Annotated in this window: 108 protein-coding genes and 1 rRNA gene; 61 read left to right on the top strand and 48 right to left on the bottom strand. The window is 59.7% G+C overall.

Annotation, left to right across the window (positions count from 1 at the left end):
* Positions 1-45 precede the first annotated feature (45 nt).
* The 3 genes from ACJ8J5_RS23565 to ACJ8J5_RS23555 all read left to right on the top strand — a co-directional run bounded on the left by ACJ8J5_RS23565 (position 46) and on the right by ACJ8J5_RS23555 (position 2,230).
* The gene (locus ACJ8J5_RS23565; protein WP_049205311.1) at positions 46-1,494 is read left to right on the top strand and encodes a dihydrolipoyl dehydrogenase; all 1,449 of its coding nucleotides are present in this window, start codon (positions 46-48) and stop codon (positions 1,492-1,494) included.
* Positions 1,495-1,656: 162 nt separating this feature from the next.
* Positions 1,657-1,917, top strand: coding sequence for a hypothetical protein (locus tag ACJ8J5_RS23560; RefSeq protein ID WP_025304653.1), 261 nt, complete (start codon positions 1,657-1,659; stop codon positions 1,915-1,917).
* On the top strand, positions 1,904-2,230 hold the full coding sequence (locus ACJ8J5_RS23555) for a type II toxin-antitoxin system HicB family antitoxin (protein ID WP_019452249.1): 327 nt from the start codon (positions 1,904-1,906) through the stop codon (positions 2,228-2,230). The genes ACJ8J5_RS23560 and ACJ8J5_RS23555 overlap by 14 nt, the downstream gene beginning before the upstream one ends.
* Positions 2,231-2,266: 36 nt before the next feature.
* On the opposite strand, the gene argH is transcribed toward ACJ8J5_RS23555, so the two are convergent.
* From argH to argC, 4 genes are all read right to left on the bottom strand, one after another.
* Positions 2,267-3,640, bottom strand: coding sequence for an argininosuccinate lyase (gene argH / locus ACJ8J5_RS23550; RefSeq protein ID WP_147823563.1), 1,374 nt, complete (start codon positions 3,638-3,640; stop codon positions 2,267-2,269).
* Positions 3,641-3,709: 69 nt separating this feature from the next.
* The gene (locus tag ACJ8J5_RS23545; protein WP_033649897.1) at positions 3,710-4,930 is read right to left on the bottom strand and encodes an argininosuccinate synthase; all 1,221 of its coding nucleotides are present in this window, start codon (positions 4,928-4,930) and stop codon (positions 3,710-3,712) included.
* Between the two features lie 25 nt (positions 4,931-4,955).
* Positions 4,956-5,729, bottom strand: a complete 774-nt coding sequence (gene argB, locus ACJ8J5_RS23540; protein WP_016929723.1) for an acetylglutamate kinase — start codon at positions 5,727-5,729, stop codon at positions 4,956-4,958.
* A 20-nt stretch (positions 5,730-5,749) separates the two neighbouring features.
* Positions 5,750-6,754 (bottom strand): N-acetyl-gamma-glutamyl-phosphate reductase, encoded by a 1,005-nt coding sequence (argC, locus tag ACJ8J5_RS23535; RefSeq protein WP_025304655.1) that lies wholly within the window; start codon positions 6,752-6,754, stop codon positions 5,750-5,752.
* A gap of 216 nt (positions 6,755-6,970) precedes the next feature.
* On the opposite strand from argC, the gene argE reads away from it, so the two are divergent.
* Positions 6,971-8,116, top strand: coding sequence for an acetylornithine deacetylase (gene argE, locus ACJ8J5_RS23530; RefSeq protein ID WP_038630012.1), 1,146 nt, complete (start codon positions 6,971-6,973; stop codon positions 8,114-8,116).
* Between the two features lie 257 nt (positions 8,117-8,373).
* Positions 8,374-11,010, top strand: a complete 2,637-nt coding sequence (ppc, locus tag ACJ8J5_RS23525) for a phosphoenolpyruvate carboxylase (protein ID WP_049205361.1) — start codon at positions 8,374-8,376, stop codon at positions 11,008-11,010.
* A 107-nt stretch (positions 11,011-11,117) separates the two neighbouring features.
* Here ppc and metF read toward each other — a convergent pair whose 3' ends face one another.
* The 3 genes from metF to metB all read right to left on the bottom strand — a co-directional run bounded on the left by metF (position 11,118) and on the right by metB (position 15,842).
* Positions 11,118-12,014 carry a methylenetetrahydrofolate reductase gene (gene metF / locus ACJ8J5_RS23520; RefSeq protein ID WP_004931071.1) on the bottom strand — a complete coding sequence of 299 codons (897 nt, stop codon included), beginning with the start codon at positions 12,012-12,014 and terminating at the stop codon, positions 11,118-11,120.
* A 229-nt stretch (positions 12,015-12,243) separates the two neighbouring features.
* The gene (locus ACJ8J5_RS23515) at positions 12,244-14,679 is read right to left on the bottom strand and encodes a bifunctional aspartate kinase/homoserine dehydrogenase II (RefSeq protein ID WP_049205323.1); all 2,436 of its coding nucleotides are present in this window, start codon (positions 14,677-14,679) and stop codon (positions 12,244-12,246) included.
* A gap of 2 nt (positions 14,680-14,681) precedes the next feature.
* Entirely contained in the window at positions 14,682-15,842 is a 1,161-nt protein-coding gene (gene metB / locus ACJ8J5_RS23510) for a cystathionine gamma-synthase (protein ID WP_025304659.1), read from the bottom strand.
* A 304-nt stretch (positions 15,843-16,146) separates the two neighbouring features.
* Between metB and metJ the strand changes: the two genes are divergently transcribed.
* Positions 16,147-16,464, top strand: coding sequence for a met regulon transcriptional regulator MetJ (gene metJ / locus ACJ8J5_RS23505; RefSeq protein WP_006317756.1), 318 nt, complete (start codon positions 16,147-16,149; stop codon positions 16,462-16,464).
* A 77-nt stretch (positions 16,465-16,541) separates the two neighbouring features.
* Here metJ and rpmE read toward each other — a convergent pair whose 3' ends face one another.
* A complete protein-coding gene (gene rpmE / locus ACJ8J5_RS23500; protein ID WP_004931078.1) occupies positions 16,542-16,757 on the bottom strand; it encodes a 50S ribosomal protein L31 in 216 nt (71 codons plus the stop codon).
* 200 nt (positions 16,758-16,957) lie between these two features.
* On the opposite strand from rpmE, the gene priA reads away from it, so the two are divergent.
* From priA to rraA, 7 genes are all read left to right on the top strand, one after another.
* Positions 16,958-19,153 carry a primosomal protein N' gene (priA, locus tag ACJ8J5_RS23495; protein WP_414105091.1) on the top strand — a complete coding sequence of 732 codons (2,196 nt, stop codon included), beginning with the start codon at positions 16,958-16,960 and terminating at the stop codon, positions 19,151-19,153.
* 291 nt (positions 19,154-19,444) lie between these two features.
* Complete coding sequence (gene cytR, locus ACJ8J5_RS23490; RefSeq protein ID WP_025304661.1) at positions 19,445-20,473, top strand: DNA-binding transcriptional regulator CytR; 1,029 nt, start codon at positions 19,445-19,447, stop codon at positions 20,471-20,473.
* Positions 20,474-20,538: 65 nt separating this feature from the next.
* Positions 20,539-21,459 (top strand): cell division protein FtsN, encoded by a 921-nt coding sequence (ftsN, locus tag ACJ8J5_RS23485; protein ID WP_060435286.1) that lies wholly within the window; start codon positions 20,539-20,541, stop codon positions 21,457-21,459.
* Between the two features lie 102 nt (positions 21,460-21,561).
* Complete coding sequence (gene hslV, locus ACJ8J5_RS23480) at positions 21,562-22,092, top strand: ATP-dependent protease subunit HslV (protein ID WP_004931085.1); 531 nt, start codon at positions 21,562-21,564, stop codon at positions 22,090-22,092.
* A gap of 12 nt (positions 22,093-22,104) precedes the next feature.
* Entirely contained in the window at positions 22,105-23,439 is a 1,335-nt protein-coding gene (gene hslU / locus ACJ8J5_RS23475; protein WP_025304663.1) for an HslU--HslV peptidase ATPase subunit, read from the top strand.
* An 82-nt stretch (positions 23,440-23,521) separates the two neighbouring features.
* Positions 23,522-24,439: a 1,4-dihydroxy-2-naphthoate polyprenyltransferase gene (locus ACJ8J5_RS23470; protein WP_015379416.1), complete on the top strand. Its 918-nt coding sequence runs from the start codon at positions 23,522-23,524 to the stop codon at positions 24,437-24,439.
* Between the two features lie 75 nt (positions 24,440-24,514).
* Positions 24,515-25,000, top strand: coding sequence for a ribonuclease E activity regulator RraA (rraA, locus tag ACJ8J5_RS23465; RefSeq protein ID WP_004931090.1), 486 nt, complete (start codon positions 24,515-24,517; stop codon positions 24,998-25,000).
* 60 nt (positions 25,001-25,060) lie between these two features.
* Here rraA and zapB read toward each other — a convergent pair whose 3' ends face one another.
* Positions 25,061-25,300, bottom strand: a complete 240-nt coding sequence (zapB, locus tag ACJ8J5_RS23460) for a septal ring assembly protein ZapB (protein WP_004931092.1) — start codon at positions 25,298-25,300, stop codon at positions 25,061-25,063.
* Positions 25,301-25,824: 524 nt separating this feature from the next.
* On the opposite strand from zapB, the gene ACJ8J5_RS23455 reads away from it, so the two are divergent.
* The 3 genes from ACJ8J5_RS23455 (at position 25,825) to glpX (ending at position 29,362) form a co-directional block, all read left to right on the top strand.
* Complete coding sequence (locus ACJ8J5_RS23455) at positions 25,825-26,670, top strand: MIP/aquaporin family protein (protein ID WP_049195738.1); 846 nt, start codon at positions 25,825-25,827, stop codon at positions 26,668-26,670.
* Positions 26,671-26,712: 42 nt separating this feature from the next.
* Positions 26,713-28,221 carry a glycerol kinase GlpK gene (glpK, locus tag ACJ8J5_RS23450; RefSeq protein WP_025304664.1) on the top strand — a complete coding sequence of 503 codons (1,509 nt, stop codon included), beginning with the start codon at positions 26,713-26,715 and terminating at the stop codon, positions 28,219-28,221.
* 130 nt (positions 28,222-28,351) lie between these two features.
* The gene (gene glpX / locus ACJ8J5_RS23445; RefSeq protein WP_025304665.1) at positions 28,352-29,362 is read left to right on the top strand and encodes a class II fructose-bisphosphatase; all 1,011 of its coding nucleotides are present in this window, start codon (positions 28,352-28,354) and stop codon (positions 29,360-29,362) included.
* Between the two features lie 40 nt (positions 29,363-29,402).
* Here glpX and tehA read toward each other — a convergent pair whose 3' ends face one another.
* Positions 29,403-30,377: a dicarboxylate transporter/tellurite-resistance protein TehA gene (gene tehA, locus ACJ8J5_RS23440; RefSeq protein WP_147823559.1), complete on the bottom strand. Its 975-nt coding sequence runs from the start codon at positions 30,375-30,377 to the stop codon at positions 29,403-29,405.
* A gap of 135 nt (positions 30,378-30,512) precedes the next feature.
* Positions 30,513-31,697, bottom strand: a complete 1,185-nt coding sequence (gene emrD, locus ACJ8J5_RS23435; RefSeq protein ID WP_025304666.1) for a multidrug efflux MFS transporter EmrD — start codon at positions 31,695-31,697, stop codon at positions 30,513-30,515.
* A gap of 297 nt (positions 31,698-31,994) precedes the next feature.
* On the opposite strand from emrD, the gene ACJ8J5_RS23430 reads away from it, so the two are divergent.
* Complete coding sequence (locus tag ACJ8J5_RS23430; RefSeq protein ID WP_141971941.1) at positions 31,995-32,606, top strand: helix-turn-helix transcriptional regulator; 612 nt, start codon at positions 31,995-31,997, stop codon at positions 32,604-32,606.
* Positions 32,607-32,609: 3 nt separating this feature from the next.
* A complete protein-coding gene (gene fpr / locus ACJ8J5_RS23425; RefSeq protein ID WP_197770311.1) occupies positions 32,610-33,356 on the top strand; it encodes a ferredoxin--NADP(+) reductase in 747 nt (248 codons plus the stop codon).
* Between the two features lie 11 nt (positions 33,357-33,367).
* Here fpr and ACJ8J5_RS23420 read toward each other — a convergent pair whose 3' ends face one another.
* Positions 33,368-33,787, bottom strand: coding sequence for a DUF805 domain-containing protein (locus tag ACJ8J5_RS23420; protein WP_043140990.1), 420 nt, complete (start codon positions 33,785-33,787; stop codon positions 33,368-33,370).
* Positions 33,788-33,986: 199 nt separating this feature from the next.
* On the opposite strand from ACJ8J5_RS23420, the gene ACJ8J5_RS23415 reads away from it, so the two are divergent.
* Positions 33,987-34,571: a DUF1454 family protein gene (locus tag ACJ8J5_RS23415; protein ID WP_025304668.1), complete on the top strand. Its 585-nt coding sequence runs from the start codon at positions 33,987-33,989 to the stop codon at positions 34,569-34,571.
* 127 nt (positions 34,572-34,698) lie between these two features.
* Complete coding sequence (gene tpiA / locus ACJ8J5_RS23410) at positions 34,699-35,466, top strand: triose-phosphate isomerase (protein WP_004931113.1); 768 nt, start codon at positions 34,699-34,701, stop codon at positions 35,464-35,466.
* 65 nt (positions 35,467-35,531) lie between these two features.
* Here tpiA and ACJ8J5_RS23405 read toward each other — a convergent pair whose 3' ends face one another.
* The 4 genes from ACJ8J5_RS23405 to cpxP all read right to left on the bottom strand — a co-directional run bounded on the left by ACJ8J5_RS23405 (position 35,532) and on the right by cpxP (position 39,413).
* Positions 35,532-36,521, bottom strand: a complete 990-nt coding sequence (locus ACJ8J5_RS23405) for a sulfate ABC transporter substrate-binding protein (protein ID WP_414105092.1) — start codon at positions 36,519-36,521, stop codon at positions 35,532-35,534.
* Between the two features lie 183 nt (positions 36,522-36,704).
* A complete protein-coding gene (pfkA, locus tag ACJ8J5_RS23400; RefSeq protein WP_004931116.1) occupies positions 36,705-37,667 on the bottom strand; it encodes a 6-phosphofructokinase in 963 nt (320 codons plus the stop codon).
* 231 nt (positions 37,668-37,898) lie between these two features.
* Positions 37,899-38,801: a CDF family cation-efflux transporter FieF gene (fieF, locus tag ACJ8J5_RS23395; RefSeq protein ID WP_141999164.1), complete on the bottom strand. Its 903-nt coding sequence runs from the start codon at positions 38,799-38,801 to the stop codon at positions 37,899-37,901.
* A gap of 132 nt (positions 38,802-38,933) precedes the next feature.
* Complete coding sequence (gene cpxP / locus ACJ8J5_RS23390; protein ID WP_004931122.1) at positions 38,934-39,413, bottom strand: cell-envelope stress modulator CpxP; 480 nt, start codon at positions 39,411-39,413, stop codon at positions 38,934-38,936.
* A 148-nt stretch (positions 39,414-39,561) separates the two neighbouring features.
* Here cpxP and cpxR point away from each other — a divergent pair, with 148 nt between their 5' ends.
* From cpxR to ACJ8J5_RS23365, 5 genes are all read left to right on the top strand, one after another.
* A complete protein-coding gene (gene cpxR, locus ACJ8J5_RS23385; protein WP_025304671.1) occupies positions 39,562-40,260 on the top strand; it encodes an envelope stress response regulator transcription factor CpxR in 699 nt (232 codons plus the stop codon).
* Positions 40,257-41,651: an envelope stress sensor histidine kinase CpxA gene (cpxA, locus tag ACJ8J5_RS23380; RefSeq protein ID WP_406903611.1), complete on the top strand. Its 1,395-nt coding sequence runs from the start codon at positions 40,257-40,259 to the stop codon at positions 41,649-41,651. The genes cpxR and cpxA overlap by 4 nt, the downstream gene beginning before the upstream one ends.
* Positions 41,652-41,694: 43 nt before the next feature.
* The gene (gene trmL, locus ACJ8J5_RS23375) at positions 41,695-42,168 is read left to right on the top strand and encodes a tRNA (uridine(34)/cytosine(34)/5-carboxymethylaminomethyluridine(34)-2'-O)-methyltransferase TrmL (RefSeq protein ID WP_025304673.1); all 474 of its coding nucleotides are present in this window, start codon (positions 41,695-41,697) and stop codon (positions 42,166-42,168) included.
* A 50-nt stretch (positions 42,169-42,218) separates the two neighbouring features.
* The gene (locus tag ACJ8J5_RS23370; protein ID WP_197811749.1) at positions 42,219-42,992 is read left to right on the top strand and encodes a CHAD domain-containing protein; all 774 of its coding nucleotides are present in this window, start codon (positions 42,219-42,221) and stop codon (positions 42,990-42,992) included.
* 104 nt (positions 42,993-43,096) lie between these two features.
* Positions 43,097-43,768, top strand: a complete 672-nt coding sequence (locus ACJ8J5_RS23365) for a DUF3313 domain-containing protein (protein WP_033645203.1) — start codon at positions 43,097-43,099, stop codon at positions 43,766-43,768.
* 30 nt (positions 43,769-43,798) lie between these two features.
* On the opposite strand, the gene cysE is transcribed toward ACJ8J5_RS23365, so the two are convergent.
* From cysE to ACJ8J5_RS23340, 5 genes are all read right to left on the bottom strand, one after another.
* Complete coding sequence (cysE, locus tag ACJ8J5_RS23360; protein WP_025304676.1) at positions 43,799-44,620, bottom strand: serine O-acetyltransferase; 822 nt, start codon at positions 44,618-44,620, stop codon at positions 43,799-43,801.
* 106 nt (positions 44,621-44,726) lie between these two features.
* On the bottom strand, positions 44,727-45,746 hold the full coding sequence (gpsA, locus tag ACJ8J5_RS23355; RefSeq protein ID WP_025304677.1) for an NAD(P)H-dependent glycerol-3-phosphate dehydrogenase: 1,020 nt from the start codon (positions 45,744-45,746) through the stop codon (positions 44,727-44,729).
* Entirely contained in the window at positions 45,746-46,216 is a 471-nt protein-coding gene (gene secB / locus ACJ8J5_RS23350) for a protein-export chaperone SecB (RefSeq protein WP_025304678.1), read from the bottom strand. Before secB ends, gpsA begins: the two co-directional genes overlap by 1 nt.
* A 57-nt stretch (positions 46,217-46,273) precedes the next feature.
* Entirely contained in the window at positions 46,274-46,522 is a 249-nt protein-coding gene (gene grxC / locus ACJ8J5_RS23345; RefSeq protein ID WP_019452217.1) for a glutaredoxin 3, read from the bottom strand.
* 28 nt (positions 46,523-46,550) lie between these two features.
* On the bottom strand, positions 46,551-46,985 hold the full coding sequence (locus ACJ8J5_RS23340) for a rhodanese-like domain-containing protein (RefSeq protein ID WP_016929700.1): 435 nt from the start codon (positions 46,983-46,985) through the stop codon (positions 46,551-46,553).
* Between the two features lie 297 nt (positions 46,986-47,282).
* Between ACJ8J5_RS23340 and gpmM the strand changes: the two genes are divergently transcribed.
* From gpmM to ACJ8J5_RS23325, 3 genes are read left to right on the top strand one after another with little or no spacing between them, the layout of a single operon-like run.
* Positions 47,283-48,827, top strand: a complete 1,545-nt coding sequence (gene gpmM / locus ACJ8J5_RS23335) for a 2,3-bisphosphoglycerate-independent phosphoglycerate mutase (protein ID WP_043141013.1) — start codon at positions 47,283-47,285, stop codon at positions 48,825-48,827.
* Positions 48,828-48,836: 9 nt separating this feature from the next.
* Positions 48,837-50,171, top strand: coding sequence for a murein hydrolase activator EnvC (gene envC / locus ACJ8J5_RS23330; RefSeq protein ID WP_414105093.1), 1,335 nt, complete (start codon positions 48,837-48,839; stop codon positions 50,169-50,171).
* A 2-nt stretch (positions 50,172-50,173) separates the two neighbouring features.
* Positions 50,174-51,127, top strand: a complete 954-nt coding sequence (locus ACJ8J5_RS23325; RefSeq protein ID WP_049205333.1) for a divergent polysaccharide deacetylase family protein — start codon at positions 50,174-50,176, stop codon at positions 51,125-51,127.
* A 40-nt stretch (positions 51,128-51,167) separates the two neighbouring features.
* On the opposite strand, the gene tdh is transcribed toward ACJ8J5_RS23325, so the two are convergent.
* Positions 51,168-52,193, bottom strand: coding sequence for an L-threonine 3-dehydrogenase (tdh, locus tag ACJ8J5_RS23320; RefSeq protein ID WP_060435273.1), 1,026 nt, complete (start codon positions 52,191-52,193; stop codon positions 51,168-51,170).
* A 9-nt stretch (positions 52,194-52,202) separates the two neighbouring features.
* Entirely contained in the window at positions 52,203-53,399 is a 1,197-nt protein-coding gene (gene kbl / locus ACJ8J5_RS23315; RefSeq protein WP_004931154.1) for a glycine C-acetyltransferase, read from the bottom strand.
* A 239-nt stretch (positions 53,400-53,638) separates the two neighbouring features.
* On the opposite strand from kbl, the gene rfaD reads away from it, so the two are divergent.
* The 6 genes from rfaD to ACJ8J5_RS23285 are packed head-to-tail and all read left to right on the top strand — an operon-like array spanning position 53,639 to position 60,012.
* Positions 53,639-54,568, top strand: a complete 930-nt coding sequence (gene rfaD / locus ACJ8J5_RS23310; protein WP_089196359.1) for an ADP-glyceromanno-heptose 6-epimerase — start codon at positions 53,639-53,641, stop codon at positions 54,566-54,568.
* Between the two features lie 22 nt (positions 54,569-54,590).
* On the top strand, positions 54,591-55,637 hold the full coding sequence (gene rfaF / locus ACJ8J5_RS23305; RefSeq protein WP_060448505.1) for an ADP-heptose--LPS heptosyltransferase RfaF: 1,047 nt from the start codon (positions 54,591-54,593) through the stop codon (positions 55,635-55,637).
* A gap of 2 nt (positions 55,638-55,639) precedes the next feature.
* Positions 55,640-56,605, top strand: a complete 966-nt coding sequence (gene rfaC, locus ACJ8J5_RS23300; protein ID WP_025304685.1) for a lipopolysaccharide heptosyltransferase RfaC — start codon at positions 55,640-55,642, stop codon at positions 56,603-56,605.
* Entirely contained in the window at positions 56,602-57,768 is a 1,167-nt protein-coding gene (locus tag ACJ8J5_RS23295) for a glycosyltransferase (RefSeq protein WP_197813121.1), read from the top strand. Before rfaC ends, ACJ8J5_RS23295 begins: the two co-directional genes overlap by 4 nt.
* Positions 57,769-57,796: 28 nt before the next feature.
* Positions 57,797-59,038, top strand: a complete 1,242-nt coding sequence (locus ACJ8J5_RS23290) for an O-antigen ligase family protein (protein WP_043141024.1) — start codon at positions 57,797-57,799, stop codon at positions 59,036-59,038.
* Positions 59,035-60,012, top strand: coding sequence for a glycosyltransferase (locus ACJ8J5_RS23285; RefSeq protein WP_414105094.1), 978 nt, complete (start codon positions 59,035-59,037; stop codon positions 60,010-60,012). Before ACJ8J5_RS23290 ends, ACJ8J5_RS23285 begins: the two co-directional genes overlap by 4 nt.
* A 36-nt stretch (positions 60,013-60,048) precedes the next feature.
* Here ACJ8J5_RS23285 and ACJ8J5_RS23280 read toward each other — a convergent pair whose 3' ends face one another.
* Together ACJ8J5_RS23280 and ACJ8J5_RS23275 are read right to left on the bottom strand one after the other, a co-directional pair.
* On the bottom strand, positions 60,049-61,143 hold the full coding sequence (locus tag ACJ8J5_RS23280; protein WP_414105095.1) for a glycosyltransferase family 9 protein: 1,095 nt from the start codon (positions 61,141-61,143) through the stop codon (positions 60,049-60,051).
* A gap of 8 nt (positions 61,144-61,151) precedes the next feature.
* Positions 61,152-62,108, bottom strand: coding sequence for a polysaccharide deacetylase family protein (locus ACJ8J5_RS23275; protein WP_025304690.1), 957 nt, complete (start codon positions 62,106-62,108; stop codon positions 61,152-61,154).
* 210 nt (positions 62,109-62,318) lie between these two features.
* Here ACJ8J5_RS23275 and rfaQ point away from each other — a divergent pair, with 210 nt between their 5' ends.
* From rfaQ to ACJ8J5_RS23260, 3 genes are read left to right on the top strand one after another with little or no spacing between them, the layout of a single operon-like run.
* Positions 62,319-63,401 (top strand): putative lipopolysaccharide heptosyltransferase III, encoded by a 1,083-nt coding sequence (gene rfaQ / locus ACJ8J5_RS23270; protein WP_043141032.1) that lies wholly within the window; start codon positions 62,319-62,321, stop codon positions 63,399-63,401.
* Complete coding sequence (locus ACJ8J5_RS23265) at positions 63,398-64,525, top strand: glycosyltransferase family 4 protein (protein WP_025304692.1); 1,128 nt, start codon at positions 63,398-63,400, stop codon at positions 64,523-64,525. The genes rfaQ and ACJ8J5_RS23265 overlap by 4 nt, the downstream gene beginning before the upstream one ends.
* 2 nt (positions 64,526-64,527) lie before the next feature.
* Positions 64,528-65,628, top strand: coding sequence for a glycosyltransferase (locus ACJ8J5_RS23260; RefSeq protein ID WP_099817565.1), 1,101 nt, complete (start codon positions 64,528-64,530; stop codon positions 65,626-65,628).
* A 44-nt stretch (positions 65,629-65,672) separates the two neighbouring features.
* Here the strand turns inward: ACJ8J5_RS23260 and ACJ8J5_RS23255 are convergent, their stop codons facing one another.
* Entirely contained in the window at positions 65,673-66,686 is a 1,014-nt protein-coding gene (locus ACJ8J5_RS23255) for a glycosyltransferase family 9 protein (protein WP_414105096.1), read from the bottom strand.
* 125 nt (positions 66,687-66,811) lie between these two features.
* On the opposite strand from ACJ8J5_RS23255, the gene waaA reads away from it, so the two are divergent.
* Genes waaA through coaD form a run of 3 tightly spaced genes read left to right on the top strand, consistent with a single transcriptional unit; the run spans position 66,812 to position 69,352 of the window.
* Positions 66,812-68,089, top strand: a complete 1,278-nt coding sequence (gene waaA / locus ACJ8J5_RS23250) for a lipid IV(A) 3-deoxy-D-manno-octulosonic acid transferase (protein WP_025304695.1) — start codon at positions 66,812-66,814, stop codon at positions 68,087-68,089.
* Positions 68,090-68,863, top strand: coding sequence for a glycosyltransferase family 2 protein (locus tag ACJ8J5_RS23245; RefSeq protein ID WP_025304696.1), 774 nt, complete (start codon positions 68,090-68,092; stop codon positions 68,861-68,863). It abuts the gene before it with no gap.
* A gap of 3 nt (positions 68,864-68,866) precedes the next feature.
* Positions 68,867-69,352 (top strand): pantetheine-phosphate adenylyltransferase, encoded by a 486-nt coding sequence (gene coaD, locus ACJ8J5_RS23240; protein ID WP_033631353.1) that lies wholly within the window; start codon positions 68,867-68,869, stop codon positions 69,350-69,352.
* Between the two features lie 3 nt (positions 69,353-69,355).
* Here coaD and mutM read toward each other — a convergent pair whose 3' ends face one another.
* The 4 genes from mutM to radC all read right to left on the bottom strand — a co-directional run bounded on the left by mutM (position 69,356) and on the right by radC (position 71,614).
* Complete coding sequence (gene mutM / locus ACJ8J5_RS23235) at positions 69,356-70,171, bottom strand: bifunctional DNA-formamidopyrimidine glycosylase/DNA-(apurinic or apyrimidinic site) lyase (protein ID WP_025304697.1); 816 nt, start codon at positions 70,169-70,171, stop codon at positions 69,356-69,358.
* An 81-nt stretch (positions 70,172-70,252) separates the two neighbouring features.
* Positions 70,253-70,420 (bottom strand): 50S ribosomal protein L33, encoded by a 168-nt coding sequence (rpmG, locus tag ACJ8J5_RS23230; RefSeq protein WP_002442576.1) that lies wholly within the window; start codon positions 70,418-70,420, stop codon positions 70,253-70,255.
* 11 nt (positions 70,421-70,431) lie between these two features.
* Positions 70,432-70,668 carry a 50S ribosomal protein L28 gene (gene rpmB / locus ACJ8J5_RS23225; protein ID WP_004931195.1) on the bottom strand — a complete coding sequence of 79 codons (237 nt, stop codon included), beginning with the start codon at positions 70,666-70,668 and terminating at the stop codon, positions 70,432-70,434.
* A 262-nt stretch (positions 70,669-70,930) separates the two neighbouring features.
* Positions 70,931-71,614, bottom strand: coding sequence for a RadC family protein (radC, locus tag ACJ8J5_RS23220; protein WP_025304698.1), 684 nt, complete (start codon positions 71,612-71,614; stop codon positions 70,931-70,933).
* A 183-nt stretch (positions 71,615-71,797) separates the two neighbouring features.
* On the opposite strand from radC, the gene coaBC reads away from it, so the two are divergent.
* The 3 genes from coaBC (at position 71,798) to slmA (ending at position 74,299) form a co-directional block, all read left to right on the top strand.
* The gene (gene coaBC, locus ACJ8J5_RS23215) at positions 71,798-73,015 is read left to right on the top strand and encodes a bifunctional phosphopantothenoylcysteine decarboxylase/phosphopantothenate--cysteine ligase CoaBC (RefSeq protein WP_038630299.1); all 1,218 of its coding nucleotides are present in this window, start codon (positions 71,798-71,800) and stop codon (positions 73,013-73,015) included.
* The gene (gene dut, locus ACJ8J5_RS23210) at positions 72,993-73,451 is read left to right on the top strand and encodes a dUTP diphosphatase (protein WP_016929680.1); all 459 of its coding nucleotides are present in this window, start codon (positions 72,993-72,995) and stop codon (positions 73,449-73,451) included. The genes coaBC and dut overlap by 23 nt, the downstream gene beginning before the upstream one ends.
* A 251-nt stretch (positions 73,452-73,702) precedes the next feature.
* Positions 73,703-74,299: a nucleoid occlusion factor SlmA gene (gene slmA / locus ACJ8J5_RS23205; protein WP_025304700.1), complete on the top strand. Its 597-nt coding sequence runs from the start codon at positions 73,703-73,705 to the stop codon at positions 74,297-74,299.
* A gap of 31 nt (positions 74,300-74,330) precedes the next feature.
* Here the strand turns inward: slmA and pyrE are convergent, their stop codons facing one another.
* The gene (gene pyrE / locus ACJ8J5_RS23200) at positions 74,331-74,972 is read right to left on the bottom strand and encodes an orotate phosphoribosyltransferase (RefSeq protein WP_049205345.1); all 642 of its coding nucleotides are present in this window, start codon (positions 74,970-74,972) and stop codon (positions 74,331-74,333) included.
* Between the two features lie 96 nt (positions 74,973-75,068).
* Positions 75,069-75,785, bottom strand: coding sequence for a ribonuclease PH (gene rph, locus ACJ8J5_RS23195; RefSeq protein WP_025160305.1), 717 nt, complete (start codon positions 75,783-75,785; stop codon positions 75,069-75,071).
* Positions 75,786-75,911: 126 nt separating this feature from the next.
* Here rph and ACJ8J5_RS23190 point away from each other — a divergent pair, with 126 nt between their 5' ends.
* On the top strand, positions 75,912-76,775 hold the full coding sequence (locus tag ACJ8J5_RS23190; RefSeq protein WP_025304701.1) for a YicC/YloC family endoribonuclease: 864 nt from the start codon (positions 75,912-75,914) through the stop codon (positions 76,773-76,775).
* A 55-nt stretch (positions 76,776-76,830) separates the two neighbouring features.
* Here ACJ8J5_RS23190 and ACJ8J5_RS23185 read toward each other — a convergent pair whose 3' ends face one another.
* Complete coding sequence (locus tag ACJ8J5_RS23185) at positions 76,831-77,220, bottom strand: hypothetical protein (RefSeq protein WP_414105097.1); 390 nt, start codon at positions 77,218-77,220, stop codon at positions 76,831-76,833.
* Positions 77,221-77,581: 361 nt separating this feature from the next.
* Here ACJ8J5_RS23185 and ACJ8J5_RS23180 point away from each other — a divergent pair, with 361 nt between their 5' ends.
* Positions 77,582-78,766, top strand: coding sequence for a NupC/NupG family nucleoside CNT transporter (locus tag ACJ8J5_RS23180; protein WP_004931212.1), 1,185 nt, complete (start codon positions 77,582-77,584; stop codon positions 78,764-78,766).
* 34 nt (positions 78,767-78,800) lie between these two features.
* Here ACJ8J5_RS23180 and ACJ8J5_RS23175 read toward each other — a convergent pair whose 3' ends face one another.
* Positions 78,801-79,235: a DUF3574 domain-containing protein gene (locus ACJ8J5_RS23175; protein WP_049209087.1), complete on the bottom strand. Its 435-nt coding sequence runs from the start codon at positions 79,233-79,235 to the stop codon at positions 78,801-78,803.
* Between the two features lie 253 nt (positions 79,236-79,488).
* Here ACJ8J5_RS23175 and ACJ8J5_RS23170 point away from each other — a divergent pair, with 253 nt between their 5' ends.
* The 6 genes from ACJ8J5_RS23170 (at position 79,489) to recG (ending at position 86,180) form a co-directional block, all read left to right on the top strand.
* A complete protein-coding gene (locus tag ACJ8J5_RS23170) occupies positions 79,489-80,106 on the top strand; it encodes a trimeric intracellular cation channel family protein (protein ID WP_025304704.1) in 618 nt (205 codons plus the stop codon).
* Positions 80,107-80,317: 211 nt separating this feature from the next.
* Positions 80,318-80,941 (top strand): guanylate kinase, encoded by a 624-nt coding sequence (gmk, locus tag ACJ8J5_RS23165; protein ID WP_060435251.1) that lies wholly within the window; start codon positions 80,318-80,320, stop codon positions 80,939-80,941.
* Between the two features lie 54 nt (positions 80,942-80,995).
* Positions 80,996-81,271, top strand: coding sequence for a DNA-directed RNA polymerase subunit omega (gene rpoZ, locus ACJ8J5_RS23160; protein WP_004931221.1), 276 nt, complete (start codon positions 80,996-80,998; stop codon positions 81,269-81,271).
* Positions 81,272-81,289: 18 nt separating this feature from the next.
* Complete coding sequence (gene spoT / locus ACJ8J5_RS23155) at positions 81,290-83,401, top strand: bifunctional GTP diphosphokinase/guanosine-3',5'-bis pyrophosphate 3'-pyrophosphohydrolase (protein WP_015379445.1); 2,112 nt, start codon at positions 81,290-81,292, stop codon at positions 83,399-83,401.
* A 5-nt stretch (positions 83,402-83,406) separates the two neighbouring features.
* Entirely contained in the window at positions 83,407-84,102 is a 696-nt protein-coding gene (gene trmH, locus ACJ8J5_RS23150; protein WP_033639122.1) for a tRNA (guanosine(18)-2'-O)-methyltransferase TrmH, read from the top strand.
* A complete protein-coding gene (gene recG, locus ACJ8J5_RS23145; protein ID WP_197781702.1) occupies positions 84,099-86,180 on the top strand; it encodes an ATP-dependent DNA helicase RecG in 2,082 nt (693 codons plus the stop codon). The genes trmH and recG overlap by 4 nt, the downstream gene beginning before the upstream one ends.
* Before the next feature lie 42 nt (positions 86,181-86,222).
* On the opposite strand, the gene gltS is transcribed toward recG, so the two are convergent.
* A complete protein-coding gene (gltS, locus tag ACJ8J5_RS23140) occupies positions 86,223-87,434 on the bottom strand; it encodes a sodium/glutamate symporter (RefSeq protein ID WP_025304708.1) in 1,212 nt (403 codons plus the stop codon).
* A gap of 240 nt (positions 87,435-87,674) precedes the next feature.
* Between gltS and ACJ8J5_RS23135 the strand changes: the two genes are divergently transcribed.
* Together ACJ8J5_RS23135 and ACJ8J5_RS23130 are read left to right on the top strand one after the other, a co-directional pair.
* Positions 87,675-89,075 carry a nucleobase:cation symporter-2 family protein gene (locus ACJ8J5_RS23135; protein WP_019452186.1) on the top strand — a complete coding sequence of 467 codons (1,401 nt, stop codon included), beginning with the start codon at positions 87,675-87,677 and terminating at the stop codon, positions 89,073-89,075.
* 128 nt (positions 89,076-89,203) lie between these two features.
* Positions 89,204-90,865, top strand: coding sequence for an AsmA family protein (locus ACJ8J5_RS23130; protein ID WP_173890690.1), 1,662 nt, complete (start codon positions 89,204-89,206; stop codon positions 90,863-90,865).
* Between the two features lie 38 nt (positions 90,866-90,903).
* On the opposite strand, the gene fabY is transcribed toward ACJ8J5_RS23130, so the two are convergent.
* The 5 genes from fabY to typA all read right to left on the bottom strand — a co-directional run bounded on the left by fabY (position 90,904) and on the right by typA (position 95,831).
* A complete protein-coding gene (gene fabY / locus ACJ8J5_RS23125) occupies positions 90,904-91,851 on the bottom strand; it encodes a fatty acid biosynthesis protein FabY (RefSeq protein WP_004931235.1) in 948 nt (315 codons plus the stop codon).
* A gap of 21 nt (positions 91,852-91,872) precedes the next feature.
* Complete coding sequence (gene dtd, locus ACJ8J5_RS23120; protein ID WP_025304712.1) at positions 91,873-92,310, bottom strand: D-aminoacyl-tRNA deacylase; 438 nt, start codon at positions 92,308-92,310, stop codon at positions 91,873-91,875.
* Positions 92,307-93,200: a virulence factor BrkB family protein gene (locus ACJ8J5_RS23115; RefSeq protein ID WP_049201866.1), complete on the bottom strand. Its 894-nt coding sequence runs from the start codon at positions 93,198-93,200 to the stop codon at positions 92,307-92,309. The genes dtd and ACJ8J5_RS23115 overlap by 4 nt, the downstream gene beginning before the upstream one ends.
* A gap of 51 nt (positions 93,201-93,251) precedes the next feature.
* On the bottom strand, positions 93,252-93,842 hold the full coding sequence (yihX, locus tag ACJ8J5_RS23110) for a glucose-1-phosphatase (protein ID WP_063991285.1): 591 nt from the start codon (positions 93,840-93,842) through the stop codon (positions 93,252-93,254).
* A 165-nt stretch (positions 93,843-94,007) separates the two neighbouring features.
* Positions 94,008-95,831 (bottom strand): ribosome-dependent GTPase TypA, encoded by a 1,824-nt coding sequence (gene typA, locus ACJ8J5_RS23105; RefSeq protein WP_004931243.1) that lies wholly within the window; start codon positions 95,829-95,831, stop codon positions 94,008-94,010.
* A 370-nt stretch (positions 95,832-96,201) separates the two neighbouring features.
* On the opposite strand from typA, the gene glnA reads away from it, so the two are divergent.
* The 4 genes from glnA to ACJ8J5_RS23085 all read left to right on the top strand — a co-directional run bounded on the left by glnA (position 96,202) and on the right by ACJ8J5_RS23085 (position 100,511).
* Entirely contained in the window at positions 96,202-97,611 is a 1,410-nt protein-coding gene (gene glnA / locus ACJ8J5_RS23100) for a glutamate--ammonia ligase (protein WP_033645173.1), read from the top strand.
* Positions 97,612-97,804: 193 nt separating this feature from the next.
* Complete coding sequence (gene glnL / locus ACJ8J5_RS23095; RefSeq protein ID WP_004931246.1) at positions 97,805-98,854, top strand: nitrogen regulation protein NR(II); 1,050 nt, start codon at positions 97,805-97,807, stop codon at positions 98,852-98,854.
* An 8-nt stretch (positions 98,855-98,862) separates the two neighbouring features.
* Complete coding sequence (gene glnG / locus ACJ8J5_RS23090) at positions 98,863-100,275, top strand: nitrogen regulation protein NR(I) (protein WP_025304716.1); 1,413 nt, start codon at positions 98,863-98,865, stop codon at positions 100,273-100,275.
* Between the two features lie 113 nt (positions 100,276-100,388).
* Positions 100,389-100,511 carry a YshB family small membrane protein gene (locus ACJ8J5_RS23085; RefSeq protein WP_015379453.1) on the top strand — a complete coding sequence of 41 codons (123 nt, stop codon included), beginning with the start codon at positions 100,389-100,391 and terminating at the stop codon, positions 100,509-100,511.
* A 34-nt stretch (positions 100,512-100,545) separates the two neighbouring features.
* Here ACJ8J5_RS23085 and hemN read toward each other — a convergent pair whose 3' ends face one another.
* Both hemN and yihI read right to left on the bottom strand, forming a co-directional pair.
* Positions 100,546-101,919 (bottom strand): oxygen-independent coproporphyrinogen III oxidase, encoded by a 1,374-nt coding sequence (gene hemN / locus ACJ8J5_RS23080; protein WP_049209085.1) that lies wholly within the window; start codon positions 101,917-101,919, stop codon positions 100,546-100,548.
* Positions 101,920-102,101: 182 nt separating this feature from the next.
* Complete coding sequence (yihI, locus tag ACJ8J5_RS23075) at positions 102,102-102,641, bottom strand: Der GTPase-activating protein YihI (protein ID WP_072008264.1); 540 nt, start codon at positions 102,639-102,641, stop codon at positions 102,102-102,104.
* A gap of 734 nt (positions 102,642-103,375) precedes the next feature.
* Between yihI and yihA the strand changes: the two genes are divergently transcribed.
* Positions 103,376-104,020 (top strand): ribosome biogenesis GTP-binding protein YihA/YsxC, encoded by a 645-nt coding sequence (gene yihA / locus ACJ8J5_RS23070; protein ID WP_019452177.1) that lies wholly within the window; start codon positions 103,376-103,378, stop codon positions 104,018-104,020.
* A 278-nt stretch (positions 104,021-104,298) separates the two neighbouring features.
* Here yihA and ACJ8J5_RS23065 read toward each other — a convergent pair whose 3' ends face one another.
* Both ACJ8J5_RS23065 and polA read right to left on the bottom strand, forming a co-directional pair.
* A complete protein-coding gene (locus ACJ8J5_RS23065) occupies positions 104,299-104,346 on the bottom strand; it encodes a spot 42 RNA, inhibition of DNA synthesis (RefSeq protein ID WP_071892919.1) in 48 nt (15 codons plus the stop codon).
* 191 nt (positions 104,347-104,537) lie between these two features.
* On the bottom strand, positions 104,538-107,336 hold the full coding sequence (polA, locus tag ACJ8J5_RS23060) for a DNA polymerase I (protein WP_038630023.1): 2,799 nt from the start codon (positions 107,334-107,336) through the stop codon (positions 104,538-104,540).
* A 497-nt stretch (positions 107,337-107,833) separates the two neighbouring features.
* On the opposite strand from polA, the gene ACJ8J5_RS23055 reads away from it, so the two are divergent.
* Positions 107,834-108,730, top strand: a complete 897-nt coding sequence (locus ACJ8J5_RS23055; RefSeq protein WP_025304720.1) for an acyltransferase — start codon at positions 107,834-107,836, stop codon at positions 108,728-108,730.
* A gap of 43 nt (positions 108,731-108,773) precedes the next feature.
* Here the strand turns inward: ACJ8J5_RS23055 and dsbA are convergent, their stop codons facing one another.
* The 3 genes from dsbA to ACJ8J5_RS23040 all read right to left on the bottom strand — a co-directional run bounded on the left by dsbA (position 108,774) and on the right by ACJ8J5_RS23040 (position 110,781).
* The gene (gene dsbA / locus ACJ8J5_RS23050; RefSeq protein WP_025304721.1) at positions 108,774-109,397 is read right to left on the bottom strand and encodes a thiol:disulfide interchange protein DsbA; all 624 of its coding nucleotides are present in this window, start codon (positions 109,395-109,397) and stop codon (positions 108,774-108,776) included.
* A 29-nt stretch (positions 109,398-109,426) separates the two neighbouring features.
* On the bottom strand, positions 109,427-110,413 hold the full coding sequence (locus ACJ8J5_RS23045; protein WP_049209084.1) for a serine/threonine protein kinase: 987 nt from the start codon (positions 110,411-110,413) through the stop codon (positions 109,427-109,429).
* Positions 110,414-110,511: 98 nt separating this feature from the next.
* Positions 110,512-110,781, bottom strand: a complete 270-nt coding sequence (locus ACJ8J5_RS23040; RefSeq protein WP_004931268.1) for a YihD family protein — start codon at positions 110,779-110,781, stop codon at positions 110,512-110,514.
* 148 nt (positions 110,782-110,929) lie between these two features.
* Between ACJ8J5_RS23040 and mobA the strand changes: the two genes are divergently transcribed.
* Together mobA and mobB are read left to right on the top strand one after the other, a co-directional pair.
* Entirely contained in the window at positions 110,930-111,517 is a 588-nt protein-coding gene (gene mobA / locus ACJ8J5_RS23035; protein ID WP_025304724.1) for a molybdenum cofactor guanylyltransferase MobA, read from the top strand.
* Entirely contained in the window at positions 111,517-112,035 is a 519-nt protein-coding gene (gene mobB / locus ACJ8J5_RS23030) for a molybdopterin-guanine dinucleotide biosynthesis protein MobB (RefSeq protein ID WP_060435241.1), read from the top strand. The genes mobA and mobB overlap by 1 nt, the downstream gene beginning before the upstream one ends.
* 72 nt (positions 112,036-112,107) lie before the next feature.
* Here the strand turns inward: mobB and rrf are convergent.
* Positions 112,108-112,179 (bottom strand): 5S ribosomal RNA (gene rrf / locus ACJ8J5_RS23025); the annotation flags it as partial.

Raw genomic sequence — 112,179 nt, 5'->3', positions numbered from 1 at the left:
TTGGCGGGCTACGGCCCGCCCTTTTTTTACCTTTCAGGAGCGGATATGAAACTGTTGAACGTTGATGTTGCGGTCATCGGCGGCGGCACCGCAGGGCTCGGCGCCTATCGCGCGGCCAAACTGTCTACCCCCAGCGTGGTGATGATTGAAGGCGGGCCTTACGGCACCACCTGTGCGCGCGTTGGCTGCATGCCATCCAAATTATTGATCGCCGCCGCCGAAGCGGTGCATCAAATCGAACGCGCGCCGGGCTTTGGCGTGCACCCAACCGGCAAAACGCGTATCGACGGACGCGAGGTGATGGCGCGCGTCAAACGCGAACGCGATCGTTTCGTCGGCTTCGTGCTGGAAGGCGTGGACGAGATCCCGGCCGCCGACAAAATTCAGGGCTATGCCCGCTTTATCGACGACAACACGCTGCAGGTCGATGACCATACGCGCATCGTGGCGCAGCGCATCGTGATCGCCACCGGCTCTCGCCCCAGCTGGCCGGCGCCGTGGAACGAACTGGGCGATCGCCTGATCGTCAACGACGATCTGTTCAACTGGGATGACTTGCCGCAGTCCGTGGCGGTATTCGGCCCCGGCGTCATCGGGCTGGAGCTGGGGCAAGCGCTGCACCGCCTCGGCGTCGACACCAAGGTCTTCGGCATCGGCGGCGCCGTCGGGCCGCTGACCGACAGCGCCGTGCGCGATTACGCTGCGAAGGCGTTGGGAGAAGAGTTCTACCTCGACGCCGACGTGAAAGTGGAGATGATGCAGCGCGAAGGCGACCGCGTATTTATCCGCTATCAGGATCTGCAGGGCCAGTCGCAGGAGATCCTGGTGGACTACGTGCTGGCCGCCACCGGCCGCCGCCCCAACGTCGATCGGCTGGGTCTCGAAAACACCGACCTGCAGCTCGACGCTCGAGGCGTGCCGCTGGCCGACCGCCTGACGATGCAAACCAGCGTGCCGCATATCTTTATCGCCGGCGACGCCAGCAACCAGCTGCCGCTGTTGCACGAGGCCAGCGATCAGGCGCGCATCGCCGGCGCCAACGCCGGCAGCTTCCCTGAGATCAATCCAGGTCTGCGCCGCAGCGCGATTTCGGTGGTGTTCTCCGATCCGCAGATCGCCATGGTCGGCTCGACTTTCCGCGAGCTGAGCGAGAAGTTCAGCGCCTGCGGCTGCTTTGAAGTGGGCAAAGTCTCGTTTGAGAATCAGGGCCGCTCGCGGGTGATGCTGCGCAATAAGGGCATTTTGCACGTCTACGGCGAGCAAGGTACCGGCCGTTTCCTCGGCGCGGAAATGATCGGCCCCGACGCCGAACACATTGCGCACCTGTTAGCCTGGGCGCACCAACAGCAGATGACCGTCGATCAGATGCTGGACATGCCGTTCTATCATCCGGTGATCGAAGAAGGCTTGCGCACTGCGCTGCGCGACCTGCAGGCGAAGCTCAAACTCGGCACGGCCGAAATCGAGCGCTGCCAGCGCTGTCCGGGTGAGTAACCTCTTATTCTCCGTTTATATCCACCGGGCCTTCAGGCCCGGTTTTTTTGCGCAGCACTTTCCACAATTTCCTCCCTCCGCTTGCCTCACGGCCCGCCCGCGCTCATTTTTTATGCTTTGGCATTGAATTGATACCAATAACGATACTAAAATGGAGGCGGCATGAACGAGATCAGGGATGACATCGCTGATTTGCAACAGCGGCAGAACAGCATCAAATTCGCCGAGTTAGCGAAAGTCTGCGTGCGATGGTTTGGGCCGCCGCGCATAAACGGTAGCAGCCATCACGTTTATCGCATGCCCTGGCCAGGCGATCCGCGCATCAATATCCAACGCGGCAACAACGGCGCGGCCAAGGCATATCAGGTTAAGCAGGTCATCGCCGCACTGGCCAGAATGGAGGAAGAACATGGAAAAGCATGAACACTATACCTATCGCATCACCTGGTCAGCGGAAGATCGTGAATATGTCGGGCTGTGCGCCGAATTCCCCTCGCTGTCCTGGCTGGCCGCCACGCGTACCGGCGCACTGGAGGGTATCGAAAAAGTCGTGAGCGAAACGATCGCCGACATGCTGGCGCAAGGTGAAACGCCGCCGCAGGCGCTGGCGGAAAAGAACTTCAGCGGAAAACTGGTGTTACGCATGACGCCGGAACAGCATCGCCGGCTGGCGATCGGCGCGATGGAGGAAGGCGTGAGCCTGAACCGTTATCTGTGCGCACGCCTCGCGGGGTAGAGGTGCAAGGGCGGCACCAGGCCGCCCTTATCGTCCTCAAGCTAAACGCTGTTTCGCTGCGGCGATTGCCGCGGCCACCTGCTGCGGCGCGACGCCGCCTTTGGCCGCACGTTTGTCCAGGCAGGATTGCAACGCCAGGATCGGATAGACGTCGTCGCCAATCGTCGCGCTGAACTGCTGCAAATCCGCCAACGGCAGCGCTTCCAGCGGTTTGCCCTGGCGAATCGCCTCTACCACCGCCTCACCGACGATATGGTGCGCTTCGCGGAACGGCACGCCCTTGGCGACCAGGTAATCCGCCAGCTCGGTGGCGTTGGCATAGCCCTGCTCCGCCGCTTCCTGACAGCGCGGGCGCTTCACCTGAATGCCGTCCAGCACCAGCGCCGCCATCTGCAGGCAGTCCATCCAGGTGTCGAGCGCGTCGAACAGCCCTTCTTTGTCTTCCTGCATGTCTTTGTTGTACGCCAGCGGCAGGCCTTTCAGCGTCATCATCATGCCGGTCAGCGCGCCCTGTACGCGGCCGCACTTGCCGCGGATCAGCTCCAGCGCGTCCGGGTTTTTCTTCTGCGGCATCAGCGAAGAGCCGGAGGTCACGCGGTCAGACAGCTCGACAAACGCCGCTTCGCCGCTGTTGAAGAAGATCAGATCTTCGGCGAAGCGAGACAGGTGCACCATGCTGATGGCGGCGTTGGACAGCAACTCCAGCACGTGATCGCGATCGGATACGCTGTCCAGGCTGTTGCGGGTCGCCGAGGCGAAGCCCAGCCAGCCGGCCAGTTGCTCGCGATCGATAGGATACGCAGTGCCGGCCAGCGCGCCGCTGCCCAGCGGGCTGACGTCCAGCCGTTTCAGGGTATCCTGCAGTCGGCTCTCATCGCGCGCCAGCATCTCGACATAGGCCAGGCACCAGTGCGCGAAAGTCACCGGCTGCGCGCGTTGCAGGTGGGTATACCCCGGCATCACCGCATCCTGATTGGCTTCGGCGGTCTCCACCAGCGCCTGCTGCAGCTGGACGATCGCCTGATGCAGATCGCCGATCTGCTGTTTGCACCACAGCTTCAGATCGGTCGCGACCTGATCGTTGCGGCTGCGGCCAGTGTGCAGCTTCTTGCCCAAATCGCCGACCTTCTCGATCAGCTTCTGCTCCACCCAGCTGTGGATGTCTTCGGCATCGCTTTGGACTATCGCCAAAGGATCGGCCTGGACTTCCGTCAGTAGTGCATTCAGCGCCTGCTCCAGCAGCTGTTGCTCCGTTGCCGTCAACACGTTAACGGTCACCAGCGCCTTCGACCAGGCCACCGAGCCCACGATATCCTGCTCCGCCAGGCGATAATCGAACCGCAGCGAATCATTGAGTTGCTTGAACCGCTGATCCGCCGCCTGAGTGAACCGTCCGCCCCAAAGTGCCATACCTTTACTCCTGAATTTTTATGCGAAAGGGCGCAGCATGCTGCGCCCTTGCAGAGTCACGCCAATCGGTTATTTATTCTTTTTCTCGTTCAACGCGCGGATGCGTGAAGACAGAGAGAACAGGCGGATAAAGCCGCCCGCGTGGCTGTGATCGTAAACTTCGTCTTCGCCGAAGGTGGCGAACTCTTCGGAGTACAGGCTGTTGGCGGATTTCTTCTGAATCGCCGTCACCTGACCTTTGTACAGCTGCAGCACGACTTCGCCGTTCACCTCTTCAGCCAATGCTTCGGCAGAGGCCTGCAGCGAGCGGCGCAGCGGCGCGAACCAACGGCCGTCGTACACCACATAGGACATCTCCAGGCCCAGCTGCTCGCGCCATTTGAAGCTGTCGCGATCCAGCACCAGCTGCTCGACGGCGCGCAGCGCCGCCACCATGATGGTGCCCCCTGGGGTTTCATAACAGCCGCGGGATTTGATGCCCACCAGGCGGTTTTCCACGATGTCGATCCGGCCGACGCCGTGTTTGGCGCCTAGCGCGTTCAAGGTTTCCAGGCACTGGTACGGCGACAGCGCTTTCCCGTTAACCGCCACGACGCGGCCTTTCTCAACGGTGACGGTCACCTGCTCAGGCTGATCCGGCGCTTCCTGCGGATCGACGGTCCATACCCAACAATCTTTGTTCGGCGCATTCCACGGGCTTTCCAGCACGCCGCCTTCGGTGGAGATGTGCCAGGCGTTCTCATCGCGGCTATAGATTTTTTCCAGCGACGCGGTGGTCGGGATGTTGCGCTCTTTCAGGTAATCCAGCAGCGCTTCACGGGAACGCAGGTTCCACTCGCGCCACGGCGCCACCACTTTCAGCTGCGGCGCCAGCGCGGTGTAGGTGGTCTCGAAACGCACCTGGTCGTTGCCTTTGCCGGTCGCGCCGTGGCACAGCGCATCGGCGCCCACTTTCAACGCCAGCTCGACCTGCGCCTTGGCGATGATCGGCCGCGCCATCGAGGTACCCAGCAGGTAGCTGCCCTCGTACAGGGCGCCGGTCTGTAGCACCGGATAAACGTAATCGCGGATAAATTCTTCACGCAGATCGACCACGTGACATTCAGAGGCACCGGACTGCAGGGCTTTTTGCTCCACGCCTTCCAGATCGCTGCGCTCCTGGCCGATGTCCGCCACGAACGCCACCACTTCACAGCCGCCGTAGTTCTCTTTCAGCCATGGAATGATGGCCGAGGTATCCAGGCCGCCGGAGTACGCCAGAACGATTTTTTTGATGCCTTGGTTTTGCATGATCTATTCCTTTCTAATTCTAAAATTAAGCGAGGATCCGGGTGCCAATCGACACGCCGTTAAACAAAGCAGGAAGCTGATCGGCATGGCGCCAGCTGGCGATATCCACCGGGCGGCCGAGGGTGCGGGCGGCGTCGAGCGCCGCATTCACCTTCACCACCATACCATCGGTGATGATGCCTTGCGCGATCAGTTGTTCCGCTTTTTGCGCCGTCATTTCCGCAATGCGTTGCCCCTTGCCGTCGAGGATGCCGCTGACGTCCGACAGCAGGATCAGGTCCGCCCCCAGCGTCGCCGCCAGCGCCGTCGCCGCCTGATCGGCGTTCACGTTCATTAACTGCCCTTCGGCGGTGATGCCGATGGAGCTGATAACCGGCAGGTAGCCGGCGCCCAGCAGGGTATTGAGCAGCGCGGGCGAACCGGGCTGCGCGTTGCCGACGTGGCCCAATGCCGGATCGAGCGGGGTCACGACCGCGCTGCCGCCGTCCGCCAGGCTCAGGCCGACGGCGTTGATTTGATGTTTAATCGCCCACGCCAGCAGCGTTTTGTTGGCGGTGCCGGCCAGCGCGCCGGTGATGATGTCGATCTGATCGGCCGGCGTGACCCGCAGGCCGTTCTTTTTCACCACCGGCAAAGCGAGCTGCTTCATCAGTTCGTCCACCACGCAGCCGCCGCCGTGCACGATCACCAGCGGACGCTGATGCTGCTGGCGGTAGCTGTCCAGCGCGGTAAACAGACGCTCCAGCGCTTCTTCACTGTCTAATAACACGCCACCTAACTTGATAATTAACGGGTTCATTGCTGTTTACTCACGCTGGTTTAAAGGAGTGACTGGGTTTCCGGGAAGCCGAAACGGATATTCAGGCATTGCACCGCCTGCGCCGCCGCGCCTTTCAGCAGGTTGTCTTCCACCGCGACGGCGATCAGATGCTCGCCCTGCACCGCAAAACCGATATCGCAGAACGGCAACCCCACCACCGCTTTCAGCGCCGGCACGCCCTGGTCGTACAACCGCACCAGCGGCTTGTCGTCATAGGCGGCATGATAGGCGGCCGCGACGTCCTGCGCGGTCACGCCGGCTTTCAGGCGGCAGGTGATGGTTTCAAGGATGCCGCGCGGGAAGTTGCCCAGGTGCGGCGTAAAGATAACCGGCACGCCCAGGTGCGCGGCGATCTCCGGCTGGTGCCGGTGAGTGAAGATACCGTACGGCTGCAGGCTCACTTCGCAGAAGCTGGTGGTCATGCTGGCCTTGCGCCCGGCGCCGCTAACGCCGCTGGTGGCGTTGATCACCGGCCACTGATCCAGATTCAGCAACTGTTTTTCGATCAGCGGTTTCAGCGCCAGCTGCGCCGCCGTCGGGTAACAGCCCGGCACCGCGATCAGCTGCGCCTGTTTGATCTTGTCGCTCTGCCACTCCGCCAGGCCGTACACCGCCTGCTCCAGCAGGGCGCCATGCTGATGCTCGAAACCGTAGTACTGGCTATAAAAACCGGCGTCCTGCACGCGGAAGGCGCCGGACAGATCGAACACCACGCAGCCCGCCGCCAGGAAGGCCGGTGCGATATCGTGGCTGACTTCATGGGCGGTGGCGAGGAACACCACGTCGATGCCCTGCGCCGCCTTGGCAACGTCGGTCAACGGTTGCAGCGGCAGATCGACGATGCCTTTCAACTGGGGATGGAGATCGGAAAGCAACTTTCCTGCATCTGCACTTTGCGCTGAAACCGCTAAAGCGGTTATGTTCATGTGTGGGTGGCGATTCAGGTAAGCCGTGAGCTCCGCTCCGGCGTAACCGCTGGCACCAACGATCAGCGTATTCAACATGTGGCCTTTCACCTTCTAAACTGACGTGCGGTCGCTTGCGACCCAGGTAACAGGGCTAGCCAGCGTTGTTGCGCCGTTCACCCACGGAGCCAGGCGTTGATGCTTTTATAAACATCCGGGTATCGGGTTCCCTTACGCGTCGGCTTACTGTATTTTTATTCAAAATAAATGCATGAATATTGATACTATCCTAACCAAAGGCTGTCAACAGTGAAGATGAAATTACCTCCATTTATTGAGCTGTACCGGGCGTTGATCGCCACTCCGTCAATCAGCGCCACCGATGCCGGCCTCGATCAGAGCAATGAGGCGTTAATCAACTTGCTGGCCGGATGGTTTGCCGACCTGGGCTTTCGCGTCGACGTACAGCCGGTGCCGGAGTCGCGCCACAAATTCAACCTGCTGGCCAGCATCGGCGAAGGCAGCGGCGGCCTGCTGCTGGCCGGCCACACCGATACGGTGCCTTACGACGAAGGCCGCTGGACGCGCGATCCCTTCACCCTGACCGAGCACGACAACAAGCTCTACGGGCTAGGCACCGCCGACATGAAAGGCTTCTTCGCCTTTATTCTGGATGCGGTGCGCGATATCGACGCGAGCAAATTGACCAAGCCGCTGTACATTTTAGCCACCGCAGATGAAGAAACGACGATGGCCGGCGCGCGTTACTTCGCCGCCTCTACCGCCATTCGTCCAGATTTCGCCATCATCGGTGAGCCGACCTCGCTGCAGCCGGTGCGCGCGCACAAGGGCCACATGGCCAACGCCATTCGCATCGTCGGCCAGTCCGGCCACTCCAGCGATCCGGCGCGCGGCGTCAACGCCATCGATCTGATGCACGAGTCCATCGGCCGCCTGATGGAGCTGCGCAAGACCCTGCAGGAGCGCTACAACAATCCGGCGTTCGCCGTGCCTTATCCCACCATGAACTTCGGCCATATCAGCGGCGGCGACGCGGCCAACCGCATCTGCGCCTGTTGCGAACTGCACCTGGATATCCGCCCGCTGCCCGGCATGACGCTCGACAACATCAACGAACTGATGCATCAGGCATTGGAGCCGGTGAGCCAACGCTGGCCGGGCCGCCTGACCATCGAAGAGCTGCACGCGTCGGTACCGGGCTACGAATGCCCGACCGACCACCGCATGGTGGCAGTGATCGAGGAACTGCTGGGCACCCGCACGCAGGTGGTCAACTACTGCACCGAAGCGCCGTTCGTTCAGCAGGTCTGCCCGACGTTGGTGCTCGGCCCCGGTTCCATCGATCAGGCCCACCAGCCGGACGAATACATCGACACCGCGTTTATCGAACCGACGCGCAAACTGTTGGGCCAGCTGATCAATCACTTTTGCCAGCAATAAACCCGACATTTAGCAGGGGAAATGCTTTATGCTTCCCCTAACTCAAAATAAGTAGAAGGCAGCGAAATAAGCCACGCTGATAACCCACGCGGCGTAATTAAATTTCAGAAAATGCGCCGATTTTGATGTTTTTTTGCTAAAAATAGTGTCAATTGACGATTGGACAGGAACGCGATGTGATCAGGCAGGCGGTCTGCGCCTGACGCGTGAAATTTATTTACAAGATAAAAATCATACAGAACTGGGTCAGGGGTTATATGAACGAACAATATTCGGCAATGCGCAGTAATGTCAGTATGCTCGGCAAATTGCTCGGCGATACCATCAAAGAAGCGCTGGGCGAGCATATTCTCGATCGCGTTGAGACCATCCGTAAGCTTTCCAAATCCTCACGCGCCGGCAACGAAGCGCATCGCCAGGAGCTGCTCTCCACCCTGCAGAACCTGTCCAACGACGAGCTGCTGCCGGTGGCGCGCGCCTTCAGCCAGTTCCTCAACCTGACCAACGTCGCCGAGCAGTACCACAGCATTTCGCCCAACGGCGAAGCCGCCAGCAATCCGGAAGCGCTGGCTCAATTGTTCAGCCGCCTCAAAGACAGAAAGCTCAGCGATAAAGAGCTGCAGCACGCCGTGTCGCAACTCTCCATCGAGCTGGTGCTGACGGCGCACCCGACGGAGATCACCCGCCGCACCCTGATCCACAAGCTGGTGGAGGTCAACACCTGCCTCAGCCAGCTCGATCACAACGATCTGGCCGACTACGAGCGCAACAAGATCATGCGCCGCCTGCGTCAGCTGGTAGCCCAGTCGTGGCACACCGATGAAATTCGCAAACACCGCCCTTCTCCGATCGACGAAGCCAAATGGGGTTTTGCCGTCGTGGAAAACAGCCTGTGGGAAGGCGTGCCGGCGTTCCTGCGCGAATTCAACGAACAGCTGGAAAACTCCATCGATTACAGCCTGCCGGTAGAAGCGGTGCCGGTGCGCTTCACTTCCTGGATGGGCGGCGATCGCGACGGCAACCCGAACGTCACCGCCGAAATTACCCGCCATGTGCTGCTGCTCAGCCGCTGGAAAGCCTGCGACCTGTTTACCCGCGATATTCAGGTACTGGTCTCCGAGCTGTCGATGACCGAGTGCACCCCGGAGCTGCGCGCCCGCGCCGGCGGTGACGAAGTGCAGGAACCGTACCGCGAAATCATGAAGCAGCTGCGCAGCCAGCTGATGAGCTCCCAGGCCTATCTGGAAGGTCGCCTGAAGGGCGAGCGCGTGCTGAAACCGCACGACCTGCTGGTGAACAACGAGCAGCTGTGGGAGCCGCTGTATGCCTGCTACCAGTCGCTGCAGGCCTGCGGCATGGGCATCATCGCCAATGGTCAACTGCTGGATACCCTGCGCCGCGTGCGCTGCTTCGGCGTGCCGCTGGTGCGTATCGACGTGCGCCAGGAAAGCACCCGCCATACCGAAGCCATCGCCGAGCTGACCCGCTATCTGGGGCTGGGCGATTATGAAAGCTGGTCGGAAGCCGATAAGCAGGCGTTCCTGATCCGCGAACTGAACTCCAAACGCCCGCTGGTGCCGCTGAAATGGCAACCGAGCGCCGATACGCAGGAAGTGCTGGAAACCTGCCGGGTGATCGCCGAAGCGCCGCAGGGTTCGATCGCCGCCTACGTGATTTCGATGGCGCGCACGCCTTCCGACGTGTTGGCGGTGCACCTGCTGCTGAAGGAGGCCGGCTGCCCGTTCGCGCTGCCGGTCGCCCCGCTGTTCGAAACCCTCGACGACCTGAACAACGCCGACGACGTGATGACCCAGTTGCTGAACATCGACTGGTATCGCGGCTTCATCCAGGGCAAACAGATGGTGATGATCGGCTATTCCGACTCGGCGAAAGACGCCGGCGTGATGGCCGCTTCCTGGGCGCAGTACCGCGCGCAGGACGCGCTGATCAAAACCTGTGAAAAGGCCGGCGTAGCGCTGACGCTGTTCCACGGCCGCGGCGGCTCCATCGGCCGCGGCGGCGCACCGGCGCATGCGGCGCTGCTGTCTCAGCCGCCGGGCAGCTTGAAGGGCGGCCTGCGCGTCACCGAACAGGGCGAGATGATCCGCTTCAAGTTCGGCCTGCCGGAAGTCACCATCAGCAGCCTGGCGCTGTATGCAGGCGCGATCCTCGAGGCCAACCTGCTGCCGCCGCCGGAACCGAAGAAAGAATGGCGGGCGCTGATGGACGACCTGTCCGAGACCTCCTGCCGGATGTATCGCGGCTACGTGCGTGAAAACCCGGACTTTGTGCCTTACTTCCGCGCGGCCACGCCGGAGCTGGAGCTGGGCAAACTGCCGCTGGGTTCACGCCCGGCCAAGCGCAAGCCGAACGGCGGCGTAGAGAGCCTGCGCGCCATTCCGTGGATCTTCGCCTGGACGCAGAACCGCCTGATGCTGCCGGCCTGGCTCGGCGCCGGCGCCGGATTGCAGGAAGCGGTGAAAGCCGGCAAACAGGCGGAGCTGGAAGCGATGTGTCGCGACTGGCCGTTCTTCTCCACCCGTATCGCCATGCTGGAAATGGTGTTCGCCAAAGCCGACCTGTGGCTGGCGGAATACTACGATCAGCGCCTAGTGGATAAAGCACTGTGGCCGCTGGGTCAACAGCTGCGCGATCAGCTGGAAAGCGACATCAAGGTGGTGCTGACCATCGCCAACGATGCGCACCTGATGGAAGACCTGCCGTGGATCGCTGAATCCATCGCGCTGCGCAACGTTTACACCGACCCGCTGAACGTCTTGCAGGCTGAACTGCTGCACCGTTCTCGTCAGCAGGAGCAACCGGACGCCCGCGTCGAGCAGGCGCTGATGGTCACCATCGCCGGCGTCGCCGCCGGGATGCGCAACACCGGCTAGTGAGCCTCATCGCGGCCCCGTTTATCGGGGCCGTTTTTTTATGCCTTTCCCCCACAAAAAAAGGGCGCCGCGGTAAAGCGACGCCCTTTTTCAATGGAACAAGCCTGTCAGGCGGCGGCCACCGGGCGCACGCCCAGCGTGTGGCAGATCGCGTAGCTCATCTCTGCACGGTTCAGCGTATAGAAGTGGAAATCTTTCACCCCTTCGCGGCTCAGGATCTTCACCATGTCCATGGCGATGTTGGCGCCGACCATTTTGCGGGTCTCCGCATCGTCGTCCAGCCCTTCGAACATGCTGGTCATCCAGCTTGGCACCCGCACGTTGGTCATGGTGGCAAAGCGCTGTAGCTGCTTGAAGTTGGACACCGGCAGAATGCCCGGCACGATTTCCACATCGATACCGGCGGCAACGCAGCGGTCGCGAAAGCGCAGATAGCTCTCAACGTCGAAGAAGAACTGGGTAATTGCGCGACTGGCGCCGGCATCGATCTTGCGTTTCAGGTTAATCAAATCGGCCTGGGCGCTTTTCGCCTCCGGGTGCACTTCCGGGTAGGCGGCGACGGAAATGTCGAAGTCACCCACGTCTTTCAGCAACGCCACCAGATCGGTCGCGTACATGTCCGGCTTGCCGCCGCCCGGCGGCAGATCGCCGCGCAGCGCCACGATATGGCGGATGCCGCTGTTCCAGTAATCGGTCGCAATGTCGCGCAGCTGCGCCGGGCTGGCGTCGATGCAGGTCAGGTGCGGCGCCGCCTCCAGGCCGGTGCGCTCCTTGATCCCCTTGATGATGCTGTGGGTGCGATCGCGCTCGCCGGAATTGGCGCCGTAGGTGACGGAAACGAATTTAGGTTTGAGGATGCTCAGACGATCGATCGACTGCCACAGGGTCTCTTCCATCTCGCTGGTGCGTGGCGGGAAGAACTCGAATGATACGTTAATCTGGCCGTTCAACTCCGCCAGACTCTGATTCAGCGCTTCCCGCTGGTTTGCGTGGAAAAAACTCATACCCTGCTCACCTCTTTATCGATCACTGTTTTTATTTCATCTTGATGAGCGTCTATACGTTTAGACGTCTAGATAGAAAATGCCGCATGTTGGCTAAAGAGTCAACAGGAAAATGAGGGGAATAAGATGATTAATCCTCACCCGCTCAACGAGGGAATTTCATGATCGCGGCAAAGATAAGTATGGCAGGAAAAGCAAAGGGGCGCGGTGAGCCCGCGCCCGCAGAGGATTAAAGCAGCTGCGCCAAACGGTTAAGGTCTGACTGGATAGCGCCGGCGGTCACATCGCGGCCGGCGCCCGGCCCGCGGATCACCAGCGGATTATCGCGATACCAGCGGCTTTCGATGGCAAACACGTTGTCGCACGGCAGCAGCGAGGCCAGCGGGTGCTCAGGGCGCACCGCCTCCACACCGACCCGCGCCTTGCCGTTGGCGTCGAAACGCGCCACGTGACGCAGCACCAGGCCCATTTCGCTGGCGGCCTCAAAGCGCTGCTGCATCTGCTGATTCAGCGCCTCACCGTTCTCGAAGAACTGATCGACGGAGCCCAGCTCGCAGCCCGCCGGCACCAGCGACTCGACCCGCACCTGGTTCGGTTCGATGTCGTAGCCCGCCTCGCGCGCCAGGATCACCAGCTTGCGCATCACGTCCTGGCCGGAGAGATCGACCCGCGGATCCGGTTCGGTCAGCCCCTGCTGCCAAGCCTGATCCACCAGCTCGGTGAACGGCACCGTGCCGTCATACTGCAAGAACAGCCAGGAAAGCGTGCCGGAGAAGATGCCGCTGATCGCCAAAATGCTGTCGCCGCTGTCGCGCAGATCGCGCACCGTATGGTTGACCGGCAGCCCGGCGCCGACGGTGGCGTTATACAGCCAGTGGCGGCCGGTTTTGGCGAAGGCGTCGCGAATTTGGCGATAGGTATCGCTGCACGAGGCGCCCGCCAGCTTGTTGGCGCTGATCACGTGGAAACCGTGGCTGGCGAAATCCAGATACTGCCCGGCCAGCTCTTCGCTGGCGGTCACGTCAAGCACCACCAGATCGTCGAACGGGTGCGCACGCATCCACAGGAACAGCGACTCTTCGTCAAGTTCCTGCGCCTCGTCCTCAAAGAACGCCAATGCACGGCTGGCGTCCAACCCGTCGTAGTTCAGCAGGCTGCGGCGGCTGTCCACCACCCCCGCCAGGATAAATTCGAAACCGCTGCGCGCGGAGATATTGGTCTGCTCACGGGCGAACAGCTCCAGCCAGCGCGACCCGATGTTGCCCTTGCCGAACAGCACCAGACCGATGCGCTTCTCGGCGCGGAACAGGCTTTGGTGCAGCCCCTGAATCAGCAGCGCGGTCGGCCCCTGGCGCAATACCGCCACCAGGCTGATGCCATCTTCCGCCTGCCAGATAAATTCGACCGGCTGATCTTTCAGTTGCTGATAGAAACGGTGGCTGTGCAGCGGGTTCTTGCATACCCCGGCGCCGACCATCGCCACCAGCGCCAACCCTTCGCGCAGGTGCAGTTCACCCGGCAGCGCCGAGGCCTGCAGGATCGCCAGTGCGCTGTTGACCACCTCGGAGGTGTAGCACAGCTGCACCCGATTGCGGTCAGGATGGATGCCCACCGCCAGCGGTTTGATCTGCGCGCGTTTGAGCACCAGATCCAACTCTTTCTGCGCCAGTTTGAAGTCATGCTGAGCGGCGACGTGCAGCTCAATCAGGCACACGTCATCGTGGCTGGTGACAATCTTGGCGCCGGTGCCGGACGCCAATACGCGCTCGATGCGCGTCGAGCCCTGCTCCGGCTGGTAGCTGCAGCGCAGCTGAAGATCGATATCGCTGCCGGAGACCGGCTGCAGGGTGCGGGTATGCAATACCGGTGCCGCCAGGCGTGCCAGCTCGCTGGCTTCGTCCAGGCGCAGCAGCGGCAGCAGGCAGGCGTCTTTCACCTTGCGCGGGTCGGCGCTGTATACCCCGGCCACGTCGCTCCAGATGGTGACACGCGCAGCGCCGGCCAACGCGCCGACCTGAGTGGCAGAGTAATCACTGCCGTTGCGCCCCAACAGCACGGTTTCCCCGGCGTCGTTGCGCGAAATGAAGCCGGTCACCACCAGGCGCTTGCCCGGATGTTGAGCCAACAATTGCTGCAGCAGCGGATAAGAACGGCCTTCATCCACCTGCGGCTGCGCGGCGCGTTCGGCGCGCAGGAAATCACGCGCATCCAGCCAGGCCGCCTGCATATCCAGGTGGTTGAGCACCGCCGCCATCAGGCGCGCCGACCAGATCTCGCCGTGCCCGACCACTTCGGCATAGCACACCTCGTCAGCTTTACCGTCCAGCAGCACCGCCAGACGTTCCAGATCCTGAATGAACTCGGCGATCAGCGGCTCGGCGCTTTCCGGCGGCAACAGGCCGCTGATAAGATCGCTGTGATAACGACGCAACGTCTGCTGCACCTGGTGCGCAGACAGGCGATCGCTCTGGCTGAGCTTCAGCCAGTTGATCAACTGGTTGGTGGTACTGCCGGCGGCCGATACCACCATCATGTCGCCCGGCTGGCTGTATTCCGCCATAATCCCGGCCACACGCAGATAACACTTCACATCCGCCAGACTGCTGCCGCCAAACTTGTGCAGTTGACGCCCGCTCACCGGCCCTGCTACAGCAATTGCATTCATGCTTACCTCGTTGCCGCCGCCTGGAAAGCGCGTTCCAGATCGGCAATCAAATCTTCACTGTCTTCAATACCCACGGAAATGCGCAGCAAGCTCTCGGAGATGCCGGCCGCTGCCCGCGCCTCCGCCGCCATGCCGGCGTGGGTCATGGTCGCTGCATGCGAGATCAGGCTTTCTACGCCGCCCAGCGATTCTGCCAGAGTAAACAGCTCAAGGGCAGAGAGAAAACGGCGCAGCACCGCTTCATCGCCGTCCAGTTCAAAACTCAGCATCGCGCCGAAACCACGCTGCTGCCGGCGGGCGATCTCATGCCCCGGATTTTCCGGCAGGGAGGGATGATACAGCTTTTTCACCAGCGGTTGCTGCTGTAAATAACCGACAATCGCTTCGGCGTTTTGCTGCGCCGCCTTGATGCGCGGCGACAGCGTGCGCATGCCGCGCAGCAGCAGATAGCTGTCGAACGCACCGCCGGTTACACCGATATTGTTCGCCCACCAAGCCAATTCGACCGCCAGCTCGGGATCTTTGGCAATCACCGCGCCGGCCACCACGTCCGAATGCCCATTCAGGTATTTGGTGCAAGAATGGACCACCAGATCGGCACCGAGTTCGATCGGCTGTTGCAGGGCCGGGCTGAGGAAGGTGTTGTCCACCACCGTCAACGCGCCCGCCGCGTGCGCGGCGGCGCAGATCGCCGCGATATCCACCACCCGCAGCAGCGGATTGCTGGGGCTTTCAATCAGCACCAGCTTCGGCTTTTGCGCCAGCGCCTGCTGCAGGGCGGCTTCATTACCCTGATCGACGAACAGCACGCGATAGGCGCCGCGCTTGCTCAGGCTGTCGAACAACCGATAGCTGCCGCCGTAGCAGTCGTGCGGCGCCACCAGCAGATCGCCGGGCTTCAGCAGCACAGTGGTCACCAGATGGATCGCCGACATCCCGCTGCCGGTCATCACCGCGCCGGCACCGCCTTCCAGCTCCGCCAACGCACGTTGCACCACGTCGCGCGTCGGGTTGCCGCGGCGCGAGTAGTCATGGGCTCGGGGTTGGTTGAAGTCGGTAAAGTTATAGGTGCTGGACAGATGAATCGGCGGGACGACGCAGCCGTACTGTTCGTCATCGTTCAGGCCGCTGCGTACGGCAATCGTGGCTGGTTTACGCGTCATGGTCTCGCTCGGCTCTCGGTTCGGTGAATGAGGCCTAAAGAGTAATCGCAGGATTGATAGACGTCAATACATCTGGACATCTAAACTTCTTTGCGTATAGATTGAGCAATGACACAATACCCGCTAAAATTATGCCGATATGACATGACGATAAGATGTTAAGCGGCAATGCCTGACCGAAGCGGGGCATTCAGTGACCCTGGTCGCGTAAAATTGACATTTATTTAGTGAGAACAGTGAAGATCGGGCATAATTGGCCGGTTTTTAGAATTTTGTAATTTTTCTGACAAAGTTAAGGTGTCCCATGGCTGAGTGGAACGGCGAGTATGTCAGCCCTTACGCTGAACACGGTAAAAAAAGCGAGCAAGTCAAAAAGATCACGGTATCCATTCCGCTGAAGGTCCTGAAAATCCTCACCGACGAACGGACCCGTCGCCAGGTGAACAACCTGCGCCACGCCACCAACAGCGAACTGCTGTGCGAAGCGTTTCTGCATGCCTTTACCGGCCAGCCGCTGCCGAACGATGAAGACCTGCGCAAAGAGCGCAGCGATGAAATCCCGGAAGCCGCAAAAGTGTTGATGCGCGAACTGGGTGTCGATCCCGATACCTGGGAATATTGAGAACCGCCCGGCGAACGCCGGCGGCAGAAACGAAAAAAGGCGCCCAAGGCGCCTTTTTCATCGGACGATAAGAAATCTTATTTCTTAGCGCCTGGTACGCTGAAACGCTTGTTGAAGCGGTCAACGCGGCCACCGGTAGCAACGTCACGCTGCTTGCCAGTGTAGAACGGGTGGCATGCGCCACAAACGTCCAGGTTCAGATCGTGGCCCACGGTGGAGCGGATCTTCATCACGTTACCGCAAGAGCAGTTAGCAGTAACTTCTTCGTATTTTGGGTGGATACCTTGTTTCATGGGAAACCTCAGTTAAGGCCGTGTCGCTATCCAGCCCTGTTTCGCCAGACACCACACGTGGTTGATAATAGAATTTTGGTATCGAATTATACCAAAGGCGGCAAATTATACAGCATTAGCCGAGGCGCGCAATCGGAACCGTACATTTGCCGATGCGCCGTGTAAACTGATGCCCACTTTTTTTCAATTTGGATGAGATCATGCCCGTCGTACACGTTGCCTTGCCGGTCCCCCTCGCCCGCACCTTCGACTATCTGCTGCCGCCCGGCATGCAGCCGGTGGCCGGCGCGCGCGTGGGCGTGCCCTGGGGCAGGCAGCATGCGATCGGCATCGTCACCGGCTGCAGCGACACCAGCGAACTGCCGCTGGACAAGCTCAAACCGATCGACAGCGTGATAGACGCCGAGTCGCTGTTCTCCCCCAGCCTGTGGCGCATCCTGCGCTGGGCCAGCGATTACTATCACTACCCCATCGGCGAAGTGCTGTTTCACGCGCTGCCGATCCTGCTGCGGCAAGGCAAACCGGCCGAAGCCGCGCCGCTGTGGCAATGGTTCGCCACCGAAGAGGGGCGCGCCACCCCACCCGAAAGCCTGAAACGCGCGCCGAAACAGCAGCAGGCGCTGGCGGCGCTGCTGCAACGCCCGGTCTATCGCCATCAGGTCAGCCAGCTGGAGCTGACGGAAAGCGCCCTGCAGGCGCTGCGCGCCAAAGGGCTGATCGATCTGCGCGCTCAGGTCGCGGATACGCACGACTGGCGCCCCAACTTCGCGGTGCTCGGCGAACGGCTGCGGCTGAACACCGAACAGGCCACCGCCGTCGGGGCGATCAGAAGCGAGGATGAGCAGTTCGCCGCCTGGCTGCTGGCCGGGGTGACCGGCTCAGGCAAGACCGAGGTGTACCTCAGCGTGCTGGAAAACGTGCTGGCCAAAGGCCGACAGGCGCTGGTGCTGGTACCGGAAATCGGCCTGACGCCGCAAACCATCGCCCGCTTTCGCGAGCGCTTCAACGCGCCGGTAGACGTGCTGCACTCCGGGTTGAACGACAGCGAGCGGCTGGCGGTTTGGCTGCGCGCGCGCAGCGGCGAAGCCGCTATCGTCATCGGCACCCGCTCGGCGCTGTTCACGCCATTCCGACAGTTGGGCGTGATCATCATCGACGAAGAGCACGACAGCTCTTATAAACAGCAGGAAGGCTGGCGCTACCACGCCCGCGATCTGGCGGTGTTCCGCGCCCGGGAAGAGGACATCCCGATGGTGATGGGCTCCGCCACGCCGGCACTGGAAACGCTGCACAACGTGCAGCTGGGCAAATATCGCCAGCTGAAGCTCACCCAGCGCGCGGGCAACGCCAAACCGGCGACGCAGCACCTGATCGATCTGAAGGGGCTGCCGCTGAAGGTCGGCCTGTCGCAACCGCTTTTGAAAAGCATGCAGCACCATTTAAAAGCCGGCAATCAGGTGATGCTGTTCCTCAACCGCCGCGGTTACGCCCCGGCGCTGCTGTGCCACGAGTGCGGCTGGATCGCCGAATGCCAACGCTGCGATCACTACTACACCTTCCATCAGCACCAGCGCCAGCTGCGCTGCCACCACTGCGACAGCCAGCGGCCGGTGCCGCACCAGTGCCCGCAGTGCGGCTCCACCCACCTGGTGTCGGTCGGCGTCGGCACCGAACAGCTGGAACATGAGCTGGCGCCGCTGTTCCCCGACACGCCGATCACCCGCATCGATCGCGATACTACCAGCCGCAAAGGCGCGCTGGAGCAGCATCTGGCGGATATTCATCGCGGCGAAGCACGCATTCTGATCGGCACGCAAATGCTGGCCAAAGGCCACCATTTTCCCGACGTCACGCTGGTGGCGTTGCTGGACGTGGACGGCGCGCTGTTCTCCGCCGACTTCCGTTCCGCCGAGCGTTTCGCTCAGCTGTATACTCAGGTCTCCGGGCGAGCGGGCCGCGCGGGCAAACAGGGTGAAGTGCTGCTGCAAACCCACCACCCGGAGCACCCGTTATTGCAGGTGCTGCTGCAACAGGGTTACGACGCCTTCGCCAAACAGACGCTGGCGGAGCGCAACAGCGTGTTTCTGCCGCCTTACACCAGCCACATCATCGTGCGCGCCGAAGATCACGACAACCAGCAGGCCCCGCTGTTCCTGCAGCAGCTGCGCAACCTGCTGGAAGCCAGCCCGCTGAAGGACGATTCGCTGTGGGTGATGGGCCCGGTGCCGGCGCTGCAGTCCAAACGCGGCGGCCGTTTCCGCTGGCAGCTGCTGCTGCAGCACCCGACGCGGCGCGTCCTGCAACAGCTGATGAAAAGCTCGCTGCCGCTGATCGGCACCCTGCCGCAAACGCGCAAGGTGAAATGGACGCTGGATGTCGATCCGATCGACAGCTGATCCCGGAAAAGTCCGATTTAGCTGCGGCAGTGCAAACGTTTACCCTTGAAATTGCGAGCGAACGCTAAAAAACCTTCTCAGGTCACATTTTTTATGCAAATTAGGTAACAAAGGCGGGGCGTATTCTGTTTAGAATGTCTGCGAGGGCAAATTTTGTCGCCACATCGCAGCGCGACGGAGTGCCCGAACGCGAGTGGCGCTCAATGACAACAATCCCGCCACCGCATGCCGGACATTGTGAGCAAACAGCAGTAGTGGCGTCGGCATGGGGCTGACGCAAGGAGAAAGGCGTTGGAACACAAGAAAGAGTTATCCATGGCGACCATGAAAGACGTCGCCGAAATGGCGGGCGTTTCAACGGCTACCGTATCGCGTGCGCTGATGAACCCGGAAAAGGTGTCGACGCCAACGCGCCAGAAAGTAGAACAGGCCGTGCTGGCCGTGGGTTATTCTCCTCATGCTCTGTCACGCAATATCAAACGCAACGAATCTCGCACTATCCTGGTGATCGTGCCCGACATCTGCGATCCGTTTTTCGCCGATGTGATCCAGGGGATCGAACAGACCGCCGCCCAACAAGGCTATCTGGTGCTGATCGGCGACTGCGCGCAGCAAAACCAGCAAGAACGCACCTTCGTCAATCTGATCATCACCAAACAGATCGACGGCATGCTGCTGCTGGGCTCTAACCTGCCGTTCGACGCCAGCAAGGAAGAGCAGCGCAACCTGCCGCCGATGGTGATGGCCAACGAGTTCGCGCCCGAGCTGGAACTGCCGACGGTGCATATCGACAACCTGACCGCCGCCTTTGAAGCCGTGCATTATTTGCATCAACTGGGCCACCGGCAGATCGCCTGCGTCGCCGGGCCGGAACAGATGCCGCTGAGCCATTATCGGCTACAGGGTTACGTTCAAGCGCTACGTCGTAATGGCATTACCGTCGAAAGCAGCTATATTACCCGGGGTGATTTTACCTACGAAGCCGGCGCGCAAGCGCTGACCCAGCTGATGGCTCAGCCGAAACCGCCGACGGCGGTGTTCTGCCACAGCGACGTCATGGCGATCGGCGTGCTGTCCCAGGCGAAGAAAATGGGGCTGCGGGTACCGCAGGATCTGTCGATCGTCGGCTTTGACGACCTCAAGCTGGCGCAGTATTGCGATCCGCCGCTGACCACGGTGGCGCAGCCGCGTTTCCAGATAGGCCAACAGGCGATGTTATTGCTGTTGGAGCAGTTGAACGGCCAGACGGTGGCCAGCGGCTCCCGGCTGTTGGACAGTGAATTGATTATCAGAGGCAGCACCGCTGCCCCGAAACGCTAGTCAAATATTTTAGGGTTCAGTAACATGACGGACTTATCCTCTCATCAGGACACAGCGGAATAATAGTGGCACAAAAAGACTATGTAAGCCGTGGGCGCGCAGCAGGAGCTAAGCGTAAAACCCCCAGCCGTAAAAAACGCAGTTCTCCGAAGGTTTCCAAAACCGTGCTGGCGTTAGCCGCCGCGTTGCTGGTTATCTTTGTCGGTGGCCTCTATTTCATTACCCACAACAAGCCGGAAGACGCGCCGTTGTTGCCTGCGCACACCACGCGCCCCGGCAACGGCCTGCCGCCGAAGCCGGAAGAGCGCTGGCGCTACATCAAAGAGCTGGAAAACCGGCAGATCGGCGTGCAAACACCGACCGAACCGACGGCCGGCGGCGAGCTCAATTCCAAAACTCAGCTGACCGCCGAACAGCGGCAGTTGCTGGAGCAGATGCAGGCCGACATGCAGCAGCGCCCGACGCAGCTGAACGAAGTGCCGTATAACGATCCGGGCCAGGTCAACGCGCGCAGTAACCGCCAGCAGCAGCAGATGCAACAGCAGCCGGTACAGCAACAGCAGCAGGTTACCCAGGCGCCGCGCAACCCATTCAACAACGGGGCCACCACCGCGCCGGTGCAGCAGCACCAGCAGCCGAAGCCGGTCACCCCACCGCCGGTGCAGGTGAAACAGCCTGAGCCGAAGCCGCAACCGAAGCCGGAGCCCAAACCGGAAGTGAAACAGGAAACGGCCAAGCAGGAAACCAAGCCGGAATCGAAACAGAAGTGGATGGTGCAATGCGGTTCGTTCCGCGCCACCGATCAGGCTGAATCCGTGCGTGCGCGCCTGGCGTTCGAAGGCATCGAGAGCCGCATCACCGCCGGTGGCGGTTGGAATCGCGTGGTGCTCGGCCCCTACAGCAGCCGCGCAGCAGCGGATAAAACCCTTTCACGCCTGAAGGGCGTCGGCATGTCGAGTTGCATTCCCCTCTCCGTTGGGGGTTGAAAAGCGTCAATCCCCCCCCATCTATACTCTCAATATGCCTCGTAGCGTCTGCGAAAGCAGGCGCTGCGGGGACTTCTTTCCGTCTTTAACGAGGGTCTGCTCGTGACAACAATTGTAAGCGTACGCCGCAACGGCCAGGTCGTCATCGGTGGTGATGGCCAGGCAACCCTGGGTAATACGGTGATGAAGGGTAACGTCAAGAAAGTGCGTCGCCTGTATAACGACAAAGTGATCGCCGGTTTCGCCGGTGGTACCGCTGACGCCTTCACGCTGTTTGAACTGTTTGAACGCAAACTGGAAATGCATCAGGGCCACCTGGTGAAAGCCGCCGTGGAGCTGGCGAAAGACTGGCGCACCGACCGCATGCTGCGCAAGCTCGAAGCGCTGCTGGCGGTCGCCGATGAAACCGCTTCGCTGATCATCACCGGCAACGGCGATGTGGTGCAGCCGGAAAACGATCTGATCGCCATCGGCTCCGGCGGCCCGTACGCCCAGGCCGCAGCCCGCGCCATGTTGGAAAATACCGAGCTGAGCGCCCGCGACATCGTTGAGAAATCCCTCAACATCGCCGGCGACATCTGTATTTACACCAACCATTTCCACACCATTGAAGAATTGCCTTCCAAAGCGTAAGGATCGAATACCATGTCTGAAATGACCCCGCGCGAGATCGTCAGCGAACTGGACAGCTATATCATTGGCCAAAACAAGGCCAAACGCGCTGTCGCCATTGCCCTGCGCAACCGCTGGCGCCGGATGCAGCTCAACGAGATGCTGCGTCACGAAGTGACCCCGAAAAACATTCTGATGATCGGCCCGACCGGCGTCGGTAAAACCGAAATCGCCCGTCGTCTGGCGAAGCTGGCCAACGCGCCGTTCATCAAGGTTGAAGCCACCAAGTTCACCGAAGTGGGCTATGTGGGCAAAGAAGTGGATTCCATCATCCGCGATCTGACCGATGCCGCCATCAAAATGGTGCGCATGCAGTCGATCGAGAAAAACCGCACCCGTGCCGAAGAGTTGGCCGAAGAGCGCATTCTCGACGTGCTGATCCCGCCGGCCAAGAACAACTGGGGCCAGCCGGAAGAGCATCAGGAGCCGTCCGCCGCCCGTCAGGCATTCCGCAAGAAGCTGCGCGAAGGCCAGCTGGACGACAAAGAGATCGAAATCGATCTGGCCGCGGCGCCGATGGGCGTGGAAATCATGGCGCCTCCGGGCATGGAAGAGATGACCAACCAGCTGCAGTCGATGTTCCAGAACCTCGGCGGACAGAAGCAAAAACCGCGCAAGGTGAAGATCAAAGAAGCCTTCAAGCTGCTGGTGGAAGAAGAAGCCGCCAAGCTGGTGAACCCGGAAGAGCTGAAAGAGCAGGCGATCGAAGCGGTTGAACAGCACGGCATCGTGTTTATCGATGAGATCGACAAAATCTGTAAGCGCGGCGGCCAGAGCTCCGGCCCGGACGTCTCGCGCGAAGGCGTGCAACGCGATCTGCTGCCGCTGGTGGAAGGCTGCACCGTGTCCACCAAGCACGGTATGGTGAAGACCGACCACATCCTGTTCATCGCTTCCGGCGCGTTCCAGACCGCCAACCCGTCGGATCTGATCCCAGAACTACAGGGCCGTCTGCCGATCCGCGTTGAGCTGCAGGCGCTGACTACCGAAGACTTCGAGCGCATCCTGACCGAGCCGAGCGCATCGCTGACCGAACAGTACAAAGCGCTGATGGGCACCGAAGGCGTCAATATCGAGTTCACCGCCGACGGCATCCGCCGCATCGCCGAAGCCGCGTGGCAGGTCAACGAAAGCACCGAGAACATCGGCGCGCGTCGTCTGCACACCGTGCTGGAGCGTCTGATGGAAGATATTTCCTACGATGCGAGTGAAATTAATGGCCAATCCATTACAATTGATGCGGATTACGTGCGCAGTCATCTGGATGAACTGGTGGCGGATGAAGATTTGAGTCGTTTTATCCTATAATCGCTCAATCATTGTCTTGTCAGTCATCTGTGTGGGAGGCATTGCCTCCCACAATTATTTCTAACGGACACAGAAGCGAAACATGAGCTCATCAACCTCCACCACCCCGATTTCCGCCTGGCTGGAAAGTCTACGCCCCCGCACCCTGCCGTTGGCCTTTGCCTCCATCGTGGTCGGCTCGGCGATCGCCGCCTGGCACGGCAGCCTGAAACCTGAAGTGGCGCTGCTGGCGCTGTTGACCGCCGGTCTGCTGCAGATCCTCTCCAACCTGGCGAACGACTACGGCGATGCGGTCAAAGGCAGCGACAAAGAAGATCGCATCGGGCCATTGCGCGGCATGCAAAAAGGCATGATCACCCAGGCGCAGATGAAGCGGGCGCTGGTGGTGACGGTGGTGCTGATCGCCCTCGCCGGCTGTTCGCTGATCGCCGTCGCCTGCGAGCAACCCAGCGACGTGGTGGGCTTCCTGGTGCTGGGCGGGCTGTCTATCGTGGCGGCGATCACTTACACCGTCGGCAACAAACCCTACGGGTATTTGGGGCTGGGCGACATCTCGGTGCTGGTGTTCTTCGGCTGGCTGAGCGTGGCCGGCACCTACTATTTGCAAACGCACACCTTCGACAGCGTCGTGATGCTGCCGGCCACCGCCTGCGGCCTGCTGGCGACGGCGGTGCTCAACATCAACAATCTGCGCGATATCGAGAGCGATCGCGAAAACGGCAAGAATACGCTGGCGGTGCGTCTCGGCCCGCACAAGGCGCGCATTTACCATGCCCTGCTGCTCGGCGGCGCGGTTCTGTGTTTCGCGCTGTTCACGCTGTTCAACCTCCACAGTCCGTGGGGTTGGCTGTTCGTGCTGGCGATCCCGCTGCTGGTGCGCCACGGCCTGCGCGTGCTGCGCGATCCGACGCCGGTCGGCATGCGGCCGATGCTGGAGCACATGGTCAAGGCGGCGTTGCTGGCCAACCTGCTGTTCGCCATCGGCGTGGCGCTCAGTTAAAAACTGATGATTTTGCCAACAGGGCGAATAAAGGGATATACTGAACATTCCTGCGGCAAACAGACGTAAAATCCTATGAAATACGATACTTCCGAACTTTGCGACATCTATCATGAAGAGGTGAACGTTGTTGAACCTCTGTTCTCCAATTTTGGCGGGCGTACTTCATTTGGCGGGCAGATCACCACGGTGAAATGCTTTGAGGATAACGGCCTGTTATTCGATCTGCTTGAAGAAAACGGCCGCGGCCGCGTGCTGTTGGTCGACGGCGGCGGTTCGGTTCGCCGGGCGCTGATCAACGCCGAACTGGCGCGCCTGGCCGCCCAGAACGAATGGGAAGGCATCGTGGTGTACGGCGCGGTGCGCCAGGTGGACGATCTGGAAGAGCTCGACATCGGCATTCAGGCGATGGCGGCGATCCCGGCGGGTGCCGTAAGCGAAGGCGTGGGCGAAAGCGATATCCGCGTCAACTTCGGTGGCGTCACCTTCTTCTCCGGCGATCACCTGTATGCCGACAACACCGGCATCATCCTCTCCGAAGACCCGCTCGACATCGAGTGATTTTCGGACATGAAAAAGGGCGCCTGAGGCGCCCTTTTCGTTGCTGCATGGCGTGAGGAATCAGACCTCTTCCATTTTGCCCAGCAGCGCGCGCAGGCGATCTTGCCATACGTGCTGTTCTTCTTTCAGCTGTTGGTTTTCGCGCACCAGCGCTTCGTGGTTGCCGGAGGCAGCCTGAACTTCCTGCGACAGAGAGTTGTTTTTGTCTTTCAGCTCTTCAATTTCCATCTGCAACAAGGTGATGGTATCAATCGCCTGCTGTACTTTTGCTTCCAGTTTCTCAAATACTTCAAATGACATGCTTCAGTCCCCTCATGATAGCAAGGCGTACATCTATAAGTAGCGGCCGCAACGTCGGCTGCAGCTACTGCGAATATTGCATCGCGCTCAGTGACGCGCGCCGTTACGGAAGGCGCGCCAGTCTCGATTCGTTAAAAACGATTGTAAGTAGCCAGTCTCCGCCTGTCTAGCAACATACCGGATCATCGCGCAGTCTGTTGCAATTTTCCTGCCCTCACCATCAGTAAAAACTGAAAATCCCCACCATCATCGCCGCGAGTTGTTAACAGCCCTCACCAAACCACTGGTCAGATCACACTTTTATGGCTCAGAAAGAACACTAAACGACGCGAAATCGCTCAATTTTATGACGCGCCACACACATTTTGATTTCGCTATTTCTCGTTTATGTTCGTTAACGATAAATTTACATCACGTCCTCATTCAATAATTGGACGAGATGAAAAAAACTGTGCCCATAGGCCGGATCTCTACCCAACTGAGCCTATAAACCAACAACCGCCGTTTTGCAGGACACCAACATTATGAGCCAAACCACCAGTCCGACATTAAAAGGCCAGTGCATCGCCGAGTTCCTCGGCACGGCGCTGCTGATCTTCTTTGGCGTAGGCTGCGTTGCCGCACTGAAACTGGCGGGCGCCAGCTTCGGCCAGTGGGAAATCAGCATCATTTGGGGCCTCGGCGTCGCCATGGCCATCTATCTGACCGCCGCCATTTCCGGCGCGCATCTCAACCCGGCGGTCACCCTCGCCCTGTGGCTGTTCGCCTGCTTCGACGGGCGCAAAGTGGTGCCTTACATCATTGCGCAGATCGCCGGCGCCTTCTGCGCCGCTGCCCTGGTCTATGGGCTGTACTACAACCTGTTCTTCGACTTCGAAGCGGCTCACCACATGGTGCGCGGCAGCAACGAAAGCCTCGAACTGGCCAGCATCTTCTCGACTTACCCTAACGCGCACATCTCCGTCGGCCAGGCCTTCCTGGTAGAAATGGTGATCGCGGCAATCCTGATGTGCCTGATCCTGGCGCTGACCGACGACGGCAACGGCATCCCGCGCGGCCCGCTGGCACCGCTGCTGATCGGTATTCTGATTGCCGTGATCGGCGCCTCCATGGGACCATTGACCGGCTTTGCGTTGAACCCGGCGCGTGACTTCGGCCCGAAACTGTTCGCCTACCTGGCCGGCTGGGGCAAAGTCGCCTTCACCGGCGCACGCGACATCCCATACTTCCTGGTGCCGATCTTCGCTCCTATCGTCGGCTGTGGCCTGGGCGCTTTCGGTTACCGCGCGCTGATTGGCCGCCACCTGCCGTGCGACGTCTGCGTGACGGAAGAAGAGCCCGACGCCAAGACCCAGCAGCGCAAAGCGTGATGGGTGCAGTTTTACACGGTTAACAACAGCAGGATAATTACCATGACTGTAGAAAAAAAATACATTGTCGCACTCGACCAAGGGACCACCAGCTCACGCGCCGTCGTGCTCGATCACGACGCCAACATCGTTGCGGTATCGCAGCGCGAATTCCCGCAGATCTATCCAAAGGCCGGCTGGGTTGAGCACGACCCGATGGAAATCTGGGCGTCGCAAAGCTCGACGCTGGTAGAAGTGCTGGCGAAAGCCGACATCAATTCCGATCAGATCGCCGGCATCGGCATCACCAACCAGCGCGAAACCACCATCGTCTGGGAAAAAGAGACCGGCAAGCCGGTCTACAACGCCATCGTCTGGCAGTGCCGCCGCACCGCCGACATCTGTGAGAAGCTCAAACGCGACGGCCTGGAAGAGTACATCCGTCACAACACCGGCCTGGTGGTTGACCCGTACTTCTCCGGCACCAAGGTGAAGTGGATCCTGGACAACGTCGAAGGCGCCCGCGAGCGCGCCAAACGCGGCGAACTGCTGTTCGGCACCGTCGATACCTGGCTGGTGTGGAAGATGACCCAGGGGCGCGTACACGTCACCGATTACACCAACGCCTCACGTACCATGATGTTCAACATCCACGAGCTGGACTGGGACGAGCGCATGCTGGAAGTGCTGGATATCCCGCGCGCCATGCTGCCGAAAGTCCGTCCTTCCTCCGAGGTGTACGGCCAGACCAACATCGGCGGTAAGGGCGGCACGCGTATTCCTATCGCCGGTATCGCCGGTGACCAGCAAGCGGCATTGTACGGCCAGCTGTGCGTTCAACCGGGCATGGCGAAGAACACCTACGGCACCGGCTGCTTCCTGCTGATGAACACCGGCAAAGAAGCGGTGCGTTCGAAAAACGGCCTGCTGACCACCATCGCCTGCGGCCCACGCGGCGAAGTGAACTATGCGCTGGAAGGCGCGGTGTTCATCGGCGGTGCGTCTATCCAGTGGCTGCGCGACGAGCTGAAACTGATCAGCGACGCCGCCGACTCCGAATATTTCGCCACCAAAGTGAAAGACAGCAACGGCGTCTACGTGGTGCCGGCCTTCACCGGCCTGGGCGCGCCCTACTGGGATCCGTATGCCCGCGGCGCCATCTTTGGCCTGACCCGCGGCGCCAACAGCAACCACATCATCCGCGCCACGCTGGAATCCATCGCCTTCCAGACTCGCGACGTGCTGGACGCCATGCAGGCCGACGCCAACACCCGCCTGCAATCGCTGCGCGTGGACGGCGGCGCGGTCGCCAACAACTTCCTGATGCAGTTCCAGTCCGATATCCTCGGCACCCGCGTAGAGCGCCCTGAAGTGCGTGAATCGACGGCGTTGGGCGCCGCGTTCCTGGCGGGCCTGGCCATCGGCTACTGGAACGATCTGGATGAGGTGAAGAGCAAAGCGGTGATTGAGCGTGAATTCCGCCCAAGCATCGAAACCACCGAACGCAACTACCGCTACAGCGGCTGGAAAAAAGCGGTGGCACGCGCGCAGGCGTGGGAAGATCACGACTAAACCCAGCCTTGCCGTTACCCCCCAAATTGCGCTGCCTGCGGGCGGCGCTTTTTTTTGCCCCGCCCCGCCGGCGCCGCGCTGTGATAGACTTTGCCGATATTTTCTTCCCTTTCTCACAGACAGGTTTGCCATGAAACGTGAATTAGCCATCGAATTTTCCCGCGTTACCGAAGCCGCTGCGCTGGCGGGCTACAAATGGCTGGGACGCGGCGACAAGAACGCCGCCGACGGTGCGGCGGTCCACGCCATGCGCATCATGCTCAACAAAGTGGACATCGATGGGCGCATCGTGATCGGCGAAGGCGAGATCGACGAAGCGCCGATGCTGTATATCGGCGAACAGGTCGGCAGCGGCCAGGGCGACGCGGTCGACATCGCTGTTGATCCGATCGAAGGCACCCGCATGACCGCCATGGGCCAATCCAACGCGCTGGCGGTCTTGGCGGTGGGCGATCGCGGCACCTTCCTGCACGCGCCGGACATGTACATGGAGAAGCTGGTGGTCGGCCCGGCGGCGCGCGGCGCCATCGATCTCAATTTGCCGCTGGCGGAGAACCTGCGGAACGTCGCCGCGCGGCTGAGCAAACCGCTGTCACAGCTGACGGTCATCGTGTTGGCCAAACCGCGCCACGACGGCGTCATCGCGCAGATGCAGCAGCTGGGCGTGCGGGTATTCGCCATTCCTGACGGCGACGTGGCGGCCTCCATTCTCACCTGCATGCCGGAAAGCGAGGTCGATGTGATGTACGGCATCGGCGGCGCGCCGGAAGGGGTGATCTCAGCCGCAGTGATCCGCGCGCTGGACGGCGACATGCAGGCGCGTTTGCTGCCGCGCCATAAGGTGAAAGGCGACAGCGCCGAAAACCGCCGCATCGGCGAACAGGAGCTGGCGCGCTGCCGGGAAATGGGTATCGAAGCCGGTCAGGCGCTGCGTCTGGATCAGATGGCGCGCAACGACAACGTGATCTTCTCCGCCACCGGCATCACCAAGGGCGATCTGCTGGAGGGCATCAGCCGCCAGGGCAACATGGCCACAACCGAAACCCTGCTGATCCGCGGCAAGTCGCGCACCATCCGCCGCATCCGTTCAACCCACTATCTGGATCGCAAAGACCCGGCGCTGCACGAGTTTTTGCTGTAAGCCGGTAAGAGACCGCCCCCAGCCGCCGCTGAGGGCGGGTTCATCCCGCCACCGGCGTTTTGGCGGGCAGCAGTTTTCCGCGCAACAACAGCCACAGCGTCTTCGCCATCAGGCCGATGAGCAGCAGGTTGGCCAACGCGAACAGCCCCCAGGCCAGCACTTGCATCTCCTCCCCGCGCTGGCTCTGCAGCAACCGCAGCGACGCGTTTGCCATCGCCGATAAGCCGAACGAGAAAGCCCACATGCCCGGGCTGAAGCCACCGGCAAAAAACCAACGCACCAACCGGGACATAAAAAACAGCTGCAGCAGGCCGTAGCCCAACAGGATTAAGGCGAACGTATCGAAGTCGTTGCCATTGACGCATAACCACGCGTAGCAGGCGACAAAGGCCGGAGCCAGCTGGATGCCGATAACGCCGCGGCCGGCGGCCGGCAGCGCGGCCTTTGTGCGTAGACGGTGGATGATGGCGGGTTCGAGGGTCAGCCATGAAATCAAACCGGCGCCAAGAAACATCATGCCGATATCAGGGTGGCCGGAGGTGCCAAACGCCATCGCGCAGATAAAGTTAGCGGCCACCGTCGGCAAGTAAAATCCCGGCGTCGTGGCCTCCGACGCGAACTCGCCGCGCCACAATGGCGCGCAGCGCCAAGCCGAGAAGATGAGCTGGCCGACGGAGCCCGCGACCATCAGCCCATTCGCCAGCGGCAGGCTGTAGGGATGCAGGCCGATGGACACCAGCACACCGCCCGCCGGAAGCAGGCTGATAAAGCTGAACTGAGTATTGCTGCGAAACTCGTCACGCACCGCGCGTGAGTCTATCAGGCAACGGCAAAGATAGATCAGCGCCAGCGTCAGCCAGATGGCGCTGCCGAGAAAGATGAGCGACTCGCCCAGCCAGCCGGGGCCATAGCCGAGCGTGGCGGCGTATCGCCAGGCGCTGCCGAGGCCGAAAACCCCCAGAACCATCCCAAAGAAGCCGACGGGAACACGTTGAATGAACTGCAGTGATGACATAGCGAATAACCCGGAAAAACACTGTCGGTAAAGTGTATACCGATCGCCACAGCGCAGTAATAACCTGGGTCAAAACCGGCGGCATGACCTTAGCCGTCTTGCAGGACTAAGGTCAGCGCCGGCTCGGGAAGGGCGTTATGCGGTATGCCCCTGATGTTGCATCCGGTTGGACAGCGGCCACCAGCACAGCAGGATCAGCAGCGCCATCGCGAACATCAGCAATCCTAGGCTAAACTGCCCGGTTTGCGGCAGCATGGCGGAAAGCCAGGTCGCGAGCCCCGATCCCATATTCTGCATGCCGCCCACCAGCGCGCCCGCTGCGCCGGCCAGGTAAGGGAACGGCTCCATCGCCCCGGTGGTCGCCAGCGGGAACAGCATACCGGCGCCGAAGAAGAACAGCGCGGCCGGCACGATCAGCGTCCAGATGTTCATCACGCCGAACCAGCCCGGGATCCACATCATCGCTCCCGCCAATAGACAGCTCAGCACCGAATGCCACATCAGGGTGTGGAAGGTTTTGCCGTCGCGCCCGGCGTACCAGGCACCGAAAAACGCCGCCGGGATCGGCAGAATGAACAGGATGCTGACGGTCAGGCCGCTCAGCCCCAACACGCCACCCATCAACACGCCGCAGCTGGCTTCAAATACCGCAATCCCCGCCAGCGCGCCGATCAGCATCACCAGATAGCAACTGAAGGTGCTGTCGCTCAGCAGCTGGCGGAAACTGGCCAGCATGCGGCGTTTTTCAGTTTGCACCGGGCGGGTTTCCGGCAACCATCGGAACATCGCGAAGGCGACGCAGGCGCACAGCGCCAGCAGGAAGGCGTAACAGGCGCGCCAGCCGAACACCATTGCCAGCGCGCCGCCGATCACCGGCGCCAGCAGCGGACTGACCAAAATCCCCATGTTCAGCAGGCTGTTGGCATAGCGCAGCGCGGTGCCGGCATACAGATCGCGCGGCATGGTGCGCGCCATCACGCCCGCCACGCCGGTGCCCATCCCCTGGATGGCGCTGGCGGCGACCAGCATCGTCAGGTTGGTGGACAGCAACGCGCCCAGCGCGCCAACCAGGAAGATCATCATACCCGTCAGGATCACCGGACGACGCCCAATACGATCCGATATTGGCCCGTAAATCAGCTGGGAGAAACCGTAGGTCAGCAGATACGCCGCCATCACCCGTTGCACGGCGCCGGTACGAACCGACAGATCGTGGGCGATATCAGCAATCACGGGAACATAAATGGTTTGCGCCATCTGGCCGACGGCGACCAACAGGATAAGCATCACCAGCAGGTGAAAGTTCTCTAGTTTTCTCATTATCTTCGTTAACGTTTCAACTCGTCACAGCGTCCCGGTATGGCCGTTGCAGCAGCCAGAACGGCGAGCAGCCCTCTATGGCGGCATAAACTAATCAAATCTGATTTTTTTAGCGAGTTTCAGGCAGATATTGATCCAGGTCACACTGGCAGCAAACCCGACCAGGCTCGTAAATTAAACTGTACGTATAACGCTTTGGAGTTAAAAATAGCGCCCTTGCAGTAGCCGGGCTTTAGCATTTAATCGATAATTATTTTCATCAACTTGAAATAAAATAACACCATAGGGATTTGGTTCATGAAAACACCTGAGCTGATTTTATTGCAGTTAAAGGCTCTCGGCCCGCACTCGGCCAAAATGCTGGCGGAGCGTCTGGACATCACGCCGATGGGCATCCGACAACATCTGCAATCCCTGGAAAAACGTGAGTTGGTTTGTTACGAAGAAGCGCGCAGCAAGGTCGGCCGCCCGACGCGCTACTGGTCGCTGACCGAACGGGGGCATGCCTATGCCGCCGACGATCAGGCGCGACTGCGGGAATCCGCGCTGCAGCTGTTTGGCGGCGCCGGGGTGGAACCGTTGCTCAGCGCGCGCGAAGATCAGCTTTATCTGCGTTATGCCGAAGAGCTGTCCGCCGAGCGCAGCCATCAGGACCGGTTAGCCCGCCTGGTGCGCCTGCGGCAACACGACGGTTACATGGCCGAATTGCTCGATCATCCACACGGTACGCTGCTGGTGGAAAACCACTGTCCGGTCGGTGTGGCCGGCTCCAGCTGCAGCAGCCTGTGCAATTCCGAGCTGCAGCTGTTTCACCGCCTGTTCGGCAACGACTACCGGGTAGAGCGCACCGCGCACGCCATTTCCGGCTCACGACATTGTGCTTATTTGATTCGACCACGGGAGCTTTAGAGTATGGCTGAATGGGTAAACGGCAAGGTTACGCAGGTAAAACAATGGACCGACGGGCTATTCAGCCTGGTGGTCAATGCCCCTATCGATCCTTTCACCGCCGGGCAATTCGCCAAACTGGCGCTGGAGATCGACGGCGAACGGGTGCAGCGCGCCTATTCCTACGTCAATGCTCCCGATGACGCCAACCTGGAGTTCTATCTGGTCACCGTGCCGGAAGGCAAACTGAGCCCGCGCCTCAATCAGCTGCGGCCAGGCTCGGACGTGATGGTGACCAAAGAAGCGGCCGGCTTCTTCGTGCTGGATGAGGTGCCCGACTGCGACACGCTGTGGATGCTGGCGACCGGCACCGCCATCGGCCCCTATTTATCGATTCTGCAACAGGGCATCGGACTGGATCGCTTTAACAACCTGGTGCTGGTGCACGCCGCGCGTTTCGCGCGCGACCTGAGCTACCTGCCGCTGATGCAGCAACTGCAACAACGCTACAACGGCAAGCTGCGCATCCAGACCGTCGTCAGCCGCGAAGAAACGCCCGGCTCACTGACCGGCCGCGTGCCGGCGCTGATCGAGGACGGCCGGCTGGAAGCGGCGACCGGCTTGACCATCGACGCCGAAACCAGCCACGTGATGCTGTGCGGCAACCCGCAAATGGTGCGGGACACCCAGCAAACGCTGAAAGACCACCGCCAAATGCGCAAACACCTGCGCCGCAAACCGGGCCACATCACCAGCGAGCACTACTGGTAACCCGGCGAGGGTCAGCGGAACTTCACCGGTTCGGCTTCCGGGCCGAACCGATTGCTCCCCGGCGTGCCGACGAAGGCACCCAGATCGATCATCATCATCACGATAATCAGCGTCGGAATGAAACGTCCGACGCCCCATTGCCAGATCGGCGCCAGCATCTGCCAGTTCCCTGCCGCCAGCATCCACGCCAGGATCAGCAGCAGCGCCCACCAGCCGGCCTTGTTGCGATCGTGCAGGCGTTTGACCAGCACCGCCGCCGTCGGCCACAGCAGCGCCACGATAAAGAAGGCGATGGATTGGATGGCGATCAGCTGATAATTGGCCAGCGTAAACGCCGCCGCCATCAGCACCAACCACAGCCCCATCCAGATCCAGAAGTCGCGCCGCCCGATGCGGCCCTTAAAAGAAAAACACCACTGTTGTAACGTCATCGATTCCTGCGCTCTAAGCCTGCCCATATTCTGCGCCGCAGTGTAACATAGGCGCTGCCGGGCCGAGTTTTCCGCCTCGCATAACGCGGCGCGCCGCACAGCTTTCTCGTCAGCGAACCGATAATGGCGTGGGATCTTTGACAAGCCCCGCGGGTTATCGCTTTAATCGGAGCCATCTTTGTCCTTGATGCCATACGCCATGCTGAGAAAAACCCTCGTTATCGCCTGCCTGCTGCAGGTGGCCGCCAGCGCCTGGGCCGATCCACCGGCCGCCGATGCGACGCCTGCCGCACCTTACCTGCTGGCCGGGGCGCCGACGTTCGATCTGACGGTGGTCAAATTCCGCGAAAAATACAATCGCGACAACCCGAAGCTGCCGATTGGCGAATTCCGCGCCATTCCCGCCACCGAAGACGATTCGCCGCTGCTGACGCGCGCCGCCAGCAAACTCAACGAAAACCTGTATGCCTCCACCGCGCTGGAGAAAGGCACCGGTAAAATCAAAACGTTGCAGATCACTCACCTGCCGCTGCAGCAGGCCAATGAAGAAAAAGCCGCGCGCGCCATCGCCATCAGCTACATGGCGGCGCTGATGCGCCAGTTCGAACCGGCGTTGACGGTGGAACAGAGCCAGAACAAGGTGAACAGCCTGCTGGAAAAAGGCAAAGGATCGCGCTTTTACCAACAGCAGGTCGGCGCCATTCGCTATGTCGTTTCGGACAACGGCGATAAAGGCGTAACCTTCGCGGTTGAACCGATTAAGCTGGCGCTTTCCGAGCCGTAACGGCGCGGCATTTAATGACGAAAAGCAAAGCCTTCGCGCTTAATGATCTCTATACTGTTGGGCAGGTAAACTGCCGGTCCGGCAGTTGTCATTTCGACTCTCGCGTTCCCTAGTTGGAGGAAAAAACATGCGTCATCCATTAGTTATGGGTAACTGGAAGCTTAACGGCAGCACTCACATGGTCAACGAACTGATCGCCGGTCTGCGCAATGAGCTGAGCAGCGTTGACGGCTGTGGCGTCGCCATCGCCCCGCCGGTGATGTATCTGGATCAGGCCAAGCACGCGCTGGCCGGCAGCCGCATCGCGCTGGGCGCGCAGAACGTGGACGTTAACCTGTCCGGCGCCTTCACCGGTGAAGTTTCCGCCAACATGCTGAAAGACGTCGGCGCCCAGTACATCATCATCGGCCACTCTGAACGTCGCACCTACCACAAAGAAAGCGACGAAGTGATCGCCGAGAAATTCGCCGTGCTGAAAGAAGCCGGCCTGATCCCGGTGCTGTGCATCGGTGAAACCGAAGCGGAAAACGCCGCGGGCAAAACTGAAGAAGTGTGCGCGCGCCAGATCGACGCCGTGCTGAAAACGCTGGGCGCACCGGCGATGAAAGGCACCGTGATCGCCTATGAGCCGGTCTGGGCCATCGGTACCGGCAAGTCCGCTACCCCTGCGCAGGCGCAGGCCGTGCACAAATTTATCCGTGACCACATCGCCAAACACGATGCCGCGGTTGCCGCTGAAATCATCATCCAGTACGGCGGTTCGGTGAACGACAAGAACGCCGCAGAGCTGTTCTCTCAGCCGGACATCGACGGCGCGCTGGTTGGCGGCGCCTCGCTGAAAGCCGACGCTTTCGCCGTGATCGTCAAAGCCGCTGCCGCAGCGAAAAAAGCCTGATTACCTTAGGCTTGCCATAAAAAAACCCCGGCTTGCCGGGGTTTTTTATTGCCGCTCAAACGGCATCAGCGTTTGCTTATTTCGTCGAACACGCCGCCGGTAGCGAAGTGCACCTTCTGCGCTTCGGTCCAGCCGCCGAAAGTGTCATCCACGGTGAACAACTTCAGCTGCGGGAACTGCCCGGCGAACTTGGCCGCCACCGCCGCATCACGCGGGCGATAATAGTTCTGCGCCGCAATAGTCTGCCCTTCCGGTGAATACAGATACTTCAGGTAGGCGGTCGCCACGTCGCGGGTACCACGTTTATCGACGACCTTATCCACCACCGACACCGTCGGTTCGGCCAGGATCGATTCGCTCGGCGTAATAATCTCGAACTTGTCTTTGCCCAGCTCTTTCTCCGCCAGCAACGCTTCGTTTTCCCAAGCGATCAGCACGTCGCCGATGCCGCGCTCAACGAAGGTGTTGGTCGAGCCGCGCGCGCCGGAATCCAGCACTTCGACGTTCTTGTACAGGTTTTTGACGAAGTCCTGCGCCTTGGCCTTATCGTTGTTGTTGTGGTGCAACGCGTAGCCCCAGGCGGCCAGGTAGTTCCAGCGGGCGCCACCGGAGGTTTTCGGATTCGGGGTGATCACCGACACGCCCGGCTTAATCAAGTCAGGCCAGTCATGAATTTGCTTCGGGTTGCCTTTGCGCACCAGGAAGACGATGGTCGACGTGTAAGGCGCCGAGTTGTCCGGCAAGCGTTTGATCCAGTCTTTCTCAATGCGCCCGCGTTCGGCGATGGCGTCAACGTCATAGGCCAGCGCCAGCGTCACCACGTCGGCCTCGATGCCGTTGATCACCGAGGTCGCCTGTTTGCCGGAACCGCCGTGCGACTGTCGTACCGTCACCTTGTCGCCGGTTTCCGCCTGATAGTGCTTGCTGAATGCCGTGTTGTAAGCCTGATAGAACTCACGCGTCGGATCGTATGACACGTTCAGCAACTGAATATCCTTCGCCATGGCGCCGGACGCCAACAGCACCAATGTCAGACCTACACTCCATTTACGCATCGACAGGCTCTCCCAGAAAATTAACGCAACCTCAATCGGTTGATTTAGCATCAGAGCCTGCCAGAAACTTTCCCGGCAATTAAAGAATAAAAAATTTTGGGATAGATGATTCTGGAATATGTCGCCGACAAGCATAAAAAAGCCCCCGCAAGCGGAGGCTTTCGGCGCGCGGAGAGCGGCGAATCAGTACAGCTTTTTCGCCGTTTCCAGCCAGTCGCCCTTGAACGGACGCTTCATGTTTTCGATCGCGTCGATGATGTCGTGATGCACCATTTTTTCGTTCTGGATACCGACGCAGCGGCCGCCGTAACCCTGCAGCAGCAGTTCGATGGCGTAGGCGCCCATGCGCGAGGCCAGGATGCGGTCGTAGGCGACCGGTGAACCACCGCGTTGAATGTGGCCCAGCACGGTGGCGCGGGTTTCACGCTTGGTTTCCTGCTCGATGTGGCGCGCCAGCTCATCGATGTCGCAGATGTGCTCGGTGATCGCCACGATGGCGTGTTTTTTACCCTTGGCGATACCGGCCTTGATTTCGCACACCAGATCTTCGCGATTGAATTCGATTTCAGGCAGCACGATGAATTCGCAACCGCCGGCAATCGCCGCCGCCAGCGTCAGATCGCCGCAGTAACGGCCCATCACTTCCACGATGGAGATACGCTGGTGCGACGAGGAGGTATCGCGCAGGCGGTCGATCGCTTCCACCACGGTTTCCAGCGCGGTGAAGTAACCAATGGTGTAGTCGGTACCGGCAACGTCGTTATCGATGGTGCCCGGCAGACCGATGCATGGGAAGCCTTCTTCCGTCAGGCGTTTGGCGCCCATGTAGGAACCGTCGCCGCCGATCACCACCAGCGCGTCGATGCCGCGATTCTTCAGGTTTTCAATCGCCTTGGCGCGCACGTTTTCATCCCTGAACTCCGGGAAGCGGGCCGAGCCGAGGAAGGTGCCGCCGCGGTTGATCATGTCGGACACGCTATAGCGGTCCAGCTGCTCCATGCGATCTTCGTACAAGCCAAGGTAGCCATCGTAAATACCAAAAACTTCCAGACCTTCTGAAAGCGCAGAACGCACAACGCCGCGGATTGCAGCGTTCATACCCGGCGAATCACCGCCGCTCGTCAGTACACCGATTTTCTTGATCATGACTACCTCTGAACTGTGTAGATGCAATTTCTTAAGAATTCTGTCTCCGCCGATCGTCTTGAAACCTCTCCGGCTGCAGAAAACCAGCTTTACGGCTTATTGCTGGATATTATATCAAAAACACCCAGCTGAATTGATTCAAGTCACGCAATATAACGGTAAAAACACCGCATGGCACGCTGAGCTAACTCAGATATTCATGATAATACTTCGCGCTATGCCTCTATCTGATTATAGCTCCCAATGCCCCTGCCTACCCGGCGGCACCACGGAGCACGGATCCAGGTGAATGATGACGTCCGCCCCCGCAAAACGGTGTCGCAACGCCTGTTCCACCTGATCGGCCAACCGATGCGCCTCACGCAGCGGCAGCGTGTCTTCCATCTCCAGATGCAGCTGGATGAAACGCGTCGGCCCCGACTGACGCGTGCGCAGATCGTGCGCGCCTTTCACCCCGGGCCAGGAGGAAACCACCTCGATAATCGCCTGGCGCTCGTCATCCGGCAACGCCCGATCCAGTAGCGACTGCACCGCTTCGTAGCCCATGCGCAGCGCGCTATAGAGGATGTATACGCCGATGCCCAGCGCGAACAGCGCATCTGCCCGGTGGAAGCCGTACCAGCTTAGCCCAAGAGCGATAAGAATAGCACCATTCATCATGACATCTGACTGATAATGCAGCATATCTGCGCGCACCGCCTGGCTACGGGTTTTTCTGACCACCCAACGTTGATAGGTGACCAGAATCAGGGTGCTGATTAACGCGATCACCGTCACGACGACCCCCACGCCAGGATCGCGCAGCGTTTGCGGCGCATACAGGTGCTGGAAGCCGGTGAGGAACAGAAACAGGGCGGAGCCGGAAATAAACATGCTTTGCGCCAGCGCCGCCAGCGACTCCGCTTTGCCGTGGCCGAAGGCGTGCTCAGCATCGGCCGGCTGCAGCGAATAGCGCACCACCAGAAGGTTGGTCAGCGAGGCGGCGATATCGACCAACGAATCCACCAGCGCCGCCAACAGGCTGACCGAACCGGTGTGGTACCAGGCGACGATTTTGATCAACAGCAGCGACGACGCCAACGCAGTTGCGGCCAACGCAGCGGACTTTACCAGGCGAGCATAACGCTGTTCCATTAAGGGATCCCGGTCAAAAGGTGTGGCGCTCAATATAGCGAAATGTCGGATAAAAAAAACCCCGCCATCATGGCGGGGAAGACAGGGATGGTGTCTATGGCAAGGAAAAACAGGGGACTACTCAGTCGTACTTCACTTCTGGGCAGAAGCTTGCTGCAAACCAGAAATTTGTTGCTCCATCTGCTGCATACGCTGCTGATGTTTCTGGTCTAAAACACTTTTTTGCTCTGGCGTCAGCAGGTTATACATTTGGTTGCGCACCCGGGCCATTTCGACCTGGCGCTTGACCTGCTGTTGGGCCATCTTCTCCGCCTGGGCGTACACGGCGGCTTCGTCAAATTTCTCTGCGGTCACCAGTTTATGCATGGCTTCCATTTCAGCTACATTGACACCAGGCAGATCGTGCCGGGCCTGGCGCATCAAATCGCGCATTTGCTGGCGCTGCTGTTCGCTGAGGCTGACACCGTCGAACATATGGTGCTGGCCGGGTATTCGGGTCATCGCGTCGTTGCCGGGAGGTTGGGCTGTGTCCGGTATAGTGTCGGCAGCGAAGGCAGCGGTCGAACCAATTGCCAGCAGTGATGCCATAACTAATGCGGTCACCTTACGCATTTCAACTCCTCAAGCTTTCTCACTTTGCGAATCAACGAGGAGCAGTGTACCGCTACACCTGAAAACCTGCGTCAGTGCATGTAAAACTACGTAAAGTCATGGAATGGCAACAGTTGATGACGTATTTTGCGTCTGGAGGTAAATCATAATGAACAAGATTCTGTTAGTTGACGACGACCGCGAGTTGACCTCGCTGTTAAAAGAACTGCTTGAAATGGAAGGTTTTAATATCGTCGTCGCGCACGATGGCGAGCAGGCGTTGTCGCTGCTGGACAGCTCCATCGATCTGCTGCTGCTCGACATCATGATGCCGAAGAAAAACGGCATCGATACGCTGAAAGAACTGCGCCAACATCACCAGACACCGGTCATCATGCTGACCGCGCGCGGCAGCGAACTGGACCGCGTGCTGGGCCTGGAGCTGGGCGCCGATGATTACCTGCCGAAACCCTTCAACGATCGCGAGCTAGTCGCGCGCATTCGCGCCATTCTGCGCCGTTCCAACTGGAGCGAACAGCAGCAGCAGGTCGACAGCGGCGCCCCGACGCTGGATGTCGATGGCCTGCAGCTGAATCCCGGCCGCCAGGAGGCCAGCTTCGACGGCCAGGTGCTGGATCTGACCGGCACCGAGTTCACCCTGCTTTACCTGCTGGCGCAGCACCTCGGGCAGGTGGTATCGCGCGAACTGCTGAGCCAGGAAGTGCTGGGCAAACGCCTGACTCCGTTCGATCGCGCTATCGACATGCACATCTCCAACCTGCGGCGTAAGCTGCCGGATCGCAAAGACGGGCATCCGTGGTTCAAAACCCTGCGCGGGCGTGGTTATTTGATGGTATCTGCAACATGATCAACAGTTTGACGGCACGCATCTTCGCCATTTTCTGGTTTACGTTAGCCCTGGTGCTAATGCTGGTGCTGATGGTGCCCAAGCTCGACTCCCGCCAAATGACCTCGCTGCTCGACAGCGAGCAGCGGCAGGGGTTGATGCTGGAACAGCACGTCGAGGCCGAGTTGCAAAACGATCCGGCCAACGATCTGATGTGGTGGCGCCGCCTGTTCCGCGCCATCGACAAATGGGCGCCGCCGGGCCAACGCCTGTTGCTGGTCACCAGCGAAGGCCGGGTGATCGGCGCGCAGCGCAACGAAATGCAGATCGTCCGCAACTTCATCGGCCAATCCGATAATTCGGATCATCCCAAGAAGAAAAAGTACGGCCGCGTCGAGCTGGTCGGGCCGTTCGCGGTGCGCGACGGCGAAGACAACTACCAGCTGTACCTGATCCGTCCCGCCAACAGCCCGCAATCCGATTTCATCAACCTGATGTTCGACCGGCCGCTGCTGCTGCTGATCGTCACCATGCTGATCAGCGCCCCGCTGCTGCTGTGGCTGGCCTGGAGCCTGGCGAAACCAGCACGCAAGCTGAAGAACGCCGCCGATGACGTGGCGCGCGGCAACCTGAAGCAGCATCCGGAACTGGAGGCCGGCCCGCAGGAGTTCCTGGCCACCGGCGCCAGCTTCAACCAGATGGTCAGCGCGCTGGAACGCATGATGAACGCTCAGCAACGGCTGATCTCGGACATCTCGCACGAGCTGCGCACGCCGCTGACGCGCCTGCAGCTGGCCACCGCGCTGATGCGCCGCCGCCACGGCGAAGGGCACGAACTGGCGCGCATCGAAACCGAAGCGCAGCGGCTGGATTCGATGATCAACGATCTGCTGGCGCTGTCGCGTGGGCAGCAGAAGGGCGAGCTGGCCCGCGAGCAGCTGAAGGCCAACGACCTGTGGGCCGACGTGCTGGACAACGCCCGTTTCGAAGCGGAACAGATGGGCAAGCAGTTGGAGATCGCTGCGCCGCCCGGCCCGTGGACGCTGTTCGGCAACGCGAGCGCGCTGGACAGCGCGTTGGAAAACATCGTGCGCAACGCCCTGCGTTATTCGCACACCCGCATTGCCGTGGCGTTCAGCGCCGACAATCAGGGCGTGACCATCCAGGTTGACGACGACGGCCCCGGCGTCAGCGCCGAAGACCGCGAGCAGATCTTCCGTCCGTTCTACCGCACCGATGAAGCGCGCGACCGTGAGTCCGGCGGCACCGGCCTCGGCCTGGCGATCGTCGAGGCGGCGGTCAACCAGCATCGCGGCTGGGTGAAGGCCGAAGACAGCCCGCTTGGCGGCCTGCGGCTGGTGCTGTGGCTGCCGCTGCATCATCAACGCCTATCGTCTAAGACAGAACAGTAAGAGTTTGCTATCCTGCGCCCCTCGTTCACGAGGGGCCTGCAACATGCTGAACATCGTTTTATTTGAACCCGAAATTCCACCCAATACCGGCAATATCATCCGCCTGTGCGCCAATACCGGCTTTAATCTGCATCTGATCGAACCGCTGGGTTTTCCGTGGGACGACAAACGCCTGCGCCGCGCCGGGCTGGATTACCATGAGTTCACCCGCGTCCACCGTCATGCCGACTACGCCGCTTTTCTCGCCGCCGAAAACCCGCAGCGGCTGTTTGCCCTCACCACCAAGGGCACGCCGGCGCACAGCGCCGTCAGCTACCAGGCCGGCGACTACCTGCTGTTCGGTCCGGAAACGCGTGGATTGCCTGCCGACATCCTCGATGCGCTGCCCGCGCAGCAAAAAATTCGCATCCCAATGCAGGCGCAAAGCCGCAGCATGAACCTGTCGAATGCCGTATCGGTGGTGGTGTATGAAGCCTGGCGGCAGTTGGACTATGCCGGCGCGCTGATCAAAGCGTAATCCGCGACAACGCGCCATACTGGAAGGGTTAACCTCTCCAGATACGGCACATGGCTTTCATCGCAGATATTGTTACCCAGCTTCGCCGGCTCGAATCGGCGCTGAACGAGGCGCTGTTGCGGCTGCAACAGGCGCAAGACACCGAGGCGCTACACGACTTGCGCGTCTGCCTGCGCCGCATTCGCAGCCTGCTGCGTCCGTTGCGCGGCTGCCCCGGCGCAACGCGGCTCGATCGGGCCGCCGCCGAGTTGGGCAAGCTCACGACGCCGCTGCGCGATCTCGAGGTGCTGATCGTCGAATTGGCGCACCATCGCCTCGATTGGCAGGCCAACGTGCGCCAAAGCGATTTTCAGGCCCGCTGCCGCCAACTGCTCGCCAACCCGCTGCTCATCAGCTTCCCTTCGCTATTGCACGCCTGGCCGCACCGCTTTCGCCGCATCGCGCAGCGCCTCGCCAAACACCGTGTGAATCGACGCCTGCAGCGCCAGCAGCGGCAATTGCGCCGGGCGTTGGCTGATACCAGCTACGATCGCCACCGTCTGCGGCTGCTGGTCAAACGCCTGCGCTACGCGGCCGAAGCCTACCCGCAACGCCTCCCCCTCTCTCCCGCCGCAATGGCGGGCCTGAAAGCGGTGCAAAACGCCCTCGGCGATTGGCACGACCGGGAGGTCTGGTGCCTGCAGGCAGAACATCAGGCGGATCTCTGGCCCTTGTTGCCCCGATGGCAAGCAGAGCAACACCAGGCGCTGGCCAGAGCGGACGTCTTGCTCGTTGCCTTATCACACGCACTGGTGGCGAAAACCGGCGGCGCATCACGATCCTGAAAAAAGGCCGCAGCAGGGCACGCCCGGCCCCGAAAATGCCCGATGAGGCGCAGATAATGCGCTATGTTTTGTAAGGGTAATCACCACTCATCATAGGAAACCACATGAAAAAACAACGCTTGAGCGTTGCCATGGCCGTTCTGGCAGCGGGCCTGTTGCTGGCGGGCTGTTCGTCCAAAGTCACCCAAACGTCGCAATATTCGGGCTTCTTGTCCGATTACAGCAAACTGCAGGAAACCACCTCGCCAAGCGGTCATAAAACGCTGCGCTGGGTAGATCCGAGCTACAAGGAATCCAACTATCGCGGTATCTATTTCCAACCGGTGGTCTATTTCCCGGCGGAGAAACCCACGGCGCGCGTCAGCCAGGACACGCTGAACAAGATTAAGGCCTACGCGACCCAGCGAATCAAAACCGCGCTGCAGAACCGCTTTACCATTCTGCCAAGCCCGGCAGGCTCACGCGTTCTGGTGGCCAAACTCGCCATCACCGCCGTTTCGGCCGAAAACGAAGACATGAAGTTCTATGAAGTGGTGCCGGTCGCTGCAGTGGTTGCCAGCACCATGGCGGCTACCGGGCACCGGACGCAAAATACCGCACTGTATATTGAAGGCGAGTTGATCGACCAGGATACCGGTAAAACGGTGATGGAAGTGGTACGCAAGGCCTACGGTAAAACCGTCAACAACGACAGCACGCCGGTCACGGCGGATGACGTCAAGGCGGCGATCGACGACATCGTTACCGATATCACCCAGTTCCCGAAACAGGGCTGACCGCCGCCTGAATGGACCCGCAGGCACGGCTTAGATGCCGTCGCCGTACTCGAATCCGTGGTTGGTGCCGTTGAAGTATTGATCCATATCCATCGACGGCGTATCGCTCTCCGGGCGCCCGACGATACGCGCCGGTACGCCGGCGGCGGTGGTGTGCGGCGGCACCGCCTGCAAAACCACCGAGCCCGCGCCAATCTTGGCGCCCTTGCCCACTTCGATATTGCCGAGAATTTTGGCGCCGGCGCCAATCATCACCCCTTCGCGAATTTTCGGGTGACGGTCGCCGCTGGTTTTACCGGTACCGCCCAGGGTGACCGACTGCAGAATAGAAACGTTGTTTTCCACCACCGCCGTTTCACCGATCACGATGCCGGTAGCGTGGTCAAGCATGATGCCGCAGCCGATGGTCGCCGCCGGGTGGATGTCCACGCCGAAGGCGACGGAAATTTGATTTTGCAGGTAGATAGCCAGCGCTTGCCGCCCTTGCTGCCACAGCCAATGGCCGATGCGGTAGGCCTGCAGCGCATGGAACCCTTTGAGGTAAAGCAGCGGCGTGGAGTATTTATCGACCGCCGGGTCGCGCAGCCGCACCGCGAGGATATCGCGCGCCGCCGAAACGATCATCTGATTGTCGGACTTGTAGGCCTCTTCCACCACCTCGCGCACCGCGATGGCGGGCATGATCGGCGTCGCCAGCTTGTTGGCCAGCATATAGCTGAGCGCGCTGCCCAGATTCTCGTGCTTGAGCAACGTCGCATGGAAAAAGCTGGCCAGCATCGGTTCACAATCAGCCAGTGCTCGCGCTTCTGATTTAATGCTGTTCCAGACCTGTTCCAACTCTTCTGACGACATCACATACCCCTTTGCCTTGCCAAACGGGCCGCTTCACACGGTAGCGCGGAGCGGCCCAGGTCATTTGCGGGGTCAGCATTCCGCTGCCCCGACATATCGTTTTATGTCACGCGCTGGGTTTTTCGTCCTTTCGGGCTCGCCCCAGCAGGCTCAGCGCCGCTTCGCGGGCGTCTTTATGGCAGTAAAGCACCTGATAAATCTGTTCGGTGATCGGCATTTCCACGCCGTGCCGCTGCGCCAGCGCCAACACCTCTTTGGTATTGCGATAGCCCTCGACCACCTGACCGATGCTGTCCTGCGCTTCCTGCACGCCTTTACCTTGCCCCAGCATAATGCCGAAGCGGCGGTTGCGCGATTGGTTGTCCGTGCAGGTTAGCACCAGATCCCCCAGCCCCGCCATGCCCATGAACGTCGAAGGATCGGCGCCCAGCGCAGAACCCAGACGGCTCATTTCCGCCAGCCCACGCGTAATCAACGCGGTGCGGGCGTTGGCGCCGAAACCGATGCCGTCGGACATGCCAGCGCCGATGGCGATCACATTCTTCACCGCGCCGCCAAGCTGCACGCCGATAAAGTCGGGATTGCTGTAGACGCGGAAGCTCTTGCCGCAGTGCAACAGCTGTTGCAGATCGTCGGCGAACTGCGCATCGGTCGCCGCCAGCGCGATCGCCGTCGGCAAGCCGGCGGCCAGCTCTTTGGCGAACGTCGGCCCGGAGAGCACCGCCAGCGGGATCGTCTCGCCCAGCGCCTCACGCGCCACGTCCTGCAGCAATCGCCCGGTTTCCGCTTCCAACCCCTTGGTGGCCCACACGATGCGGGCGTCCGGGCGCAGATGCGGCTTCAGCTGACGCAGCACGTCGCCAAACACGTGGCTTGGCACCACCACCAGCACGTCGCGGCTGGCCGCCAGCGCACGCGCCAAATCGGCCTCAAGCAGCAGGGTATCGGGGAAAGGAACGTCGGGCAGAAACGCCTGATTGCAGCGATCTTGCTGCAACGTTTGAATTTGCGCGGGGTTATGCCCCCACAGCACCACGGCATGGCCGTTACGCGCCAGCGTAATGGCCAATGCGGTGCCGTACGAGCCGGCACCGATAACAGTCATTGAAGCATTGACGGTGTTCATCAGGCATCCTGATGTGGTGCGGCACCTTCGCCTTCCGCCTGCTGCTGCAGATAGTTCATGAACAGCGCGTCAAAGTTGACCGGTGCCAGGTTCAGCTGCGGGAATGTACCGCGGGAAACCAGGCTGGTGATGCACTCGCGCGCATACGGGAACAGGATGTTCGGGCAGTATGCACCCAGGCAATGCGCCAGCTGCGTGCCTTCGATACCTGCTACCGAGAAGATGCCCGCCTGTTGCACTTCGCACAGGAACGCGGTCTCTTCGCCCAGGCTCGCCGTCACGGTTACGCGCAGTACCACTTCATACACTTCGTCAGCCAGCTGGCTGGACGCGGTATCCAGATCAAGTTTAACTTCCGGCTGCCATTCCTGCTGGAAAACCTGCGGCGCGTTCGGCGCTTCGAAGGAGATATCCTTGGTATAGATACGTTGGATCTGGAAAGCCATTTCGGTGCTGTTTTGTTCTGACATGTGAGTAATACCCTTGGTTAAACGTCCTTATTGACACTCGGTGAGCCGGCAAGCTGCTTAAAGCAGCGGATCCAGGCCGCCGCGAGCATCGAGTTCATATAAATCATCACAGCCGCCGATATGCCGGCCATCGATGAAAATCTGCGGCACGGTGGTGCGCCCGCTGCGCTCGATCATCACTTCGCGCTTGGCGCTATCGCCGTCGATGGCGATCTCGTTAAACGCCGCGCCCTTGCTGTTCAACAGCGCCTTGGCGCGATGGCAGAACGGACAGGTCGCTTTGGTGTAGATATCAATGTTAGCCATGGATTGCCACCTCAAATAGGTTAAACGGTTACTTACCGCGCACCAGCGGCAGGTTTTCTCCGCTCCAGCCGGCGATGCCGTCTTTCAGCATCGTCACCTTTTCAAAACCGGCCTTGCTCAGGTTCTCCGCCGGCTCGCGGGAGGCGGTGCCGTTGGCGCACACGACGATGATCGGCTGCGCTTTGTGTTTTTCCAGCTCGCCCAGGCTGCCGCTTTTGATTTCGCTGGCGGTCAGGTTGATGGCGCTGGCCAGGTGACCACGGCGGAAATCGTCGCGGCTGCGGGTGTCGACCACCACGGCTTCTTCTTTGTTGATCAGGCGGATAGCTTCACCGCGAGCGATCTCTTTGACCTTGGAGAAACGGCTTTTGAAGGTCATGACGATCACGGCGACCAGCAGAGCGATCCAAGCCAGGCTCAGAATCGGGTGTCTGCTTACGAATGGCATAATTTCTTGCAGCATGGGGTGTAACAACTCCCGTCAGTTAAGGGATAAATAAGTCAAGGTTCCAGAGTATACCTGCCGAGTGCGGCAAATACAGCCAATAAGCAAGCGCGATTGTAGAAACTGCGGGCTGCGCTGAGAAATTCCCGAGGTCAGAGCATAAAAGCCCGCGCGATTCGCCGCAACCTTGATCTCTTTGGGCTATTTCTCGCCGGCGGCGATGTAAAATCAGCCGGTTTTTCGAGGGCGAACAGCCATGCTTGCGGCGGGCGCATGGCTATTCGCAGCTTAAAAAGTTCATAAGAGGTCAATGCAATGTCGAGCAACAAAAAACCGATGGTACTGGTGATCCTGGACGGTTACGGCCACCGTGAGGAGCGGCAGGACAACGCGATCCTGAACGCCGGCACCCCGGTGATGGACCGTCTGTGGCGGGAGCAGCCGCATACGCTGATCGCCGCCTCCGGGCTGGATGTCGGCCTGCCCGACGGCCAAATGGGCAACTCCGAAGTCGGCCACGTCAACCTGGGCGCCGGGCGCATCGTCTACCAGGATCTGACCCGGCTGGACAAAGCGATCGCCGACGGCGACTTCTTCGCCAACCCGGTGCTGACCGCCGCGGTCGATAAAGCCGTAGCGGCCGGCAAGGCGGTGCATATCATGGGCCTGCTGTCGCCGGGCGGCGTGCACAGCCACGAAGAGCACATTCTGGCCATGATCAAGCTGGCCGCCCAACGCGGCGCCAAAGCCGTTTATCTGCATGCCTTCCTCGACGGGCGCGACACGCCGCCGCGCAGCGCCGAAGCCCCGCTGCAACGCTGCCGCGACGCCTTCGCCGCGCTGGGCGTCGGGCGCATCGCCTCGCTGATCGGCCGCTACTACGCGATGGACCGCGACAACCGCTGGGATCGCGTGCAGCTGGCCTATGACCTGCTGACCGCGGCCAAGGGCGACTACGTGGCCGACGATGCGATCGCCGGCCTGCAGGCCGCCTACCAGCGCGGTGAAAACGACGAGTTCGTCAAACCGACCGTCATTCGCGCCGCCGGTGAGGCCGATGCCGCGATGCAGGACGGCGATGCGTTGATCTTCATGAACTTCCGCGCTGACCGCGCGCGCCAGATCACCCGCGCTTTCGTGAACGCGGATTTCGACGGTTTCCCGCGCGCCAAGCGGGTGCAGTTCGGCGATTTCGTGATGCTGACCGAGTACGCCGCCGACATCGCGACCGCCTGCGCCTATCCGCCGGCGTCGCTGGCCAACACCTTCGGCGAATGGCTGATGAAGCACGACAAAACCCAGCTGCGCATCTCGGAAACCGAAAAATACGCCCACGTCACCTTCTTCTATAACGGCGGCGTGGAAGCGCCGTTCAAAGGGGAAGACCGCGTGCTGGTCAATTCGCCGAAGGTCGCCACCTACGATCTGCAGCCGGAGATGAGCGCCGCCGAGCTGACCGACAAACTGCTGAGCGCCATCCGCAGCGGCAAATACGACGCCATTATCTGCAACTACCCGAACGGCGACATGGTGGGGCATACCGGCGTGTATGAAGCAGCGGTCAAAGCGGTGGAGACGCTGGATGCCTGCATCGCCCAGGTGGTTGACGCGGTGCGCGACGTCGACGGCCAACTGCTGATCACCGCCGATCACGGCAACGCCGAGCAGATGCGCGATCCGGCCACCGGCCAGGCGCATACCGCCCACACCAGCCTGCCGGTACCGCTGATTTACGTCGGCAAACCGGCACGGGCGGTCGAAGGCGGCAAGCTTTCGGACATCGCGCCAACCCTGTTAACGCTGATGGGAATGGAAATCCCGCAAGAGATGACTGGTAAGCCGCTGTTCATCGTGGAATAATCCTTCTCCATGAGGGAGAAGGCGTTTTTTGCACTATCAAGGGTAACCCGAAGCGCAAACGCAGGCAGCCGGCCGCTGCCTGAACGCACCGCGCCAAGGACGTTCACCGCCATGTGCGCCAGCGTATTTTGCGCTGGCGTCTTGCTGTTGCCGCTCGCCGGCCAGGCGGCGGAAGACAATAAATCCCAGCTGAAAGACATCCAGCAGAGCATCGCCGAGAAAGAAAAAGCGGTGAAGCAGCAGCAGCAGCAGCGCAGCTCGCTGCAGGATCAGCTGCGTCAGCAGGAAAAAACCATCGCCCAGGCCAGCCGCCAGTTGCGCGACACCCAGGGCACGCTCACCCAGTTGAGCAAGGATATTTCCGGCCTGAACGCCTCGATAGCCAAACTGCAAAAGCAGCAATCGACCCAACAAAACCTCCTCGCCAAACAGCTCGACGCCGCCTTCCGGCAAGGGCAGCACAGCGGCGTGCAGCTGATCCTCAGCGGTGAAGAAAGCCAGCGCAGCGAACGTATTCTGGCCTATTTCGGCTATCTGAACGAAGCGCGCCAGAAAACCATCGAAGAGCTGAAACAGACCCGCGCCGAGCTGGCGAAGCAAAAAACCACGCTGGTGGCCAAACAGGGCCAGCAAAAATCCTTACTGAGCGAACAACAAACACAGCAGCAGAAGCTGGAGCAGGCGCGCGGCGCCCGCAAGAAAACGCTGACCGCGCTGGAAGCCTCGCTAGAAAAAGACCAACAACGCCTGGTGGAACTGCGCCAAAACGAAGTCCGCATGCGCGACAAGATCGCCCGGGCGGAGCGCGAAGCCCGTGCGCGCGCCGAACGCGAAGCGCGTGAAGCGGCCAAAGTGCGCGAACAGGTGCGCATCAAGGAACAGCAGGCGAAGAAAACCGGCACCACCTACAAACCTAGCGAAGCCGATCGCTCGCTGATGGCGCGCACCGGCGGTCTCGGTCGTCCGGCCGGCCAGCTGATGTGGCCGGTACGCGGCCGCACGCTGCACGGCTTTGGCGAACAGCAGCAGGGCGAACTACGCTGGAAAGGCATGGTGATTGAGGCCCGCGAAGGTAGCGAAGTGAAAGCCGTCGCCGATGGCCGCGTGCTGCTGGCCGACTGGCTGCAAGGCTATGGCCTGATGGTGGTGGTCGAACACGGTAAAGGCGACATGAGCGTGTACGGCTACAACCAAAGCGCGTTGGTCAACGTCGGGGCGCAGGTGCGCGCCGGCCAGCCGATCGCGCTGGTCGGCACCAGCGGCGGCCAGGGAACGCCGTCGCTCTATTTCGAAATCCGTCGTCAGGGACAGGCGGTTAACCCACTGCCGTGGTTGGGAAGATAGATTTGCACTATGTCAAAACCCGTACAGCTCTGTTAATAGGCTGTCTGCTGCAGGTTTACGCTGCGCAGGCAGGAAAACTCTCCATCGTCATCGATGACGTGGGCTACCGCCCTCACGAAGAAAACGCAGTGCTGCAAATGCCAACGGCGATCTCGGTTGCGGTATTGCCCAACGCGCCGCATGCCCGCCTGATGGCCACTCGCGCCCACAGCCAGGGCCGCGAAGTCTTGATCCACATGCCAATGGCGCCGCTCAGCAAGCAGCCGCTGGAGCGCGATACCCTGCAGCCTGCCATGAGCAGCGACGAGATCCAGCGCATCATCCGTAACGCGGTGAACAATGTGCCTTACGCGGTCGGCATGAACAACCACATGGGCAGCGCCATGACCTCCAGCCTGCCGGGCATGCAGAAAGTGATGCAGGCGCTCGAAAGCTACCGCCTGTACTTCCTCGACAGCATGACCATCGGCAACAGCCAGGCGACCCGCGCCGCGGCCGGCACCGGCGTGAAAGTGATCAAACGCAAGGTGTTCCTCGACGATACCGCGAACGAAGCCGACATCCGCCGCCAGTTCAATCGCGCGGTTGAATTGGCGCGGCGCAACGGTTCCGCCATCGCCATCGGGCATCCACGTCCGGCGACGGTGAAAGTGCTGCAGCAGATGCTGCCGTCGCTGCCCGCCGATATCGTGCTGGTCAAACCGAGCGCGCTGCTGAACGAACCGCAGGGCAACGGCGGCGGCAGCTACGTTCCACCGCCGGTCAAACCGCAAAAACCGCAGCCGAAAAATCCGTTCAGCGGTGGCATCAAACAGTGCAAGGTCAAACCGCCGAAGGAAAAAGCCAACGCCGGCACCGCGCTGGGCGTCATCGCCGACAGCATAGCCACCTCGCCGCCGGTGACCTTCATCAAGCGTCATTGGCAACACTGGACGCAAGCCAAACCGCAAGCATAAAAAAAGGCCGGAATTCCGGCCTTTTTCACGTCTGCCGAGATTAATCCCAGCTCAGCACCACTTTACCCGACTTGCCGGAGCGCATGGCGTCGAAGCCCTGCTGGAACTCGTCGATCGAGAAACGGTGGGTGATGATCGGGGTCAAATCCAGGCCGGACTGGATCAGCGCCGCCATCTTGTACCAGGTTTCGAACATTTCGCGGCCGTAAATCCCTTTGATAAACAGCCCCTTGAAGATGACCTGGTTCCAGTCGATCGACATATCCGAAGGCGGAATGCCCAGCATGGCGATGCGTCCGCCGTGGTTCATGGCATTGAGCAGCGTGCGGAACGCCGGCGGCGCGCCGGACATTTCCAGACCGACGTCGAATCCTTCGGTCATACCCAGCTCGGCCATCACGTCGTTGAGGTTTTCCTTACTGACGTTCACCGCGCGGGTCACGCCCATCTTGCGCGCCAGTTCCAGACGGTATTCGTTAACGTCGGTGATCACCACATGGCGGGCGCCGACGTGTTTGCACACCGCCGCCGCCATGATGCCGATCGGGCCGGCGCCGGACACCAGCACGTCTTCCCCGACCAGATCGAACGACAGCGCAGTGTGTACCGCGTTACCGAACGGATCGAAGATCGAAGCCAGTTCGTCGGAGATGTTATCCGGGATCTTGAAGGCGTTGAACGCCGGGATCACCAGGTATTCCGCGAAGCTGCCCGGACGGTTCACGCCCACGCCGACGGTGTTGCGGCACAGGTGCGTGCGGCCGCCGCGGCAGTTGCGGCAGTGGCCGCAGGTGATGTGACCTTCACCGGACACGCGATCGCCGATGCTGAAGCCTTTGACTTCCTGACCGATCGCCACCACTTCGCCCACGTATTCATGGCCGACCACCATCGGAACCGGAATGGTTTTTTGCGACCATTCGTCCCAGTTGTAGATATGCACATCGGTGCCGCAGATCGCGGTTTTGCGGATTTTGATCATGATGTCGTTGTGGCCCAGCTCCGGCTGAGGCTCGTCGGTCATCCAAATCCCTTCTTCCGCTTTCAGTTTTGACAGTGCTTTCATGGTTTTACCTTATGCAATAACGCCAAGATCCTTACCGATACGTGTAAACGCCGCCACTGCGCGTTCGATTTGCTCCGGGGTGTGGTCGGCGGACATCTGGGTACGGATGCGCGCCTGGCCTTTCGGCACCACCGGATAGAAGAAACCGGTCACATAGATGCCTTCCTTGAGCAACGCATTGGCGAATTCCTGCGCCAGCTTCGCCTCACCCAGCATGACCGGGATGATGGCGTGATCGGCGCCGGCCAGGGTGAAGCCGGCGGCGGTCATTTTTTCGCGGAACAGACGCGCGTTGGCCCACAGGCGATCGCGCAGGGCGTCGCCCTCTTCCAGCAGTTCCAGCACTTTGATCGACGCGGCGACGATCGCCGGCGCCAGCGAGTTGGAGAACAGGTACGGACGCGAGCGCTGGCGCAGCCACTCCACCACTTCTTTCTTGGCGGCGGTGTAGCCGCCGGACGCGCCGCCCAGCGCTTTGCCTAACGTACCGGTAATGATATCGACGCGGCCCATCACTTCGCAGTATTCATGGGTGCCGCGCCCGTTGGCGCCGACAAAGCCCACCGCATGGGAGTCATCCACCATCACCAGCGCCTGATACTCGTCCGCCAGATCGCAAACCCCTTTCAGGTTGGCGATTACGCCGTCCATCGAGAATACGCCGTCGGTGGCGATCAGAATGTGCCGCGCGCCGTCGGCTTTGGCCTGTTTCAGCTGCGCGGCCAGCTCGGTCATGTCGTTATTGGCGTAGCGATAGCGCTTGGCCTTACACAGGCGCACGCCGTCGATGATCGACGCGTGGTTCAGCGCATCGGAGATAATCGCGTCTTCCGGGCCGAGCAGGGTTTCGAACAGCCCGCCGTTGGCGTCGAAGCAAGAGGAGTACAGGATCGCGTCTTCCATGCCCAAAAAGGCCGCCAGTTTCTGTTCCAGCTGCTTGTGGCTGTCCTGGGTGCCGCAGATGAAGCGCACCGACGCCATGCCGAAACCGTGGCTGTCCATCCCCGACTTGGCGGCGGCGATGAGCGCCGGATGGTTGGCCAGGCCCAGGTAGTTATTGGCGCAGAAGTTGATCACATGGCTGCCGTCGGCAACGGCGATATCCGCCTGCTGCGCGGAGGTGATGATGCGTTCTTCCTTGAACAGCCCTTCACTGCGAGTGGCGGCAAGCTGTTGTTCCAACTGCTGATAAAAAGACGCTGACATTCGGTTATCTCCAGGATTGGGCTATTTACGGCATATTTTACTGATTTGTAACCAAACTGACGAGAATGCGCGGGAGAGAATATTAAAATTGCAGCAGATATCACGGCAAAAAGCGGACTTCAATGGCAATGCGGGATATTCGGAGCCCTTCCGCTGTTTGCCGCGGCATGAAATGCTATGATAACCGCCATTGAGCGTGGGGCATTGTGCCCCGCCAGCAGCTTAGCAGGGGTAACCCAATGATTATCGTCACAGGCGGCGCCGGCATGATCGGCAGCAACATCATTAAGGCACTGAACGACAAGGGATATCGCGATATCCTGGTGGTGGATAACCTGAAAGACGGCACCAAATTCGTCAACCTGGTCGATCTGGACATCGCCGACTATATCGATAAAGAAGACTTTATCGCCAGCATCGTGGCCGGCGACGATCTGGGCGAAATCGAAGCGGTGTTCCACGAAGGCGCCTGCTCCGCGACCACCGAGTGGGACGGCAAGTACATGATGGACAACAACTATCAGTACTCCAAAGATCTGCTGCACTACTGCCTGGATCGCGAAATCCCGTTCCTCTACGCCTCCTCCGCCGCCACTTACGGCGGCCGCGAAGAGTTTATCGAAGAGCGTCAGTATGAAGCGCCGCTCAACGTGTACGGCTACTCCAAATTCCTGTTCGATCAGTACGTGCGTGAGATCCTGCCGGAAGCGGACTCGCAGATCTGCGGCTTCCGCTACTTCAACGTTTACGGCCCGCGCGAAGGCCACAAAGGCAGTATGGCCAGCGTCGCCTTCCACCTGAACACCCAGATCAACCGCGGCGAAAACCCGAAACTGTTCGCCGGCAGCGAAAACTTCAAGCGTGACTTCATCTACGTCGGCGACGTGGCGGCGGTTAACCTGTGGTTCTGGGAAACCGGCAAATCCGGCATCTTCAACTGCGGCACCGGCCGGGCGGAAACCTTCCAGGCGGTGGCCGACGCGGTGGTGGACTTCCATCAGAAAGGCGCGGTGGAATACATCGAGTTCCCGGAAAAGCTGAAGGGCCGCTATCAGGCGTACACCCAGGCCGATCTGACCAAGCTGCGCGCCGCCGGCTACGACGCACCGTTCAAAACGGTCGCCGAAGGCGTGAAAGAGTATATGACCTGGTTGAACCGCACCGCATAAGCTGAAGGAATTAACGCTGGGTATGAAAATACTGGTTATCGGCCCTTCTTGGGTTGGCGACATGATGATGTCGCAAAGTCTCTATCGCACCCTGAAGGCCGAATACCCGTCGGCGGAGATCGATGTGATGGCACCGGCCTGGTGCCGTCCGCTGCTGGCGCGCATGCCGGAAGTCAATCAGGCGCTGGCGATGCCGCTGGGCCACGGCGCGCTGGGGCTCGGCGAACGCCGCCGCCTGGGGCGCGCCCTGCGCGCCAACCGTTACGATCGCGCTTACGTTCTGCCCAACTCGTTCAAATCCGCGCTGGTGCCTTTCTTCGCCGATATCCCGCAGCGCACCGGCTGGCGGGGCGAAATGCGCTACGGCCTGCTGAACGACGTCCGCGTGCTCGACAAGGCCGCTTTCCCGCTGATGGTGCAGCGCTATGTGGCGCTGGCCTATGACAAAGGCCGCGTTCAGCGCGCCGGCGATCTGCCGCAGCCGCTGCTGTGGCCGCAGCTGCGGGTGAGCGACGAAGAGATCGCCGAAACTACTTCGGCCTTCAACCTGACCGACAGCCGCCCGATCGTCGGCTTCTGCCCAGGCGCGGAGTTCGGCCCCGCCAAGCGCTGGCCGCACTATCACTACGCAGCGCTGGCTCAACGGCTGATCGAGAGCGGCTATCAAATCGCGCTGTTCGGTTCGGCAAAAGACCATGAGGCCGGCGAACAGATCCGCGCCGCGTTGCAGGAAGACGCGCGCGATTTCTGCCTTAACCTGGCCGGAAAAACCCAGCTGGAGCAGGCGGTGATCCTGATCGCGGCCTGCCGGGCGGTGGTCAGCAACGACTCCGGTTTAATGCACGTTGCCGCAGCGTTGAACAAACCGCTGATAGCCTTGTACGGCCCAAGCAGCCCCGACTTCACGCCGCCGCTCTCCGACAAGGCGCGGGTTATCCGCTTGATCAGCGGTTATCACAAGGTGCGTAAAGGCGATGCCGAGCAGGGATACCACCAAAGTTTGATCGATATTCAGCCGCAGCAAGTGTTGGATGCGCTGACGCCGTTACTTGTCGCCAGCGAGGAATAGTCATGCAGGTGTTAATCGTAAAAACGTCCTCGATGGGCGATGTGCTGCATACGCTGCCCGCCCTGACCGACGCGCTGCAGGCCATTCCCGATATCCGCTTCGACTGGGTGGTGGAAGAAGGTTTCAGCCAAATCCCCACCTGGCATCCGGCAGTGGATCGCGTGATCCCGGTGGCCATTCGCCGCTGGCGTAAAAATTGGTTCGGCAGCGACACCCGACAGCAGCGCTGCGACTTCAAGCGCGCGCTGCAAGAACGCCATTACGACGTGGTGATCGACGCGCAGGGCCTGATCAAAAGCGCCGCGCTGATCACCCGCGTCGCCAAAGGCAACAAACATGGCCCGGACTGCAAGAGCGCGCGCGAGCCGTTCGCCAGCTGGTTCTACAACGTGCGTCATGAGATAGACAAACAGCAGCACGCGGTGGAACGCACGCGCGAGCTGTTCGCCAAAAGCCTCGGCTACGATAAACCGGGCAGCTACGGCGATTACGCCATCGCCGCGCGTTTTCTCAGCCAGCCGCCGGTCGATGCCGGTCAATATCTGGTGTTTCTGCACGCGACAACCCGTGACGATAAGCATTGGCCGGAGCAGAACTGGCGCGAGCTGATCGCGCTGACGGCCGACAGCGGGCTGAAGATCAAACTGCCGTGGGGCGCAGAGCATGAACATCAGCGCGCGCTACGCTTGGCGGAAGGTTTTCCACATGTCGAAGTGCTGCCGAAGCTCAGCCTGCAGCAGGTGGCCGACGTGCTGGCCGGCGCCAAGGGCGTGGTCTCGGTCGACACCGGACTCAGTCATCTGACCGCCGCGCTCGACAAACCGAATATCACGCTGTTCGGGCCAACCGATCCCGGCCTGATCGGCGGCTACGGGCAAAATCAGCACTCGCTGATTTCGCCGGAAAAAAGCATGGCGACAATTGACGCCGATACGGCATGGCAGGCGTTGCAAAAGGTTATAGCATGAAAAAACTGCACATTATCAACCTGGGTAAAATGGGCGGCGTCGAGCGCCTGTTCCTGCAGTACATCAACGATACCACCGACGGCAGCAACCAGGTCCTGTGCATCAGCGGCGACATTGGCGAAGAGATCCGCCGCCAGTTGCCTGCGCATCAGCCCGTCACCTTCGCCAACCGCCTGATCAATGCGCTGCCGCTGCGCTGCCCGCAGTTCCTGCGCAAATTTTTGCTGAAGTGGAAAATCGAGCGGGCCAACGCCGACGTGGTGATCGTCTGGGACCTGGTGCCGGGGCTGGCGGCCAAACCCAAGCGCGGCAAGCTGGTTTACTACGATCACGGCTGCTCCTGGCGTTACCCCAAGAATAAAAAGACGCTGCGTTTCTTCGCCATGCTGGACGGCGTCATTTCTGCCTCACACGCGTCGAAGCGAGTGATGGAGCTGCGCTTTAATCTGCCTTGCCCCAATCACGTGGTGATCAACCGCATCAAGACGCCGGCAGGGATCGACGCTGCGCCGAAAACGCTGTCGCAGCCGGTCCGGATCGGCACGGCCTCACGCCTGGTCAGCCTGAAAGGCATCAGCGTTTCCTTATTGATGATGCAGGAGCTGCTGCGGCGCGGGCATGACGTCACGCTGGAAGTGGCCGGCAAAGGGCCGGATCGCGCGGCGTTCGAGGCGCTGGCGGATCGGCTTCAGCTCGGCGACCGCATCACTTTCAGCGGTTATCAGGATGACGTCGCCGGTTTCTTCAATCGCACGCACATCTACATGAGCACGCCGATTACCGAGCCGTTCGGCTTGTCCTGCATGGAATCGCTCTATTTCGGCGTGCCGGTCATCTTCCCGCAGGTCGACGGCCAGCCGGAAGCGGTGAAAGACGGGGTCTGCGGCATTGGCCTGACGCCGTCGGTCACCATCGAACAGCACCGGCAGCTCACCGATATCGAGGTCGACTTCCCGCATGAGGTCTACGATCCGTTGACCGACAGCCTGGTAGCGCCCAAGCTGCTGTCGCATATCGACTGTGCGGATGCCGTTGAGAAATTGCTGGAGCGAGAAACCTACCAGACTCTGAGCCGAAATGCGCAGCGCTATCCTGCGGAGCATTTCAACTATGCTCAGTTCAAAGTTGAATTCGACGACACGCTGCGATCCTTTATCGCTTAATTGAAACGTGAGCCGGAAAACACGCCCGATGCTAAAATACAGAACGCCGCACCCTGCCTTCAGCTATCTGATCTATCTGGGGTGCGCCATCGCTTTTTGCACCATCCCTTTCGGTTCCGCGACCGGACGCAATCTGTTTTACGTTTCCAGCTACATCGCCTTTATCGCCGTTTGCCTGTATCCGCGCTACTACTTCAGCAACGTTAGAAATCTGCTGCTGCCCGCGTTGATGTTCAGCGTAGGTATGGGAACCATCCTCTGGATGCATCACTTCAAACAGCCGGGTGACTACATCAATATCTATCGCTCTTATATGTCGACCGGCAAACTGCAGCTCGCGACCGCTTTCATCTTGCTGATTGCGCTCAATGAGCGGTTGTGCGTGCAGCGCCTGTTGATCGTTGTGGCTCTCGTCACCGGTCTGGCGATCAACGGTTATTCCCTCTATCAAGGGCTGCGTCTGGATATCCCGCGCGTAGAGCTCAACTTCGATCGCGCCACGGTCGCCGCCTACCTGATGACCGCCATCGATCTGGTCATGATGCAAGCCATCCTGATGCTGCGCACCCGCTACCGTCTGGTGTTATACATTGCGGCATTCCTGCTGTCCTTCTCTGCGCTGGTGCTCACCGGCACCCGCGCGGCGATGCTGGTCTACCCGGTGGCGATTTGTCTGTCGCTGCTGGCCACCAAGCAACTGGTTTCCAGAAAACACAAGCTCGCGTTGATGGCCTCGGTACCGCTGCTGCTCGTAGCCTGCGGCCTGGTGTTTAAACCGCAGATAGAAGAACGCATTCAGGCCTTTGAGACCGATATGCGTCTGATGGATCAGCCACAGACTGAAAACTCGATCATTTCACGGCTGTCGATGCAAACGCTGGCATGGCGTACCGGCTCACAAGCCCCCTGGGGCCAATCCGCCGAACAGCGCGGCGAAGAGATCCGTGCGATGGTCGCACAGCAACCTCGCCTGTCTGGCGTTATGCCCTATATCAACGTCCACCTGCACAACGAGCTGCTGGAAACCTATTCGCTCAAGGGCGTCTGGGGCGTATTGCTGCTGCTGGCACTCTATGTCTGCCTGTTCTTCTCTTCGTTCCGGCCGCAGCGCAACGCGCTGTTGCTGAGCGTGAGCGCCAGCCTGTTCGTTTACGGGCTGAGCGACGTCATCTTCTTCAGCACGGAAGGCACCGCCATGTTCTGTCTGGCGCTGATCGCCGGAGTGCTCTCCGTGGCGAGACAGACTTCCACACAGGAGCAGGCCGCGTGAACATTCAGCCACCGCTGCTCAGCGTTATCGTGCCGTTTTATAATAACGAAGCGTTCATCATCGCTGCGCTGGATTCGTTATTTACGCAGATTTCTGATGATATTGAGGTGGTGATCATCGACGATGGCTCTACCGATGCGTCGGGGGCGCTGGTCAGCCGGTATCTGGCGCAGCGGCAGCATCCGCAGGTGGCTTTTATTTCTCAGGCCAACGGCGGTATTGCACACGCCCGCAATGTCGGCCTGCAGCAAGCCACCGGGCGCTACGTCACCTTTCTCGACGGCGACGATCTGCTAAGCGACGACTATCTGGCGATCCTGCATCCCCTGCTGATCGCCGGTGAGTATGACCTGATCGATTTTAATTATCAGAAGTTCACCGAACAACCGCCGAAATCCGAGAACCGCGCGACGCAGCCCGTAGCCTACGACTTTTCACAGTTGGGGCTGAGCTGCCTGCAACCGCTGTTCGCGCGCTCAATGTGGCATCTCTGGAGCCGGGTATATAAACGCACGCTGCTGGCAGGGGAAGCGTTCGAAGACGGCAGGCGCTATGAAGACGTGATTTTCACGCCTTTTCAGTATTTCAAAACTCGCCGCATCGCCCATCTTGAGTGCGAACTCTACTTCTATCGGGACAACAGCCAGGGCATCACTCGCAATATCAAACCCAAAGATATTGACGATCTGTTGTTCGCTATGGAGAAAATGCTGCGCTTTGTGGCGCAGCATTCTGGGGATGAGCCGCTGCGCCGGTTGGCCGCCCTGATGCTGGCCAACTGCTTTTCCGAGGTGAAAAGCATGTCGAAGGCGGTGTACGGCTATTACCATTACGCGCCGGCAACGCTGCATATCCTGCGCCGCGCCGCCGATATCTGCCGCAACAGCGACGTGCCAGGCAAAAAAGTCCGTCAGATGCGCTATGCGCGAGTGGATACCTTTCTTTCGAAGCTGCGCGGGCGCAGGCCGCGCTAACCGCATCGGCCTCGCGGCCGATGCGTCGCCGCACCTTTAGCGCGCTAAAGGCACGTGCGCGACCAGTTCGTCATAAATCCGCTGCGGTTGAATAACCCCCATCGGGCTTTCCGCCTCCAGCGGCATCGTATAGCCGGTACGCGACACCTGAATGATGCGGTGCAGTTCAGGATCCTGAATCGGCCCGGTGGAGCGTGAATCGGCGGTCACGAACAGGCTGATGGTTTTCACCTTCAACGCCACCGCCAGATGCAGCGGCCCGGTGTCGCCGGTGACAAGAACATGGAAACTGTCGAGCAACGTCAGCAAGCCTTGCAGCCCCGTTTTGCCGATCTGGTTATCCACGCAGGCCTGCGTTTGCGGGCCGATTAAGCTCATAAACTGTTTGGCCTTGCCGTCGTCAAAAGGCGCACCAATCAGCACGATGCGTACATTGGGGTGCTTCGCCACCAGCTCATCGGCCAGCCGCGCATAGTGTGAAACCGGCCAGCAACGCGACTCCGTAGATGCCCCCAATTGAAACCCGATGGTGGGGTGGTCGCTGCTTTTGACGCCGCGCTGATAATCCACGGGAATTTCCATCGTCGGATCGTCGCTGCGGCAACCTAAAATGGAAATCAGCTCCAGCTTGCGGTGCACGAAGTGGCCGTAATAATGGAAGACATAGTTGGTCAGCCAAGGCTCCAGCCCGCAAATGCCCGAGCTGTAGTTATCGCGGATAATGTACTTCGCCCCGGCCAGTACGGCGCTGATGATGTCATAAGGCAGATGGGAGTGCAGGATCAGCGCCAAATCCGGCTGATGTTCGCGCAGCGATTTCAGCAACGGGCGTATCGTCTTGATCTTGCTGTCCCAATACACCACGCGATCGTAATAGCGGCCGTTTTCCACCAGCTCGCGGTTTTTCTTGTGCACCACCAGCGTGATGTGCGCGTTGGGGTAGCGTTCCCGCATCGCCCTCAATGCCGGCGTGTTGAACATGAAGTCGCCCAACGCCGTGGTGGAATAGATGACGATATTGTCAAACTGCTGGGCGCCGTCGAACGTCGCCTTGTCCTGAAAACGGCCGTACTTCGCCGTATAGCGCCGCAAGAACCAGTCGGCAACCTTGATTTTCCATTTCTTCGACATGTGCGTGCTTAGTTCGCTTTAAGTTGATAATACTCGGCCAGCGTCATGCCCACCGTGCGCTGCTGCAGCCAGTCAAACAGCTGCTCCAGATCGCGGTACAGCACTTCGATATCCTGTTCAGTTTTGAACGTCGGGCTGCCGCCCGGCATAAACTCGGAGGAGTGCAGCATAAACTCGACGTAGTCATGCCCCTGCGCCAGCGACGTCTCGGCCACGCTGATCATCTTGGCCACGTTGCCGCCACTCGGCCGCAGCCAGTTGACGGACGGCGAACGGCGCTTGCCGCGCAGCCGATCATAGCCCTGCTTGAACGCATTCATCAGCGCCGAATGCTTGTACTGGATGCTCATCGGCACTTCCAGCAGCGCCGAAGCGCCCGGCTTGGCGATGTTCTGCGGATCGATGAAATAGGCCTGCGACGGGAACCGGCTGTAATCGGTACCGCCGTTGCCCTGCGGGTTACCCGGCGAAAACTGCCAGTTGACCCGCGGCGTCACAGAACAGTCCACCTGATAGCCGTATTCCAGCAGCAGTGAGGCATAGTATTCGTTGAACGCCCAACGGCCGGCGCGATGGCTAAGCATTTTGGTCTGGAAGGCATCTTCCAGCAGCTTGGTCATGTGATCGACCTTGGCGCGGATCTGATCGGCGGGATACTCGATCAAATAAGGCTTGTGGCGCCAGTCATCGTCGGTCAGCGGCGTCAACGGCGGGCTGTTCCAGGCGTGCAGGTGCATGCCGACCTCGCCGGCGTCGCGGGCGATCACGTCGCGCGCGAACTCGACGTAGGCCGGGTCCATCGCCATTTCATAGTTGGTGAGATAAACCGGCTTGAAGGCGTATTTCTCGCACAGCGCCTGAAAGCGCGGCAAGAAACGTGTGTTTTCGGTCGCGATGCGATCGTGGTTTTGCCACAGATTATCGCCTTCGGTATCAATGGTGATGAGAAACGCCGGTTTAGTCATGAATATCGAGCCTGATATCAACAGAATGCACTATGTTACGCAGGCCGTTTCGCCAGGGCAAACGACTTTGCTGCCTGGTTTGGACAACGTTGAAGCGCATTCGTCCCCGGCTCGGCGATTTTTTTGCGGCCCGGCAAGAAAACCGTGCAACAGTAGCCACATGCGATCGGGTCATTTAGAATCAAAGATTGGTTTCCCAGAAAGCGACTCATGATGAACGACGCGCCAGCACTAACTTCCGCCCCATCCGTACAGCGTATTTTGATCATAAAACTGCGCCATCACGGCGATATGCTGCTGGTCACGCCGGTCATCAGCAGCCTGCGGCAAAACTACCCGCAGGCGCAGATCGATGTGCTGCTGTATCAGGAAACGCAGGAGATGCTGGCCAGTAATCCGGAATTGTCGACGCTGTTCGCCATCGACCGCCAATGGAAGAAACAGGGCGTCCGCGCGCATCTGGGGCACGAGCTGGCGCTGCTGCGCCGCCTGAAGGCGCAGCGCTACGATCTGGTGGTCAATCTGGCCGATCAGTGGCGCAGCGCCATCATCACGCGCCTGACCGGCGCGCGCATCCGTTTGGGCTTCGATTTCCCCAAACGCCGCGGCTTCCTGTGGCGCCACTGTCACACGCAGCTGGTGCCGGTGGACAATCACGCCCACCTGCATACCGTCGAACAAAATCTCTCGTTGCTGGCGCCGCTGAACCTGCCCACGCTCAATGAGCATGTCACCATGAGTTACGATCCGCAGGATTGGCAGACCTGTGAGCAACGGTTGCAGAAACAGGGCGTCGCCGGCAGTTATATTGTGGTGCAGCCCACCTCGCGCTGGTTCTTCAAATGCTGGAGCGAAGAGAAAATGGCCGCCACCCTCACCGCCTTGCAGGCCGACGGACACCAGTTGGTGATCACCTCCGGCCCCGACGCCAGAGAACAAGCCATGGTAGAGCGCATTTTGGCGCTCTGCCCGCCGCAGGGCGTAATCTCGTTGGCCGGCCAGCTGACGCTGCGCCAACTGGCCGCCCTGATTGATCACGCCAAGCTGTTTATCGGCGTGGATTCAGTGCCGATGCACATGGCCGCCGCGCTGCAAACGCCGTGCGTGGCGCTGTTCGGCCCTTCCAAGCTGACTTTCTGGCGGCCGTGGCAGGCTACCGGCGCCGTGATCTGGGCCGGCGACTTCGGCGAACTGCCCGATCCGGACGCCATTGATACCGGCACCGACGAACGGTATCTCGACCTTATTCCTACAGACGCGGTGATTGCAGCCGCGCGGAGCACGCTGGCATGAAAGCATTTCGTTTGGCGATCGTTCGCCAAAAATACCGCCCGGACGGCGGAGCCGAACGTTTCGTTTCCCGCGCCCTGGAAGCGCTGGAACAACAGGATCTCGATCTGAACGTCATCACCCGCGAATGGCAAGGTGACGCCAATCCCAACTGGCACATTCACCTGTGCAATCCGTTAAAGCTCGGCCGCATCAGCCGCGAACGGGGCTTCGCCGTGGCGGCCAGGGCGCTGTGGCAGAAAGAGCGCTTCGATCTGGTGCAAAGCCACGAACGCATTCCCGGCTGCGACATCTACCGCGCCGGCGACGGCGTACACCGCCGCTGGCTGCTGCAACGCGCGCGTCTGCTGCCGGAGTGGCGCCGCAAGTGGCTGTTCTCCAACCGCTATCACCGCTATGTGATGTGCGCCGAACGCGCCATGTACGCCGCGCCGGAGCTGAAAGCCGTCATCTGCAACGCCGAGATGATCAAGCAGGAAATCATCGCCGACTTTGGCGTGCCCGCCGACAAAATCACGGTGATCTATAACGCCATCGACAACCAAAAGTTCCCGCCCGCCGACGAGGCCCAGCGCCGGCGTCTGCGCGAGCAATATCAGATCCCGCAACAGGCGCACTGCCTGGTCTTCGTCGGCTCCGGTTTCGAGCGCAAAGGGCTGGCCGCCGCCATCCGCGCCGTGGCGGTGACCGACAGCCACCTCCTGGTGGTCGGCAAAGACAAGGCCGAAAAACGCTACCGGGCGCTGGCGCAGTCGCTAGGCTGCGGCGATCGCATTCACTTTATGGGCGTGCAGAAACAGACCTTGCCGTTCTATCAGGCCGCGGATGCGCTGCTGCTGCCGACGCTGTACGATCCGTTCCCGAATGTGATTCTGGAAGCCATGTCCTGCGGCCTGCCGGTTGTCACCAGCACCACCTGCGGCGGCGCCGAGTTTATCACCCCTGGCCAGAACGGCTTTGTGACGGACGCGCTCGACGTACCGGCCATCACGGAGGCCATTCGGGCGCTGCCGCGCCAGGCGCTGGGATCATCCATGGGCGAAGCGGCGAGATTGCGCATTATGACGGCCACGCCGGCGCATCTGTCCGAACAGCTCATTTCCCTCTATAACCGGTTACTGGATTAGCTATGCGTATTCTGATGATCATCGATGGCCTGCCGGGAGGCGGCGCGGAAAAAGTGGTGTTGACCCTGTGCCAGGGCATGCAGCAACAGGGGCATAAAGTTAGTCTGATCTCGCTGCGCGACGTCTGCAATTACCCTATCCCGCCGGGCATTGATTATCAGGTGGTGGCCGATCGCAGCCGTGCCCCCTGGCGCAAGCTGACCGAGCTCTCACGCCGCGCCGCCGCGCTGGATCGGGCAATAGCCGAACACGAGCGCCAACACGGCGCGTTCGATCTGGTGTTCTCGAATCTGCATAAAACCGATCGCATCGTCAGCCGCAGCAAGCGGTTGGCCGCGGATCGCCTGTGGTTCTGCATTCACGGCATTCTCTCCACTTCCTACCTCGGCCACCGCAAAGGCCTGGATCGCTGGCTCAAGCAACGTAAAATCGCCAACGTTTACCAGGGGAGAAATATCGTCGCCGTTTCACAGGCGGTCGGCGACGATCTGCAGCAGAAGTTGCCGATCCGCCCGCGCCGCCTGGCGGTCATCAACAATCCGTTCGATATCGACGCCATTCATCAACAGGCGGCGGCGCCTTGCGAACTGGCCGGCCAGGAGTATCTGGTGCACGTCGGCCGCTTTCACGCCACCAAGCGGCATGACCGCCTGCTGAAAGCCTATGCGCTCTCCGGCATTCAGGCGCCGCTGGCTTTGATCGGCACCGGGGATGACGCCCGCGTCGCCGAGGTCAAACGTCTGGCGGCAGACTTGGGCATCGCAGAGCGCGTGCTATTCCTCGGTTTCCAGGCCAATCCCTACCCATTTATTCGCCATGCCTCGCTGCTGGTGCTCAGCTCCGACAGTGAAGGGTTTGGCAACGTGCTGGTAGAATCGCTGTTGTGCGGCACGCCGGTGGTCAGCACCCGCTGTCCGGGCGGCCCTGCGGAAATTCTGGAAAAAGCCGGCATGGCTAACGCGTTGGCGGAATTAAACGAAGCGTCGCTGGCAGAAAAAATGGCGGAAATTTACGCCAATCCGCCACAGATAAATCAACAGCAATTGCTGAGCTATGGGCTGGACCCTATTTGCCGTCAATATATTGAGCTGAAAGAAAAATAATAAAAAAATAAATAAGGCAGGTGATACCTGCCTTATTTTCTTCGTTAGCTGAGTGCCTGCATTTTCTGCCAAACCTCATCGACAGAAACATCTTCACAGTGCCCCGATTCACTCTGCAAAATATGATGGCGGCCAGTCCATGGATGCCAGGACGTTTTATCGGTATCGCCAAAGAACACCACCATGTCCTTATTCAACGCGGCGGCAAGATGCATCTGCCCGCCGTCGCTGCACAGCACCCGGCCGCATAAATCAAACCCGCCCAACAGCTCGCGCACCGACGCCGTCGGATAAAGTGCGACGCGTTCGTTTTGGCACAGCGCCAGCAGCTGTTCGGCGCGCTGCCGATCGCCGATGTCGTCCGGCGCCAGCGTGCCCTGCGGCGACCAGAAGATCAGCACGCCGGTGTGGGGATCGGCGGTCAGACGGTTGATGATTTCGGCATAGCGTTCAACCGGCCAGCGTCTTTTCGGGCTGCGGCTGCTGATATGCACGGCGCATACCCGTTCGACCGACGGCAGACGTTCCTGCAGCCGCTGCACCGCCAATTGCCGCTCTTCCGGCGTCAGGAATACCCGCACCGGCGGGATCGGAATGGCTTGATCGGTGATCGCCGATAAATAGCTGTAGGTGTGTTCAACCTGATGGAGGCCGCGGAAATCGTCCTTGCGGAACGGGCGCTGAATCTCTTTCGTGCCCAGATCGGCACCGATGATATGGGTGGCGCCGGCCATTTTTGCTAAACGCAGGCTGTATTTGCAAGGCACCGGGTTGGCCAGAATGACCGCATCGAACTTTATTTTGCGCAGCTTCAGGAAGATCATCAGACGTTCGAAATAAACGCCCAACGTCGTTTCATTTTTCGCCTTGTGCTTGGCCTTTTTATAGACAAAGACTTTCTCGAGATGAGGGTTGTTTTTAACAACGTCCTGGCTGACTTTATTGATCAGCAGATAAACTTTTGCGTCTGGATAGGCAATTTTCACCCCTTCAATCAAGGGCGTAGTGCAAACAAGATCGCCGATGTTGTCGCGGCGAATAATTAAAATATTCTTCATTCCGAGCCTATCGGCGAAATCGCTCGCCGGTTGTCTGAAACTGACACCCAAGGTTACCAAATTAGCGCCTTTCCCTTCCAGTTATGGTACTATTCCGAATAACCCATATAAATGAAATTGATAGAATGTTGCTGCGTTTATATCAGGTACTACTCTACCTCATCCAACCCCTGATCTGGCTCCGCTTACTGCTGCGCAGCCGCAAAGCTCCAGCCTACCGTAAACGCTGGGCGGAACGCTATGGCTTCTGCGCCGGGAAAGTCGTGCCGGGCGGCATTATGCTGCATTCCGTCTCCGTCGGCGAAACGCTGGCGGCCATCCCGCTGGTGCGGGCGCTGCGCCATCGTTACCCCGCTTTGCCGATAACTGTGACCACAATGACCCCGACAGGTTCAGAACGCGTCCAGTCCGCTTTCGGCAAAGACGTGCATCATGTCTATCTGCCCTACGATCTGCCCGGTTCCATGAACCGCTTCCTCGACCAGGTGAATCCCAAGCTGGTGATCATCATGGAAACCGAGCTATGGCCTAACCTGATCAACGCACTGCATCAGCGGCAAATCCCCCTGGTGATCGCCAATGCGCGCCTGTCGGCTCGTTCCGCCGCCGGCTACAAGAAAATTGGCGGATTCATGCGCGATATGCTGCGCCGCATTACGCTAATCGCCGCACAGAACCAGGAAGACGGCGATCGGTTTATCGAACTGGGCCTGAAACGCTCGCAGCTGGCCGTAACCGGCAGCCTGAAATTCGATATCTCCGTCACCCCGGAGCTGGCCGCCCGCGCCGTTACATTGCGCCGCCAATGGGCGCCGCGCCGCCCGGTGTGGATCGCCACCAGCACCCATGACGGTGAAGAAACCATCCTGCTTGAAGCGCACCGCAAACTGCTGGAAAAACACCCCGACCTGCTGCTGATCCTGGTGCCGCGTCACCCGGAGCGCTTCCCGACCGCCAAAGAGCTGGTGCAGAAGGCCGGCTTCAGCTACACCCTGCGCAGCAGCGGCGAAATCCCGTCCGGCAGCACCCAGGTGGTGATCGGCGATACCATGGGCGAACTGATGCTGCTGTACGGCATCGCCGATCTGGCCTTTGTCGGCGGCAGCCTGGTGGAACGCGGCGGGCACAACCCGCTGGAAGCCGCCGCGCACGCCATCCCGGTGCTGATGGGCCCACATACCTTCAACTTTAAAGACATCTGCGCCAAGCTCTCGCAGGCCGAAGGCCTGATCACCGTGACCGACGTGGATTCGCTGGTGAAGGAAGTGGAAACCCTGTTGACCGACGAAGATTACCGTCGCTACTACGGCCGCCATGCGGTGGAAGTGCTGTATCAGAATCAGGGAGCGTTGCAGCGCCTGCTGCAGCTGCTTGAACCGCATCTGCCGCCCCGGAGCCACTGAATGAGCAGCCGCAAAAGCCTGTCGGTGGTGATGATCGCCAAAAACGAAGCCGGGCTGTTGCCGGACTGCCTGCGCTCTGTCGCCTGGGCCGATGAAATCATCGTGCTGGACTCCGGCAGCGAGGACGACAGCGTCGCCGTCGCCGAAAGTCTGGGCGCCAAAGTCTTCACGCACACCGACTGGCAAGGATTCGGCAAGCAGCGTCAGCTGGCGCAAAGCTACGCCAGTCATGACTACGTTTTGATGATCGACGCCGACGAACGCGTCACCCCCGAGCTGCGGCAATCCATCGAGCGGGTGTTGAACGCACCGGACGACGGCGCCGTCTACAGCTGTGCGCGGCGCAACCTGTTCCTTGGCCGTTTCATGCGCCACAGCGGCTGGTATCCCGACCGCGTCAACCGCCTGTACGCCAACCAACGCTATCGCTATAACGACGATCTGGTGCACGAATCGCTGAACATCGGCGACGCCAAAGTGATCCCCCTCAGCGGCGATATGCTGCACCTGACCTGCCGCGACTTCTTCGCCTTCCAGCGCAAACAGCTGCGCTATGCCGAAGAGTGGGCCACGCAACGCCACCGGGCCGGCAAGCGTTGCGGCTATCTGTCCATCCTGACCCACACGCTCGGTGCCTTCGTCAAAACCTGGCTGCTGCGGGCCGGTTTCCTTGACGGTAAACAGGGGTTGCTGTTAGCGGTGGTCAACGCGCAATATACCTTCAATAAATATGCCGCATTATGGGCATTGGGCCGCAACTACTCAGAGAAGTGAATCATGACCAGCAAAGCCATCTATCCCGGGACCTTCGATCCCATGACCAACGGCCACCTGGATTTAGTGACGCGCGCGTCGCTGATGTTCGATCACGTGATTCTGGCCATCGCCGCCAGCCCGAGCAAAAAGCCGCTGTTCAGCCTGGATGAGCGCGTGGCGCTGGCGACGCAGGTCACCTCGCATCTGGGCAATGTGGAAGTGCTGGGTTTCAGCGAGCTGATGGCGCACTTTGCCGCTCACCAGAATGCCAATATCCTGGTGCGCGGCCTGCGGGCGGTGTCTGACTTTGAGTACGAATTGCAGCTGGCGAACATGAACCGCCATTTGATGCCGACGCTGGAAAGCGTGTTCCTGATGCCTTCCGAAGAGTGGTCGTTCATCTCCTCTTCACTGGTGAAAGAGGTCGCGCGTCACGGCGGCGATATCGCGCCTTTCCTGCCTGACGTGGTTACGCAGGCGCTGATGGCGAAGCTCGCCGCCGAGTGATGCTCAGCGCTGGCAGCGCCGGCAAAAGAAGGTGCTGCGCTGCCCGTGCTTGGCGGATTCGATCGGCGTGCCGCACGCGCGGCAAGGTTCTCCCGCCCGCCCGTAAACCTGCAACTCCTGCGCGAAATACCCCGGTTTGCCGTCCGACTGCAAAAAGTCGCGCAATGTCGTACCGCCCTGCTCGATGGAGCGCTGCAACACCGCCTTGATGGTCTTCACCAGCCGTTCCGCTTCGGCTTTGCTCAACGATCCCGCCGGACGATCGGGCAGGATCCCGGCGCTGAACAGCGATTCACTGGCGTAAATGTTACCGACGCCGACCACCAGCTTGTTATCCATCAGCCACGGTTTGATCAGCGTGCGCTTATTGCGTGATTTTTCATACAGGTAGTCGCCGTTGAACGCTTCACTCAGCGGTTCCGGCCCCAGATGCGCCAACACGCTGCTGGTCGCCAGGTCTTCGCACCACAGCCAGGCGCCGAAACGGCGCGGATCGGTATAGCGCAGGATCATGCCGTTGCTGATCACCAAATCGACGTGGTCGTGTTTGCCCGCTTCATCTTCGTTCTCCTCGCGCAGCATGCGCAGGCTGCCCGACATGCCCAGGTGCACGATAATCCAACCGTTCTCCAGCTCGATCAGCAGGTATTTGGCTCGGCGCTGCACGCTGAGCACCGGCCTATCGCTCAGCGTCAGGATCTGCTCGGAAACCGGCCAGCGCAGGCGCGCGTTGCGCACCACCGCATACTGAATGCTGTGGCCGACAAGATAAGGCTCTATACCGCGTCTGCTCGTCTCAACTTCCGGTAATTCAGGCATCTGGCTTCCCCTCCGACGTTTTCTACCCTTTATAAAACAAAAAACCCGGCCAAGGCCGGGTTTTTCATTAATCCACTAAAATTATTTAATTTTAGCTTCTTTGTATACTACGTGCTGACGGACAACTGGATCGAATTTCTTCAGTTCCAATTTTTCCGGCTTAGTACGCTTGTTCTTCGTGGTGGTATAGAAGTGACCAGTACCAGCAGAAGAAACCAGCTTGATCTTCTCGCGAACACCTTTAGCCATGATTCAGTTCCTTAATACTTCTCACCACGGGCACGCAGATCGGCCAGAACCGTCTCAATACCCTTCTTATCGATAACACGCATACCTTTAGCAGATACACGCAGAGTTACAAAGCGCTTCTCAGCCTCAACCCAAAAACGGTGTGAGTGCAGGTTAGGCAGAAAACGGCGTTTGGTCGCGTTCATTGCGTGGGAACGGTTGTTACCGCTCACCGGGCGCTTGCCAGTAACTTGGCAGACTCGGGACATGTCTATTCTCCAAAAATCAAATCAGCTCGAGCTTCGTATAGGGTATGGCCGCCTCGTCAGGCTTTTAGAGCCCATCTCAGCAAACTTCATACTGAGGAGACTCTCGTCATCAGGTAGAAACCACACATCAGGCCAGAAACCTGCTGAGATAGGCTCTTGCGCCAAACCCAAGATTCTCAAAGGTGGCGTAGTATACGCTCTGAAGCGTAAGTGCTCAAGTCCCGAACAGCTAAAGATCCCACAAGGATCGCGAAAAAATCGCTTAAAGCCATCCGCGCTCGGCAAAAGAGACGCATTCACCCCGACCGATCACCAAATGATCGAGCACTCGGATCTCCAATAACTGACAGGCTTTCACCACCTGTTCCGTTATCAAACGGTCGGCATGACTGGGTTCAGCCTTACCCGAGGGGTGATTATGCGCGAGAATCAGCGCGGCGGCATTAGCCTTCAACGCTTCACGCACAATTTCTCTCGGGTAGACGACGACGCTGCTGATGGTACCAGCAAACATCTCCTGATGGCGAATAACCCGGTGCTGATTGTCTAAAAACAATACCAAAAAGACCTCTCGCTCGCGATGGGCCAGCAGGCTTTGCAGATAATGCTGGGTGACGCGCGGATTGAGCATGGCGTTTTCCTGCGACAAATGGCTGGAAAAGAAGCGCAGCGCCAGCTCGGCAATCGCCTGCAGCTGCGTATAGCTGGCATCCCCCAGGCCTTTTTGGCTACAAAAAGCCTGATGATCGGCCGACATCAGGTGATAAAGCGAGCCGAACCGGCGCAGCAGTTGCTCCGCCAGCTGCATCACGTGCACGCCGGGCAATCCGGTGCGCAAGAAAATGGCCAACAGCTCTGCGTCGGACAGCGCCGCCGCCCCCTGCATCAACAGCTTTTCACGCGGCGCCAGCGCGCCCGGCCAGCACGCCACAATCGGGTTGCTCATCGTGTTCCTCCCTGAAAGGGCTACAGCATGCCATGTGCTGCCCGGCGCGTTCGACAGGTGTTTGATAACATTGCGAAGTGTTTCGCAAAGCACAATGTAACGCCCTGCAGCCATTGCGGAATCACTCACCTGAACGGCGGATATGCTAAAATGGCGCATCTTTCGGCTTTCAATCGGACAATGATGATGACGGGACTTTCCGGCAAACATATTGTGCTTGGCATCAGCGGCGGCATCGCCGCCTACAAATGCCCAGAGCTGGTGCGCCGCCTGCGCGACAGGGGTGCAGAAGTGCGCGTGGTGATGACCCACGCCGCCAAGGCGTTCATTACGCCACTGACGCTGCAGGCCGTTTCCGGCTACCCGGTGTCCGACGATCTGTTGGATCCCGCCGCCGAAGCCGCCATGGGCCACATCGAACTGGGCAAGTGGGCGGATCTGGTGATTCTGGCGCCGGCGACCGCCGATCTGCTGGCGCGCGTCGCCGCCGGCATGGCCAACGATCTGCTGACTACCGTCTGCCTGGCGACCGACGCCCCTATCGCCGCCGCCCCCGCCATGAACCAGCAGATGTATCGCGCCGCCGCCACGCAGGCCAACCTGCAAACGCTGCAGACGCGCGGCATGCTGCTCTGGGGGCCGGACAGCGGCAGCCAGGCCTGCGGCGACGTCGGCCCGGGCCGCATGCTGGATCCGCTGGACATCGTCGACCTGGCGAACGCGCATTTCTCCGCCCCGCAGGATCTGCAACATTTGCAGGTTATGATCACCGCCGGCCCAACGCGTGAAGCGCTGGATCCGGTACGTTTCATCAGCAATCACAGCTCCGGCAAAATGGGCTTCGCCATCGCCCGCGCCGCCGCCGCCCGCGGCGCGCAGGTGACGCTGATCGCCGGGCCGGTCAGCCTGCCGACGCCGCCATCGGTCACCCGAGTGGACGTCACCAGCGCGCTGGAGATGGAGCAGGCGGTGCAACAGCGCGCGGCGCAGCAGCAGATTTTCATCTCCTGCGCCGCCGTGGCCGACTACCGCCCCGAGCAGATCGCCGATGAAAAAATAAAAAAACAGGGTGATGAAATCGTCCTCAAGATGGTAAAAAACCCCGATATCGTCGCCGGCGTGGCCGCGATGACCAAAAATCGACCGTTTGTCGTGGGGTTTGCCGCCGAAACCCAGAATGTGGAAGAATACGCGCGGCAAAAACTGGCGCGTAAGAAGCTGGATTTGATTTGCGCTAACGATGTATCGCTTGCAGAGCACGGGTTCAACAGCGACACCAATGCCCTGCACCTTTTTTGGCAGGATGGAGAAAAGCGCCTGGCGCTGAGCGACAAGGCACTCCTTGGCCAACGTTTAATAGACGAGATAGTCAGCCGTTATGATGAAAAAAATCGACGTTAAGATCCTCGACCCGCGTATCGGTCAGGATTTCCCGCTACCGACCTACGCCACGCCGGGCTCCGCCGGTCTCGACCTGCGCGCCTGCCTGGACAGCGCGGTAGAGCTGGCGCCGGGTGAAACCACGCTGCTGCCCACCGGCCTCGCGATCCACATCGCCGACGCCGGCCTGGCGGCAGTGATCCTGCCGCGCTCCGGCCTGGGCCATAAGCACGGCGTCGTGCTGGGTAACCTGGTCGGCCTGATCGACTCCGATTACCAGGGCCAGCTGATGGTGTCCGTTTGGAACCGCGGCCAGAAGCACTTCACCATCGAGCCGGGCGAACGCATCGCGCAGATGGTCTTCGTGCCGGTGGTGCAGGCCGAATTCAACCTGGTGGAAGAGTTCGACAGTAGCGAGCGCGGCGAAGGCGGCTTCGGCCACTCGGGGCGCCACTAAGCGCCACCCAATGCACGATGGCCGGCAGGGAAACGTCGCCTGAACCTTGCCTTTCCGGGGAGAAGGATGTCTCTGCGGCAAGGTTTTACCGCGACAATTGCAGCGCACACCAGGCAGCGCGGAAAAAGGCCGTTAAGGCCGCTGACCCCAGCATCGTAAAAAAGCTATCACATAAGCCGCACAGAGCCTGCTCTGCAGCGGCCGGTGCCCGGGTTTCCGTCAGTTAAGTTTTAGCAAGGGTCTAATCAGACATGGCAGAAAAAGAAAATACGAAAAGGAATCGGCGCGAGGAAATATTGCAGGCGTTAGCCCAGATGCTGGAATCCAGCGACGGCAGCCAGCGCATTACCACCGCCAAGCTCGCCGCGAACGTGGGTGTTTCTGAAGCTGCGCTGTACCGGCATTTCCCCAGCAAGACACGGATGTTCGACAGTCTGATCGAGTTTATCGAAGACAGCCTGATCACCCGCATCAACCTGATCTTGCAGGACGAGAAAGAGACGTTTAATCGTCTGCGCCTGATTTTACTGCTGATTCTGGGCTTTGCGGAACGCAACCCGGGGCTGACGCGCATCATGACCGGCCACGCGCTGATGTTTGAACAGGATCGCCTGCAGGGCCGCATCAACCAGCTGTTCGAACGCATCGAGGCGCAGCTGCGTCAGGTGCTGAAAGAGCGCAAATTGCGCGAAGGCAAAGGCTTCATCGTCGATGAAACGCTGTTGGCCAGCCAACTGCTGGCCTTCTGCGAAGGCATGTTGTCGCGCTATGTGCGTTCGGAATTCCGCTATCGTCCAACGCAGGAATTCGACGCCCGCTGGCCGCTATTGGCGGCACAGCTGCAATAACGAAAACGCCGGGCATGCCCGGCGTTTTTATTTATACCCCGAACTGCTCGCGGTAAGCGCGCACCGCCGCCAGGTGGTCCGCCATTTCCGGTTTCTCTTCCAGATAAGCGATCAGGTCCTTCAGCGTCACGATCGAAATCACCTTGCAGTGATAGTCGCGTTCCACTTCCTGAATGGCGGAGATATCCGCGCGGCCGCGTTCCTGACGGTCGAGGGAGATCAGCACCCCCGCCAGCGAAGCGCCGCTGGCGCCGATGATTTCCATCGACTCGCGGATCGCGGTGCCGGCGGTGATCACATCATCCACCAGCATCACACGCCCCTGCAGCGGGCTGCCGACCAGCGAACCACCCTCGCCGTGGGTCTTGGCTTCCTTGCGGTTAAAGCAGTAAGGCACGTCGCGCTCATGGTGTTCCGCCAGCGCAACCGCCGTGGTGGTGGCGATAGGAATGCCTTTATAGGCCGGGCCAAACAGCAGATCGAAATCGATGCCGGAGTCCATCAGGGCTTCGGCGTAGAAGCGCCCCAACAGCGCAAGATCGCGCCCGGTATTAAACAGGCCGGCGTTGAAGAAATACGGGCTGGTGCGGCCGGATTTCAGGGTGAACTCGCCGAATTTCAATACCTGCTTGTTAAGCGCGAACTCGATAAACTGGCGCTGATAGGCTTTCATTACTGCTTCTCCTCGTCTGAATCTGCTTGGGTCTTGTCATTACTGCCGCCCGATCGTCGGGCATAAAAAAGGCGACTTCTCAGTCGCCTTAAAAAATCAGTCCGCCAGCGCCGCTTTCTGCGCCTGGAAGATGGTTTCGATGCCCCCTCGGGCCAGCGCCAATAGCGCCAACAGCTCATCGTGGCTGAACGGCTCGCCTTCGGCGGTGCCCTGCACTTCAATCATGCGGCCGTCTTCCATCATCACCACGTTCATGTCGGTTTCCGCCGCGGAATCTTCCACATACTCCAGATCGCACAGCGCTTCGCCGTTGACGATGCCGACGGAAACCGCCGCTACCATGCCCTTCATCGGGTTGGCTTTCAGCTTGCCGTTGGCCACCAGGGTGTTCAGCGCATCGGCCAGCGCCACGCAGGCGCCGGAGATGGAGGCGGTGCGGGTACCGCCGTCGGCCTGCAGTACGTCGCAGTCGAGGGTGATGGTGAATTCACCGAGCTTTTTCAGATCCACCGCGGCGCGCAGCGAGCGCGCGATCAGGCGCTGGATCTCCAGCGTGCGGCCACCTTGTTTGCCTTTGGCGGCTTCACGTGCGTTGCGGCTGTGGGTGGAGCGCGGCAGCATGCCGTACTCGGCGGTGATCCAACCTTGCCCCTGGCCTTTCAGGAAGCGCGGAACGCCCTCTTCTACCGTGGCGGTGCACAAGACTTTGGTATCGCCAAACTCAACCAGCACTGAACCTTCAGCGTGTTTGGTATAGTGACGGGTCAGTGTCAGGGGGCGAACTTGCTGTGGTGCTCTGCCTGCAGGACGCATGGGCTCTCTCCGGCTTCAAATCAACTATTGGCTGCGCATTATACGGGCTTCGTGACGTAATGCCTATCCTGCCCGCAGTCGCGACGCTATAATCGCCCCATCTTTTCCTATTACGGGTACGCATCAATGATCCGCAGCATGACCGCCTACGCCCGGCGTGAAATCAAGGGTGAATGGGGCAGCGCAGCCTGGGAGCTGCGTTCCGTTAACCAGCGCTACTTAGAAACCTACATCCGTCTGCCGGAGCAATTCCGCAGCCTGGAGCCGGTGATCCGTGAACGTATCCGTGGCCGCCTGACCCGCGGCAAAGTCGAATGCAACCTGCGTTTCGAACTGGATCCAAGCGCGCAAAGCTCGCTGATCCTGAACGAAAAACTGGCCAAACAGCTGGTCGAAGCCGCCAACTGGGTGAAAATGCAGAGCGACGAAGGGGAAATCAACCCGATCGACGTGCTGCGCTGGCCAGGCGTGATGTCCGCGCAGGAGCAGGATCTGGACGCCATCAGCGTCGAGCTGATGCAGGCGCTGGACGGCGCGCTGGATGACTTTATCGTCGCACGCGAGAGCGAAGGCGCCGCGCTGAAGACGCTGATCGAACAACGCCTCGACGGCGTCAGCGCCGAAGTGGTCAAAGTGCGCGCCCAGATGCCGAACATCCTGCAATGGCAGCGCGAGCGCCTGGTCAGCAAGCTGGAAGAGGCGCAGGTACAGCTGGAAAACACCCGCCTGGAGCAAGAGCTGGTGCTGATGGCGCAGCGTATCGACGTCGCCGAAGAGCTGGACCGTCTGGAAGCGCACGTGAAAGAGACGCACAACATCCTGAAAAAGAAAGAAGCCGTCGGCCGCCGCCTCGACTTTATGATGCAGGAGTTCAACCGCGAATCGAACACCCTGGCCTCCAAGTCGATCAATGCCGACGTCACTGCTTCGGCCATCGAGCTGAAAGTGCTGATCGAGCAAATGCGCGAGCAGATCCAGAATATCGAGTGATCCTGCCCCTAATGTCATCAAGCCCGCGCCACGCGGGCTTTTTTATGGCTGCAAATCAGCGATAGGCGGCCACCTGCTCCTCACCGATCAACCCCATTTTCTGCAGCTGCACCGCAATGCTCCAGGTTGAGCGCTCGAACTCATCGCTCAGCGCTTCCAGCGTCGCCCCGGCCGCATGGCTCTCGCGCAGCCGCAGTTTTTCCTCTTTCGGCCAGGGGAAGTAGGCATTGGCAGGTCGGCCCTCGACCAGATTCTTCTGCCGTTTCTCCTCCGGCGTCAACCGGGCTTTTTTCTGCAGTTCGGCCTCACCTCCAAACTCGTTGGCTAACGCGAACAGCAGCCGGATAGCCTCCGGTGCGCAGGCCGCTGAAGCCGGTTTCAACAGCTCGCCGGTGTCGGGATTAACGCCGTTGGCCAGCGCCCTGAGCAAAGTGCCAATATTCATCGTTCGCCTCCTTGTCCGAGAAAATGCGCGCCGGTCACGGCGCCTGTTCCAAACATGTTTCTCTTCCTCAGCCAAGAAAACCACGCTTTACGTCGGGAAAAATCGCCGATTGCGAACCAAATTCCAGGCGTTTGCACATAAGTAACGGTGATTGCATCAAGTTGCGAGCCGGCAGGCCTCTGGGGAGACGGCTCACCGGGGGCTTATGAAAAACTGCCGAGCAGCGCGTGCGGATGACAATCGGCAAGATATCCCGCATGCCATAAGTATTTTGTTCTAATTATCACGCAAGGTAATGAAAGGATGGCGATGCTGTGGCTAAATGTGTTTTTTTCCTGCCCGTGAACCGTACGGACCGTTTATGCCACAAATTCTGCAATTTATTATGGCCCTGGTGGTGATCATCGCCCTGGCGCTGCTGGTCAGCAATAATCGCAAGAAAATCCGCCTGCGCTATATCATCCAGCTGTTGGTGATCGAAGGCGCGCTAGCCTATTTCTTCCTGCACTCCGCCAGCGGGCTCAGCGTGATCAAACACGTCGCCGGCTTCTTCGACACCCTGCTCGCCTACGCTGCCCAAGGATCGGAGTTCGTGTTCGGCGGCATGAGCAAGGATGGTCTGGCGTTCATCTTCCTCGGCGTTTTGTGCCCTATCATCTTTATTTCCGCCCTGATCGGCATTTTGCAGCATTTCCGCATCCTGCCGCTGATCATCCGCCTGGTCGGCACCCTGCTGTCCAAGGTCAACGGCATGGGCAAGCTGGAATCGTTCAACGCCGTCAGCACGCTGGTGCTGGGGCAGTCGGAGAACTTTATCGCCTATAAAGGCATCATCGGCGATATCTCGCCGCGCCGCATGTACACCATGGCCGCGACCGCCATGTCGACGGTTTCGCTCTCCATCGTCGGCGCCTACATGTCGATGATCGACGCGCAGTACGTGGTGGCGGCGTTGATCCTTAATATGTTCAGCACCTTCATCATCCTGTCGATCATCAATCCATATCAGGTTGAAGACGAGCCGGAGCTGAAGCTGAACAAACTGCATGAAGATCAGAGCTTCTTCGAAATGTTGGGCGAGTACATTCTGGCCGGCTTCAAGATTGCGATGATCATCGCGGCGATGCTGATCGGCTTTATCGCGCTGATCTCCGCCGTCAATGCGCTGTTCTCTGCGGTGCTCGGCATCAGCTTCCAGCAGATCCTCGGCTACGTGTTCTATCCGCTGGCCTGGCTGATCGGCATCCCGGCGGAAGAGGCCCTGAAGGCGGGCAGCATCATGGCGACCAAACTGGTAGCCAACGAATTCGTGGCGATGATTGAACTGAAGAAGATCGCGGCGGAGCTGTCGCCGCGCGGGCTGGGCATTCTGTCGGTGTTCCTGGTGTCGTTCGCCAACTTCGCCTCCATCGGCATCGTCGCCGGCGCCATCAAAGGGCTGAACGAGCAGCAAGGCAACGTGGTTTCCCGTTTTGGCCTGAAGCTGGTTTACGGCTCGACGCTGGTGAGCCTGTTGTCGGCGGCCATCGCCGGCCTGGTGCTGTAATCCCCACTCCCGGCCGCATGGCCGGGAGTTCGTTTTAAAACGCCACGCACACCGGCGCATCCACCCGCATTACCGAATCCTGCGCGAACTGCTGCTTATAGCCGCTGCGCAGCGCCTCGATATTCGCCTCGCTCTCTTTGCCCTGCGCATGAATCAGCAGCAGCGCCTTGCTGTTCTCGCGCGCCAGCTTGCCGTCGTGACCCAGCCACTGTCCTTTGGCATCAAAGACCGTCAGCCCGTCTTTAAAACGCGGCGTCACCTGGCTATCAACGAAGGTTTGCCACTCGGCGGCAGTGATCGCCGGCCCCGCAGGGCGGTTCAGGCCGAAGTAGAGCGTTGTTTGCATCATCGGATCGCCGGTACGGCAAGCCGGGATGGGTGACACAGCCTGGTGGCCTGGCGCCACGCAGCCGCTCAGCAACAGGGCGGCCACCACGGCGCCGGCGGCCAGTTTCGGGGGGTTTTTCATCTGCAGTCTCGGTTTCTCGGTTGAAGGATTAGCTGCAAAAAGCATAGTCAGCGATGGAAACCAGCGCGAAATTTCTAATGCTTTTATTAACAGCAAGATGTTAAAAAAGGCTGGTTATCGGCAATAAAAACGGAGTTTGGATTAGCTAAATTAATCCGAAACGCCATCAGTGAAAAAAACTCAGTGGCGCGCGTCCTCGGCGGCGATTACCCTGCCGGCCATCATTCTGAGGCAAGTACGCTGTGAACCCCTTATGTTACTGAGCATCCTTTATATCATCGGCATCACCGCCGAAGCCATGACCGGCGCGCTGGCCGCCGGCCGCCGTCAAATGGACATGTTCGGCGTGATCATCATCGCCTCTGTCACCGCAATCGGCGGCGGGTCGGTGCGCGATATGTTGCTCGGGCATTTTCCGTTGGGCTGGGTCAAACACCCGGAATACATCGTCATCGTCGCGATAGCGGCGATCGTCACCACCTGGGTGGCTCCTCTGATGCGCCATCTGCGCCGCCTGTTCCTGGTGCTCGACGCCGTCGGCCTGATCGTCTTCTCCATCATCGGCGCACAGGTGGCGCTGGATATGGGGCACAGCGCCATTATCGCCGCCATCGCCGCGGTGATCACCGGCGTCTTCGGCGGGGTGCTGCGCGACATGTTCTGCAACCGCATCCCGCTGGTTTTCCAGAAAGAGATCTATGCCGGCATCTCCTTCAGCGCCGCCTGGCTGTATATCGGCCTGCAGCACCTCAGCCTGCCGCATAATCTGGTGGTGATCCTCACGTTGGTCGCCGGCCTGAGCGCGCGTCTGATCGCCCTGCGCTTCCGCCTCGGCCTGCCGGTGTTCAACTACCAGCATCCGGATCACTGATCTCGGGGCGGCAACGCGCCGCCGCCGAGGCCAAAACTGCAGAAATGTTGCCCTTCGACGCGCAAATTCGCTCATTCGCCGCTTTTTCCGCGCAAAGCGGCGGGCAAAATGCGAGCTAACGCTGCACCCGGCGCGTTAGCCGTGTATACTGTGCGGAGAAAATACACATCCGCTGTTATTGGCATATCAACCGTTATCAACGAACATCATCATGGCTCAAGGCACGCTTTATATTGTCTCTGCTCCCAGTGGCGCAGGTAAATCAAGTCTGATTCAGGCTTTGTTAAAGACGCAACCGCTGTACGACACGCAGGTTTCGGTTTCGCACACCACGCGCGACAGTCGCCCGGGTGAAAATCACGGCGAGCATTATTTCTTCGTCTCGAAAGACGAATTCCGCCGGATGATCGAGCAGGACGCGTTTCTTGAGCACGCCGAAGTGTTCGGCAACTATTACGGCACCTCGCGCGCCGCCATCGAACAAGTGTTGGCGACCGGCGTTGACGTGTTTCTGGATATCGACTGGCAGGGTGCGCAGCAAATCCGCGCCAAAATGCCGCAGGCGCGCAGCATCTTCATTCTGCCGCCGTCGAAGGAAGAACTGGGCCGCCGCCTGCGCGGGCGCGGTCAGGATTCCGACGAGGTGATCGCCAAGCGCATGGCTCAGGCCGTGGCGGAAATGACGCATTACGCGGAGTACGATTACCTGATCGTGAACGATGATTTCGATCTGGCGCTGTCCGATCTGAAGACCATCATTCGCGCCGAACGCCTGCGTTTGGGCCGCCAGTTGCTGCGGCATGACGCTTTAATCAGCAAACTATTGGCAGACTGAAGGCAGTTTCAGTATCATGCCCAGTCTTTTCGTCACCTGTGGAGTAGCACAAATATGGCACGCGTAACTGTTCAAGACGCTGTAGAGAAAATTGGTAACCGTTTTGACCTGGTGTTGGTCGCTGCTCGTCGGGCGCGTCAGATCCAGACCGGCGGCAAAGATGCACTGGTTCCGGAAGAGAACGACAAGTACACCGTTATTGCCCTGCGCGAAATCGAAGAAGGCCTGATCACCAGCCAGATCCTCGACGTGCGTGAGCGCCAGGAACAGCAAGAGCAGGAAGCCGCAGAGATTCAAGCGGTTACCGCGATTGCTGAAGGTCGTCGTTAATTAGACTGCGAGTCCGCCTTGTACCTGTTTGAAAGCCTGAATCTGCTGATTCAACGTTACCTGCCCGAGGAGCAGATTAAGCGCCTCAAACAGGCATACCTCGTCGCGCGCGACGCGCACGAGGGCCAGACACGCTCCAGCGGTGAGCCTTACATTACTCACCCGGTCGCCGTGGCCTGCATCCTGGCGGAAATGCGTCTCGATCACGAGACGCTGATGGCGGCATTGCTGCACGACGTCATCGAAGACACCCCAGCCACCTATCAAGATATGGAACAGCTGTTCGGCAAGAGCGTCGCCGAACTGGTTGAGGGCGTCTCCAAGCTCGACAAGCTGAAGTTCCAGGACAAGAAAGAAGCGCAGGCGGAAAACTTCCGCAAGATGATCATGGCGATGGTGCAGGATATCCGCGTCGTGCTGATCAAGCTGGCCGACCGTACGCACAACATGCGCACCCTCGGTTCGCTGCGCCCCGACAAACGCCGGCGCATCGCGCGTGAAACCCTGGAAATCTACAGCCCCCTCGCCCACCGTCTGGGTATTCATCACCTGAAAACCGAGCTGGAAGAGCTGGGCTTCGAGGCGCTGTACCCAAACCGTTATCGCGTGATCAAGGAAGTGGTGAAAGCCGCGCGCGGCAACCGCAAAGAGATGATTCAAAAAATCCTCTCCGAGATCGAAGGGCGGCTGACCGAGGCCGGCATCGCCTGCCGCGTCAGCGGAAGGGAAAAACACCTCTACTCCATCTACCTCAAGATGCACCTGAAAGAACAGCGTTTCCATTCCATCATGGATATCTACGCGTTCCGGGTGATCGTGAAAGAGGTCGATACCTGCTACCGCGTACTCGGCCAGGTGCACAGCCTGTACAAACCGCGCCCGGGGCGGGTGAAAGATTACATCGCCATTCCCAAGGCCAACGGCTATCAATCGCTGCATACCTCGCTGATCGGCCCACACGGCGTGCCGGTCGAAGTGCAGATCCGCACCGAAGACATGGATCAGATGGCTGAGATGGGGGTGGCCGCGCACTGGGCTTACAAGGAAAGAGAACAGGGCGAAACCGGTACTACGGCGCAGATCCGCGCCCAGCGCTGGATGCAAAGCCTGCTGGAGCTGCAGCAAAGCGCCGGCAGTTCGTTTGAATTTATCGAGAGCGTCAAATCCGATCTGTTCCCGGATGAGATTTACGTTTTCACCCCGGAAGGCCGCATCGTCGAGCTGCCCGCCGGCGCCACGCCGGTCGACTTCGCCTATGCGGTGCATACCGATATCGGCCATGCCTGCGTCGGCGCGCGCGTCGATCGTCAGCCATACCCGCTGTCGCAGTCGCTGACCAGCGGCCAGACCGTCGAGATCATCACCGCACCGGGCGCGCGGCCCAACGCCGCCTGGCTGAACTTCGTGGTCAGCTCGAAAGCACGTGCCAAAATTCGCCAGATGTTGAAGAACCTCAAGCGCGACGACTCCGTCGGCCTCGGCCGCCGACTGCTCAACCATGCGTTGGGCGGTAGCCGCAAGCTGGCCGAAATCCCGCAGGAAAACATTCAGCACGAGCTGGACCGCATGAAGCTGGCGACGCTGGACGATCTGCTGGCGGAAATCGGCCTCGGCAACGCCATGAGCGTGGTGGTGGCGAAGAATCTGCAGGGCGATCAGTCCAGCCTGGGCACCACCTCCGGCGTGCGTAACCTGGCCATCAAGGGCGCCGACGGCGTGTTGATCACCTTCGCCAAGTGCTGCCGTCCGATTCCGGGCGACCCGATTATCGCTCACGTCAGCCCGGGCAAAGGGCTGGTGATCCACCATGAATCTTGCCGCAATATTCGCGGCTATCAGAAAGAGCCTGAGAAGTTCATGGCGGTCGAGTGGGATAAAGAGACCGAGCAGGAGTTCATCGCCGAGATCAAGGTGGATATGTTTAACCACCAGGGCGCGCTGGCCAACCTGACGGCAGCGATCAACGCGGCCGAGTCCAATATTCAGAGCCTGAACACCGAAGAGAAAGACGGTCGGGTTTATAGCGCCTTTATCCGCTTGACCACCCGCGATCGCATCCATTTGGCAAACATTATGCGTAAAATCCGTATCATGCCGGATGTGATCAAAGTTAACCGCAACCGAAACTAGCGCTTATGAGTCCTGAACGCTATGCGCGGATTTGTGAAATGCTCGCGACCCGGCAGCCGGATTTGACGGTCTGCCTGGAGCAAGTGCACAAGCCGCATAACGTCTCCGCCATTATCCGCACCGCCGACGCCGTCGGCGTGCATCAGGTCCACGCCGTGTGGCCCACCACCCGCATGCGCACCCTGGTTTCCTCCGCCGCCGGCAGCAACAGCTGGGTCAGCGTTAAAACCCATCCCACCATCGGCGACGCGGTCGGTCACCTGAAAGCGCAGGGCATGCAAATTCTGGCCACCAACCTGTCTGCGCGCGCGGTCGATTTCCGCGAGGTGGACTACACCCGGCCAACCTGCGTGCTGCTCGGCCAGGAAAAAACCGGCATCACCGAAGAAGCGCTGGCGCTCGCCGACCAGGACATCGTCATTCCGATGATCGGCATGGTGCAATCGCTCAACGTCTCCGTGGCTTCGGCGCTGATCCTGTATGAAGCGCAGCGCCAGCGGCAGAATGCCGGCCTGTATCGCCGCGACAACAGCATGTTGGATGAAGAAGAGCAGCAGCGTCTGCTGTTCGAAGGCGGCTACCCGGTGCTGGCCAACGTGGCCAAGCGCAAAGGGCTGCCACGCCCGCAGATTGACGAGCAGGGCCAGGTGGTCGCCAGCGCCGAATGGTGGGCGGCCATGCAGGCGACGGTGCGCAAATGAAAGGCCGCCTGCTGGATGCTGTCCCACTCACCACGCTTTCCGGGGTTGGCGCCAGCCAGGCGGGCAAACTGGCCAAGCTTGGCCTCGAGACCATTCAGGATCTGCTGCTGCACCTGCCGCTGCGCTACGAAGACCGCACCCGCCTCTACCCGATCAACGATCTGCTGCCGGGCATCTACGCCACGGTAGAAGGGGAAGTGCTGCGCAGCGACATCAGCTTCGGCCGCCGTCGCATGCTGACCTGCCAGATCAGCGACGGCACCGGCATCCTCACCATGCGGTTCTTCAATTTCAACGCCGCAATGAAGAACAGCCTGGCCACCGGCCGCCGCGTGACCGCCTACGGCGAGATCAAACGCGGCAACCACGGCGCGGAGATCATTCATCCGGAATACCGTATTCAGGGCGAAGCCAGCGAGGTCGAGCTGCAGGAGTCGCTGACGCCGGTCTACCCCACCACCGAAGGGGTGCGGCAAGCCACGCTGCGCAAGCTGACCGATCAGGCGCTGGCGCTGCTGGATACCTGCGCCATCGCCGAACTGCTGCCGCCGGAGTTGAGCGGCGGCCTGATGAGCCTGCCGCAGGCGCTGCACACCCTGCACCGCCCGCCGCCGGACATTCAGCTGGCGGATCTGGAGCTGGGCAAACACCCGGCGCAAAAACGCCTGATCCTCGAAGAGCTGCTGGCGCATAACCTCAGCATGCTGGCGGTGCGCGCCGGCGCCCAGAGTTACCAGGCTCAGCCGCTGCTGCCGGACGATCGGCTGAAAAACCGTTTTCTCGCGCAGCTGCCGTTCTCGCCGACCGGCGCGCAGACGCGCGTGGTGGCCGACATCGAAGCCGACATGCAAAAAGACTTCCCGATGATGCGGCTGGTGCAGGGCGACGTCGGTTCCGGCAAAACGCTGGTGGCGGCGCTGGCGGCGCTGCGCGCCATCGCGCACGGCAAGCAGGTGGCGCTGATGGCGCCGACCGAGCTGCTGGCCGAGCAGCATGCCAACAACTTCCGCCAGTGGTTCGAACCGCTGGGGCTGGAGGTCGGCTGGCTGGCGGGCAAACAGAAAGGCAAGGCGCGCATCGCGCAGCAGGAAGCCATCGCCAGCGGCCAGGTATCGATGGTGGTCGGCACCCACGCCATCTTCCAGGAGCAGGTGCAGTTCAACGGCCTGGCATTGGTGATTATCGATGAGCAGCACCGCTTCGGGGTGCATCAGCGGCTGGCGCTGTGGGAGAAAGGCGAAGAGCAAGGCTTCCACGCCCATCAGCTGATCATGACCGCCACGCCGATCCCGCGCACGCTGGCAATGACCGCCTACGCCGATCTCGATACCTCAGTCATCGACGAGCTACCGCCGGGCCGTACGCCGGTGACCACCGTGGCCATTCCCGATACCCGCCGCGCCGACATCATTCAACGGGTGAAAAGCGCCTGTCTGGAAGAGGGGCGACAGGCTTACTGGGTGTGCACGCTGATCGAAGAGTCCGAACTGCTGGAAGCGCAGGCGGCGGAAGCCACCTGGGAAGAATTGAAAACCGCGCTGCCGGAGCTGAAGGTGGCGCTGGTGCACGGTCGCATGAAAGCGCAGGAAAAGCAGGCTGTGATGCAGGCGTTTAAACAGGGCGAGCTGCAGCTGTTGGTCGCCACGACGGTGATCGAAGTCGGTGTCGACGTGCCGAACGCCAGCCTGATGATCATCGAAAACCCGGAGCGGCTGGGCCTGGCACAGCTGCACCAGCTGCGCGGCCGCGTAGGACGCGGTGCCGTGGCCTCACACTGCGTGCTGCTGTACAAAACGCCGCTGAGCAAAACCGCACAAACGCGCCTGCAGGTGCTGCGCGACAGCAACGACGGCTTCGTTATCGCGCAGCGCGATCTGGAGATCCGCGGCCCGGGCGAGCTGCTCGGCACCCGCCAGACCGGCAGCGCCGAATTCAAGGTGGCGGATCTGCTGCGCGATCAGGCGATGATCCCCGAAGTGCAACGCGTCGCTCGCCATCTCCATCAGCACTATCCGGAACACGCCCTGGCGCTGATTGAACGCTGGCTGCCGGAGAAGGCGCGCTACTCCAACGCATAAAAAAGGGCGCCTGCGGCGCCCTTTTCGTCATGACTCGCGATATCACCCCACCGCCGGGAACACCGGCAGCAGCAAATACAGCTTAATGACGATGGCGTTGGCGATATCGATAAAGAACGCCCCCACCATCGGCACCACCAGAAACGCCAGGTGCGACGGGCCGAAGCGATCGGTGATCGCCTGCATGTTGGCGATCGCCGTCGGCGTGGCGCCCATGCCGAAGCCGCAGTGGCCGGCGGCCAGCACCGCCGCGTCGTAGTTCTTGCCCATCACCCGGTAGGTGACGAAGATCGCGTACAGCGCCATCACCAGCGTCTGCACCGCCAGGATCGCCAGCATCGGCAACGCCAGCGAAGCCAGCTCCCACAGGCGCAGGCTCATCAACGCCATCGCCAGGAACAGCGACAGGCTGACGTTACCCAGCACCGATACCGCCCGCTCGAACACGGTATAGAAACCGGTGAAGGCCAACGTATTGCTGAGGATCACCCCGACGAACAGCACGCAAACGAAGTTTGGCAGCTCAAACACCGTCCCGTTCAGCAGGCCGGCAATCAGCTGCCCCAGGCTCAGACAGATGGCGATCATGGCGATGGTTTCGATCATCACCAGCGAGGTGATCAGGCGGCCGCTTTCCGGCTTCTCGAAGCCGCTCGGCTGCACGCTGTCTTCCGGCGTGCCTTCCGGCGTAGAGGAGTGTTTGACCAGATAGCGTGCCACCGGGCCGCCGATCAGGCCGCCCAGCACCAGGCCGAAGGTGGCGCAGGCCATGGCGACTTCCGTCGCGTTTTCAAAGCCGTAGCGCTCGATGAACAGCTTGCTCCAGGCGGCCCCGGTACCGTGGCCGCCAGACAGAGTGATCGACCCGGCGATCAGGCCCATCAACGGATCCAACCCCAACATTTTCGCCATGCCAATGCCGATAGCGTTCTGCACCAGCAGCAGCCCCAGCACCACGAACAGGAATACCATCAGTGCCTTGCCGCCGGCGCGCAACCGCGCCAGGTTGGCGTTCAGGCCGATGGTGGCGAAGAAGGCCAGCATCAGCGGATCCTTCAGCGACATGTCGAAGCTGATTTCCCAGTTGGCGAACTTTTTCAGGGCTAACAACAGGAGGGCCACCAGCAAACCGCCGGCGACGGGGGCAGGAATGGTATATTTTCGCAGCAGAGGAATGCTTCTGACGCACTTGCCCCCGAGGAGCAAAACCAGCGTCGCGGCGACTAACGTGCCATAAGTATCAAGATGAAACATCCAGGTACTCCATGTAAGGGAAAAGATCCAAATAAAAATAATAAGTTATAGAAAACCACTGAGTTTTTAAACTTGATGAGTGCAGGATTAGAAGTAAAAAACGCTGCGATGACAAGAAAAAATGAATGAAAATGCGACATAAACGAGAAAGTCGGCAACATAATATTTATGCGCAACCGTTTGCTTTTGCGGGGCGGGGCATTAAAATGCCTGCTTTGCCGTATCTGGAAACGCCACACCATGAGCATGTCATCCTCAGAGCTTGATGCCGCGCGTCAAGCCGCCTCTGAACCCCGCGCCAGTGAACTGATTTATCGTCTGGAAGATCGCCCGCCGCTGCCGCAAACGCTGTTTGCCGCCGGCCAGCATCTCCTGGCGATGTTCGTCGCGGTGATCACACCGGCGCTGCTGATCTGCCAGGCGCTGGGCCTGCCGGCACAGGATACCCAGCACATCATCAGCATGTCGCTGTTCGCTTCCGGTCTGGCTTCCATTCTGCAAATCAAAACCTGGGGGCCGGTGGGTTCCGGGCTGCTGTCGATTCAGGGCACCAGCTTCAACTTCGTTTCGCCGCTGATCATGGGCGGCCTGGCACTGAAAAACGGCGGCGCCGACGTGCCGACCATGATGGCCGCGCTGTTCGGCACCCTGATGGTCGCCTCCTGCACCGAAATTTTGCTGTCGCGCGTGCTGCATCTGGCGCGCCGCATCATCACCCCGCTGGTTTCCGGCATTGTGGTGATGATCATCGGCCTGTCGCTGATTCAGGTCGGTCTGACCTCTATCGGCGGCGGCTACGCCGCGATGAACGATCATAGCTTCGGCTCGCCGAAAAACCTCCTGCTGGCCGGCGCAGTGTTGGCGGTCATCATCCTGCTGAACCGCCAGCGCAACCCTTACCTGCGCGTCGCTTCATTGGTGATCGCCATGGCGGTCGGCTATCTGTTGGCCTGGGCGATGGACATGCTGCCCGCCGACGCTCCGGCGGCACCCACGGCGGCGATCACTATTCCCACGCCGCTCTATTACGGCCTGGGCTTCGACTGGAACTTGCTGCTGCCGCTGATGCTGATCTTTATGGTCACCTCGCTGGAAACCATCGGCGACATCACCGCCACCTCTGACGTCTCCGAACAGCCGGTCAGCGGGCCGCTGTACATGAAGCGTCTAAAAGGGGGCGTACTGGCCAACGGCCTGAACTCGATGCTGTCGGCGGTGTTCAATACCTTCCCCAACTCCTGCTTCGGCCAGAACAACGGCGTGATCCAGCTGACCGGCGTCGCCAGCCGCTATGTCGGCTTTGTGGTGGCGCTGATGCTGATCGCGCTGGGGCTGTTCCCGGCGGTAGCCGGCTTCGTGCAGCACATCCCCGAGCCGGTACTGGGCGGTGCGACCATCGTGATGTTCGGCACCATCGCCGCCTCCGGCGTGCGCATCGTGTCACGCGAGCGCCTGAACCGCCGCGCCATCATGATCATGGCGCTGTCGCTGGCCGTCGGCATGGGCGTGTCCCAGCAGCCGCTGATCCTGCAGTTCGCGCCGGACTGGCTGAAAACCCTGCTCTCTTCCGGCATCGCCGCCGGCGGCATTACCGCCATCGTGCTGAACCTGGTGTTCCCGCAGGAACACGAGAAAAAGTAACCCCTCCATTGATGTTCAAGCGGCCGCTTGCGGCCGTTTTTTATTGTCTATCAGACCATTGCCCTTGAGATGCCCGGCCAATTGCGGCATAAACAGGGTATCTTTTTTGACCGATGCGGATGTAGACGATGAAATTTATCGGAAAGCTGTTGCTGACGTTGCTGCTGCTGATCGTGCTGGCTGTGGTGGTGCTGTACCTGGTCGGGCAAACCCGCTGGGCGGCAGGCCGCCTGAGCGCCTGGATCAGCGACAATAGCGAATACCGCCTGTCGATAGGAAAAATCACCCACTCGTGGAACCAACCGGACCAGATCGGTCTGGAAGACGTGCAGCTGGCGCGCAACGGCCAGCCGCAGGCGCTGGTCGCCAAACGCGTCGATCTCGGCCTCAGCCTGCGCCAAATCACCGAGCCGCGCTATTTCCACAGCGTCACGCTACGCGACGGCACGCTGAACGTGCAGCAGCAGGCGGCGGCGCTGCCTGTACAGGCCGACGTGCTGCAGTTGAGCAACATGGCGCTGCAGTCCAACGATAACGAGTGGCAGCTCAATGCGCAGCAGGTCACGGCCGGCATCACGCCGTGGCGCCCGCTGGTCGGCCATCTGCTGGGGGACAACAACCAGTTTCAGTTCAGCGCCGGTTCGATGACGCTGAACGGCATTCCCGCCTCGAAGGTGTTGGTGCAGGGGGAGCAAAAGCAGGGCCAGCTGCTGTTGAACAACTTCGGCGCCGATCTGGCGCAGGGCGACCTGACCGGCGTGGCCAGCCGCGCCGCCGACGGCAGTTGGCTGGTGGATCGCCTGCGGCTGAGCGGCGTGCGCCTGCAGACCCCGCTGACGCTGGTGGAATTCATGCAGCGCTTTACCACGCTGCCGCCGGTCACCCTCAAGCGTTTCGATCTGATCGACGCACGCCTGGAAGGCAAGGCATGGGCGTTTAACGATCTCGATCTGTCGCTGCAAAACGTCAGCGTCGAAAAAGGCGACTGGCGCAGCGAAGACGGCTCGCTCAACGTCAACGCCAGCGACGTGATCAACGGCGGTTTCCACCTGATCGACCCGATCGCCACCCTGCGGCTCTCTTCCGCCGGCATCGCCATTCAGCAATTCACCACCCGCTGGGAAGGCGGGTTGCTGCGCACCTCCGGCAACTGGCTGCGCGCCGGCAAACGCCTGCAGCTGGATGAAGTGGCCATGGCGGCGCTGGAGTACACCCTGCCGATCGACTGGCGCGAGCTGTGGCTGAAACCGCTGCCGGACTGGTTGGCGGAGGTGTACGTCACCAAGCTGACCACCAACCGCAATCTGATCATCGATATCAACCCGGCATTTCCGTTCCAGATCACCGCGCTGGACGGCTACGGCAGCAATCTGCTGCTGGCGCGCGATCGCCAATGGGGCATCTGGTCCGGCTCGCTGAACCTGAACGGCAGCGAGGCCACCTTCAACAAAATCGACGTGCGGCGCCCTTCGCTGGCGCTGAACGCCGACGGCAACCAGATCAACGTCACCGAGCTCAGCGCCTTTATGCCCAATGGGTTGCTTGAGGCCAAAGCGACCGTCGATCAACTGCCGGGCAAACCGTTCCAGCTGACGCTGCACGGCCGTTCGGTACCGATCAATACCTTGCAGCAATGGGGATGGCAGCCTGTGCCGCTGACGGGCGACGGCAACCTTGAGCTGCAGTTGAAAGGGCTGTTGAACAGCGACGGGCCGTTCAAAGCCTCATTGAAGGGCAACCTGCAGGCCACCGCCGGCGACGGCCAAGCGGTGAACCAACAACTGCCGTAATGCACTGCGCGGCCCGCCCTCAGGGCAGGGCCGCCGCCTTACTCTTCCAGCGCCTCAGAGCCGCCCTGATCCAGCGGCACATCCGGCTCGGCCGGCAACACCATGTAGGTGCCTTCGAACACTGCACCCTTGTCCTCGTCGCCGAACAGATGCACTTCGGCGTGTACGCGCGCGCGGCGGCCGCGCGCCAGACGCGCCAAATCGCCGCTCAGCGAGCCGAGATCCGCCACTGCCCGCGGCCTGCCGGTGATCGGTTTGCTGTAACGAATGTGCGCGTCCGCCAGAATGATGGTGCCGCCGAGATGGCGCTCGCGCAACAGCAGCCAAATCAGCCCCCAGGCGGTCAACGTCGCCAGCGAGAACAGGCTGCCGGCGAACAGCGTGTGGTGCGGATTTTGGTTGCCGATCTCCGGCATGGTGGTGACAAAGCGCTGGCCGGTGTATTGGCTGATGCGCACGCCCATCTTTTCGCTCAGCGGGATATGTTCATACCAGGCCTGCTGCAATTGGCCGCACCAGTCGGGGCGATGCAGGATATCGTCGAGCGTCGCCACCGGTTTGATCATCAAAAAGTGGCGGATCGGGGTGGTCTGCGGTGCGGTGATCTCGCCCTGATTAACGAAGCCCAGCTTGGCGAAGAAATCCACCGCGTCCTCGCGGGCGCTACACACGACCCGCTTCACGCCTTCCTGCCGCGCAACGGACTCCAGCGTCATCGCCACCAGCGTCCCCAGCCCTTTATCCTGAAGCGTCGGGTCTACCGCCAGAAAACGGATCGCCGCCTCGTTGTCGGCATTGATGTACAGCCGCCCGATGGCGACGATTTTACCGGCCTCGTCCACCACCATTTGGTGATGGGCCATGGCGTCATAGGCATCCTTTTCCGAACCCACCGGCTGGTGCAACGGCTTGCGCAGCATTTCCCAGCGAAACTGGTAATATTCCTTCAGTTCTTGCTCTGTTACGGGTACTCGTAGGTGATACATAGACGCCTGTTCTCCGAATGCTTAGACCTGTAGCCAGAATGTCACCGGACCATCGTTGACCAGCGCCACCTGCATGTCGGCGGCGAACTCGCCGGTCTGGGTCTCTACGCCGCGTTCGCGGCATTGGCCAACAAAATATTGATACAACCGATCGGCTTCCTGCGGCGCGGCGCCGCGCGAGAAGCTGGGCCGCATGCCCTTCTGGGTGTCCGCCGCCAGGGTGAACTGCGAAACGACCAGCACGCTGCCCCCGGCCTGCTGGACGTTGAGATTCATCTTGTCGTTCTCGTCGCCGAAAATGCGGTATCCCAACACACGTTCGCACAGGCGCTGCGCTTTTTGCTCGTTATCGCCCTGCTCCACGCCCAATAACACTAACAAACCGGGGCCAATCTTGCCTACCGTCTCGCCACCCACCGTGACGCTGGCGTTTAACACCCGTTGAATCAACGCAATCATTCCTGCTGCCCTTCTGGTTTTTGTTCCTGTTGCTCCGCCTTCTGACGGCGGTAGTCGCGGTATTCACCGATGGTCACGGTAATTTCCGCGCCGAGTAACACGATACACCAGCTCCAATAGACCCACAGGAATAAAATCGGGATCACCGCCAGCACGCCGTAAATCAGCTGATAGGAGGGGAACATGGTGACGTACAGCGCAAATCCCTTCTTGCCCAGCTCGAACAGCAATCCAGCCACCACCGCGCCAATCAGCGCGTCTTTGGGCGGCACGCGCACCGTCGGCACGATGCAATACAGCAGCCAGAAGGAGATGCACGACAAAATCAGCGGGAAGATGCGCAGTACCTGATCCACCAGGCCATTGACGCCGGTCTGCGCCAACCAGTTGAGCGACAGCAAGTAAGAGCTGATGGCCATACTGGCGCCCACCAGCAGCGGCCCCAGCGTCAGCACCATCCAGTACACGGCGAAGGAGAAGACGATCGGCCGCTTGTTCTTGCTGCGCCAGATGGTGTTCAGCACGCTGTCCACCGAGGAAATCAGCAACAGCGCGGTGACGATCAGCCCACAGGTGCCGACGGCGGTCATCTTGTTGGAATTGGCGACGAACTGTTCCAGGTAGTTCTGGATCACGTTGCCGGCGGCCGGCACGAAATTGGAAAAGATAAAGCTCTTCAGCTGCTCGCTGATGTCGGAAAACATCGGGAAAGCCGCGAACAGGGCGAACACCACGGTGACCAGCGGCACCAGCGACAGCAGGGAAACATAGGCGAGATGGCCCGCCAACATCGTCAGGCCATCGTGGTCGATGCGCTGGTACAGCAGCCGTCCGAAGGTGACGCCAGGCTTAATTGCAGAGGGCAGCTTCTTGCGGCGGAAAAACGACATGGTCACTCCTTGATGTCCGTTGATACGCCTTAAGCTTAACGCGCTCTGCGCTCATTGAGCAAAATAGGCCGGCACCACGTCGCGATCGGTGACGTGCACCGTCTTGATCCCCAGCGCCTGCGCGGCGAGGACGTTCGCCGGGTGATCGTCGAAAAACACCGCGTCGGCGGCAGCGGTGTTTTCCGCAGCCAGCACATGCTGGTAGATGTTGGCTTCCGGTTTGCGCATGCCGAGATCTTGCGACAAATAGAGATGATCGGCGGCGGCGGCCACTTCAGGGTAGTGCTGCGGCCAATAGTTGCAATGCAGGCGGTTGGTGTTCGACAGCACCACCACCCGGTGGCCTTCGTTGCGCAGACGCTGCATGATGTCGATCACCTCCGGACGCAGCGCGACGAATACCGCCTGCCAACCGGTGGCGAACTGTTCAAAGCTGAGCGCGATGCCCATTTCATCGCACAGCTTGCCGGCGAAGTCTTCGTCGCTGATTTCACCGCGCTCATGCTGCTGGAACACCTCACCCATGGCGAAACGATCGGACAGCACCGCCAACGGCGTGCCGCTCAAATTGCTCCACACACCCAGCACACGCTTGAAATCGATATCGACGATCACATTACCTAAATCAAAGATATACAGCATAGTCCTCTCCTATGGGCCGGTGAGATTTCACTGTAGCGGGAAAAGGAACAGCTGAACAGGGAACGAACGGAAAAGCGCATAGCGCGCCGCACAAACGGGGAACAACAGAGGAAAAAACTCAGGGCGCGAGAACCGCGCCCTAAGCATAGGACACTCAATCAGCGATTAAGCGTCTTTAGGACCGCGGCTGGCGCGCTTACGATCGTTTTCCGTCAGGTGACGCTTACGGATACGGATCGAGGTTGGCGTCACTTCTACCAGTTCATCGTCATCGATGAACTCCAGAGCTTGCTCCAGGGTCATTTTGATGGCCGGAACCAGGGTAGTCGCTTCGTCAGTACCGGAAGCACGCATGTTGGTCAGCTTCTTACCGGTCAGGCAGTTTACGGTCAGGTCGTTAGAGCGTGAGTGAATACCGATGATCTGGCCTTCATACACTTCCGCACCGTGGCCCAGGAACAGCTTGCCGCGATCCTGCAGGCCGAACAGCGCGAACGCGACCGCTTTGCCCTGGCCGTTGGAGATCAGCACGCCGTTCTGACGCTGGCCCACTTCGCCCGGACGCACGTCGTCGTAGTGGCTGAAGGTGGAGTACAGCAGACCGGTGCCCGAAGTCATGGTCATGAATTCGTTACGGAAGCCGATCAGACCGCGGCTTGGTATCACGTAGTCGAGACGCACGCGGCCCTTACCGTCCGGATCCATGTTTTTCAGGTCAGCTTTACGCTCACCCATCGCCTGCATCACGGAACCCTGATGCTGCTCTTCGATATCCAGCGTTACGTTCTCGAATGGCTCCTGCTTGCGGCCATCGATTTCACGGAAGATAACTTTCGGACGGGAAACCGCCAGCTCGAAACCTTCGCGACGCATGTTTTCGATCAGCACCGACAGGTGCAGTTCGCCACGGCCGGAGACGCGGAAGGCGTCCGCATCGTCGGTTTCTTCAACGCGCAGCGCTACGTTGTGCACCAGCTCTTTGTTCAGACGGTCAAGGATCTGACGCGACGTCACGTACTTACCTTCTTTACCGCAGAACGGCGAGGTGTTGACGTTGAAGAACATGGTGACGGTCGGTTCGTCGACGGACAGCGCCGGCAGCGCTTCTACGGCATTGGTGTCGCAGATGGTGTCAGAGATGTTCAGCTCGCCCAGGCCGGTGATGGCGATGATATCGCCCGCTTCCGCCAGGGTGCTGTCGATACGCTCCAGACCCAGGTGACCCAGCACTTTACCCACTTTACCGTTGCGAGTTTTACCTTCGCTGTCGATGATGGTGACCTGCTGGTTCGGCTTCACTTTACCGCGCTTGATGCGGCCGATGCCGATAACGCCCAGGTAGTTGTTGTAGTCCAACTGGGAGATCTGCATCTGGAATGGCGCTTCCAGCTCAACCTGCGGCGCAGACACGTGGTCGACGATCGCCTGATACAGCGGGGTCATGTCTTCCGCCATGTCGGTGTGGTCGACGCCGGCGATGCCGTTCAGCGCAGAAGCGTAGATGATCGGGAAGTCGAGCTGCTCGTCAGTCGCGTCGAGGTTCACGAACAGGTCGAACACCTGATCCACAACCCAGTCAGGGCGCGCGCCAGGGCGGTCAACCTTGTTGATGACCACGATCGGCTTCAGACCGTTGGCGAAGGCCTTCTTGGTCACGAAGCGGGTTTGCGGCATAGGGCCATCCATTGCATCCACAACCAGCAGCACCGAGTCAACCATCGACATCACGCGCTCTACCTCACCGCCGAAGTCGGCGTGTCCTGGGGTATCCACGATGTTGATACGGTAACCATTCCAATTAATGGCGGTGTTTTTTGCGAGGATGGTAATCCCACGCTCTTTCTCCAAATCGTTGGAGTCCATTACGCGTTCGGTCGCTTCCGCACGCTCTCCGAAAGTACCGGATTGTTGCAGCAGCTTGTCAACCAGGGTGGTTTTACCATGGTCAACGTGGGCAATAATGGCGATGTTACGCAAATTTTCGATCACAGCTTTGCCTCGGGCATTAGAAATAGCGCGCTATTGTACACGTATTAAGCGAGGGACTAAACAAGATCACAACCATCTCTTATAAACAACCGCGTACCGGTCAGTTTGTGATCCCTTTCACGGTGCAAAAAGCCGCAATCGTTGCACTTTTGCACCATTTCAGTGCCCACGCCCACCCCGATTGCACCATAACAGTGCAATTTATCGCTGATGGTGCATACTGTGGCTGGGTAAAACCCGCGCAGAAAGGCGATGAACGCCTTTTTAAAAAGTTGGCACGCTTTTCGCTTTAGTCTTTTCAAGGCGAAAAAAAGCCAGTTCCACAGATTCGTTCCACGACGACGACAATGATAAACCGGGAGAGTTAAGTATGTCCGCTGAACACGTTTTGACGATGCTGAATGAGCATGAAGTGAAATTCGTAGACCTGCGTTTCACTGACACCAAGGGTAAGGAACAGCACGTGACTATCCCGGCTCATCAGGTAAACGCCGACTTCTTCGAAGAAGGCAAAATGTTTGACGGCTCCTCTATCGGTGGTTGGAAGGGCATCAACGAATCTGACATGGTGCTGATGCCGGACGCCAGCACGGCGGTTCTGGATCCGTTCTTCGAAGAACCTACGCTGATCATTCGCTGCGACATTCTCGAGCCGGGCACCATGCAAGGCTACGATCGCGACCCGCGCTCCATCTCCAAACGCGCCGAAGACTTCCTGCGCTCCTCTGGCATCGCGGACACCGTCCTGTTCGGGCCAGAGCCTGAATTCTTCCTGTTCGACGACATTCGCTTCGGCAGCAGCATCCGCGGTTCCCACGTGGCTATCGACGACATCGAAGGCGCCTGGAACTCCGGCACCCAATACGACGGCGGCAACAAAGGCCACCGTCCGGCGGTGAAAGGCGGTTACTTCCCGGTTCCACCGGTCGACTCTTCGCAGGATCTGCGTTCCACCATGTGTTTGACCATGGAAGAGATGGGCCTGGTGGTTGAAGCGCACCACCACGAAGTGGCGACCGCCGGTCAGAACGAAGTGGCAACCCGCTTCAACACCATGACCAAGAAAGCCGACGAAATTCAGATCTACAAATACGTAGTGCATAACGTGGCGCACGCCTTCGGTAAAACCGCGACCTTCATGCCGAAGCCTATGTTCGGCGACAACGGTTCCGGCATGCACTGCCACATGTCGCTGTCCAAGAACGGCACCAACCTGTTCGCCGGCGACAAATACGGCGGCCTGTCTGAAACCGCGCTGTTCTACATCGGCGGCATCATCAAGCACGCCAAGGCGATCAACGCGCTGGCCAACCCGACCACCAACTCGTACAAGCGTCTGGTACCGGGCTACGAAGCGCCGGTGATGCTGGCCTACTCCGCCCGTAACCGCTCCGCGTCCATCCGTATCCCGGTGGTCGCCAGCCCGAAAGCGCGCCGCATCGAAGCCCGCTTCCCGGATCCGGCGGCTAACCCATACCTGTGCTTCGCCGCACTGCTGATGGCCGGCCTGGACGGCATCATCAACAAGATCCACCCTGGCGACGCCATGGACAAAAACCTGTACGACCTGCCGCCGGAAGAAGAAGCCGAGATCCCAAAAGTGGCCGGCTCGCTGGACGAGGCGATGGCCGCACTGAACGAAGACCGCGAGTTCCTGACCCGCGGCGGCGTGTTCACCGACGATGCGATCGATGCCTACATCGAACTGCGCAAAGAAGAGATGGACCGCGTTCGTATGACGCCACACCCGGTTGAGTTCGAACTGTACTACAGCGTCTAAGCCCTACCCGCGCCGTCTGCGCAGGCGGACGGCGCCCATATTTTTGTTATCGCTTTTTTGTTGCCGTGGAAACTTTCAGCCCATCTTCGGATGGGTTTTTTTCTCCACCGTATTTTCTGCAAAACTATTCCATACCGCGCCGATCCCGGATGGAGTAGGATAGATGCACTAAAAAGGTGCAGGAGTCTGCTGTATGGCAACTGGCAAGCTGCCCGATGCTGGGCAGATCCTCAATTCACTCATCAACAGCATCCTGCTGTTGGATGACTCTCTGGCGGTTCACTACGCCAACCCGGCGGCACAGCAGCTGCTGGCGCAAAGCTCCCGCAAGCTGTTCGGCACGCCGCTGCCCGATTTGCTCGGTTATTTTTCGCTGAACGTCTCTCTGATGCGTGAAAGCCTGCGCGCCGGGCAGGGCTTCACGGACAACGAAGTGACCCTGGTGGTCGACGGCCGCGCGCATATCCTTTCCCTGACCGCTCAGGCGCTGCCGGAAGGCTATATCCTGGTCGAGCTGGCGCCGATGGACAATCAGCGCCGCCTGAGCCAGGAACAGCTGCAACATGCCCAACAGGTGGCAGCCCGCGATCTGGTGCGCGGTTTGGCGCACGAAATTAAAAACCCGCTGGGCGGCCTGCGCGGCGCAGCGCAGCTGCTGGCCAAAGCGCTGCCCGATCCGGCGCTGACCGAATACACCAAGGTGATCATTGAGCAGGCCGATCGGCTGCGTAATCTGGTGGATCGTCTGCTCGGGCCGCAGCGGCCCGGCCAGCATATTACCCAGAGCATTCATCAGGTCGCGGAGCGCGTCTGCCAACTGGTGTCCCTGGAAATGCCGGATAACGTCACGCTGGTGCGCGACTACGATCCGAGTCTGCCGGAAATGGCTCATGACCCGGATCAGATAGAACAGGTGCTGCTGAACATCACCCGCAATGCGCTGCAGGCGCTGGGCGAGGCGGGCGGCACCATCACGCTGCGCACCCGCACCGCGTTTCAGATTACGTTGCACGGCACCCGCTACCGCCTGGCGGCACGTATCGACGTCGAAGACGACGGCCCCGGCGTGCCGGCGCAGCTGCAGGACACGCTGTTCTACCCGATGGTCAGCGGCCGTGAAGGCGGTACCGGCCTGGGATTATCCATCGCCCGCAATCTGATCGATCAGCATTGCGGAAAAATTGAATTCAACAGTTGGCCAGGTCATACCGAATTCTCGGTCTACCTGCCCATTCGTCAGTGAGGTTTGCTATGCAACGAGGGATAGTCTGGATCGTCGATGACGATAGCTCCATCCGCTGGGTGCTTGAGCGCGCGCTCACCGGCGCGGGCCTGAGCTGCGCCACCTTCGAAGGCGGCAATGACGTGCTGGAAGCCTTGGCCACGCAAACCCCCGACGTGCTACTATCCGATATCCGCATGCCGGGTATAGACGGTCTGGCGCTGCTCAAACAGATCAAACAGCGCCATCCGATGCTGCCGGTGATTATCATGACCGCGCATTCGGATTTGGACGCCGCCGTCAGCGCCTATCAGCAAGGGGCCTTCGACTACCTGCCGAAGCCGTTCGACATCGACGAAGCAGTGGCGCTGGTCGAGCGCGCCATCAGCCATTATCAGGAGCAGCAGCAGCCGGTGCGCAGCCAGCCGGCCAGCGATCCGGCGGCGGACATCATCGGCGAAGCGCCGGCGATGCAGGACGTATTTCGCATCATCGGCCGGCTGTCGCGTTCGTCGATCAGCGTGCTGATCAACGGCGAATCCGGCACCGGCAAAGAGCTGGTGGCGCATGCGCTGCACCGCCACAGCCCGCGCGCCAAGTCGCCGTTCATCGCCCTGAACATGGCAGCCATCCCCAAAGACCTGATCGAGTCGGAGCTGTTTGGCCACGAGAAAGGCGCCTTCACCGGTGCGAACCAAATCCGTCAGGGGCGCTTTGAACAGGCCGACGGCGGCACGCTGTTCCTCGACGAGATCGGCGATATGCCGCTCGACGTGCAAACGCGCCTGCTGCGGGTGCTGGCGGACGGCCAGTTCTACCGGGTCGGCGGCTATGCGCCGGTGAAGGTCGACGTGCGCATTATCGCCGCCACGCACCAAAACCTGGAGCTGCGGGTACAGGAAGGCAAGTTCCGCGAAGACCTGTTCCATCGCCTGAACGTGATCCGCGTACACCTGCCGCCGCTGCGCGAGCGCCGGGAAGACATCCCGCGGCTGGCGCGCCACTTCCTGCAGATCGCCGCCAAAGAGTTAGGCGTCGAGGCCAAGAACCTGCATCCGGAAACCGAAACCGCGCTGACCCGCCTGCCCTGGCCGGGCAACGTGCGCCAGCTGGAGAATACCTGCCGCTGGCTGACGGTGATGGCCGCCGGGCAAGAGGTGCTGATTCAGGATCTGCCGAGCGAACTGTTCGAAACCGCCGCGCCGGAGAGCCCCAGCCACAGCCTGCCGGACAGCTGGGCCACGCTGCTGGCTCAGTGGGCCGATCGCGCGCTGCGTTCCGGTCATCAAAACCTGCTGTCGGAAGCGCAGCCGGAGATGGAGCGTACGCTGCTCACCACCGCCCTACGCCACACCCAGGGGCACAAACAGGAAGCCGCACGCCTGCTGGGCTGGGGGCGTAATACTCTGACCCGCAAGCTCAAAGAGCTGGGCATGGAATAGGAGCGTGGGTGGATGATGAAAAACGCAGTCCGGCGCACAAAAAAACGCCAACCTCAGGCTTTACAGCCGGAGCGGGCGCAGTATGATCGTGTCGCACACTCTGGAGGTTGACGATGCTGGACTCATTCATCGTGTTCATTTCTCAGGGCGCGGAGCTGGGCTCCGCCGCCAGCCACACCCCGCAGGCGGCGGTCGCCGCGGTGTTGTGCGCCGCGCTGATTAACTTCTTCAGTTAAAAAAACAGCCGCATCAGCGGCTGTTTTTTCATCCTCAGATCACCCGAGAGAACTGCTGGCTGCGCGCCTGTTGCCGCAGATAGCGATCGAAGCACATGCAGATATTGCGGATCAGCAAGCGCCCGCGCGGCGTGACGCGAATGCCTTGCTCGTCGCGCTCCACCAGCCCATCGCGTTCAAACGGCGCCAGCAGCTGCAGGTCTTCGGCGAAGTAAGCGGTGAAATCGATGCCGTATTGCCGTTCAAGCGGCTGATACGCCAATCGGAAGTTACAGATCAGCGTTTTGATCAGATCGCGCCGCAGGCAATCGTCGTCCGTCAGCGCCAGCCCGCGCCACAGCGCGTTGCCCTGCGCCTGCACGCTGTCATAGTAACGCTTCAGCTCTTTCTGGTTCTGCGCATAGCTGTCGCCGAGCATGCTGATGGCCGACACGCCCAGCCCCAGCAGATCGCTGTCGCCCTGAGTAGTGTAACCCTGGAAATTGCGGTGCAGCTTGCCTTCGCGCTGCGCGATCGCCAGCTCGTCGTCCGGGCGGGCAAAGTGATCCATGCCGATGAACTGATAGCCGGCGTCGGTCAGGAACGCGATGCTCTGCTGGAGGATATCCAGCTTCTGCTGCGCGCCCGGCAGATCGGCGTCTTTGATTTTGCGCTGGGCGGCGAACAAGTTCGGCATATGCGCGTAGTTGAACACGCTGAGGCGATCGGGATTCAGTTCAGCCACCCGCTGCAGCGTGAAAGCGAAGCTTTCCGGCGTCTGTTTCGGCAGGCCGTAGATCAGATCGATATTGGTCGAGCGGAAGCCCAGCGCTTTGGCCCGCTCAATCAGGGCGAAAATAAAGGCTTCGTCCTGCTCGCGATTGACCAGCTGCTGCACCTGCTTGTTGAAATCCTGCACCCCCATGCTCAGACGGTTAAAGCCTTCTGCACGTAAATGATCGAGCACATCCAGCTCTATCTCGCGCGGATCGACCTCGATCGACATCTCCGCATCGGGCAGGAAATCAAAGTGTTCGCGCAGCAACGCCACCAGCCGGCTGATTTGCGCTTTGTCCAGGTAGGTCGGCGTACCGCCGCCCCAGTGCATCTGGCCGACTTTACGGCCGGCGAACAGCGGCGCACGGCTGGCGATCTCTTGCGCCAAAACGTTCAGGTATTCGTCGGCCTTGTGCGTCTGGCGCGTCACCAGCTTGTTGCAGCCGCAGAAGTAGCACAGCTTATGGCAGAAGGGGATATGCACGTACAGCGACAGCGGTCGCTCAGGATAGCGCGCAGCGGCGCGTTGAAACGCCGCTTCGTCGTAGCACTGGTTAAACTCCAGCGCCGTGGGGTATGAGGTATAACGCGGCCCTGAGTAGTTATATTTTTGGATCAGGGCCAAATCCCAGACAATCGTCTGCTCTGACATGCTCACTCCTTCCGATATCTTTTTCTACCGGGCCGGGAGAGAGGCGGTTGTCTGCGCTGTCTGGCCACGGAAGCACTGCGAAAACGCGCTTTGCGCTTAGACAGCCGCCATAGTTTACCGAATAACCACAGCAGATAACACATCAAGAGTAGGGCTATTGTCGGGATTAGCCACATGGCGCGTTAAAAGGCGTCTTTCGGATTGCCGCCTTTCAGCAGCTTCAGAATATCTTCCTGCTTCTCTTCTTCTTCGTCGTCGTCTTCACCCAGTTCGATACCCAACACGTCCATCAGCACATCGATGCGATCCAGCGTTTTGTCGACATAGGTCTGCTCTTCCGCGTTCAGCGTTTCGCCGTCGTCGATGCGATCCAGCAGCGCGTTCAGGCGCTCGTCATTTTCCAGCTTCGCCAACTCTTCTTCCGGCGACAGGCGTGGTTTCGCTTCGGCCTTCGGCTTCGGCTGCGGTTTGGCCTTCACTTTGGTTTCGTCGACCACCAGCGCAACCGGCACTTTACTGCCGATACGTGGATCTTTGGCTTCTGCCGCCGATTTGTTCTTCTGGCTGCCGGACTCGACCTGGGTGCGCGAACCGGAAGCGAGGCCGCGGCGCTTTTTCAGGCGTTTGCGCTCACGCGCTTCCTGATCGAGCTCCATACGGCTTTTCTTTTTCGTTTTTGACTTCGCCGCGCTGCCGCGAGGTGCTTTTGATGGCTGGTTCATAGCGTGTGCTCTTAGGTATGTAGATTCAGTATAGAATTGCGGCGGAATCTAGCAGAAAGCGGACAAAGAAAAAAGGCGGCAGGTTAAACCTGCCGCCTATTTCGCACCTTCTTGCGAAGGGTATTCCTGTTACGCGCTCCTTGCGTACATGCAACATCCCGGTTTTTCCTTCTGCTATAACCGCATTCCCTGCCACTACGTCCTTCATCCTGAAAGGAAAATCGTCCATGGCGCAATCCATTCGCATCCGCTCTTCCCGAGCGCGCTTCCTGCGGGCATCCAAACTGCCGATACTTCACCATCCGATGTGCCTGCCGCCTGTTCCGGTGCGAAAGGGTCACTTCCTTTTGCGTTCATCCTGGCACTCATTGCACGCCCTGTGCATTCCCTGAGATTTGTCATCCTTCCCGGATGTTCCCTAATCCTGCGCAACCCTGCGTTAACGACTACTTTACGTTATTGTTGCGAAGGCTCAAGGCACCTGACGCCAATTTGAACGACATTTCCCTACAACGAAAAAACAACGCTTTGTTTTTAAAACAAAAACAAAAATATCACTTTCGAATAAAGCGACATTACCCGCGATTCGAATGGCAAATGTCTCACAACGCACGCGCGGCATAACTGCCGTTTTATCGCGTCCCGCCGCTTAAAAACGGAGAAACACGCCATTTTTACCGCTGATGCAGTTATAATCGCCAACCAGTTAGCCATCCTCACGGAGACGAAAAATTTTGACCAGCAAGAACTACAACTATCATGTGACCCATTTCGTCACCAGCGCACCCGATATTCGCCATCTGCCGGGGGATGCAGGAATTGAAGTCGCCTTTGCCGGCCGTTCCAACGCCGGTAAATCCAGCGCGCTGAATACGCTGACCAACCAAAAAAGCCTGGCGCGCACCAGTAAAACGCCGGGGCGCACCCAGCTGATCAACCTGTTCGAAGTGGAAGACGGCATCCGCCTGGTCGACCTGCCGGGCTATGGCTACGCCGAAGTGCCGGAAGAGATGAAGCGCAAATGGCAGCGCGCGCTGGGCGAATATCTGCAGATGCGCAACAGCCTGAAAGGCCTGGTGGTGCTGATGGATATTCGCCATCCGCTGAAAGATCTCGACCAGCAGATGATCCAGTGGGCGGTCGACGTCGGCACGCCGGTGCTGGTGCTGCTGACCAAGGCCGACAAGCTGGCCTCCGGCGCACGCAAGGCGCAGCTCAACATGGTGCGTGAAGCGGTGCTGCCGTTTATGGGGGATATCCAGGTCGAAGCCTTCTCATCGCTGAAAAAGATCGGCGTCGACAAACTGCGCCAGAAGCTGGACACCTGGTTTAACGAGATCCCGCCGGAAGTGCTGCCAGAAGACGAAGCCGGCGAATAAGCCCAGGCCTAACGCCAGAGCCGATGCCTCACCGCATCGGCTTTTTTATCCCCGTCGAACGGCCGCAGACAAAATTTTTTGTTATCTAATTACAGTTTTGAAATAAAGCCATCATAAAAACTTATCGCCAGGGCTGGCTTATCTCGCCGGATTACGCGAGTCGAAAGGATGGAAGCAGGAACGAAAAGCGGTGCGGAGCGATAGGAAAAACGTATGGTTTGCTGCTGTTTTTACAATAAAAAACGCCCCAGTCAATACTGACTGGGGCGGCTAAATATTCAGCCAAATCCGATTACGTGAAGTAAAAGGTCTGAAAGATAGAACATCTTACCTCTGTACCCTACGCCTGTAACTCTACATCATTTTTTCGCAGGGCAAAAGAATTTTTTGTAGTTTACTTACACAATTTGCGGCGCAAGAACGGCGAAGTTGGGGAAACTATCGCCGAATCTTGTAGCTTAATTACGAAAAGTGCTTAGGTTATCGCCAGTTAGCGCATCCGGCGATAACCCGACGATCAGTGCGCCTCATCCCAGTTCATGCCGACGCCCACGTCAACCTTCAGCGGCACCGCCAGAGTCATGCTGCCTTCCATCAATTGGCGGATACGTTGGCTGGCTTCTTCGAGCACCGACTCGTGCACCTCAAACACCAATTCATCGTGCACCTGCATGATTGCGCGCACCAACGGCTTCTCCTGCCCTTGCAGCCAGGCGTCGACTTCAATCATCGCACGCTTGATGATATCAGCTGCCGTGCCCTGCATCGGGGCGTTGATAGCGGCGCGCTCGGCCGCCTTGCGGCGCATGCCATTGCTGGAGCGGACGTCCGGCAGGTACAGACGGCGACCATCCAACGTGCTGACATAGCCCTGTTCTGAGGCCTGCTGGCGGGTACGCTCCATGTAGTCCAGCACGCCTGGGTAACGCTCGAAGTAGAGATCCATATAGCGCTGAGCTTCCCCACGCGGGATCCCCAGCTGACGCGCCAGGCCGAAGGCGCTCATACCGTAAATCAGGCCGAAGTTAATCGCCTTGGCGCTGCGGCGCTGCTCGCCGGTCACTTTATCCAACGGCACGCCGAAAACTTCCGACGCCGTGGCGCGGTGAATGTCTTTCCCTTCGGCGAAGGCCTTCAGCAGCCCTTCATCCTGTGACAAATGCGCCATGATGCGCAGCTCGATTTGCGAGTAGTCGGCCGCGACGATGCGGTAGCCTTCCGGCGCGATAAAGGCCTGGCGAATGCGTCGCCCTTCATCGTTACGCACCGGGATGTTCTGCAGGTTCGGATCGCTCGAGGAGAGACGGCCGGTAGCGGTCACCGCCTGATGGTACGAGGTATGCACCCGGCCGCTGACCGGATTGATCATCAGCGGCAGCTTATCGGTATAGGTGGTCTTCAGCTTCGCCAGGCCGCGGTATTCCAGGATCACCTTCGGCAGCGGGTAGTCGAGCGCCAGCTCGGCCAGCACCTCTTCGTTGGTGGACGGCGCCCCGCCCGGGGTTTTCTTCAGCACCGGCAGCTTTTGTTTTTCGTACAAGATAGCCTGCAGCTGCTTGGTCGACGCCAGGTTGAACGGCTCTTCCGCCAGCTCATGGGCCTGCACCTCCAGTTCCGCCAAACGCTTGGCCAGCTCCTGAGAGTGGGCCGACAAAATGGCCGGATCGATCAGCACCCCGGTGCGTTCGATATGCGACAGCACCGGCAGCAGCGGCATTTCAATCTCATTGAATACCGTCAGCAGCTCCGCGCTCTGTTTCAGCTGCGGCCACATCGCCAGGTGCAGCTGCAGCGTGACATCCGCGTCTTCGGCGGCGTAAGGCGCCGCCTGCTCCAGCGCGATCTGGTTGAACGTCAGCTGGTTTTTACCCTTGCCGGCGATCTCTTCGAAGGTGATGGTTTTGTGGCCCAGATAACGATCGGCCAGGCTGTCCATATCATGACGGCCACCGACGCTGTCCAGCACATAGGACTCCAACATGGTGTCATAGGCGATGCCGCGCATCTCGATGCCGTAGCGCGCCAGCAGGCTCATATCGAACTTCAGATTTTGCCCGACCTTGAGCGCTTTCTCGTCTTCCAGCAGCGGCTTGAGCGCTTCCAGCACGTAGGTGCGATCCAGCTGTGGCGGTGCATCCAGATAATCGTGTGCCACCGGCAAATAAGCCGCTTCACCCGGCGCGATCGCGAAGGACAGGCCGATCAGATTGGCGGTCAGCGTATCCAGGCCATCGGTTTCGGTATCGAAGGCAAATACGTCGGCCTTTTTCAGCCGCGCCAGCCAGTCGGTAAAGGTCGTTTCGTCCAGGATGGTGACATAACCGTCCTGAGACAGCTTGGCCTCCGCCAGCGCTTTCGGCGTTTCCGCAGCGATGGCCGATTTGGCGGCGCCGGCAGCTTTCGCGCCCGCGCCTTTCTTGTTTTCCAGCCAGACGCCGGCCTCCACGTCCGCCAGCCAGCGTTTGAACTCGTACTGTTTGAACAGCTGTTGCAACGTGTCGACATCCGGCGCGGAGACCGTCAGGTCCGCACAGGTCAGATCCAACTCGACGTCGGTTTTGATCGTCGCCAGCTTATAGGAGAGATACGCGACCTCTTTGTTCTGTTCCAGCTTGGCCGCCATGGTTTTGGCGCCGCGGAAGCTCAGCGTGGCGATATTCTCCAGATTGCCGTACAGCGCATCCAGCCCGCCGATCCCCTGCAGCAACGCCTGGGCGGTTTTCTCGCCCACGCCCGGCACGCCGGGAATGTTGTCCGATGAATCGCCCATCAACGCCAGGAAGTCGATGATCAGCTCCGGCGGAATACCATATTTATCGCACACTTCCTGCGGGCCGAGGATCGTGTTGTTCATGGTATTGATCAGGGTGACGTTCGGCGTCACCAACTGCGCCATGTCTTTGTCGCCGGTGCTGATCAGCACCGCGTGGCCGGCCTTTTCGGCCTCCAGCGCCAGCGTACCGATGACGTCGTCCGCCTCAACGCCGGGCGTCACCAGCAGCGGCAGGCCCATCGCCTTGACCATGCTGTGCAGCGGCTCGATCTGCGCACGCAAATCGTCCGGCATCGGTGGCCGGTGTGACTTGTATTCAGCGAACAGATCGTCGCGGAAGGTCTTCCCTTTAGCATCAAACACCACGGCAACGTGGCTCGGTTGATACTGCAGCAGCAGGCTGCGCAGCATATTCAGCACGCCATACATCGCGCCGGTTGGCTCGCCCGCCGAGTTGGTCAGCGGCGGGAAGGCGTGATAAGCGCGGTAGAGGTAGGAGGAACCGTCAACCAGGATTAGTGGGTTTTCTGCAATCTGGGCCATAGCGTTTCTTTATCGTGATCGGACATAGGGGTAAGCATGCCATAGCTGGCCGCCGGAGACGAACCTTAGCGTGCATTGCGGACGAAAATGATGTGATGGTGCGCGAGGATCCGCAAGATCTTACCTGTGGATAACTTTGTGCATAGAAAAGAGACCGAATTATAACGCTGTGATTATCGTTATAACGGCGAATAAAATTCCTATTTAAATCACCGCGTTAAAAGAACGAATTCCGGCGACGCTTTATTACTGGTTTTTATTGAATTTGTGGATATAACTTTCGCCGGATTTTAATCGCACTATTAATCAAATTCGGCGCCTCAATTACCCTAGCACAAGCTGGGAAAGTTGCACGAAAACTCAGCAAATGGTTATCCGATGAGACGAAAAACAGTGATTTTTAGCGGCGCTTTACCCCGACGATCTCTGTTAAAATAGGCTTTTGTTCATGCGCTTTGGCATGCAACGATGTTCCCAACAACCGTCAGCCCATAACCATGCCAAGATTGTTAACGCCTGTTATCTTTATCATTTCCGTCATACTCACCATTCTGGTGACGGTGTTGTGTTCCATCCCCATCACGTTGGCCGGCATCGTGAAACTCCTGGTGCCCATTCCCGCCGTCTGGCGATATATCTCGGCTTTCGCCGATTTCATGATGTGGTGTTGGTGTCAGGGGCTGGCGCTGTTATTGCGTATTAACGGGCAATTGCGTTGGGATATTGAAGGGCTGGAAGGGCTGGATCGTAAAAACTGGTATCTGCTGATCAGCAATCACGAAAGTTGGTCAGACATTGTCGTGTTGTGCGTGCTGTTCAGAAATCATATTCCAATGAATAAGTATTTCCTCAAGCAACAGCTCGCCTGGGTACCTTTCGTCGGCCTGGCATGCTGGGCGCTGGATATGCCATTCATGAAACGTTACTCCCGTGCCTATTTGCTCAAGCACCCGGAGAAACGCGGCAAGGATATCGAAACGACGCGCCGTTCCTGCGAAAAATTCCGCCAGCGCCCAACCACCATCGTCAATTTCGTCGAAGGTTCGCGCTTCACCGAAGCCAAGAAAATTAAAAGCAATTCACCCTACCGCAATTTGCTGGCGCCCAAAGCCGCCGGCATCGCGTTTACCCTTAGCGCGCTGGGCAATCAGTTCGACAAAGTGTTGAACGTTACCCTGCTCTATCCGGAAAATAACCAACGGCCTTTTCTGGACATGCTGTGCGGTCGTCTGACGCGTATCGTAGTAAGAATTGAGACGTTGCCGATCGATGAAACCCTGCACGGGGACTACTTCAACGACAAGCTGTTCAAGCGGCGCTTCCAGCTATGGCTGAATACGCTGTGGCAGGAAAAAGACCGGTTGCTGGATAAATTGAAGCGGCAATATGGATAAAAAAAACGCCGGCAATGCCGGCGTTTTTCATGTTGAATCAGGCTTATTTCTGCTGGCTGAGGAATTTAACCACGTCGGCGAACTGCTTCACGTAAGCGTCCATCGAGCTGGTATCCAGGCCATCGTTTTTAACCATGTATTTGCCGTTCACAAATACCGCCGGCACGCCGCGCAGCTGCAGATCTTCCGCGGCTTTCTCCTGTTGAACCACCAGAGATTTCACCACGAAGCTGTTCCAAGCTGCGTCATAATCTGCGGCGGTCACGCCCGCTTTTACGAAGACGTTACGGATATCGTCCGGCGTTTGCACGGTCTGGGTTTTCTGCACCGCTTCAAACATCAGCGGGCTTACTTTATCTTCCACGCCCAGCGCCATCGCCACCGCCCACGCCTGAGTCAGCTGTTTGCCCAGTGGCCCCAGGAACTCCACGTGGTACTTGGTCATTTTGGTGCCGGCAGGCAGCGCCTTTTTCACGTTTTCGGACACGTGATAGACCTGCTCAAATTGGTAGCAGTGCGGGCAGTAGAAGGAGAAGAACTCCAGTACCTGCGGCTCGCCGGTCACCGGCTTGTCCAAGGTCACATACTGAGTGCCATCGCTAAACTGTGCCGCCGAGGCACTGAATGCCATCACCATGCCAACGAGCGCCAACCATATTTTTTTCATAAGACTAAACTCTCCATTGTGTTAAAGCTTCAATACATTGGCGTCAGCTGCAGAGGAGGCTCCTGCAACAGCTTAACCTGTTCGGTGAAGGCCGCAGTCTGAGACAACCAGAAATCAGACTCCGCCATCCACGGAAAACTCTTAGGGAAGGCCGGATCCTGCCAACGGCGAGCGACCCAGGCCAGGTAATACACCATGCGCATCGCCCGCAGGGGTTCAATCAACGCCAGCTCGCGCTGATCGAACTCGGCAAATTCGCCGTACGCCTCCAGCAAGACATCCAGCTGCATCAATTGATCGCGACGTTCACCGTGCAGCAGCATCCACAAATCCTGCACCGCCGGGCCGTTGCGCGCGTCATCAAGATCGACAAACAGCGGGCCGTCGCGCCACAGAATATTGCCCGGATGGCAATCGCCGTGCAAACGACGCGGCTGCCAGTTCAGATGCCAGTGCGGCTTGATCGCCGCAATCAGGTTATCCGTCGCCTGCAGGAACGCTTCACGCTGCGCTGCCGGCAACAGCTCGCAATCGGCCAGCGCCTGACGCGGGGCAATAAGATACTCTTCAATCCCCATGGTCGGCCGCTCAGCAAACAAACGCTCACCGCCGACCTGATGGATACGCCCCAGAAAACGGCCTACCCATTCCAACTGATCCAGATTGTCTATCTCATATTGCCGGCCCCCCACGCTGGGGAACAGCGTAAAGAAAAAACCGCCGTGCATATGCAGCGTAGTGCCTTGCAGCGCCAGCGGCGCCACCGCCGGGATCTCCGCGCCGGCCAGATCCAGAGCGAACTGATGTTCCTCACCGATTTGTGCGGCACTCCAGCGCTCTGGACGGTAAAACTTCACCACGTAGCGTCGGCGATCTTCGTCCATAAACTGATAGACGCGGTTCTCATAGCTGTTCAGCGCCGTCAGGCCGGAATCAACGCGCAGGCCAATCCCTTCTAGCGCGTCCATAATCAAATCGGGCGACAGGGTGTCGAAATTAAAAGCAGAGTTATTCATAACGTTCGTTTGATCGCTGACAGCATGGTGCCGGGAATGAGAAATAGTAGCATTAATGACGCATTTCACGCGCTATGCTTTCTCGCACCGCACGAGGATCAGTCCTTGATAACGCCGCGAGCGCGCAACAGCGCCGTTTTAAAATCTTCTTCGTAATCTTTCTTCAGACCCGGGATCTGATCCGTGCCGGCGCTACCGCGCATTTTCAGGTGGTAAATAAGAATATCATCGCTCAATTCGGACAACTCGCCCTGGAAGCCCGCTTCCTTCGCCAGCTTTTGCAAAAACTGCATCAAATTGAGATCGGGATCTTCCTGCCAGGCCGGGTGCAACAGCTCGATCAACTCGTTTACGCGATGCGTTTTCATCTCAATATCGTCCAATAGCATGAATAAACTCACAAAGTAACAGGCTTACCCACGCAGTGAAAGAACCGGCTTGTCAATAAAGGTAAATCCTGATGTCGCGCTGGCTTTAGCGCTACAATCAGCGCATCGACAAGGCGGGATAAACGAGATGCATAAAGAAATCAGCGGCGTCATTTTGGCCGGCGGACGGGCCACGCGCATGGGCGGTGAAGACAAAGGCCTAGTGTCGATTGGCGGGATCGCACTCTATCAACACGTATTGGCTCGGTTACGCCCGCAGGTGGCCTCCGTCGCCATCAGCGCCAATCGCAATCAGGCACGTTACCAGGCGAGCGGTTTGCCGGTGATTGGCGATCTGACGCCCGACTTCGCCGGGCCGTTGGCCGGGATGCTCGCCGGGCTCACACAGGCTCACAGCGAATGGGTGGTCTTTGTCCCCTGTGATGTCCCCGACTTTCCCGCCGACTTAGTCGCACAACTCTGGCGGCAAAAAGGCGCGGCGCAGGCGGCCTTTGCCAGCGATGGTGAACGAGATCACCCTACGCTGGCGTTATTGCATAGCCAAATAGCACCGCAGCTGGCTGACTATCTGGCCCGAGGTGAACGCAAGCTGATGCTGTTCCTGCATCAAATTGGGGCACAACGCGTGGCGTTCTGCGGACAACAAGCGGCATTTCATAACCTGAATACGCCGGAAGACTGTCGGAATTGGCAGCAAGCACGAGAGCTAAAGTAATGAATCGTTCATTGCCCCCTTTGCTGGCCATCGGTGCCTATAGCGGAACGGGAAAAACCACCTTGCTCAAACAGCTGATCCCGCTGCTGAAACAGCGCCAGGTGCGGGTTGGGCTGATAAAGCATACGCACCACGATATGGATGTGGATACACCGGGTAAAGACAGCTATGAGCTGCGCAAAGCGGGTGCCGACCAAACGTTGGTCGCCAGCGATCGCCGCTGGGCATTGATGACCGAAACGCCGGAGCAACAACCTTTGGATCTACGCTACCTGGCAGAGCGTTTTGATGCCGATAAGGTCGACTTGATTCTGGTGGAAGGGTTCAAACATGAGCCGGTCAGCAAGATCCTGCTTTATCGGGCCGAGATCGGTAGGCCGCTAGAAGACATGCTGGATCAGTTTGTCGTGGCGGTAGCCAGCGACCGACCGCTATCCATCACGGCTAAGCAGTTGGATCTCAATCAGCCGGAAAGCATCGCCGATTTTATTGTCGAGTGGTTGAAAGGCGCAGCGTAGCTGCGCTTTTTTACGTTTTACGCACAGCAAAAAGCCCTGAACGTCAGTTCAGGGCTTTCGGCTTTATTTGATGCCTGGCAGTGTCCTACTCTCGCATGGGGAGACCCCACACTACCATCGGCGCTACGGCGTTTCACTTCTGAG

It is taken from the genome of Serratia sp. CY43202 (assembly GCF_052168755.1).
GTDB classification, from domain to species: domain Bacteria; phylum Pseudomonadota; class Gammaproteobacteria; order Enterobacterales; family Enterobacteriaceae; genus Serratia; species Serratia bockelmannii.
This window is presented reverse-complemented; position numbering and strand designations above follow the sequence as displayed.

Excerpts from the sequence above, each read along its gene's own strand:
- ACJ8J5_RS23565 (WP_049205311.1), top strand. The coding sequence starts at position 46 with ATGAAACTGTTGAACGTTGATGTTGCGGTCATCGGCGGCGGCACCGCA.
- ACJ8J5_RS23560 (WP_025304653.1), top strand. The coding sequence starts at position 1,657 with ATGAACGAGATCAGGGATGACATCGCTGATTTGCAACAGCGGCAGAAC.
- ACJ8J5_RS23555 (WP_019452249.1), top strand. The coding sequence starts at position 1,904 with ATGGAAAAGCATGAACACTATACCTATCGCATCACCTGGTCAGCGGAA.
- argH (WP_147823563.1), bottom strand. The coding sequence starts at position 3,640 with ATGGCACTTTGGGGCGGACGGTTCACTCAGGCGGCGGATCAGCGGTTC.
- ACJ8J5_RS23545 (WP_033649897.1), bottom strand. The coding sequence starts at position 4,930 with ATGCAAAACCAAGGCATCAAAAAAATCGTTCTGGCGTACTCCGGCGGC.
- argB (WP_016929723.1), bottom strand. The coding sequence starts at position 5,729 with ATGAACCCGTTAATTATCAAGTTAGGTGGCGTGTTATTAGACAGTGAA.
- argC (WP_025304655.1), bottom strand. The coding sequence starts at position 6,754 with ATGTTGAATACGCTGATCGTTGGTGCCAGCGGTTACGCCGGAGCGGAG.
- argE (WP_038630012.1), top strand. The coding sequence starts at position 6,971 with ATGAAATTACCTCCATTTATTGAGCTGTACCGGGCGTTGATCGCCACT.
- ppc (WP_049205361.1), top strand. The coding sequence starts at position 8,374 with ATGAACGAACAATATTCGGCAATGCGCAGTAATGTCAGTATGCTCGGC.
- metF (WP_004931071.1), bottom strand. The coding sequence starts at position 12,014 with ATGAGTTTTTTCCACGCAAACCAGCGGGAAGCGCTGAATCAGAGTCTG.
- ACJ8J5_RS23515 (WP_049205323.1), bottom strand. The coding sequence starts at position 14,679 with ATGAATGCAATTGCTGTAGCAGGGCCGGTGAGCGGGCGTCAACTGCAC.
- metB (WP_025304659.1), bottom strand. The coding sequence starts at position 15,842 with ATGACGCGTAAACCAGCCACGATTGCCGTACGCAGCGGCCTGAACGAT.
- metJ (WP_006317756.1), top strand. The coding sequence starts at position 16,147 with ATGGCTGAGTGGAACGGCGAGTATGTCAGCCCTTACGCTGAACACGGT.
- rpmE (WP_004931078.1), bottom strand. The coding sequence starts at position 16,757 with ATGAAACAAGGTATCCACCCAAAATACGAAGAAGTTACTGCTAACTGC.
- priA (WP_414105091.1), top strand. The coding sequence starts at position 16,958 with ATGCCCGTCGTACACGTTGCCTTGCCGGTCCCCCTCGCCCGCACCTTC.
- hslU (WP_025304663.1), top strand. The coding sequence starts at position 22,105 with ATGTCTGAAATGACCCCGCGCGAGATCGTCAGCGAACTGGACAGCTAT.
- ACJ8J5_RS23470 (WP_015379416.1), top strand. The coding sequence starts at position 23,522 with ATGAGCTCATCAACCTCCACCACCCCGATTTCCGCCTGGCTGGAAAGT.
- rraA (WP_004931090.1), top strand. The coding sequence starts at position 24,515 with ATGAAATACGATACTTCCGAACTTTGCGACATCTATCATGAAGAGGTG.
- zapB (WP_004931092.1), bottom strand. The coding sequence starts at position 25,300 with ATGTCATTTGAAGTATTTGAGAAACTGGAAGCAAAAGTACAGCAGGCG.
- ACJ8J5_RS23455 (WP_049195738.1), top strand. The coding sequence starts at position 25,825 with ATGAGCCAAACCACCAGTCCGACATTAAAAGGCCAGTGCATCGCCGAG.
- glpK (WP_025304664.1), top strand. The coding sequence starts at position 26,713 with ATGACTGTAGAAAAAAAATACATTGTCGCACTCGACCAAGGGACCACC.
- glpX (WP_025304665.1), top strand. The coding sequence starts at position 28,352 with ATGAAACGTGAATTAGCCATCGAATTTTCCCGCGTTACCGAAGCCGCT.
- tehA (WP_147823559.1), bottom strand. The coding sequence starts at position 30,377 with ATGTCATCACTGCAGTTCATTCAACGTGTTCCCGTCGGCTTCTTTGGG.
- emrD (WP_025304666.1), bottom strand. The coding sequence starts at position 31,697 with ATGAGAAAACTAGAGAACTTTCACCTGCTGGTGATGCTTATCCTGTTG.
- ACJ8J5_RS23430 (WP_141971941.1), top strand. The coding sequence starts at position 31,995 with ATGAAAACACCTGAGCTGATTTTATTGCAGTTAAAGGCTCTCGGCCCG.
- fpr (WP_197770311.1), top strand. The coding sequence starts at position 32,610 with ATGGCTGAATGGGTAAACGGCAAGGTTACGCAGGTAAAACAATGGACC.
- ACJ8J5_RS23420 (WP_043140990.1), bottom strand. The coding sequence starts at position 33,787 with ATGACGTTACAACAGTGGTGTTTTTCTTTTAAGGGCCGCATCGGGCGG.
- ACJ8J5_RS23415 (WP_025304668.1), top strand. The coding sequence starts at position 33,987 with ATGCTGAGAAAAACCCTCGTTATCGCCTGCCTGCTGCAGGTGGCCGCC.
- tpiA (WP_004931113.1), top strand. The coding sequence starts at position 34,699 with ATGCGTCATCCATTAGTTATGGGTAACTGGAAGCTTAACGGCAGCACT.
- ACJ8J5_RS23405 (WP_414105092.1), bottom strand. The coding sequence starts at position 36,521 with ATGCGTAAATGGAGTGTAGGTCTGACATTGGTGCTGTTGGCGTCCGGC.
- pfkA (WP_004931116.1), bottom strand. The coding sequence starts at position 37,667 with ATGATCAAGAAAATCGGTGTACTGACGAGCGGCGGTGATTCGCCGGGT.
- fieF (WP_141999164.1), bottom strand. The coding sequence starts at position 38,801 with ATGGAACAGCGTTATGCTCGCCTGGTAAAGTCCGCTGCGTTGGCCGCA.
- cpxP (WP_004931122.1), bottom strand. The coding sequence starts at position 39,413 with ATGCGTAAGGTGACCGCATTAGTTATGGCATCACTGCTGGCAATTGGT.
- cpxR (WP_025304671.1), top strand. The coding sequence starts at position 39,562 with ATGAACAAGATTCTGTTAGTTGACGACGACCGCGAGTTGACCTCGCTG.
- cpxA (WP_406903611.1), top strand. The coding sequence starts at position 40,257 with ATGATCAACAGTTTGACGGCACGCATCTTCGCCATTTTCTGGTTTACG.
- trmL (WP_025304673.1), top strand. The coding sequence starts at position 41,695 with ATGCTGAACATCGTTTTATTTGAACCCGAAATTCCACCCAATACCGGC.
- ACJ8J5_RS23370 (WP_197811749.1), top strand. The coding sequence starts at position 42,219 with ATGGCTTTCATCGCAGATATTGTTACCCAGCTTCGCCGGCTCGAATCG.
- ACJ8J5_RS23365 (WP_033645203.1), top strand. The coding sequence starts at position 43,097 with ATGAAAAAACAACGCTTGAGCGTTGCCATGGCCGTTCTGGCAGCGGGC.
- cysE (WP_025304676.1), bottom strand. The coding sequence starts at position 44,620 with ATGTCGTCAGAAGAGTTGGAACAGGTCTGGAACAGCATTAAATCAGAA.
- gpsA (WP_025304677.1), bottom strand. The coding sequence starts at position 45,746 with ATGAACACCGTCAATGCTTCAATGACTGTTATCGGTGCCGGCTCGTAC.
- secB (WP_025304678.1), bottom strand. The coding sequence starts at position 46,216 with ATGTCAGAACAAAACAGCACCGAAATGGCTTTCCAGATCCAACGTATC.
- grxC (WP_019452217.1), bottom strand. The coding sequence starts at position 46,522 with ATGGCTAACATTGATATCTACACCAAAGCGACCTGTCCGTTCTGCCAT.
- ACJ8J5_RS23340 (WP_016929700.1), bottom strand. The coding sequence starts at position 46,985 with ATGCTGCAAGAAATTATGCCATTCGTAAGCAGACACCCGATTCTGAGC.
- gpmM (WP_043141013.1), top strand. The coding sequence starts at position 47,283 with ATGTCGAGCAACAAAAAACCGATGGTACTGGTGATCCTGGACGGTTAC.
- envC (WP_414105093.1), top strand. The coding sequence starts at position 48,837 with ATGAGGGAGAAGGCGTTTTTTGCACTATCAAGGGTAACCCGAAGCGCA.
- tdh (WP_060435273.1), bottom strand. The coding sequence starts at position 52,193 with ATGAAAGCACTGTCAAAACTGAAAGCGGAAGAAGGGATTTGGATGACC.
- kbl (WP_004931154.1), bottom strand. The coding sequence starts at position 53,399 with ATGTCAGCGTCTTTTTATCAGCAGTTGGAACAACAGCTTGCCGCCACT.
- rfaD (WP_089196359.1), top strand. The coding sequence starts at position 53,639 with ATGATTATCGTCACAGGCGGCGCCGGCATGATCGGCAGCAACATCATT.
- rfaF (WP_060448505.1), top strand. The coding sequence starts at position 54,591 with ATGAAAATACTGGTTATCGGCCCTTCTTGGGTTGGCGACATGATGATG.
- rfaC (WP_025304685.1), top strand. The coding sequence starts at position 55,640 with ATGCAGGTGTTAATCGTAAAAACGTCCTCGATGGGCGATGTGCTGCAT.
- ACJ8J5_RS23295 (WP_197813121.1), top strand. The coding sequence starts at position 56,602 with ATGAAAAAACTGCACATTATCAACCTGGGTAAAATGGGCGGCGTCGAG.
- ACJ8J5_RS23290 (WP_043141024.1), top strand. The coding sequence starts at position 57,797 with ATGCTAAAATACAGAACGCCGCACCCTGCCTTCAGCTATCTGATCTAT.
- ACJ8J5_RS23280 (WP_414105095.1), bottom strand. The coding sequence starts at position 61,143 with ATGTCGAAGAAATGGAAAATCAAGGTTGCCGACTGGTTCTTGCGGCGC.
- ACJ8J5_RS23275 (WP_025304690.1), bottom strand. The coding sequence starts at position 62,108 with ATGACTAAACCGGCGTTTCTCATCACCATTGATACCGAAGGCGATAAT.
- rfaQ (WP_043141032.1), top strand. The coding sequence starts at position 62,319 with ATGATGAACGACGCGCCAGCACTAACTTCCGCCCCATCCGTACAGCGT.
- ACJ8J5_RS23265 (WP_025304692.1), top strand. The coding sequence starts at position 63,398 with ATGAAAGCATTTCGTTTGGCGATCGTTCGCCAAAAATACCGCCCGGAC.
- ACJ8J5_RS23260 (WP_099817565.1), top strand. The coding sequence starts at position 64,528 with ATGCGTATTCTGATGATCATCGATGGCCTGCCGGGAGGCGGCGCGGAA.
- ACJ8J5_RS23255 (WP_414105096.1), bottom strand. The coding sequence starts at position 66,686 with ATGAAGAATATTTTAATTATTCGCCGCGACAACATCGGCGATCTTGTT.
- waaA (WP_025304695.1), top strand. The coding sequence starts at position 66,812 with ATGTTGCTGCGTTTATATCAGGTACTACTCTACCTCATCCAACCCCTG.
- ACJ8J5_RS23245 (WP_025304696.1), top strand. The coding sequence starts at position 68,090 with ATGAGCAGCCGCAAAAGCCTGTCGGTGGTGATGATCGCCAAAAACGAA.
- coaD (WP_033631353.1), top strand. The coding sequence starts at position 68,867 with ATGACCAGCAAAGCCATCTATCCCGGGACCTTCGATCCCATGACCAAC.
- mutM (WP_025304697.1), bottom strand. The coding sequence starts at position 70,171 with ATGCCTGAATTACCGGAAGTTGAGACGAGCAGACGCGGTATAGAGCCT.
- rpmG (WP_002442576.1), bottom strand. The coding sequence starts at position 70,420 with ATGGCTAAAGGTGTTCGCGAGAAGATCAAGCTGGTTTCTTCTGCTGGT.
- rpmB (WP_004931195.1), bottom strand. The coding sequence starts at position 70,668 with ATGTCCCGAGTCTGCCAAGTTACTGGCAAGCGCCCGGTGAGCGGTAAC.
- radC (WP_025304698.1), bottom strand. The coding sequence starts at position 71,614 with ATGAGCAACCCGATTGTGGCGTGCTGGCCGGGCGCGCTGGCGCCGCGT.
- coaBC (WP_038630299.1), top strand. The coding sequence starts at position 71,798 with ATGATGACGGGACTTTCCGGCAAACATATTGTGCTTGGCATCAGCGGC.
- dut (WP_016929680.1), top strand. The coding sequence starts at position 72,993 with ATGATGAAAAAAATCGACGTTAAGATCCTCGACCCGCGTATCGGTCAG.
- slmA (WP_025304700.1), top strand. The coding sequence starts at position 73,703 with ATGGCAGAAAAAGAAAATACGAAAAGGAATCGGCGCGAGGAAATATTG.
- pyrE (WP_049205345.1), bottom strand. The coding sequence starts at position 74,972 with ATGAAAGCCTATCAGCGCCAGTTTATCGAGTTCGCGCTTAACAAGCAG.
- rph (WP_025160305.1), bottom strand. The coding sequence starts at position 75,785 with ATGCGTCCTGCAGGCAGAGCACCACAGCAAGTTCGCCCCCTGACACTG.
- ACJ8J5_RS23190 (WP_025304701.1), top strand. The coding sequence starts at position 75,912 with ATGATCCGCAGCATGACCGCCTACGCCCGGCGTGAAATCAAGGGTGAA.
- ACJ8J5_RS23185 (WP_414105097.1), bottom strand. The coding sequence starts at position 77,220 with ATGAATATTGGCACTTTGCTCAGGGCGCTGGCCAACGGCGTTAATCCC.
- ACJ8J5_RS23180 (WP_004931212.1), top strand. The coding sequence starts at position 77,582 with ATGCCACAAATTCTGCAATTTATTATGGCCCTGGTGGTGATCATCGCC.
- ACJ8J5_RS23175 (WP_049209087.1), bottom strand. The coding sequence starts at position 79,235 with ATGAAAAACCCCCCGAAACTGGCCGCCGGCGCCGTGGTGGCCGCCCTG.
- ACJ8J5_RS23170 (WP_025304704.1), top strand. The coding sequence starts at position 79,489 with ATGTTACTGAGCATCCTTTATATCATCGGCATCACCGCCGAAGCCATG.
- gmk (WP_060435251.1), top strand. The coding sequence starts at position 80,318 with ATGGCTCAAGGCACGCTTTATATTGTCTCTGCTCCCAGTGGCGCAGGT.
- rpoZ (WP_004931221.1), top strand. The coding sequence starts at position 80,996 with ATGGCACGCGTAACTGTTCAAGACGCTGTAGAGAAAATTGGTAACCGT.
- trmH (WP_033639122.1), top strand. The coding sequence starts at position 83,407 with ATGAGTCCTGAACGCTATGCGCGGATTTGTGAAATGCTCGCGACCCGG.
- recG (WP_197781702.1), top strand. The coding sequence starts at position 84,099 with ATGAAAGGCCGCCTGCTGGATGCTGTCCCACTCACCACGCTTTCCGGG.
- gltS (WP_025304708.1), bottom strand. The coding sequence starts at position 87,434 with ATGTTTCATCTTGATACTTATGGCACGTTAGTCGCCGCGACGCTGGTT.
- ACJ8J5_RS23135 (WP_019452186.1), top strand. The coding sequence starts at position 87,675 with ATGAGCATGTCATCCTCAGAGCTTGATGCCGCGCGTCAAGCCGCCTCT.
- ACJ8J5_RS23130 (WP_173890690.1), top strand. The coding sequence starts at position 89,204 with ATGAAATTTATCGGAAAGCTGTTGCTGACGTTGCTGCTGCTGATCGTG.
- fabY (WP_004931235.1), bottom strand. The coding sequence starts at position 91,851 with ATGTATCACCTACGAGTACCCGTAACAGAGCAAGAACTGAAGGAATAT.
- dtd (WP_025304712.1), bottom strand. The coding sequence starts at position 92,310 with ATGATTGCGTTGATTCAACGGGTGTTAAACGCCAGCGTCACGGTGGGT.
- ACJ8J5_RS23115 (WP_049201866.1), bottom strand. The coding sequence starts at position 93,200 with ATGTCGTTTTTCCGCCGCAAGAAGCTGCCCTCTGCAATTAAGCCTGGC.
- yihX (WP_063991285.1), bottom strand. The coding sequence starts at position 93,842 with ATGCTGTATATCTTTGATTTAGGTAATGTGATCGTCGATATCGATTTC.
- glnA (WP_033645173.1), top strand. The coding sequence starts at position 96,202 with ATGTCCGCTGAACACGTTTTGACGATGCTGAATGAGCATGAAGTGAAA.
- glnL (WP_004931246.1), top strand. The coding sequence starts at position 97,805 with ATGGCAACTGGCAAGCTGCCCGATGCTGGGCAGATCCTCAATTCACTC.
- glnG (WP_025304716.1), top strand. The coding sequence starts at position 98,863 with ATGCAACGAGGGATAGTCTGGATCGTCGATGACGATAGCTCCATCCGC.
- ACJ8J5_RS23085 (WP_015379453.1), top strand. The coding sequence starts at position 100,389 with ATGCTGGACTCATTCATCGTGTTCATTTCTCAGGGCGCGGAGCTGGGC.
- hemN (WP_049209085.1), bottom strand. The coding sequence starts at position 101,919 with ATGTCAGAGCAGACGATTGTCTGGGATTTGGCCCTGATCCAAAAATAT.
- yihI (WP_072008264.1), bottom strand. The coding sequence starts at position 102,641 with ATGAACCAGCCATCAAAAGCACCTCGCGGCAGCGCGGCGAAGTCAAAA.
- polA (WP_038630023.1), bottom strand. The coding sequence starts at position 107,336 with ATGGCCCAGATTGCAGAAAACCCACTAATCCTGGTTGACGGTTCCTCC.
- ACJ8J5_RS23055 (WP_025304720.1), top strand. The coding sequence starts at position 107,834 with ATGCCAAGATTGTTAACGCCTGTTATCTTTATCATTTCCGTCATACTC.
- dsbA (WP_025304721.1), bottom strand. The coding sequence starts at position 109,397 with ATGAAAAAAATATGGTTGGCGCTCGTTGGCATGGTGATGGCATTCAGT.
- ACJ8J5_RS23045 (WP_049209084.1), bottom strand. The coding sequence starts at position 110,413 with ATGAATAACTCTGCTTTTAATTTCGACACCCTGTCGCCCGATTTGATT.
- ACJ8J5_RS23040 (WP_004931268.1), bottom strand. The coding sequence starts at position 110,781 with ATGAAAACGCATCGCGTAAACGAGTTGATCGAGCTGTTGCACCCGGCC.
- mobA (WP_025304724.1), top strand. The coding sequence starts at position 110,930 with ATGCATAAAGAAATCAGCGGCGTCATTTTGGCCGGCGGACGGGCCACG.
- mobB (WP_060435241.1), top strand. The coding sequence starts at position 111,517 with ATGAATCGTTCATTGCCCCCTTTGCTGGCCATCGGTGCCTATAGCGGA.